The 115,343-nt window shown below is 61.1% G+C and carries 104 protein-coding genes; 61 read left to right on the forward strand and 43 right to left on the reverse strand.

Annotated elements, in window-relative coordinates:
- Positions 1-30: 30 nt before the first annotated feature.
- Entirely contained in the window at positions 31-507 is a 477-nt protein-coding gene (locus V3W27_RS15245) for a (R)-mandelonitrile lyase (RefSeq protein WP_330206963.1), read from the reverse strand.
- A gap of 97 nt (positions 508-604) precedes the next feature.
- Here V3W27_RS15245 and V3W27_RS15250 point away from each other — a divergent pair, with 97 nt between their 5' ends.
- A complete protein-coding gene (locus V3W27_RS15250) occupies positions 605-1,498 on the forward strand; it encodes a LysR family transcriptional regulator (protein WP_096796479.1) in 894 nt (297 codons plus the stop codon).
- Positions 1,499-1,502: 4 nt separating this feature from the next.
- On the opposite strand, the gene V3W27_RS15255 is transcribed toward V3W27_RS15250, so the two are convergent.
- Positions 1,503-2,462, reverse strand: a complete 960-nt coding sequence (locus V3W27_RS15255) for an aldo/keto reductase (RefSeq protein ID WP_190953435.1) — start codon at positions 2,460-2,462, stop codon at positions 1,503-1,505.
- A gap of 112 nt (positions 2,463-2,574) precedes the next feature.
- Here V3W27_RS15255 and V3W27_RS15260 point away from each other — a divergent pair, with 112 nt between their 5' ends.
- From V3W27_RS15260 to V3W27_RS15270, 3 genes are all read left to right on the forward strand, one after another.
- Entirely contained in the window at positions 2,575-3,348 is a 774-nt protein-coding gene (locus V3W27_RS15260) for an alpha/beta hydrolase (RefSeq protein WP_330206964.1), read from the forward strand.
- 264 nt (positions 3,349-3,612) lie between these two features.
- Positions 3,613-4,479 (forward strand): CAP domain-containing protein, encoded by an 867-nt coding sequence (locus V3W27_RS15265; RefSeq protein WP_330206965.1) that lies wholly within the window; start codon positions 3,613-3,615, stop codon positions 4,477-4,479.
- A gap of 605 nt (positions 4,480-5,084) precedes the next feature.
- Positions 5,085-5,516, forward strand: coding sequence for a nuclear transport factor 2 family protein (locus V3W27_RS15270; RefSeq protein ID WP_247268826.1), 432 nt, complete (start codon positions 5,085-5,087; stop codon positions 5,514-5,516).
- A gap of 70 nt (positions 5,517-5,586) precedes the next feature.
- On the opposite strand, the gene mqo is transcribed toward V3W27_RS15270, so the two are convergent.
- A complete protein-coding gene (gene mqo, locus V3W27_RS15275; protein ID WP_007962427.1) occupies positions 5,587-7,233 on the reverse strand; it encodes a malate dehydrogenase (quinone) in 1,647 nt (548 codons plus the stop codon).
- A gap of 448 nt (positions 7,234-7,681) precedes the next feature.
- Positions 7,682-9,295: a methyl-accepting chemotaxis protein gene (locus tag V3W27_RS15280; protein ID WP_330206966.1), complete on the reverse strand. Its 1,614-nt coding sequence runs from the start codon at positions 9,293-9,295 to the stop codon at positions 7,682-7,684.
- A 189-nt stretch (positions 9,296-9,484) separates the two neighbouring features.
- Between V3W27_RS15280 and V3W27_RS15285 the strand changes: the two genes are divergently transcribed.
- Positions 9,485-9,799, forward strand: a complete 315-nt coding sequence (locus V3W27_RS15285; protein WP_007962425.1) for a DUF2388 domain-containing protein — start codon at positions 9,485-9,487, stop codon at positions 9,797-9,799.
- Positions 9,800-9,867: 68 nt separating this feature from the next.
- Entirely contained in the window at positions 9,868-10,290 is a 423-nt protein-coding gene (locus tag V3W27_RS15290; protein WP_103367694.1) for a hypothetical protein, read from the forward strand.
- Here V3W27_RS15290 and ligD read toward each other — a convergent pair whose 3' ends face one another.
- The 4 genes from ligD to V3W27_RS15310 form a co-directional block, all read right to left on the reverse strand.
- Complete coding sequence (gene ligD, locus V3W27_RS15295; protein WP_330206967.1) at positions 10,291-12,909, reverse strand: DNA ligase D; 2,619 nt, start codon at positions 12,907-12,909, stop codon at positions 10,291-10,293.
- 17 nt (positions 12,910-12,926) lie between these two features.
- On the reverse strand, positions 12,927-13,880 hold the full coding sequence (locus V3W27_RS15300) for a class I SAM-dependent methyltransferase (RefSeq protein ID WP_330206968.1): 954 nt from the start codon (positions 13,878-13,880) through the stop codon (positions 12,927-12,929).
- Between the two features lie 10 nt (positions 13,881-13,890).
- Positions 13,891-15,270, reverse strand: a complete 1,380-nt coding sequence (locus V3W27_RS15305; protein WP_330206969.1) for an iron-containing redox enzyme family protein — start codon at positions 15,268-15,270, stop codon at positions 13,891-13,893.
- Between the two features lie 165 nt (positions 15,271-15,435).
- Positions 15,436-16,200 (reverse strand): tellurite resistance TerB family protein, encoded by a 765-nt coding sequence (locus V3W27_RS15310; protein WP_330206970.1) that lies wholly within the window; start codon positions 16,198-16,200, stop codon positions 15,436-15,438.
- Between the two features lie 250 nt (positions 16,201-16,450).
- Here V3W27_RS15310 and pcsA point away from each other — a divergent pair, with 250 nt between their 5' ends.
- Positions 16,451-17,173: a phosphatidylcholine synthase gene (gene pcsA, locus V3W27_RS15315; RefSeq protein ID WP_027611662.1), complete on the forward strand. Its 723-nt coding sequence runs from the start codon at positions 16,451-16,453 to the stop codon at positions 17,171-17,173.
- Between the two features lie 137 nt (positions 17,174-17,310).
- Here pcsA and V3W27_RS15320 read toward each other — a convergent pair whose 3' ends face one another.
- Both V3W27_RS15320 and V3W27_RS15325 read right to left on the reverse strand, forming a co-directional pair.
- Entirely contained in the window at positions 17,311-18,123 is an 813-nt protein-coding gene (locus V3W27_RS15320) for a class I SAM-dependent methyltransferase (RefSeq protein WP_247268832.1), read from the reverse strand.
- Between the two features lie 30 nt (positions 18,124-18,153).
- A complete protein-coding gene (locus V3W27_RS15325; protein ID WP_007962415.1) occupies positions 18,154-18,426 on the reverse strand; it encodes a DUF4242 domain-containing protein in 273 nt (90 codons plus the stop codon).
- 228 nt (positions 18,427-18,654) lie between these two features.
- Between V3W27_RS15325 and V3W27_RS15330 the strand changes: the two genes are divergently transcribed.
- Positions 18,655-19,116 carry a GNAT family N-acetyltransferase gene (locus V3W27_RS15330; protein WP_330206971.1) on the forward strand — a complete coding sequence of 154 codons (462 nt, stop codon included), beginning with the start codon at positions 18,655-18,657 and terminating at the stop codon, positions 19,114-19,116.
- Positions 19,117-19,159: 43 nt separating this feature from the next.
- On the opposite strand, the gene V3W27_RS15335 is transcribed toward V3W27_RS15330, so the two are convergent.
- Positions 19,160-19,423, reverse strand: a complete 264-nt coding sequence (locus V3W27_RS15335) for a DUF2790 domain-containing protein (RefSeq protein ID WP_027611659.1) — start codon at positions 19,421-19,423, stop codon at positions 19,160-19,162.
- Between the two features lie 296 nt (positions 19,424-19,719).
- Between V3W27_RS15335 and V3W27_RS15340 the strand changes: the two genes are divergently transcribed.
- From V3W27_RS15340 to V3W27_RS15355, 4 genes are all read left to right on the forward strand, one after another.
- Entirely contained in the window at positions 19,720-20,460 is a 741-nt protein-coding gene (locus tag V3W27_RS15340; RefSeq protein ID WP_027611658.1) for a response regulator, read from the forward strand.
- On the forward strand, positions 20,457-21,758 hold the full coding sequence (locus V3W27_RS15345; RefSeq protein WP_330206972.1) for an ATP-binding protein: 1,302 nt from the start codon (positions 20,457-20,459) through the stop codon (positions 21,756-21,758). Before V3W27_RS15340 ends, V3W27_RS15345 begins: the two co-directional genes overlap by 4 nt.
- Before the next feature lie 310 nt (positions 21,759-22,068).
- Entirely contained in the window at positions 22,069-23,115 is a 1,047-nt protein-coding gene (locus tag V3W27_RS15350) for a class I SAM-dependent methyltransferase (protein WP_330206973.1), read from the forward strand.
- A gap of 155 nt (positions 23,116-23,270) precedes the next feature.
- Positions 23,271-24,113 carry an NAD-dependent protein deacetylase gene (locus V3W27_RS15355; RefSeq protein WP_330206974.1) on the forward strand — a complete coding sequence of 281 codons (843 nt, stop codon included), beginning with the start codon at positions 23,271-23,273 and terminating at the stop codon, positions 24,111-24,113.
- A 106-nt stretch (positions 24,114-24,219) separates the two neighbouring features.
- Here the strand turns inward: V3W27_RS15355 and V3W27_RS15360 are convergent, their stop codons facing one another.
- Entirely contained in the window at positions 24,220-25,095 is an 876-nt protein-coding gene (locus V3W27_RS15360) for a LysR family transcriptional regulator (RefSeq protein ID WP_330206975.1), read from the reverse strand.
- Positions 25,096-25,245: 150 nt separating this feature from the next.
- On the opposite strand from V3W27_RS15360, the gene V3W27_RS15365 reads away from it, so the two are divergent.
- Genes V3W27_RS15365 through V3W27_RS15375 form a run of 3 tightly spaced genes read left to right on the forward strand, consistent with a single transcriptional unit; the run spans position 25,246 to position 27,827 of the window.
- Positions 25,246-25,944 (forward strand): CoA transferase subunit A, encoded by a 699-nt coding sequence (locus V3W27_RS15365; protein ID WP_098964529.1) that lies wholly within the window; start codon positions 25,246-25,248, stop codon positions 25,942-25,944.
- A 24-nt stretch (positions 25,945-25,968) separates the two neighbouring features.
- Entirely contained in the window at positions 25,969-26,634 is a 666-nt protein-coding gene (locus tag V3W27_RS15370; RefSeq protein ID WP_027611653.1) for a CoA transferase subunit B, read from the forward strand.
- 11 nt (positions 26,635-26,645) lie between these two features.
- Positions 26,646-27,827: an acetyl-CoA C-acetyltransferase gene (locus V3W27_RS15375; protein ID WP_027611652.1), complete on the forward strand. Its 1,182-nt coding sequence runs from the start codon at positions 26,646-26,648 to the stop codon at positions 27,825-27,827.
- Between the two features lie 226 nt (positions 27,828-28,053).
- Here V3W27_RS15375 and V3W27_RS15380 read toward each other — a convergent pair whose 3' ends face one another.
- Positions 28,054-29,373 carry an Nramp family divalent metal transporter gene (locus V3W27_RS15380; RefSeq protein ID WP_330206976.1) on the reverse strand — a complete coding sequence of 440 codons (1,320 nt, stop codon included), beginning with the start codon at positions 29,371-29,373 and terminating at the stop codon, positions 28,054-28,056.
- A 71-nt stretch (positions 29,374-29,444) separates the two neighbouring features.
- Entirely contained in the window at positions 29,445-29,981 is a 537-nt protein-coding gene (locus tag V3W27_RS15385; RefSeq protein ID WP_027611650.1) for a chalcone isomerase family protein, read from the reverse strand.
- Positions 29,982-30,112: 131 nt separating this feature from the next.
- Here V3W27_RS15385 and V3W27_RS15390 point away from each other — a divergent pair, with 131 nt between their 5' ends.
- Both V3W27_RS15390 and V3W27_RS15395 read left to right on the forward strand, forming a co-directional pair.
- Entirely contained in the window at positions 30,113-30,895 is a 783-nt protein-coding gene (locus V3W27_RS15390; protein ID WP_330206977.1) for a hypothetical protein, read from the forward strand.
- An 88-nt stretch (positions 30,896-30,983) separates the two neighbouring features.
- Positions 30,984-31,550, forward strand: coding sequence for a hypothetical protein (locus V3W27_RS15395; protein WP_086792572.1), 567 nt, complete (start codon positions 30,984-30,986; stop codon positions 31,548-31,550).
- A 3-nt stretch (positions 31,551-31,553) separates the two neighbouring features.
- Here the strand turns inward: V3W27_RS15395 and V3W27_RS15400 are convergent, their stop codons facing one another.
- The 4 genes from V3W27_RS15400 to V3W27_RS15415 all read right to left on the reverse strand — a co-directional run bounded on the left by V3W27_RS15400 (position 31,554) and on the right by V3W27_RS15415 (position 35,205).
- The gene (locus V3W27_RS15400; protein ID WP_330206978.1) at positions 31,554-32,270 is read right to left on the reverse strand and encodes an alpha/beta hydrolase; all 717 of its coding nucleotides are present in this window, start codon (positions 32,268-32,270) and stop codon (positions 31,554-31,556) included.
- Positions 32,271-32,440: 170 nt separating this feature from the next.
- A complete protein-coding gene (locus tag V3W27_RS15405) occupies positions 32,441-33,553 on the reverse strand; it encodes a succinylglutamate desuccinylase/aspartoacylase family protein (RefSeq protein ID WP_330206979.1) in 1,113 nt (370 codons plus the stop codon).
- Positions 33,554-33,751: 198 nt separating this feature from the next.
- Positions 33,752-34,531, reverse strand: coding sequence for an ABC transporter substrate-binding protein (locus V3W27_RS15410; RefSeq protein ID WP_003226194.1), 780 nt, complete (start codon positions 34,529-34,531; stop codon positions 33,752-33,754).
- 245 nt (positions 34,532-34,776) lie between these two features.
- Positions 34,777-35,205 (reverse strand): rhodanese-like domain-containing protein, encoded by a 429-nt coding sequence (locus V3W27_RS15415; RefSeq protein WP_027611645.1) that lies wholly within the window; start codon positions 35,203-35,205, stop codon positions 34,777-34,779.
- Positions 35,206-35,307: 102 nt separating this feature from the next.
- Between V3W27_RS15415 and ftrA the strand changes: the two genes are divergently transcribed.
- Positions 35,308-36,282 (forward strand): transcriptional regulator FtrA, encoded by a 975-nt coding sequence (gene ftrA, locus V3W27_RS15420; RefSeq protein WP_330206980.1) that lies wholly within the window; start codon positions 35,308-35,310, stop codon positions 36,280-36,282.
- Between the two features lie 134 nt (positions 36,283-36,416).
- Here ftrA and cobF read toward each other — a convergent pair whose 3' ends face one another.
- Both cobF and V3W27_RS15430 read right to left on the reverse strand, forming a co-directional pair.
- Positions 36,417-37,172, reverse strand: a complete 756-nt coding sequence (cobF, locus tag V3W27_RS15425) for a precorrin-6A synthase (deacetylating) (protein WP_330206981.1) — start codon at positions 37,170-37,172, stop codon at positions 36,417-36,419.
- A complete protein-coding gene (locus V3W27_RS15430) occupies positions 37,172-37,741 on the reverse strand; it encodes a histidine phosphatase family protein (protein WP_442962657.1) in 570 nt (189 codons plus the stop codon). The genes cobF and V3W27_RS15430 overlap by 1 nt, the downstream gene beginning before the upstream one ends.
- Before the next feature lie 335 nt (positions 37,742-38,076).
- Here V3W27_RS15430 and V3W27_RS15435 point away from each other — a divergent pair, with 335 nt between their 5' ends.
- From V3W27_RS15435 to V3W27_RS15470, 8 genes are all read left to right on the forward strand, one after another.
- A complete protein-coding gene (locus tag V3W27_RS15435) occupies positions 38,077-38,931 on the forward strand; it encodes a MurR/RpiR family transcriptional regulator (protein WP_095136620.1) in 855 nt (284 codons plus the stop codon).
- A gap of 2 nt (positions 38,932-38,933) precedes the next feature.
- The gene (locus V3W27_RS15440) at positions 38,934-39,578 is read left to right on the forward strand and encodes an isochorismatase family cysteine hydrolase (protein WP_027611640.1); all 645 of its coding nucleotides are present in this window, start codon (positions 38,934-38,936) and stop codon (positions 39,576-39,578) included.
- Positions 39,575-40,906, forward strand: a complete 1,332-nt coding sequence (locus V3W27_RS15445) for a glutamine synthetase (RefSeq protein WP_115989439.1) — start codon at positions 39,575-39,577, stop codon at positions 40,904-40,906. The genes V3W27_RS15440 and V3W27_RS15445 overlap by 4 nt, the downstream gene beginning before the upstream one ends.
- On the forward strand, positions 40,890-41,642 hold the full coding sequence (locus V3W27_RS15450; protein WP_097088806.1) for an N-formylglutamate amidohydrolase: 753 nt from the start codon (positions 40,890-40,892) through the stop codon (positions 41,640-41,642). Before V3W27_RS15445 ends, V3W27_RS15450 begins: the two co-directional genes overlap by 17 nt.
- Positions 41,643-41,727: 85 nt before the next feature.
- Positions 41,728-43,077, forward strand: a complete 1,350-nt coding sequence (locus V3W27_RS15455; protein ID WP_183780776.1) for an APC family permease — start codon at positions 41,728-41,730, stop codon at positions 43,075-43,077.
- 119 nt (positions 43,078-43,196) lie between these two features.
- Positions 43,197-44,213 (forward strand): arginine N-succinyltransferase, encoded by a 1,017-nt coding sequence (locus tag V3W27_RS15460; RefSeq protein ID WP_330206983.1) that lies wholly within the window; start codon positions 43,197-43,199, stop codon positions 44,211-44,213.
- Between the two features lie 61 nt (positions 44,214-44,274).
- Positions 44,275-45,309 carry an arginine N-succinyltransferase gene (astA, locus tag V3W27_RS15465; protein ID WP_330206984.1) on the forward strand — a complete coding sequence of 345 codons (1,035 nt, stop codon included), beginning with the start codon at positions 44,275-44,277 and terminating at the stop codon, positions 45,307-45,309.
- Between the two features lie 185 nt (positions 45,310-45,494).
- Positions 45,495-46,364, forward strand: coding sequence for an isocitrate lyase/PEP mutase family protein (locus V3W27_RS15470; protein ID WP_007968750.1), 870 nt, complete (start codon positions 45,495-45,497; stop codon positions 46,362-46,364).
- A gap of 553 nt (positions 46,365-46,917) precedes the next feature.
- On the opposite strand, the gene V3W27_RS15475 is transcribed toward V3W27_RS15470, so the two are convergent.
- Both V3W27_RS15475 and V3W27_RS15480 read right to left on the reverse strand, forming a co-directional pair.
- Positions 46,918-48,153, reverse strand: coding sequence for a M20/M25/M40 family metallo-hydrolase (locus V3W27_RS15475; RefSeq protein ID WP_027611634.1), 1,236 nt, complete (start codon positions 48,151-48,153; stop codon positions 46,918-46,920).
- A 126-nt stretch (positions 48,154-48,279) separates the two neighbouring features.
- Positions 48,280-49,353 (reverse strand): diguanylate cyclase, encoded by a 1,074-nt coding sequence (locus tag V3W27_RS15480; RefSeq protein WP_096796510.1) that lies wholly within the window; start codon positions 49,351-49,353, stop codon positions 48,280-48,282.
- Positions 49,354-49,543: 190 nt separating this feature from the next.
- Here V3W27_RS15480 and V3W27_RS15485 point away from each other — a divergent pair, with 190 nt between their 5' ends.
- From V3W27_RS15485 to V3W27_RS15540, 12 genes are all read left to right on the forward strand, one after another.
- Entirely contained in the window at positions 49,544-50,995 is a 1,452-nt protein-coding gene (locus V3W27_RS15485; RefSeq protein ID WP_330206985.1) for a flavin-containing monooxygenase, read from the forward strand.
- Positions 50,996-51,016: 21 nt separating this feature from the next.
- Positions 51,017-51,943 carry an alpha/beta fold hydrolase gene (locus tag V3W27_RS15490; protein ID WP_330206986.1) on the forward strand — a complete coding sequence of 309 codons (927 nt, stop codon included), beginning with the start codon at positions 51,017-51,019 and terminating at the stop codon, positions 51,941-51,943.
- Between the two features lie 184 nt (positions 51,944-52,127).
- Positions 52,128-53,627, forward strand: coding sequence for a glycolate oxidase subunit GlcD (gene glcD, locus V3W27_RS15495; protein WP_330206987.1), 1,500 nt, complete (start codon positions 52,128-52,130; stop codon positions 53,625-53,627).
- Complete coding sequence (glcE, locus tag V3W27_RS15500; protein WP_330206988.1) at positions 53,627-54,676, forward strand: glycolate oxidase subunit GlcE; 1,050 nt, start codon at positions 53,627-53,629, stop codon at positions 54,674-54,676. The genes glcD and glcE overlap by 1 nt, the downstream gene beginning before the upstream one ends.
- Before the next feature lie 2 nt (positions 54,677-54,678).
- The gene (gene glcF, locus V3W27_RS15505; RefSeq protein ID WP_330206989.1) at positions 54,679-55,899 is read left to right on the forward strand and encodes a glycolate oxidase subunit GlcF; all 1,221 of its coding nucleotides are present in this window, start codon (positions 54,679-54,681) and stop codon (positions 55,897-55,899) included.
- 88 nt (positions 55,900-55,987) lie between these two features.
- Complete coding sequence (gene hglS, locus V3W27_RS15510; protein ID WP_330206990.1) at positions 55,988-57,376, forward strand: 2-oxoadipate dioxygenase/decarboxylase HglS; 1,389 nt, start codon at positions 55,988-55,990, stop codon at positions 57,374-57,376.
- 455 nt (positions 57,377-57,831) lie between these two features.
- Complete coding sequence (locus tag V3W27_RS15515; RefSeq protein ID WP_003226246.1) at positions 57,832-58,347, forward strand: Hcp family type VI secretion system effector; 516 nt, start codon at positions 57,832-57,834, stop codon at positions 58,345-58,347.
- Between the two features lie 135 nt (positions 58,348-58,482).
- Entirely contained in the window at positions 58,483-60,525 is a 2,043-nt protein-coding gene (gene tssI / locus V3W27_RS15520; RefSeq protein WP_330206991.1) for a type VI secretion system Vgr family protein, read from the forward strand.
- Positions 60,515-61,258, forward strand: a complete 744-nt coding sequence (locus tag V3W27_RS15525) for a DUF4123 domain-containing protein (RefSeq protein WP_330206992.1) — start codon at positions 60,515-60,517, stop codon at positions 61,256-61,258. Before tssI ends, V3W27_RS15525 begins: the two co-directional genes overlap by 11 nt.
- Positions 61,255-66,180 carry an RHS repeat-associated core domain-containing protein gene (locus V3W27_RS15530; protein WP_330206993.1) on the forward strand — a complete coding sequence of 1,642 codons (4,926 nt, stop codon included), beginning with the start codon at positions 61,255-61,257 and terminating at the stop codon, positions 66,178-66,180. Before V3W27_RS15525 ends, V3W27_RS15530 begins: the two co-directional genes overlap by 4 nt.
- Positions 66,177-66,524: a hypothetical protein gene (locus V3W27_RS15535; protein WP_330206994.1), complete on the forward strand. Its 348-nt coding sequence runs from the start codon at positions 66,177-66,179 to the stop codon at positions 66,522-66,524. Before V3W27_RS15530 ends, V3W27_RS15535 begins: the two co-directional genes overlap by 4 nt.
- Positions 66,525-66,766: 242 nt before the next feature.
- Entirely contained in the window at positions 66,767-67,792 is a 1,026-nt protein-coding gene (locus V3W27_RS15540) for a hypothetical protein (protein ID WP_330206995.1), read from the forward strand.
- 50 nt (positions 67,793-67,842) lie between these two features.
- Here the strand turns inward: V3W27_RS15540 and V3W27_RS15545 are convergent, their stop codons facing one another.
- Both V3W27_RS15545 and V3W27_RS15550 read right to left on the reverse strand, forming a co-directional pair.
- On the reverse strand, positions 67,843-68,451 hold the full coding sequence (locus tag V3W27_RS15545; protein WP_330207097.1) for a tetratricopeptide repeat protein: 609 nt from the start codon (positions 68,449-68,451) through the stop codon (positions 67,843-67,845).
- A gap of 3 nt (positions 68,452-68,454) precedes the next feature.
- Positions 68,455-68,817, reverse strand: coding sequence for a hypothetical protein (locus V3W27_RS15550; RefSeq protein WP_330206996.1), 363 nt, complete (start codon positions 68,815-68,817; stop codon positions 68,455-68,457).
- 286 nt (positions 68,818-69,103) lie between these two features.
- Between V3W27_RS15550 and V3W27_RS15555 the strand changes: the two genes are divergently transcribed.
- A complete protein-coding gene (locus V3W27_RS15555; protein ID WP_103367660.1) occupies positions 69,104-69,910 on the forward strand; it encodes a glycosyltransferase family 2 protein in 807 nt (268 codons plus the stop codon).
- Positions 69,911-70,239: 329 nt separating this feature from the next.
- On the opposite strand, the gene V3W27_RS15560 is transcribed toward V3W27_RS15555, so the two are convergent.
- From V3W27_RS15560 to V3W27_RS15590, 7 genes are all read right to left on the reverse strand, one after another.
- Entirely contained in the window at positions 70,240-70,824 is a 585-nt protein-coding gene (locus V3W27_RS15560; protein WP_330206997.1) for a hypothetical protein, read from the reverse strand.
- Positions 70,825-70,909: 85 nt separating this feature from the next.
- The gene (locus V3W27_RS15565) at positions 70,910-71,092 is read right to left on the reverse strand and encodes a hypothetical protein (RefSeq protein ID WP_115987047.1); all 183 of its coding nucleotides are present in this window, start codon (positions 71,090-71,092) and stop codon (positions 70,910-70,912) included.
- A gap of 11 nt (positions 71,093-71,103) precedes the next feature.
- Entirely contained in the window at positions 71,104-71,346 is a 243-nt protein-coding gene (locus V3W27_RS15570; protein ID WP_097088770.1) for a hypothetical protein, read from the reverse strand.
- A 150-nt stretch (positions 71,347-71,496) separates the two neighbouring features.
- Complete coding sequence (locus tag V3W27_RS15575) at positions 71,497-72,567, reverse strand: lipocalin-like domain-containing protein (protein ID WP_330206998.1); 1,071 nt, start codon at positions 72,565-72,567, stop codon at positions 71,497-71,499.
- On the reverse strand, positions 72,557-75,028 hold the full coding sequence (locus tag V3W27_RS15580; protein WP_330206999.1) for an ABC transporter permease: 2,472 nt from the start codon (positions 75,026-75,028) through the stop codon (positions 72,557-72,559). The genes V3W27_RS15575 and V3W27_RS15580 overlap by 11 nt, the downstream gene beginning before the upstream one ends.
- Entirely contained in the window at positions 75,025-75,678 is a 654-nt protein-coding gene (locus V3W27_RS15585) for an ABC transporter ATP-binding protein (protein WP_096796218.1), read from the reverse strand. Before V3W27_RS15585 ends, V3W27_RS15580 begins: the two co-directional genes overlap by 4 nt.
- Positions 75,679-75,872: 194 nt before the next feature.
- A complete protein-coding gene (locus V3W27_RS15590; protein ID WP_330207000.1) occupies positions 75,873-77,570 on the reverse strand; it encodes a sulfatase-like hydrolase/transferase in 1,698 nt (565 codons plus the stop codon).
- Positions 77,571-77,959: 389 nt separating this feature from the next.
- Between V3W27_RS15590 and V3W27_RS15595 the strand changes: the two genes are divergently transcribed.
- The 17 genes from V3W27_RS15595 (at position 77,960) to V3W27_RS15675 (ending at position 96,762) form a co-directional block, all read left to right on the forward strand.
- Positions 77,960-79,312, forward strand: a complete 1,353-nt coding sequence (locus V3W27_RS15595) for a UDP-glucose dehydrogenase family protein (RefSeq protein WP_096796216.1) — start codon at positions 77,960-77,962, stop codon at positions 79,310-79,312.
- Positions 79,309-80,346, forward strand: coding sequence for an NAD-dependent epimerase (locus V3W27_RS15600; protein WP_097088761.1), 1,038 nt, complete (start codon positions 79,309-79,311; stop codon positions 80,344-80,346). Before V3W27_RS15595 ends, V3W27_RS15600 begins: the two co-directional genes overlap by 4 nt.
- Before the next feature lie 18 nt (positions 80,347-80,364).
- Positions 80,365-81,111, forward strand: coding sequence for a sugar transferase (locus V3W27_RS15605; protein ID WP_096796214.1), 747 nt, complete (start codon positions 80,365-80,367; stop codon positions 81,109-81,111).
- Positions 81,111-81,758 (forward strand): CpsD/CapB family tyrosine-protein kinase, encoded by a 648-nt coding sequence (locus V3W27_RS15610; RefSeq protein ID WP_007961335.1) that lies wholly within the window; start codon positions 81,111-81,113, stop codon positions 81,756-81,758. The genes V3W27_RS15605 and V3W27_RS15610 overlap by 1 nt, the downstream gene beginning before the upstream one ends.
- Positions 81,759-81,779: 21 nt before the next feature.
- Positions 81,780-82,805 carry a polysaccharide biosynthesis/export family protein gene (locus V3W27_RS15615; RefSeq protein WP_007961333.1) on the forward strand — a complete coding sequence of 342 codons (1,026 nt, stop codon included), beginning with the start codon at positions 81,780-81,782 and terminating at the stop codon, positions 82,803-82,805.
- A gap of 17 nt (positions 82,806-82,822) precedes the next feature.
- Positions 82,823-84,415, forward strand: coding sequence for a GumC family protein (locus tag V3W27_RS15620; RefSeq protein WP_097088755.1), 1,593 nt, complete (start codon positions 82,823-82,825; stop codon positions 84,413-84,415).
- Positions 84,412-85,503 carry a glycosyltransferase family 4 protein gene (locus tag V3W27_RS15625; RefSeq protein WP_096796213.1) on the forward strand — a complete coding sequence of 364 codons (1,092 nt, stop codon included), beginning with the start codon at positions 84,412-84,414 and terminating at the stop codon, positions 85,501-85,503. The genes V3W27_RS15620 and V3W27_RS15625 overlap by 4 nt, the downstream gene beginning before the upstream one ends.
- Positions 85,500-86,870 (forward strand): O-antigen ligase family protein, encoded by a 1,371-nt coding sequence (locus tag V3W27_RS15630; protein WP_330207001.1) that lies wholly within the window; start codon positions 85,500-85,502, stop codon positions 86,868-86,870. The genes V3W27_RS15625 and V3W27_RS15630 overlap by 4 nt, the downstream gene beginning before the upstream one ends.
- The gene (locus tag V3W27_RS15635; RefSeq protein ID WP_150369069.1) at positions 86,867-87,835 is read left to right on the forward strand and encodes a glycosyltransferase; all 969 of its coding nucleotides are present in this window, start codon (positions 86,867-86,869) and stop codon (positions 87,833-87,835) included. The genes V3W27_RS15630 and V3W27_RS15635 overlap by 4 nt, the downstream gene beginning before the upstream one ends.
- Positions 87,828-88,964: a glycosyltransferase family 2 protein gene (locus tag V3W27_RS15640; RefSeq protein ID WP_330207002.1), complete on the forward strand. Its 1,137-nt coding sequence runs from the start codon at positions 87,828-87,830 to the stop codon at positions 88,962-88,964. The genes V3W27_RS15635 and V3W27_RS15640 overlap by 8 nt, the downstream gene beginning before the upstream one ends.
- Positions 88,965-88,977: 13 nt before the next feature.
- The gene (locus tag V3W27_RS15645) at positions 88,978-89,979 is read left to right on the forward strand and encodes a polysaccharide deacetylase family protein (protein ID WP_330207003.1); all 1,002 of its coding nucleotides are present in this window, start codon (positions 88,978-88,980) and stop codon (positions 89,977-89,979) included.
- Positions 89,976-91,280, forward strand: coding sequence for a lipopolysaccharide biosynthesis protein (locus tag V3W27_RS15650; protein WP_330207004.1), 1,305 nt, complete (start codon positions 89,976-89,978; stop codon positions 91,278-91,280). The genes V3W27_RS15645 and V3W27_RS15650 overlap by 4 nt, the downstream gene beginning before the upstream one ends.
- The gene (locus V3W27_RS15655) at positions 91,277-93,196 is read left to right on the forward strand and encodes a hypothetical protein (protein ID WP_330207005.1); all 1,920 of its coding nucleotides are present in this window, start codon (positions 91,277-91,279) and stop codon (positions 93,194-93,196) included. The genes V3W27_RS15650 and V3W27_RS15655 overlap by 4 nt, the downstream gene beginning before the upstream one ends.
- A gap of 176 nt (positions 93,197-93,372) precedes the next feature.
- Complete coding sequence (locus V3W27_RS15660; protein ID WP_027611599.1) at positions 93,373-94,062, forward strand: GNAT family N-acetyltransferase; 690 nt, start codon at positions 93,373-93,375, stop codon at positions 94,060-94,062.
- A 4-nt stretch (positions 94,063-94,066) separates the two neighbouring features.
- Complete coding sequence (locus V3W27_RS15665) at positions 94,067-95,251, forward strand: GNAT family N-acetyltransferase (RefSeq protein WP_097088739.1); 1,185 nt, start codon at positions 94,067-94,069, stop codon at positions 95,249-95,251.
- Complete coding sequence (locus V3W27_RS15670) at positions 95,223-96,014, forward strand: ChbG/HpnK family deacetylase (protein ID WP_330207006.1); 792 nt, start codon at positions 95,223-95,225, stop codon at positions 96,012-96,014. Before V3W27_RS15665 ends, V3W27_RS15670 begins: the two co-directional genes overlap by 29 nt.
- A gap of 55 nt (positions 96,015-96,069) precedes the next feature.
- Positions 96,070-96,762 (forward strand): GNAT family N-acetyltransferase, encoded by a 693-nt coding sequence (locus V3W27_RS15675; protein WP_330207007.1) that lies wholly within the window; start codon positions 96,070-96,072, stop codon positions 96,760-96,762.
- A 134-nt stretch (positions 96,763-96,896) separates the two neighbouring features.
- On the opposite strand, the gene V3W27_RS15680 is transcribed toward V3W27_RS15675, so the two are convergent.
- Both V3W27_RS15680 and V3W27_RS15685 read right to left on the reverse strand, forming a co-directional pair.
- Positions 96,897-97,703, reverse strand: coding sequence for a class I SAM-dependent methyltransferase (locus V3W27_RS15680; protein WP_330207008.1), 807 nt, complete (start codon positions 97,701-97,703; stop codon positions 96,897-96,899).
- 381 nt (positions 97,704-98,084) lie between these two features.
- Entirely contained in the window at positions 98,085-98,972 is an 888-nt protein-coding gene (locus V3W27_RS15685; RefSeq protein ID WP_095136678.1) for a LysR family transcriptional regulator, read from the reverse strand.
- A 129-nt stretch (positions 98,973-99,101) separates the two neighbouring features.
- Between V3W27_RS15685 and V3W27_RS15690 the strand changes: the two genes are divergently transcribed.
- The gene (locus V3W27_RS15690) at positions 99,102-100,118 is read left to right on the forward strand and encodes an alpha/beta hydrolase (protein ID WP_097088731.1); all 1,017 of its coding nucleotides are present in this window, start codon (positions 99,102-99,104) and stop codon (positions 100,116-100,118) included.
- A gap of 207 nt (positions 100,119-100,325) precedes the next feature.
- Positions 100,326-101,753: a mechanosensitive ion channel family protein gene (locus V3W27_RS15695; RefSeq protein WP_027611592.1), complete on the forward strand. Its 1,428-nt coding sequence runs from the start codon at positions 100,326-100,328 to the stop codon at positions 101,751-101,753.
- A gap of 199 nt (positions 101,754-101,952) precedes the next feature.
- Here V3W27_RS15695 and ycaC read toward each other — a convergent pair whose 3' ends face one another.
- From ycaC to V3W27_RS15725, 6 genes are all read right to left on the reverse strand, one after another.
- Positions 101,953-102,576 carry an isochorismate family cysteine hydrolase YcaC gene (ycaC, locus tag V3W27_RS15700; protein ID WP_007961287.1) on the reverse strand — a complete coding sequence of 208 codons (624 nt, stop codon included), beginning with the start codon at positions 102,574-102,576 and terminating at the stop codon, positions 101,953-101,955.
- Between the two features lie 68 nt (positions 102,577-102,644).
- Positions 102,645-104,483 (reverse strand): amidohydrolase, encoded by a 1,839-nt coding sequence (locus tag V3W27_RS15705; protein ID WP_330207009.1) that lies wholly within the window; start codon positions 104,481-104,483, stop codon positions 102,645-102,647.
- 40 nt (positions 104,484-104,523) lie between these two features.
- Entirely contained in the window at positions 104,524-105,150 is a 627-nt protein-coding gene (locus tag V3W27_RS15710) for an antibiotic biosynthesis monooxygenase (RefSeq protein ID WP_027611590.1), read from the reverse strand.
- Positions 105,143-105,559 (reverse strand): DoxX family protein, encoded by a 417-nt coding sequence (locus V3W27_RS15715; protein WP_330207010.1) that lies wholly within the window; start codon positions 105,557-105,559, stop codon positions 105,143-105,145. Before V3W27_RS15715 ends, V3W27_RS15710 begins: the two co-directional genes overlap by 8 nt.
- Before the next feature lie 214 nt (positions 105,560-105,773).
- Positions 105,774-106,697 (reverse strand): LysR family transcriptional regulator, encoded by a 924-nt coding sequence (locus tag V3W27_RS15720; protein WP_330207011.1) that lies wholly within the window; start codon positions 106,695-106,697, stop codon positions 105,774-105,776.
- Positions 106,698-106,754: 57 nt separating this feature from the next.
- The gene (locus tag V3W27_RS15725) at positions 106,755-106,886 is read right to left on the reverse strand and encodes a hypothetical protein (protein WP_330207012.1); all 132 of its coding nucleotides are present in this window, start codon (positions 106,884-106,886) and stop codon (positions 106,755-106,757) included.
- A 119-nt stretch (positions 106,887-107,005) separates the two neighbouring features.
- Here V3W27_RS15725 and V3W27_RS15730 point away from each other — a divergent pair, with 119 nt between their 5' ends.
- Complete coding sequence (locus tag V3W27_RS15730) at positions 107,006-107,461, forward strand: helix-turn-helix domain-containing protein (RefSeq protein WP_027611587.1); 456 nt, start codon at positions 107,006-107,008, stop codon at positions 107,459-107,461.
- Positions 107,462-107,495: 34 nt separating this feature from the next.
- Here the strand turns inward: V3W27_RS15730 and V3W27_RS15735 are convergent, their stop codons facing one another.
- Positions 107,496-108,065: a flavodoxin family protein gene (locus V3W27_RS15735; RefSeq protein ID WP_027611586.1), complete on the reverse strand. Its 570-nt coding sequence runs from the start codon at positions 108,063-108,065 to the stop codon at positions 107,496-107,498.
- A 343-nt stretch (positions 108,066-108,408) separates the two neighbouring features.
- Here V3W27_RS15735 and V3W27_RS15740 point away from each other — a divergent pair, with 343 nt between their 5' ends.
- A complete protein-coding gene (locus V3W27_RS15740) occupies positions 108,409-111,216 on the forward strand; it encodes an ATP-binding protein (RefSeq protein ID WP_330207013.1) in 2,808 nt (935 codons plus the stop codon).
- Here the strand turns inward: V3W27_RS15740 and V3W27_RS15745 are convergent.
- Complete coding sequence (locus tag V3W27_RS15745) at positions 111,181-112,650, reverse strand: ATP-binding protein (protein ID WP_330207014.1); 1,470 nt, start codon at positions 112,648-112,650, stop codon at positions 111,181-111,183. The two genes, V3W27_RS15740 and V3W27_RS15745, sit on opposite strands and share 36 nt — an antisense overlap.
- Positions 112,651-112,740: 90 nt before the next feature.
- The gene (locus tag V3W27_RS15750; RefSeq protein WP_330207015.1) at positions 112,741-113,691 is read right to left on the reverse strand and encodes a GlxA family transcriptional regulator; all 951 of its coding nucleotides are present in this window, start codon (positions 113,689-113,691) and stop codon (positions 112,741-112,743) included.
- A gap of 220 nt (positions 113,692-113,911) precedes the next feature.
- Here V3W27_RS15750 and V3W27_RS15755 point away from each other — a divergent pair, with 220 nt between their 5' ends.
- On the forward strand, positions 113,912-114,634 hold the full coding sequence (locus tag V3W27_RS15755; protein WP_330207016.1) for a pirin family protein: 723 nt from the start codon (positions 113,912-113,914) through the stop codon (positions 114,632-114,634).
- A 52-nt stretch (positions 114,635-114,686) separates the two neighbouring features.
- Here the strand turns inward: V3W27_RS15755 and V3W27_RS15760 are convergent, their stop codons facing one another.
- Complete coding sequence (locus V3W27_RS15760; RefSeq protein WP_247269509.1) at positions 114,687-115,175, reverse strand: hypothetical protein; 489 nt, start codon at positions 115,173-115,175, stop codon at positions 114,687-114,689.
- Positions 115,176-115,343 lie beyond the last annotated feature (168 nt).

A 115,343-nucleotide genomic window follows, 5' to 3' on the forward strand; every position in this document is an offset into this window, starting at 1 on the left:
CCGGGAGAGGGCTGGGGTGAGGGAACCGCGTCACTCGGATCGCAAATACTGCTCAGCACTCACCTGCTCCATCCACTCCACCACTTCACCCTCCAGCACCTCGGTAATCGCAATGTGCGTCATCGCCGTGGTCGGCCCGGCGCCATGCCAGTGCTTCACCTCCGGCGCAATCCACACCGTATCGCCAGGGCGGATCTGCCGAACCGGCTGACCCCACTCCTGCACAAAACCTGAACCGGCGGTGACGATCAGCGTCTGACCCAACGGATGGGTATGCCACGCCGTACGTGCGCCGGGCTCGAAGGTCACCGTTGCGCCGCTGACACGCGCGGCATCGCTGCCCTTGAACGGCGCGTCAACACGCACAGTGCCGGTGAACCAGTCTGCCGGGCCTTGGGCCGAGGGTTGCGAGCCGTTGGGAGTAACAATGACGCGCGGGGATTCGTTGGCCTGGGCCTCACCCGCAATTAAGGACAGGGTCAGTGCAGAAGCGGCAATCGGGTTCATGGCGATGGTCTCCGGTGATCAATAGCCGCACTTTACCGAGCCGGACTGTTCAGATAATCGACTAGAATTCGAAAAAACTTATGCAGGACACTCATCAATGCTTCGAGAAAACGCCAGTGACCTGCTCGCCTTCCTCGCCGTGGCCCGCGAGCGCAGTTTCACCAAAGCCGCGGCCAGACTCGGCGTTTCGCAATCGGCGCTCAGTCATACCATTCGCGCCCTTGAAGCGCGTCTGGGCCTGCGCCTGCTGACCCGCACCACGCGCAGCGTCTCCCCGACCGAGGCCGGCGAACATTTGCTGCAGACCATCGGCCCGCGCTTCGAAGAGATCGAACAGGAACTGGCGGCCCTGAGCAACCTGCGCGAAACCCCGGCCGGCCGGATCCGCATCAGCGCCACCGACCATTCGCTGAACTGGCTGCTGCGCCCGGTGCTCAAGGAATTCCTGCCCCAGTACCCGGACATCGCCGTCGAGGTGATCTGCGATTACGGTTTCGTCGACATCGCCGGACAAGGCTTCGACGCCGGCATTCGGCTGGGCGAAGACGTGGCCCAAGGCATGATCGCCACCCGCATCGGCCCGGACATGCGCATGGCGGTGGTCGGCTCGCCGGCCTATTTCGCCAACCGTGCACGCCCGCAAACACCAAGAGACTTGACTGACCACGCCTGCAACAACCTGCGTCTGCCCACCAACGGCGGGCTGTACACCTGGGAATTCGAGAAGGGTGACGAAAGCCTCAAGGTACGAGTGTCCGGGCAAGTCACGCTGAATGGCGTCTACCCGCTACTCGACGCCGCAGTCGACGGTTTCGGCCTCAGCTACATTCCGGAAAACATCGTCGCGCCGTATCTGGCCGACGGGCGTCTGGTGCAAGTGCTGGCAGACTGGTGCCCGACGTTTGCCGGTTACCACCTGTACTACCCGAGCCGACGGCAGGCTGCGCCGGCGTTTGCGCTGTTGGTGGAGGCGTTGCGGTATCGCGGTTGACCGCCTACCCCAGCAGCGCAATCAACTGATGCCGCTGCGCATCGGTGAGCATCGGCCCGAATCCGGCGCCAGCGTTGTCGGCCATGTAGCGCGGATTGCCGGTGCCGGGAATCACGCAAGTCACCGCCGGGTGCGACAGCAAAAACTTCAACGCCAGTTGCGGCCAGCTGTTGACCTGCACGTCCGAGACCCAGGCCGGCAACGGCTTGACCTTGAGACGGGCGAGCAACCCGCCGCCGCCAAAAGGCCGATTGCAGATCACCGCCACCCCGCGTTCACGGCACAGCGGCAGAATGCGTTTCTCCACGCCACGGTCATCGAGGGCGTAGTTGATTTGCAAAAAATCCAGTTGTTCGGCCTTGAGCACTGCTTCGACTTCATCGTAGGCCGACGGCGTGTAATGGGTGATGCCGATGTAGCGAATGCGCCCCTGTTCTTTCCATTCGCGCAGGATTGGCAGATGGCTCTGCCAGTCCAGCAGATTGTGGATCTGCATCAGGTCGATGCGTTCGGTGCGCAGCAGACGGAAGGATTCCTCCATCTGCGCGATACCTTCCTTGCGCCCGCGGGTCCAGACCTTGGTCGCCAGAAACGCGGGTGAACGCGGTTCGTGAATCGATAGCAGCTCGCCAGTGGTTTGCTCGGCGCGGCCGTACATCGGCGAGCTGTCGATCAACGTGCCACCCTTTTTGAACAGCTCGTCGAGCACTGCTGGCAATAGCTTATAAGCCGGATCGCCGGGGGCAACGTCAAAGCCGCGATAAGTGCCCACGCCCACTATGGGCAACAGCTCGGAGCTGGAAGGGATGGCGCGGGTCTGCATGGTCTGGTCTCCTGCCTGGCTCGGCGAAGTGGCAGTCGGAGTGATGGCAGTGGCCAACGCCCGGTCAAAGGTCAGGACCGCCGAAACCCCGGCAGCCAGCGTGAGCAAGCGGCGCCGGGAACAACCCTCAGTGTGGCTCATGCGGGTTCCCCTGCTGCGTGAATCTGTTGCACGTTGTGTGCGACGGCTGCCGGCCCGATTCGCTGGACTACACTGCGACTGCGAACACCCGCGCCCCGTTAAAGTTAGCCGAATGTCCAGAAAACTGATGTCACTCGTCGCCTTGCTCATCGCCCTCTATCTGTTGCTGTGCGGAGCGCTGTTCATTTTTCAGCGCTCGCTGATCTATTTCCCCCAGCCTGACAACGCCGTGACTACGGAAGATTCGCGGCTTAAACTGGCGATGCCGGAGGCCGATGTGTGGGTGACCACGCGCGCGCATGCCGGGCCAAAAGCGCTGATCTACTTTGGCGGCAATGCCGAAGATGTGTCGCGCAATCTGCCGTCGTTCAGCGAGGCTTTTCCCGACTACGCGGTGTTTTTGCTGAACTACCGGGGCTTCGGTGGCAGCGGCGGCTCACCTTCGGAAGAAGCGATTGCCGAAGATGCGCTGGCGCTGTTTGATCAGGTGTACGCCAGCCATCCGCAGATTGCCGTGATCGGCCGCAGCCTGGGATCGGGGGTGGCGGTGCGGCTGGCGAGTCAGCGTCCGGCGACCAGATTGATTCTGGTGACGCCGTACAATAGCCTCGAAGAAATTGCCATCCGCCAATACCCGTGGTTTCCGGTCAGATGGTTGCTCAAGGATCGCTTCGAGTCGGGCCGCTACGCCGCACACATTCAAGTGCCGACCCTGCTGCTGGCGGCCAGCGATGACGAAGTGATTCCACGTGACAGCACGCAGCGGCTGCTGGCGCATTTCCCCACAGGCGTGGCGACGCTGCGGGTGGTGCCGGATTCGGGGCACAACTCGATTTCCGAGCGGGTGCAGTATCTGCAGTGGATGCAGGAAGTGCTCAATCGCTGATAGCCGATTATTGCGTTGGCTGAACTGGCCCCTTCGCGAGCAGGCTCGCTCCCACCTTGATAATGCAATCCCCTGTGGGAGCGGGCTTGCTCGCGAAGGCGCCAGTGCGAACAACACAAAATCCAAGGATCGCCCTCCCCTTCATCACCCACCAAAAAAGCCAGATGGCCAGCATGAACCAAGTGCAAAAAGCCCAGTCCTAGTGGCGCCGTATTCCGCGGCTGCCCACTTCAGCACTGTCCTTTTCCCTGAGTCTGCCGTCCCATGCGCCATGTCGTTCGCTCATCACGCTTCGTTTCGCTGTGCCTGCTGATCCTTGCCCCACTGTTCACCGAGACCTCCCACGCCAGCGAAGAGCGGCAACTCGTGGCCGCGATCAACGACTATCGCGCCCATCCGCAACGCTGCGACCGCCGCCCGGCCCAGCGCCTGGCGCCACTGGCGCTGAAATCGAATCTGGCGTTGCCGATCGGCTATGGCTATGGCGGTGGCTTGCGCGAGAGATTGAAATCTTCGGGGTATTCGGCGGTGGCGGTACGCAGTATCCGCATCATTGGGGCCGGGGATGCCGAGGAAGCCTTTGAGCAGTTACAAGACAGCCACTGCAGCGCACTGCTCGACGATCAGTACGCCGACATCGGCGTCAGCCGCTCCCGTGGTGAATGGCAAGTGGTGCTGGCGCAACCGGTGCTCGACAGTCGTGTCGGCGACAACCGCAGCGTCGGCAAGGCCTTGCTCGCCGAAGTCAACGCCGCTCGGGCACGCCCCCGGATGTGCGGGCGCCAACGCTTTGCCGCCGCCCGCCCCCTGAGCTGGAACCCGGCGCTGGGCGCCGCCGCACAAGGGCACAGCAAAGCCATGGCGTACGGCAACTATTTCGCCCACCGCGACCCGGACGGCGATATGCCGGCAGATCGCGCGCGGGCGGCGGGTTATCGAGGTCGGCAGATCGGCGAGAATATCGCCGCCGGCCAGAGTTCACCGGGCAAGGCGATGGCCGGATGGCTGGCCAGCCCCGGCCATTGCGCCAACCTGATGAACCCGATGTTCACTCAGGTCGGTGCCGGGTTCGCCAGTGAGGCGCGCAGTGATGAGGGGGTTTACTGGACGATGGTGTTCGGGGCGCCTTGATTCGCTTGAGAGCTTTTCAGTGACGCTACTGGCCTCTTCGCGAGCAAGCCCGCTCCCACATGGATCTGTGTTGTTCACAAATCCATGTGGGAGCGGGCTTGCTCGCGAAGAGGCCGGTACAGACACCTCAATCGCTTGCGCCGCCTCCCGGTTCAGTCCAGTTCGGTGTGATGCGAGAAGTTACAGCGCAGTAGAAACAGTTGCGCCCTTCGACAAAAAGGGCGCTGGAGTCTGGTGTAAAACGACCGGGGTTCAGACCGGAGAAATCGTCGCAAGCATTCCGATCAGAATGGTCAACGTCAGAAACCCACCGAGGAAAATCGCCATCTTGTTCATGCTGCTCTCCTTAATGTTGAGCTTGCGGTGCACCGGGCGCTTCGGGATGAAGGGCTGCCGCGGGTGACCGAATTGCCGGGCTATTCTGAGCGCCTGACTGAGCCGGTTACAGAGGCAGATCCAACAGAAAAATACAGATCAGATGCCAATCTGATCCGCTTCGGACATGATCTGGTATTCAGATCGGCACACAACGGTTCGTGATCCGCCGCTTTGAACTAGAGTGATTGCCGTCGCGCGCAGAACAATAACAATCCCAGGAGTGGTCAATGTCCGAACTGAACCTGCACCCCAACGCCGCCGAATCCCTAAAGCACTGGCACGAGATGATCCGCACCGGCAATCTCAAGGCCTTGCCCGAACTGCTCGATGCCAATGCCGTGTTCCGCTCGCCCATGGCCCACTCGCCTTACCCCGGCGCGCCAGTGGTGACGATGATCCTCAACACCGTGTTCGACGTGTTTGAAGATTTCAAATACCACCGTGAACTGGCGACTGCCGATGGTTTGAATGTCGTTTTGGAGTTCAGCGCCAAGGTCGGGACCAAGGAGTTGAAGGGGATCGACATGATTCGCTTTGATGAGAGCGGGAAGATTGTCGAGTTCGAGGTGATGGTGCGGCCGTTGAGCGGGTTGCAGGCTCTCGGCGAAGAGATGGGGCGGCGGCTTGGTGCGTATCTGGCAAGCGCGAAACCAAAGTAGGATCAGGCGCCACAAAAAAAGCCCACTGACCGTTACCGGTTCAGTGGGCTTTTGCGTATCTGGCGACTAGTTACAGAGCCATGTCACGTGCAGCATTTTCCTTCGGTGCTTCAGCTTTTTCAGCTGCAGGTGCAGCCGGGGCAGCAGCCTGACCGATCACCGGAGGTGTTGGCAGTTCGAGGATCTTGGCGGTGTACGCCCACTCTTGTGCCACTTTTGCCGGATCGTTGTTCAGCTGAGTGCCGTAGCTTGGCACGATCTGGTGCAGCTTGGCCTGCCACTCAGGGGTGGCGACTTTGTCTTTGAAGACTTTCTGCAGCACGCTCAGCATGATCGGTGCAGCGGTCGACGCGCCTGGCGATGCGCCCAGCAGGCCGGCGATGGAGCCGTCTTGTGCAGCAACGATTTCGGTGCCCAGTTTCAGCACGCCGCCAGCGGCTTCATCACGCTTGATGATTTGCACGCGCTGGCCGGCTTGCCACAGGCGCCAGTCTTCGGCTTTGGCGTTCGGGAAGTATTCCTTCAGCGCGTTCAGACGGTCTTCATCCGACAGCATCAGTTGACCGGCCAGGTACTCGACCAGCGGGTATTCCTTGATGCCGACCTTGGTCATTGGCCAGATGTTGTGGGTGGTGGTGCTGGTCAGCAGGTCCAGGTACGAGCCTTCTTTGAGGAACTTGGTGCTGAAGGTCGCGAATGGGCCAAACAGGATGACGCGCTTGCCGTCCAGAACACGGGTGTCCAGGTGCGGAACCGACATCGGCGGTGCGCCAACCGAAGCTTTACCGTAGGCCTTGGCCAGGTGCTGCTCGGCGATGGCCGGGTTATCGGTCACCAGGAACGAGCCGCCGACCGGGAAGCCAGCGTATTCCTTGGCTTCAGGAATGCCCGACTTCTGCAGCAGGTGCAGAGCGCCGCCACCAGCGCCGATGAACACGAACTTGGCGTCGGTTTCGGTCTTGGTGCCGTCTTTCAGGTTTTTGTAGCTGACGCGCCAGGTGCCGTCGGCGTTCTTGGTGATGTCTTCGACTTCACTCGACAGCTTCAGGTCGAAGTTAGGCTTGGTCTGCAGGTAACCGGCGAACTGGCGGGTGATTTCGCCGAAGTTCATGTCGGTACCCAGCGGGCTCCAGGTGGCCGCGATTTTCTGGTTCGGGTCACGCCCTTCCATCATCAGCGGGACCCACTTCTTGATCACAGCCGGGTCTTCGGAGTACTGCATGCCGGCGAACAGCGGGCTCGCTTGCAGGGCTTCGTAGCGCTTTTTCAGGAACTTGATGTTGTCATCGCCCCACACGAAGCTCATGTGCGGCGTGGTGTTGATGAACGAGCGAGGGTTCTTCAGAACGCCTTGCTGAACCTGCCAGGCCCAGAACTGACGGGACACCTGGAACGCTTCGTTGATCTCGACCGCTTTCGGGATCGTCACGTTGCCTTTGTCGTCTTCCGGGGTGTAGTTCAGCTCAGCCAGGGCGGAGTGACCGGTACCGGCGTTGTTCCAGCCGTTGGAGCTTTCCAGGGCGACGCCGTCGAGGCGCTCGACCATTTCCATCGACCAGCTTGGCTCCAGCTCATTGATCCACACACCCAGGGTGGTGCTCATGATGCCGCCGCCGATCAGCAGAACGTCGACTTTCTTTGCTTCTGCAGCATTGGCGGACGACATCCCCATCGCCAAAGCCAGCCCGAGCAAGGCTGTGTTCACTTTCTTAAACATCCGTTGCACCTATGATAAAACGCCTTCCGCCCGCCGCTGTTATCTGTATGCGATCCGCTTTGATGACGCTCAGGCTCGCGTCGCAGATTCCAGCACACTTCAATTTTGACGGGTGGGCACACAAGGCCGACGTACCGCATCGACCTCAGTTAATGTCCCTTCTGAACTGACTTCTTATCATTATTGGCTTCAGCTACTTGAGCGACAGGGATTCCGTCAGCCCGCCCCAAAGGCAGGCAAACCGAATAAGGTCAAACCAAGTTGGCGCGAAGAATATCACGTCAGGGCAAACCCGCGCGTCTGTTCCCGACTTGAGAGTCTTTTTCCGCTCTGGGCGTTATCGGCCGGTTTGGGCTGAACATGATTCAGAAACCTGTGGTGGCTGGGCAGGCTCCATCGCGAGCAGGCTCACTCCTACAGGGAATGGGCTGCTCTCGCGATGGCGGCACTACAACCGAAACCGATCCACCGACAACGCCAACGCCCCCGCCAGACTCGACAGTTCATCGGTGGTATTGGCCGTCTGCCCGATCACTTTGCTGTTGCCCTCGGACATCCCGGCGATCATTTCCACCTGATGAGCGATTTCGTTGCTGGCCTGGCTTTGCTCGCCGATGGTGCGGGTGATGTCGTTGACCAGTTGCGTGGTGCTGAGGGTGGCGTCGAGGATTTCGCGAATCGCCCGTTCGACTTCAGCCGTGACCGCCATGCCCTTGTCGACTTGGGCCACGCCGGCCTCCATGCTGCTGACCGCCTCCCGGGTGCTGTTTTGGATCCGTGCAACCATCGCGGCGATTTCCTGGGTTGAGGCACTGGTGCGTGCCGCCAGGCTGCGCACTTCGTCGGCAACCACGGCAAAGCCCCTGCCCTGCTCGCCGGCCCGCGCTGCCTCGATGGCGGCGTTGAGTGCCAGCAGGTTGGTCTGGTCGGCGATGCTCTTGATCACCTGAATGATGTTGAAGATGCCTTCGGATTCCTGATCCAGCGTACGGATCACCTGCGCCGACTGTTGCGCCGAGCGGGCGATGTCGTCCATGTCGCTGACCACCTGATGGATCACCTGTCCGCCGCTCTTGGCCAGCGACTCGGCCTGATTGGCCATGCCCAGCGCGCGCTCGGCATGACGGGTGATTTCCTCGATGCTGGCGGTCATCTGGCTCGCGGCGGCGGCCATGGTGCCGGCCGCGGCGCTTTGCTGTTGACTGCTGTCAGCGACCTGATGGCAGCCGTGGCTCAACTGCTCGCTCATGCCGCTGACCCCATGGGCGTTGCGCCGAACGACGTCGATCATATTGCGCAGGTCGCGCTGCATGGTCGCCAGACTGCGGATCAGCGTACTGGCCTCGTCCTTGCCGGTCGGCTCGCTGATCAGTTCGCTGAGGTTGCCGTGGGCAATGCTTTGCGCGATCTGGTTAGCGGATTTCAGCGGCCCCATGATGCTGCGGGTCACCCAGCGCCCTTGCGCCAATAACAGCAGCAGGCTGGCCAGCAATACTGCGCCGAGGGCGATGTTGGCGTTGCGAATAGCGCTTTCAGTGGCCTGGCTGGTGTCACGGGTGTTGCTTTCGATCAGTTCGCTGAGGGCCGCCATCTGCTCTTCGAGCTGACTGAAGGCCGCATTGAACGTGCCCAGTTCCCGTTGCGCGCTGTCCGGGTTGTCCAGTGCCAGGCTGACGATGCGTTCGGCCGCCGCGATGTAGGTATCCAGGCTGGGCTTGACGTGTTCCAGCGCAGACTTGATCGTCGGGTTGACCGGCAATTTGAGGTTTTCATCCAGCACTTCGCGAAAATGCGTGGCGTGCTCGTTGATCGAGTCCCGCACCTCTGCGGCCGTGCCGGTACTTTTGCCCAGGCCCACGAGCATCGCCGAATACACGTCGGCCCGCAGCGCGTCGTGCATCATGTCGGCTTCCATGTGATTGCGCAGCGCGGTCATGCTCACCGCGTTGTCGTTCACCGCTGCGGACATGCGCGTATTCCCCACATAGCTGACCAGACTCACGATCAGCGCCGTCAACAGACTGGTGGCAATCAGCAGCAGCAAACGCAATTTGATCGACACGGTGGGTTCCTCCCCTGAGGCGCGCCGAATGCGCCTTTCAGGATTTCAGTTAAGCTTATTTGTGCAGATGTGCCGCTTCAGAGCGTTTCAGCAAGTATCCACACGTTCGAACGGAACTCCGGCAAAGGTCGCACCTCTGAGATTATGTAGTCCTTCCTTTTTGCTTCGCGCTTGTGGAGGAACATCGTCATGCGCAAGTTAGTGCTCATTTCTTCTCTCCTGCTCTGCCTCCCTGTCGGCTCGGCGCTGGCCCGTGTCGATGCCGGAGACGTCGCCACCTCGGCGGGCGTTTCCGCGTCGCTGTACTCGACCTTCAAGGATCACAAAATGGTGATCCCGGCGCGCGACGACCTGTCAGCGTTCGTCGCCAGCGGCGGGGCCATCCGTGGGGTTTATCTTGAGTCGGTACTGCAACAGGTGCGGCACGACAACCCCGGCCTCAATGCCAGCGATGAAGACCTCGCCAACGCGATTCTGGTGCATTACGAAGGCCTGAATCAGTAGTTGCCAGGGATGCAGCGGCCGATGGACGGCAGCTGAGGGCGCATAGGCAAAACCGTCTGACGGCCTCTATGATGGAGGCCATGACAACTCTTGCGCCTCCTGCGCCTTTGCGCTCACCCTGCCCGCCCGGCGCCTGCGATTGCGGGCGCGACGCGTTGCTGGAAACGCCGGGCACGGATCTGCGCATTCTGCGCCTGACCCGCGAGCAGGAAAAAATCCTCCTCGCACGACTGGAACAACTCAAAGACCTTGCGGACTTGCGGCATCTGCAACAGCGCATGCACGAACAGTTGGGCCTGCGGGTGGAAATCTCCCCGGGCTTTCATGAAGTGCGCAGCATGCTCGGCATCGAGATTCAGATCGAGGCGCTGCCGGGACTGTGCCGCAAGACCCGCAAGTCAATTCCGGCGGCCATTCGCCGAGGCCTGAACAACCGCCCCGAAATCGCTTTCGAGCTGCTCAACGCTCACGACTTGCTGCGCGACACCTGATCATTTTTTCATGCCAACCCGCTTGCGCATCTCGGCGGTGATGCTCTGGCGGGTTTTCTTCAGGTCGGCCCACGGCTCATCGCCGACTTCGTTCAGACGCTCATGGACATTGCTGATATTCCACTGATTGCCACCCTTGATCTCCCCCACTTCTTCGCGAAACAGCGGTACCGACACCGGCAGTCCCTCGCGGGTTCGCGCGGCGTAGGCACAAATGGTGGTGGCGCCCAGACCGTTGCGCAGGTAGTCGATGAAGATCCGACCGACACGATTTTTCGGCCCGGACACCGCTGAAAAGCGTTCCGGCAACAAATTCGCCATGTGGCTGACGATCGCATGGCTGAAATCTTTGACTTCATCCCAGCCATGTTTGCGGGTCAACGGCACCACCAGGTGAATGCCCTTGCCGCCGCTGGTCTTGAGAAACGCCTTGAGCCCGAGTTCATCCAGCACGGTGAGGGTCAGCGCAGTGGCTTCGACCATGCTTTTCCACGGCAGGGCGGGATCCGGGTCGAGGTCGAGGACGAAGCGATCAGGCTTGTCCAGATCGACGGTGGTGGCGTTCCAGGTGTGCAGCTCGACCGTGCTCATCTGCACCGCGCCGATCAGTGCTTCGGCATTGTTGATCAGCATCACCGGTTGCCCGGTGACGTCCTTGTCCAGTGTGGTGATGCCGGGAATCGCCAGGCGCTCGGCGTTTTTCTGAAAGAACAGTTCGCCGGCAATGCCGTCCGGCGCCCGCACCAGCGCAACCGGGCGATCCTTGAGCTGCGGCAGAATCCACTCGGCGACGCTGGCGTAATACTCGGCCAGTTGCATCTTGGTGGTGCCGCTGACCGCATCGATCACCCGATCGGGGTGAGTGATGCGCACTTTGCCGCTGGCCAGCCCCAGCTGGGACGGCGCCGGTTCGGCTTTCTTCGGCTCAGCAGCTTTCTTTGATTCTGCAGCTTTCTTCGACGAGGCAGTTTTTTTCGACGGGGTGGCTTTCGCTGAAGTCTTCACGGGTTTCGCGCGCTCCTCGGTAATCGACCTGGCCGGTTTGTCATTGCGCAGACCATGGAACACGGCGTGGCGTACCGAGCCATCCTTGGTCATTTCGGCGAACGCCACTTCTGCCAGCAGATTGGGTTTGAGCCAGTGCACGCCTTTGGCGTCGAAGCCGCTCGGCGGATTGACCACCGCAGCCTTCTTCACCTGCAACGGCTTGAGCTGGGCGAGGATGCTCTTCAATGTAATTTCATTGAAACCGGTGCCGACCTTACCGGCATAGCGCAACTCGCCACTGTCGCGATCATGCAGGCCCAGCAGCAAGGCGCCGAAGGCACTGCGCGCGCCTTTCGGATCGGTATAGCCGACGACCACGAATTCCTGCCGATGCTTGCACTTGAGCTTGATCCAGTCACTGCTGCGCCGCGACACGTAAGGCGAGCCGAGACGTTTGCCGATCAACCCTTCCATCTGCATCTGGCAGGCACTGTTGAGCAGTGCGTCCGCCGTTTCATCGAAAGCTTCGGAGAAGCGCAGCAACGGCTGCTCAAGCCCGCCGAGTACCGTAGACAACGCCGCGCGGCGCTCCTCGACCGGCACTTCGCGCAGGTCGACACCGTTGAGGTACGGCATGTCGAACAGGTAGTACAGGATGCTGGCGCTGCGCCCGGCTTCGAAGGCATTTTGCAGCGCCTGGAAGTCCGGTACACCGTGTTCATTGGCGACCACCATTTCGCCATCCAGCCATGCCGATTCCAGCCCCAGCGCAGCCAAGGCTTGCGCCTGTTGCGGCAGTTTGTGCGTCCAGTCGTGGCCGTTGCGGGTGAACAGTTGCACCTGGTCGTGATCGATGCGCGCCATGATCCGGTAGCCGTCGAACTTGATCTCGTAGCTCCACTGCCCTTCGGGTGCGCTGTCGACCAGAGTCGCCAGTTCCGGTTTGAGCTGCGCCGGCAGTTTGGCCTTGCGCGCACCGGTCAGCGTCCCGGACGCCGCCTTGCGCGGTTTGGCCGGGGACTTCTTCACTGGCTTGGCTTGCTCGGCGGCGAGCTTGGGTTTGCTGATCAGGGTGCGTTCGCTCAGCACGCTGTCCGGCTCGGCGCTGAGCACGTCGTAATCGTCTTGCGGGCGCGCGGCGCTGTCCTGATGTTTGATCAGAAACCAGTTCTCCTTCTTGCCCGGCATGTGCGTGCGCACCAGATTCCAGATCCCGGAGAGCTTTTCGCCCTGCAGCTCGAACTTGAGTTTGCCCTTGGCGTAAGCCTTGGCCGGATCCTCCTGCGGAATCCACACGCCACGATCCCAGACAATCACATCGCCGGCGCCGTAATGCCCTTCGGGAATGCTGCCCTCGAACGTCGCGTAATCCAGCGGATGGTCTTCGACATGCACCGCCAGGCGCTTGACCTTCGGATCGAGCGACGGCCCCTTGGGCACCGCCCAGCTCTTCAGCGCACCATCGAGTTCGAGGCGAAAGTCGTAATGCAGGTGCGAAGCGTCGTGCTTCTGGATGCAGAACTGCAGCGCATGCTCAGTGGCCTTGCTGCGGCCACGACGCTTGACCGCGGCGGGCTCCGAGGTCGCCGAGAAATCGCGCATGCGGTTGTAGTCGTCGAGGTTCCTGGTCATGGCGCACCTGCCTTGTGTCAGCCAATGCGGGTCACGGTCAGCGCGACCACGGCGATCCGGTCCACGCGCTGGTACCCGGGGTTCAACAACTCTTCACCGAACACGTCGGGATCCAGTTCGCGATAGGTCCAGCCGAATCGTGTCGAATCCAGACGTGGCACCACGGTGTCGAAAAACGGATCGCGGCCATCGACCATCGCCACGCCGGTGTACAGCAACAAGGAGCCACCGGGGGCCAGCCGATTGAGCGCCTGCTCGACGATGCGCAGCGACAGTCCGGCGCCGAGCGAGCCACCGCCATGCCGATAAGCACGCCCGGCCGGATCGGCCATGTACGGCGGGTTGGCGACAATCAGGTCGAAATTGCCTTCGGTGCCCTGCAGCACATCACTGGCCTGCACCTCGACATTCGCGACTTCGGCCAATGCCGCGTTGATCGCGGTCAGACGCAGCGCGGCAGGATTGATGTCCACCGCCAGCACCTGCGCTTCACGCCGTGCGCGGGCAATCAGGATGGCGCCGACGCCGGCGCCGCAGCCAATGTCCACCGCACGCTGAATCGGCGCGAAGCTCTGTTGCAAATGCGCGTGAATCAGCTGCGCGAAACGGTAGGTGTCCGGGCCGAAAAACACCGAATCGGCGGCATCGGTGGGAAAGCCGGAATGCACGAACAACAAGTCATCAAGACTCGACCAGCGCACCCGGCTTTTCAAGCGGCCGTCGTAGACGTCAATCACTTGCGCATCCTGCAACTGCCGCTGTTCATCGGCGGACAGCAAGCCAGGTTCGAACGGACGCGACCAACCGAACACGTCGCGCAGGGTATCGGCCACCTGCCCTTCGTCACGCTGATTGACTCGCTGATGGGTCAACGGCGTCGGCGTGATGAAACGGTAGCCGTCGGCCTGCAAGCGCCGGCCGAGTTGCAGCAGAGTGAGATCATTGGCGGACAGTTGTTCTTCCTGATTCATGGAGATTTCCTTAGCGCAGACTGGATTTGAGTTCGATGAAGCGACGTGTCGCCAGCAGCCCCGCCGGGTGGGCATGGCGGGCCGGTGACAACCAAGGGATCAGCGTGGCCATTTGCGCGTGTCCATCCTGACCTTGCAGGGCAGACATCAGGCGTTGTACGTCGGGATCGTGTTCGGGCACGGCGGCGTCCGGGGTGGCGACCTGACGGCTGCGCCGTGGTGCTTTGCGTTGGTCGGATGGCGTCCAGTCGCCGGCAATCCAGTCGTGCAGCAGTTGCTTTTCATACGGGCTGAACACGCCGAACATTGCCGCGCCGTCGCCGTCGATCAATTGCCAGAAACGGCTGGCTTGCGGATCTTCGTTGCGTTTGATCCAGCCTTTGTCCTGCATTGCCTGCAGGAAACCCGGTAGCTGTTCGGGCGTGGCCAGCCACTGATTGACGGTTTTGCCTTCGAAACGGCAGTAGTCGGAATGCATGTGCTGACCGAACGGGCGCTTGCGCTCGAGCATCGCCAGCACTTCCTGCTCCAGGTCAAAACCTTCGATGATCGCGCGGCTGCCCTGCCCCAGATCGTTGAGTCGATAGCCCAGCGATACCCGGCGCAGGAATTCGTCGCGATCGGCTTCCAGCGGCAACAGGTCGAGCACCGACTGCACGGCTTTTTGCGCATGGCCGGTGCTGGCGTTATCGATGGTCACATGCAGGGTGAAGTAGTAAGGATCAATGCCCAACTCGCTGAGTTCATAGGCACTGATCAGCAAGTGCAGCGGCAGTTGTTCGTAGCCGAGGTTGTAGCCGATCACCTCCGGCAACATGCTTTCGCCACAGGCACCGAGTGCCAGTTGCAGCGCGCCTTGCAAGTAGCGTTCATCGGCCATAGCGCTGGCGTCCTGCAAACCGTGTTCGGCGAGCAGTTTGCGGTAGATCACTACGTGGTTTTGCGCCGGATTGCCGTCGCCCAATTCTTCCAGATAGGTACACAGCAACCCGTCGAAACGCGGGTCGCGCCACTGCGCCAACAAACCGTACAGCCACGCGCCATCCACCAGTTTGGTCGGCGCCACGGCTTGCAGAAAGTACAACGCGTGAGCCTTGTTGCTGAAGAACTGACGCGGTCCGCCGGCCTGGCGCTGTTGCAGGTAATCGGCGTACTGCCGGGCAACTTCTTTGCAATGTTCGGCGACCCAGCCTTGCCACGCCGACGGATCCTGCGGAAGTTCTTCGGGCAACAGCGCGGCGCGCTGCAACTGCTCGGCGAGAAAATCCTGCGCGAGGGTTTCAGGCGCATCCTCAAGCAGCAGTGCCTCATAAATACGCCGCAGATCGCCGTCGGCAATGATGGGCTGTTGCTGCGCGCTCGGCGCCTGCAGAGGGGTCAGGGCAGTCATGTCAGTGTTCTCGTTCGGTTGGCCGGTCAGGGCGTTGTTTCACGCCTCTACATCAGCAGAGCAACCGCTACGGAGAAAAATTCAATCGACATGAAAATTGCCCTGACGGACGGAGCATCGCGGTCCCGGCACGGGCTGCCCGAGACCGCGATTTTTGACAGTGCTTCAGGCCTGACCTTTGGCCTGAGCCTCCAGGTGCACCTGCAATTGCGGGTCGATCTGCAGCGCGGCAGCCAGTTCATCCAGGTAGTTGCGTTCGGCGTCTTGCTGATCGTCCACCAGGATCACGCTGACCAGGTACATTTCGGCGGCCGTCGCCGGGTCGTCGTTGGCCGCCTGCGCGACTTCGTTCGCATCCAGCGGTTTGGCAACTTCAGCGTTAAACCATTGCTGCAATTGTGGATCGTCGGTGTGTTTGCCAATCTCTTCATCGATCATCTGCCGTTCCCGGTCATCGATCTCACCATCAGCCTTGGCTGCCGCGATCAGCGCCCGCAGCACAGCATGCCCGTGCTCCTCGACTTCGGGCCCGGCCAGCAGATTTGCGGTTGGCGGAATCTGTTGTGGCGCCGCCGACGCCTGACTGCGTTGCCAGGCCTGATACGCCTGGAACGCCATCATCCCCAGCGAGGCCAGTGCCGCATAATGGGTGCCGCTGGAACGGCTTTGCGCCCCGCCGCCGAGTGCCCCGCCGAGCGCGCCACCCAATCCACCGCTGCCGCCACCGCCAAGCAAGCCCCCCAGCAATCCACCCAAACCGCCCAGCCCGCCAGACTGCGCGCCACTGGCGCCGGTACTCGCGCCGCCACCCAACAGACCGCCAAGCAAACCGCCCAATCCACCCAGCCCAGCGCCGGCCGAACCAGCACCTTGTTGTCCCGCCGAGGCCTGGCCCCGCAGTAGTTGTTCGAGCAAATCACTGGTGTTCATGATCTCGTCCTCAGCCATTGGCAATACATGCGTCAGGCAACAATAGACCGCCGACGCCGGCGCGCCAGCACCGTCTGGCTGACGCTGGCAGATTTCGCCGAGGTATTTTTTGTGCGGGCAGCTAAGATTCAAAGGTGGTGAACCTTATCCCGGCCAAACCGGTCGATAGCTGCAACCCCGACCTGGTTTGCCGGCGCCCTTTGCCCGAGGGTGATAACCGGCATGCTTCATTTTTCTGGAGAACGCCCCTGTGATATCGACCGTACACATCGCCAGGCTCAAAGCATGGGGCGCCCATGGTTTTACCGCGACCGGCGTGGTCACAGCCTTCCTGGCGACCCTCGCCCTGCTGGAGAACCAGCCGACTCACTGCTTGATGTGGCTGGGCGTGGCATTGATCGTCGACGGTCTCGACGGGGCGTTGGCGCGTAAGGTCAATGTGCAATCGGTGCTGCCGAGTTTCGACGGCTCGATCCTCGATCTGGTGATCGACTACCTGACCTACGTGTTCATTCCGGCGCTGTTCATCTATCGCTACATTCCCCTGCCCGACTACACCCTGCTGCTGAGCGTGTCGCTGATTCTGGTGTCGTCGCTGTTCTGTTTCTGCAACGTCAACATGAAGAGCAAGGACAACTATTTCGTCGGTTTCCCCGCCGCGTGGAACGTGGTTGCCCTGTGCCTGTACATCATCGACCCGGGGCCGTGGATCACCTTTCTGACCATCATCGGTCTGGCGCTGCTGACCGTGACCCGCATGAAGTTCCTGCATCCGTTCCGGGTACGCCGGTTCATGCCAATCAACATCGCGGTGACGGCCATCTGGCTGCTGTGCAGCCTGTCGCTGGTGCTTAATCACCCGGTGATCAATCCGCTGGTGATGGGGTTGTGGCTGCTGGCGTCGGCGTACTTTCTGGGGATCTGCATCTGGCGTACGGCGCTGGAGTGGTTTGATCGGCCGCACCTGAAATAGGCCTGATCGCCACACCTAAAACCTGTGGGAGCGGGCTTGCTCGCGAATGCGTCTGTCCAGTCAATAATTCTGTCTACTGATCCACCGCATTCGCGAGCAAGCCCGCTCCCACAGGGGTTTTGCATGGTTCTGAACATTCAGCGCTTGGTGATGACCACCTCCAGATACTCGCTCGGCACCACCAGTGACTTCTCTCCCACCCGGTTCGAGCGGTTCAGCAGATCCGCCAGATCACTCTCCAGCGCCTGCCCGCTTTCCGGCGGCAATGCCGCGAAGGCCTTGTGCACCGGCCCGTACCAGTGGCGGAAAATGTCGATGAAATGCGCCGCCGAGCGATAGCGGAAGTTGAAGGTGCGGCGGGTGACCTGCAGCAGAAATTCGCGCTCATTGAAGTGGCTGTGCAACCACGCTTCAGTGCCCCAGTTCGACGGTGGCTGGGCTATGGGGGGTGGTGGGACGTGGCGACCAAGCACCTTGAACATCTGGCCGACGAAACCTTCCGGTGTCCAGTTCGCCAGACCGATGCGCCCGCCCCTTCGGCAGACCCGCGCCAGTTCTGCAGCTGCAGTGGCCTGATCCGGGGCAAACATCACGCCAAAGGTCGACAGCACCGCGTCGTAACTCTCGTCGGCGAACGGCAACGCTTCGGCATCGGCGACCTGAAAAATCACATCCAGATGCTCGGCCCGCGCCCGATCCTGTCCCCGCTCCAGCAGCGCCGCGACATAGTCGGTCGAGGTCACCTGACAACCACGTCGCGCCGCCGCCAGAGTCGCATTACCGTTACCGGCCGCGACATCCAGCACCTCCTCATCGCAGTGCAGGTCGCAGGCCTCGGCGAGGTTTTCGCCGACGATCTGCAAGGTGGTGCCGATCACCGCGTAATCACCGCTGGCCCAGGCGACTTTCTGGCGCTCTTTCAGACCCGTCAGATCAATGGGAGTACTCATCAATCGTGCTCCGCAGCAGGTAGAAGGACTTCATTCGGCCGTGGTCGGGTCGATGACCGTCATCACCCGCGCCACGCTGTTGGCCGGGAATCCACCCAGCCTGGCGTGCTCGCGAACCTGCTCTTCGTCAGGGGCGATGTAGACGCAATAGATTTTGTCGGCGGTGACGTAACTCTGCAGCCACTGCACCTGTGGCCCGAGTTCACGCAACACCTGGCAGGAGGTTTGCGACACGGCTTGGAGTTCTTGCGGCGACAGCTTTCCGGCCCCTGGAATCTCGCGCTCAATCACGAATTTCGGCATGGCAACCTCGCGTTCTTTTTATCAGTGACAGGGCCGGCAGTGGCCCTGCTCATCCACTATCGCGCCGAGGGTCGATGGCGTCCCTGCCAATCGTCCGAAGAGCCGGCAAAACAACGGCCGGGCCGATGAGTGGCGGTTTTTTGTAAAGGCCTCGAGACACTCCGAGATTGCCATTGCGTAGGGCAATCGGCTTTTATGCCTTCCCGTCCTCCGTGAATGGATTCCATCATGTCCCTGCGTTTTGAATGGCTCGTCGATCACCCGCAGCACAGCGACACTTACGCCGCGTGGATCCACCGCCAGTTCGCCTACGAATACGCCGAGCAACCCTTGACCGAATGGCAACGCGAGTTCGCTGCCGGCCAGAACAATGGTGACTGGTCGTGCCTGATTGCGCTGGACGGCGAGCGCCTGCTCGGCGGTGCGGCGCTGGCCCGGGCGGATCTGGCCCTGCGTCCGGATCTCGGCCCGTGGCTGGCGTGCGTGTTTGTCAGCCCGCAAGCGCGTGGCCAGGGGCTGGCAGAGCGGTTGATCGATGGCATCAGCCAGGCGGCGAAACAGCGCGGTTTCGCACGTTTCTATCTGCACACGCAGAGCAAGCAGGACTACTACGCCAAACGCGGCTGGACAGTGCTGGAGCGCTTTCGCGCGTGGGACAACGAGCAATGGCTCATGGTGCGCGACCTGTGAGCCATTGATGTGCGCGGCGGTGACTGTCGATGCATCTGAGCACTCAGTTCTGGTTGTTACAGCCATCGGCAAATTTGCGGTAATCCAGCACCTGGGTTTTTCCGGCCGAATCCAGGTACGTCATGCGCGCATCGATAATGCCGCAGTTCACCGCGTTGTCCTCGGTCATCGACAGCACTTTCTGGATGTCCAGGTGTGTGCCGTAGGTGTAGGTGTGCGGGCTGACATCGGCTTCGGCCCGGGCCGACAGGGTGCAGATGTTCAGGGCGGCGAACAGGCAGGCGGCGACAACGGTTTTGTGCGTCATGGTGGTTTCCTCAAGGCTTGTATGGGTTGAGCCGAGGCAAACTGTGTGGGCCTCGATGGAGCCTATTTGAGGCGCGTGAGGTATCGCGTCTGTGTCAGGAAACGACCGCTATCAATCACTGTGTATCCCCACCGCCCGGAGATACACAGCGATACAAAACCCTGAAAAAATCGCGTTTTTGCATGTGTATGTATCCGCCATTACGCCAGATACACTGCAATACAAACCCGGGCAGGCAAGCCGGTGCAGGCTCGATAGACTGCATGGCATTGCCCTTTGATAGAGGTTCTGCACCGATGGAACATGTCGATCACATCCTTATCGTCGACGACGACCGCGAGATCCGCGAGCTGGTCGGCAATTACCTGAAGAAGAACGGACTGCGCACCACCGTGGTCGCCGATGGTCGGCAGATGCGCAGTTTTCTCGAAGCCAACACCGTCGACCTGATTGTGCTCGACATCATGATGCCCGGCGATGATGGCCTACAGCTGTGCCGCGAATTGCGCGTGGGCAAGCACAAGGCCACGCCGGTGCTGATGCTCACGGCGCGCAACGATGAAACCGACCGCATCATCGGCCTGGAAATGGGCGCCGACGATTACCTGACCAAGCCGTTCGCCGCCCGCGAACTGCTGGCGCGGATCAACGCGGTGCTGCGGCGCACGCGCATGCTGCCACCGAATCTGGTGGTCACCGAAAGCGGTCGCCTGCTGGCCTTCGGCCGTTGGCAACTGGACACCTCGGCCCGGCATCTGTTGGACAATGACGGCACACTGGTCGCCCTCAGTGGTGCCGAATACCGTTTGCTGCGGGTGTTCCTCGATCATCCACAACGGGTGCTCAGCCGTGATCAATTGCTCAACCTGACCCAGGGCCGCGAAGCCGATCTGTTTGATCGCTCGATTGATCTGCTGGTCAGCCGTTTGCGCCAGCGCCTGCTTGATGATGCGCGTGAGCCGGCCTACATCAAGACCGTGCGCAGCGAGGGTTATGTTTTTTCGCTACCGGTGGAAATCCTCGGGGCCTCGGCATGAGCCTCAAGCTGCATTGGCCACGCACCCTGGCTTCGCGGTTGTCGCTGATCTTTCTGATCGGGCTGATCCTGGCCCAGGCCCTGTCGTTTGGCGCGCAGTATTACGAGCGTTTCCAAAGCGCCAGAAGCACCATGCTCAGCAATATGCAAAACGACGTTTCGACGTCGGTTGCAATCCTCGACCGCTTGCCCGCGCAGGAGCGCCCCGCCTGGCTGCCAAGACTGGCTCGCACCAACTACGATTATCGGTTGAACGACGGCGATCCCGGCGCCCCGCTCGACGCCGAGGAGGTACCGGTGGCCGCGACCTCGATCAGCAGTGCGATCGGCGGCGCCCGTCCGCTGTCCTTCAGCCGTTTTCCCGCGGAGAAAAAACACTTCCAGGCCCATTTGCGCCTCAGCGACGGCAGCCCGCTGACCATCGATGTGCGCCCGGCCATGCCGCCGCTGTCGCCGTGGCTGCCGGGGGTGTTGCTCGGGCAACTGGCGCTGCTGATCGCCTGCACCTGGCTGGCGGTGCGCATTGCCATACGCCCCCTCGCCCGCCTCGCCAATGCCGTGGAATCCCTCGATCCCAACGCCCATCCAGTGATGCTCGACGAGCAAGGCCCGACCGAAGTGGCCTACGCCGCACGGGCCTTCAACGCGATGCAGGCGCGCATCGCTGCATACCTGAAAGAGCGCATGCAACTGCTGGCGGCGATTTCCCATGACCTGCAAACCCCGATCACCCGCATGAAATTGCGCGCAGAGTTCATGGACGACTCGGTCGAGAAAGACAAACTGTGGAACGACCTCGGCGAGATGGAGCATCTGGTGCGCGAAGGCGTGGCGTATGCCCGCAGCATCCACGGCTCGACCGAGGAAAGCCGGCGCACCGATCTCGACTCGTTCCTCGACAGCCTGGTGTTCGACTATCAGGACATGGGCAAGGACGTGCAGCTGAGCGGCAAGAGCGCGGCGGTGATCGATACCCGTCCCCAGGCCCTGCGCCGGGTGCTGGTGAACCTGACCGACAACGCACTGAAATTCGCCGGTGCTGCGCAGTTGCAGGTCGACACCGACGACGGTCTCTGCATCAAAATCCTTGATCGCGGGCCAGGCATTGCCGAAGCCGAGTTGCAACAGGTCATGCAGCCGTTCTACCGGGTGGAAAACTCGCGCAACCGCAGCACCGGCGGCACCGGCCTGGGCCTGGCCATCGCCCAGCAACTGGCCATGGCCCTCGGCGGATCACTGACCCTGAGCAACCGCGAGGGCGGAGGCCTGTGCGCGGAGTTGAAATTGCCCCTGCGCTGACCCCCACACCAATCACCTGTGAGAGCGGGCTTGCTCGCGAAAGCGGTGTATCAGCCCCTGATGCATCGACTGACACACCGCGTTCGCGAGCAAGTCGAATCTTCGTACCGCCGCTCCCACATTGAAATTTGCACGGGGCACAAACACTGCATCTTGCCCCAGCACGACTAGACTGTTTCATTACCCAGTCGAGGGGGATTGCAGGACGACGTCAGCTGTGCCCTGCCCACTTCTGTGACCACCGCCCTGCGGCCCATGCCTCGACAACGTTTTGCCACCGGACGGTGATCCTGTATCAGGAGCACTCGTGATGGACGAAACACGACTCAACGCCTTCATGGGCAAACTGGTCAACGACATGGGCGGCGCCGCGATGCTGGCGAACGTCATCGTTGGCGAAGAACTCGGGCTGTACCGGGCGATGGCCGACAGTCAGCCGATCACCCCGCAAGCCCTCGCCGAAAAAACCACCTGCAACCCGCGTCTGGTACGCGAATGGCTCAGCGCACATGTCGCGTCCGGCTATATGGAGCATCACGATGGCCAGTTTCGGTTGCCGGAAGAGCAGGCGCTGGCACTGGCCGTGGAAGACTCGCCGGTGTACGTCGCCGGCGGGCTCGGTGTGGTGGCCTCGTTTTTCCACGACAAGGACAAACTGGTCAAAGCCATGCGCGGCAATGGCGCCCTGCCCTGGGGCGATCACCATCCGTGCATGTTCAGCGGCACCGAACGCTTCTTTCGCCCCGGCTACAAAGGTCACTTGATCGCTGAATGGCTGCCGGCGCTGGACGGCGTGGTCGCCAAACTCGAAAAAGGCGCCAAAGTCGCCGACATCGGCTGCGGCCACGGCGCCTCGACGGTGATCATGGCCCAGGCGTATCCCAACTCGCGCTTCGTCGGTTTCGATTATCACGCGCCGTCGATCACCGTCGCCACCCAGCGCGCCGAAGAAGGCGGCGTCAGCAGCCGGGCAAAATTCTTCCAGAACAACGCCAAAAGCTACCCCGGCGACGACTATGACCTGATCTGCTATTTCGACTGTCTGCACGACATGGGCGACCCGGTCGGCGCCGCACGGCATGCGTTCGAATCATTGAAGGACGACGGCACGGTGCTGCTGGTCGAGCCGTTTGCCAATGATGCGCTGGACGACAACATCAACCCGGTCGGACGCCTGTTTTACGCGGCCTCGACCTTTATCTGCACGCCGAATTCGCTGTCCCAGGAAGTTGGCCTGGGGCTGGGTGCGCAGGCCGGTGAAATGCGCTTGCGCAAGGTGTTTACCGAGGCCGGGTTCAAGCATTTTCGCCGGGCGACGCAGACGCCGTTCAATCTGATTCTGGAGGCGCGCAAATAAATCACCGCTATCACCGGTGGCGAGGGAGCTTGCTCCCGTCGGTTTGTGTAGCGACCCTGAAAACAGAGGCCTGCTGCGCAGTCCAGCGGGAGCAAGCTCCCTCGCCACACGGTTAATGCTAACCTGCGGGCATCGTCCTCCCCGGAGTGCTGACCATGCTCGACAGCCCGACCCGCGAACACCTCGACACCCTGCACCAGGCCATGGCCGATGGCGGCTTTGTGGTGCTGACCGGCGCGGGCATCAGCACGCCGTCGGGCATCCCGGATTACCGCGACAGCGAGGGCGTACGACGGGGTCGGCAGCCGATGATGTATCAGGAATTTCTCGCCGCCCCGGAATCCCGTCGCCGCTACTGGGCACGGGCCATGCTCGGCTGGCCACGGGTGCGCCAGGCGCGGCCGAATGCGGCGCATCAGGCGCTGGCCGAGTTGCAGCGCCGGGGACTGATCAACGCCTTGATCACGCAGAACGTCGACACCCTGCACGATCAGGCTGGCAGTCACGATGTGATCGAATTGCATGGCAGCCTGCACCGGGTGTTGTGCCTGGATTGCGGCCAGCGCAGCGCGCGTGACGACATTCAGCAGCGGATGGTCGAGCAGAATCCGTATCTGGCCGGGGTCGACGCGGTGCAGGCGCCGGACGGCGATACCCTGCTCGATCCGGCCTTCGAAGCACGCTTCCAGACACCGCAGTGCCCGTATTGCGCCGGTGAGCGGATGAAGCCGGACGTGGTGTTTTTCGGTGAGAACGTGGCGCAACCGACAGCGGCGCGGGCCATGGCGGCGGCAGAGAATGCTGCGGGATTGCTGGTGGTGGGTTCGTCGCTGATGGCCTATTCGGCGTTTCGTCTGTGCCGGGTGATCGCCGATCGGGGCAAGCCGTTGCTGGCGATCAATCTGGGCAAGACTCGCGCCGATGACCTGCTGGATCTGAAGATCGAGGCGTCATGCGAACAGCTGCTGCCGTTGCTGGTGCAACGTCTGACCACCTGAACCGATGATTCCCCTGTAGGAGCGAGCCTGCTCGCGATAGCGTCCTTTCAGCCAAACTTTCCTCGACTGATACCCCGCCTTCGCGAGCAAGCCCGCTCCCACAGGATCAATGTTCGGCTTTGAGAATATCGAACAGTGCCTGCGCCGCCGCCGACAGTTCATTGCCCGGCTCAGTCAGCACACCAATCGCCCGCTCCACTGAATCATTCAAGGTCAGGCAATGCGCGCCCAGCTCCAGCATCTGCTCGGCGCACAACGCTGGCACCGCACTCACCCCCAGGCCACTGGCGACCATGCGCCCGACGGTTGCCAGTTGATGGCTCTCGAATTCCACCGGCAGTTTCATGCCCCGGGCCTGCAAGTGTTCTTCGAGCATCACCCGCACTGTCGACGGCCGTTGCAGGGTAATGAACGGTTCCTGCAGCAAGGTCACCCAGTCGATCTCTGTGCACCCGGCCAACGTGGAATCCTGCGGCACCACCGCGACAAAGCGATCGATGTACAGCGGGGTAAACGTCAGCGAGGTGTTCTGCATCGGTTCGAACGCCACACCCAGCTCAACTTGCCGGTCGCGAACCATTTCCAGCACTTGCTCGTTGATCACGTCGTTGACTGTGACGTTGACGTTCGGATAGCGCGCGCGAAAGCTCTTGAGGATCGGCGGCAGCAGGTTGCCGGCAAACGACGGCATGGCCGCCAGCGTCACCCGCCCGCGTTGCAGGCTGAAGCGCTGACGCATTTCGTCTTCGGCGTTGTCCCAGTCGGCAATCAGACGCCGGGCCAGCGGCAGCAGCGATTCGCCCTCGGCGGTCAGCGCCACATTGCGCGTGTTGCGAGTGAACAACCGCCCGCCCAGCCCCTCCTCCAGCGCCTTGATGGTCAGGCTCAGCGCCGATTGCGACAGGTGCAGACGCTCGCAGGCCACGGCGAAGCTCAGGCTCTGAGCCACGGCGAGGAAGGCGCGGATCTGTTTGATGGTCATGAGCGCTATGCTTCCGTATCTGCAATCAGTCAATTGTTGAGCTTTATCAATCAATCAACCTTAAAAATCAACTTAACAAATATATTCTCCAGCGAGACACTCCAGTCATTCGGCTAGCCAGCCGCCCGACAAATAATAAAAGAGGTGCATATGGCAGGTTTCGACAAGCGCGTGAGTTCCTACGAGGAAGCTCTGGCCGGTCTTGAAGACGGCATGACCGTGATCGCCGGCGGCTTCGGCCTGTGCGGCATTCCGGAAAACCTGATCGCCGAGATCAAGCGCAAGGGCACCCGCGACCTCACCGTGGTTTCCAACAACTGCGGCGTCGACGGTTTCGGCCTCGGTGTGCTGCTGACCGACCGCCAGATCAGCAAAGTCATCGCCTCCTACGTCGGCGAAAACAAACTGTTCGAAGAGCAACTTCTCAAGGGCGACATCGAAGTCATCCTGACCCCGCAAGGCACCCTCGCCGAGAAAATGCGTGCAGGCGGCGCCGGCATCCCGGCCTTCTTTACCGCCACCGGCGTCGGCACCCCGGTCGCCGAAGGCAAGGAAGTGCGCGAATTCAACGGGCGCAAGTACCTGATGGAAGAGTCCATCACCGGCGACTTCGCCATCGTCAAAGGCTGGAAAGCCGACCATTTCGGTAACGTCGTCTACCGTCACACCGCGCAGAACTTCAACCCGCTGGCGGCCACCGCCGGCAAGATCACCGTGGTCGAAGTCGAAGAAATCGTCGAGCCCGGCGAGCTGGATCCGTCGCAGATCCACACCCCCGGCATCTACGTCGACCGGGTCATTTGCGGCACGTTCGAAAAGCGCATCGAACAGCGCACCATCCGCAAATAATTCAGGCTGACGGAGAATAAAAACATGGCACTTACCCGCGAACAAATGGCTCAGCGCGTCGCCCGCGAAATGCAGGACGGCTACTACGTGAACCTCGGCATCGGCATTCCGACCCTGGTCGCCAACTACATTCCCGACGGCATGGAAGTCATGCTGCAATCGGAAAACGGCCTGCTCGGCATGGGCCCGTTTCCGACGGAAGACACCATCGATGCCGACATGATCAACGCCGGCAAACAGACCGTGACCGCGCGCATCGGCGCATCGATTTTCAACTCCGCCGAATCCTTCGCGATGATCCGCGGCGGGCATGTCGACCTGACCGTGCTGGGCGCGTTCGAAGTCGACGTTGAAGGCAACATCGCCTCGTGGATGATTCCCGGCAAACTGGTCAAGGGCATGGGCGGCGCGATGGATCTGGTGGCTGGCGCCGACAACATCATCGTGATCATGACCCACGCCTCCAAGGACGGTGAGTCCAAACTGTTGGCCAGGTGCAGCCTGCCGCTGACCGGCGCCGGCTGCATCAAGCGCGTGCTGACCGACCTCGCCTATCTGGAAATCGAAAATGGCGCTTTTGTCCTCAAGGAACGCGCACCTGGCGTCAGCGTCGAGGAAATCGTCGCCAAAACCGCTGGTAAACTGATCGTCCCGGATCACGTACCGGAAATGCAGTTCGCTGCCCAGTGAGGAATTCGAAAATGCAAGACGTCGTAATTGTTGCCGCCACCCGCACCGCGATCGGCAGTTTCCAGGGTTCGCTAGCCAGCGTGTCCGCGGTGGATCTGGGCGCTGCGGTGATTCGCCAGTTGCTCGAACAGACCGGTCTGGACGGTGCGCAGGTCGATGAAGTGATCATGGGCCAGGTGCTGACGGCCGGCGCCGGCCAGAACCCGGCGCGTCAGGCGGCGATCAAGGCCGGCCTGCCCCACGCCGTGCCGGCCATGACCCTGAACAAGGTCTGCGGCTCGGGCCTGAAAGCCCTGCACCTGGGCGCGCAAGCGATCCGTTGCGGCGATGCCGAGGTGATCATCGCCGGCGGTCAGGAGAACATGAGCCTGTCCAACTACGTGATGCCGGGCGCACGCACCGGTCTGCGCATGGGTCACGCGCAAATCGTCGACACCATGATCAGCGATGGCCTGTGGGATGCGTTCAACGATTACCACATGGGCATCACTGCCGAGAATCTGGTCGATAAATATGAGATCAGCCGCGAACAGCAGGACGCCTTCGCCGCCGCCTCGCAACGCAAAGCCGCTGCGGCCATCGAAGCCGGACGCTTTGTCGATGAGATCACCCCGATCCTAATCCCGCAGCGCAAAGGTGACCCGGTCGCGTTCAAGGTCGACGAACAACCACGTGGCGACACCACCGCCGAATCGCTGGCGAAACTGCGTCCGGCGTTCAAGAAGGACGGCAGCGTCACCGCCGGCAATGCTTCCTCGCTGAACGATGGCGCCGCCGCAGTCATCCTGATGAGCGCCGAAAAGGCCAAGGCCCTGGGCCTGCCGGTGCTGGCAAAAATCGCCGCGTATGCCAACGCCGGTGTTGACCCGGCGATCATGGGCATCGGCCCGGTCTCGGCCACCCGTCGCTGCCTGGACAAGGCGGGCTGGAACATCGGCCAACTGGACCTGATCGAGGCCAACGAAGCGTTCGCCGCGCAATCGCTGGCAGTGGCCAAGGATCTGCAATGGGATCTGGACAAGGTCAACGTCAACGGCGGCGCCATCGCCCTCGGTCACCCGATCGGTGCGTCGGGCTGCCGCGTGCTGGTGACGCTGCTGCACGAAATGATCAAGCGTGATGCGAAAAAAGGTCTGGCGACCCTGTGCATCGGCGGCGGTCAGGGTGTGGCGCTGGCGCTGGAACGCGCTTAACCCCCGAGTTCACAGCGGGCGGTGGATCCACGACATCCGCTGCTCGCTGGCAACAAAAAACCCGGTGCGACTTGCGTTGCACCGGGTGTTTTTTTGCCCATTCAAAATCTTCTTTGAATGGATCTCCCTCTTCGCGAGCAAGCCCGCTCCCACAGGGGAATGCATTCCAGGGTGGGAGCGGGCTTGCTCGCGAAGGGGCCAGTTCAGGCAACAGAAAAACCAGGGCTCACACCACCATCTGCAGAATCAACCAGGCATTCGCGCCACTGATCACCACAAACAATCCCCACGCCAGCACCCGGGTCGGCAGCCGGTTCACAAACGGCCCCATCAGTTGCTTGTCGCTGGTCATGCGAATCAGCGGGTACAGCGCAAACGGCAGTTGCAGGCTCAACACCACCTGACTCAGCACCAGCAATTTGCCCACCGCGTTATCGCCCATCAGCCACACGCCGATGAACGCCGGGATCAGCGCCAGCCCACGGGTGATCAAACGCCGCTGCCAGCAGGGAATCCGCAGGTTCAGATAACCCTCCATGATCACCTGTCCGGCGATGGTCCCGGTGAACGTCGAGCTCTGCCCCGACGCCAGCAACGCCACGCCGAACATCACACTGGCCAGCGCGCCGCCGACCAGCGGGTCGAGCAGGTGGTAGGCGTCCTGAATGTCGACCACGTCGGTATGCCCGGACTGGTGAAACGCAGCCGCCGCCAGAATCAGGATCGCCGCGTTGACCAGCAGCGCCAGCGCCAGCGAGCCGATGGTGTCGATGCGCGCCAGGTTGACCGCGTCCTGCTTGCTGGCCAGGTCCTTGCCGATCATCCGCGTCTGCACGATCGAAGTGTGCAGGTAGAGGTTATGCGGCATCACCGTCGCGCCGAGAATACCGATCGCCAGATACAGCGGTGCGGCATCGCTGATCGCCGAGAGCGACGGTTTGAAACCGGCGAACACATCCGGCCAGTAGGGTTTGATCAGCACCAGTTCAACGAAGAAACACACGCCGATGGTCGCCACCAGCACCAGCATGATCGCCTCCAGCCGACGGAAGCCACGGTTCTGCAAGGCCAGCACCAGCAGCGTGTCGAAGGCGGTCAGGGCAATGCCGAAGGTCAGCGAACAGCCAAGCAACAAGTGAAACGCCAGGGCGCAGCCGAGCACTTCGGCCAGATCAGTGGCGATGATCGAGATTTCCGCCAGCACCCATTGCAGGCGTGCGGTCGGGGTGCTGTAGCGCTCGCGGGACAATTGCGCCAGATCGCGACCGGTGGCGATGCCCAGACGCGAGCACAGGCACTGCACGACCATTCCCGCCAGACTTGCGAGCAACACCACGAACAGCAGGCTGTAACCAAAACGCGAACCGGCCTCGATCGCGGTCGCCCAGTTGCCCGGGTCCATGTAGCCGATCGACACCAGCAAGCCAGGCCCGGCAAAACGCAGCACGCGTTTGAAGAACGAAGCGCTCGGATCCACCGCGACACTGCCGGCCACCTCCGGCGGGCAGAACGGCGCGGTGGCGATTTTGGGTAAGCTGAATTTCACGCACACATCCAGAAACAAGTTCGAAAGACGCAGCTTAGAGGTTTCAGTCAGCGCCTTGAAGAACAAAAACTCTATCGGCTCATGCCCAACAGTTGCTCACGCAGTTCGGGATTGCGCGTACGCGGATCCAGCCAGATATCGAAAAACGCCCGGGCAAATTGCGGATCATCGATTTCATGCTGCAACTGCTGACCGACAAAAAACCGCGCGCCCTGCCCCGGCAGATACACGCCCGTAATCCGCGTGCCGGCCTGCACATCGACGAACGATTGCTCCATTTGCCCTTGCCACCTGGCCAGTTGCGCGGGACTGACGCCCGAGCCTGCCAGCCGTTTGATTTCATCGACACTGGCCTGCACCAGATCATCGCGGGAGATCTTGCGCCGATAGATCAGCTCCAGAGCGAAGGGCTGCTCGGTGGACAACGGGCGTGCCGCGCTCCACAACCGGGCGTTGTAGACGTCGAAGCCGAACACACTGAAATCGCCGGTGCCGATGATTTGCGCGCCGGGCACGGCGTCCTGCCAATTGGCCCAGGTCGGCGTCAGCAACAACGCCCACAAGCCGATGCCACAGCACCCACGCAGCAACTTCGATGGTTTGCTCATCGCGGCATCGACTCCGGTAAACCCTGATCTTCAGAGCATAGCGGATATCACTCGCAGACTTTGTATACAAAAATTGTCGATCAATGCAGCAATCGGTTACCTTGGCCATCCCATCCCCGGAGGCCTCCCGCGTGCTGATCCTCAAACTGCTGCTGATTCCCGGTTTCCTGCTGCTGATTTCCCTCGCCGGCAAGCGCTGGGGACCAAGCGTCGCCGGTTGGCTGTCGGGGCTGCCGGTGGTGGTCGGGCCGATTCTGTTTTTCCTCGCCATCGAACAGGGGCCGCAGTTTGCCGCGCAATCGGCGGTGGCGGCGCTGTCAGCGATGTTCGCCATGATCGCCTTCTGCATCACCTACGCGCAGGTGGCGCAGCGGGCGAACTGGCCGTTGGCGCTGACGGCGTCACTGTCGGTGTGGGCGGGACTGGCGCTGGTGTTGTCGCTGATTCCGTCGTCACTGACGTTCTCGGTCGCTGCGGCGGCGATTGCCCTGCTCGCCGCGCCGTACCTGTTTCCCGACGTGCAGCCGGTGCTGAACGGCCCGGCGCCGAAGTCGGACAAACTGCTCTGGCGGATGATTGCCGGTGCGGCGCTGACGCTGCTGGTGACCATGCTCGCGAGTACTGTGGGCGAGCGCTGGAGCGGCTTGCTCGCGGTGTTCCCGGTGCTCGGCAGTGTGATGGCGGTATTCTCTCAGCAGACTCGTGGCCCAGCGTTTACCGCGGCATTGCTGCGGGCGACGGCGACCGGCATGTACTCGTTCTCGGCATTTTGCCTGGTGACGGCGCTGACCCTGCCGAGTCTCGGCCTCAGCGGATTCATCGCCGGTGTCGCGGTGTCGGTGGCGATGCTCGGGGTCACCCGCAAGTTGCTGGCCCGACCGACTCCCGCCAAAAGCCCACAACCTCAAGGCTGACGCAAACGCCTGACAAACCGCGCTGGAATGCCAGGCATGCTCCGTGGGATCATCGCCGCCCTGGCGCGACCATCCCTCGGAGATTCACATGTCATTGCTCAGCAAGAAAGCCGTCGTCCTGTTGCTGGCGGCGGTCGCCGGCCTCGGCGCCCTCAACGCCCAGGCAGCCAAGCCCAAGGAAAAGGCCTCGACCAACAACGTGTCGATGCTCGACGGCAAGTTCACCTTCGTCCTGCCCAAAGGCTTCACCGCCGACCCGCTGCCGGCCGGGCCAACCGGTGCCAAGGGCACGATGTACACCAATCAGGCGACCAAGACCGTGGTCATCGCCGCGGAAAACCAGATCGCCGGCGGCGCCAGCGTCAAGGACAACGACAACGAATTTCTCGATGGCAGCCTGGCGAGTTTCATTGATGATCAACGCAAGGCTCTGCCGGATTTCAATAAGCTCAGTGAAAAAAGCCTGACCCAGAAAAGCAGCGGCCTTGGTGTGCGTCAGGTCGACAGCACCGCCACTCAGGGCGGCGGCCAGACACTCAACACCACCCTGCTCGCCGCCTCCGGCAAGCGCATGGCGCTGGTTCAGGTGATTTCCCGGGCCAGCGACAAGAGCGGTCACGATGCGCTGGTGAAAACCATCCTCAAGGACAAGTGATCCTTACGGATTGAGCTGCTGCAGCCAGGCGTTCAAGTCGCGCAGCTCGGCAGAACTGATGCTGTGGCCGACACCGGGATAAGCGTGAAACTCGGGTTTGTAGGCAAGTTTTTGCAGCAGCGCATTGGCCGCGGTGCCGTCGCGGTACGGCACCCGATCATCGGCGGTGCCGTGGCCGATGAAGATCTTCAGCGGCAACGGTTGTTGCTGCGCCTGGAGCTCGGTTTTCAATACCGGCAACAGGCGTCCGCTCAACGCTGCAATGCCGCCGACCGCCACGGGCGGACGCAGGCCCACTTCGTAGGTCATCATCGCGCCCTGGCTGAAGCCGATCAGGTACACCTTGTCCGGGCTGGCGTGATATTTCTTCGCCGCCTGCGCGACAAACTCCCGCAGTTTCTGACCGCTGGCCTGCAGATCATCGGTCTCACCGTTGTAGGCGCCTTCGCCTTTTTTGCGAAACCACTGGAAACGCCCTTCGCCCAACGCCAACGGCGCCTGCACCGAAAGGTAGTTGTACTGCGCCGGCAGCTGAAACTTCATACCGATCAGATCGGCTTCGTTACTGCCGTAGCCGTGCAGAAAAATCACCAGCGGCCGAGTGTTCGCGTCCGGGTGAACCTGTTCAATGTATTTGAGTGGCAAATCGCTTTGCAGCGTGGTTTGCGCGTGGACGGCGCTGGACGCCAGCAGGGTTAACAGGGCAAACGCCTTCAACATAGAGCCTTCCTTCACAGAGTGTCGGGTTCGTCGGTGAGCCTAACACTCTCTGAAGAGAGTGGTGCTGGCGAGACCGCTATCGCGAGCAGGCTCACTCCTACAGGGACAACGCATTCCAAATGTAGGAGTGAGCCTGCTCGCGATGAGGCCGGAAAATCCAAGGAAATCTGTCAGTCGTTGATCAGCTTGCCCACCCGAATCGGCTCGCGCCCCGCCACCTTGGCCTGCCAGATCCCCGGCTGGGTGTAACGCCCACGATCGATCGCAAACAACACGCCGCTGGTGCCTGCACAAACAGTGGTGAGGCGGTCATTCAACGGGTCGACCACTTCGAACAGCGCGTCGCCCCGCTCGACCCACTCCCCAGCATTGCGCAGGAAACTGACCACGCCATGGTGCGGGGCGAACAGATATTCGGTGCCTTCGAACGGCATGCCTTCGCAGCACTCGCTCGGTGCCGCCGGCCATTCGCCGCTGATGAAACCCTGCTCGGCGAGAAAGCCGAGAATCGCTTCACAATTGGCCTGCGCCTGATCGACCCGCGTGTCGCCCATGCTGCCCAGCTCAAGGGTGGTGGCGAGGTTCGCCGGGGGAATCGCCGCACTCGGAAACGCTCGCGCCAGACGCAGCCACGGCGACGAGCACGATTCATCGAACGAACTGCCACCGGAGTCTTCGCACAACAAGGCCACGCCGGCCTTCAGTCGCGCCGCCAGCGATTGCCAGCGCGGCCAGTGTTGCGGCAATGCGTAAATGTGAATCGCCGCGTCGAAATCGCAATGCAGATCGAGGGTGATGTCGGCATCGCAGGCATGGCGCAGCAGCAAGCGGTGCAGTGCTTCCAGTTGCGAGGCCGGGGCTGGCAGCTCATCGAGCACCTCGCCCATGGTCTGGCGGATCAGCGCGATGTTGGCCTCGGCGTCGCTGCCCAGTTGCTCACCGATTCGCGCCGCCACCGGCGCACTGAGTTCAACAAACGCGCGGTTGAAATTCTTCCCGCTGCCCAACTCGAAGCGCCCCATGTGGCTGCCTTGCAGATGCTGGTCGAGGCCAATCGGGTTGGCCACCGGTACCAGCTCGATCACGCCTTGCAGACGGCCCTGCTGTTCCAGCGCGTTGAGGCGTTGCTTGAGTTCCCACGCGGTGCGCATCCCCGGCAGCTCGTCGGCGTGCAGGCTGGCCTGGATGTACACCTTGCGGCTGCCCGCGCCGTAACGGAAGACGCTGAGGGAACGTTCGCTGCCCAGATGGCTCCAGGGCAGGACATGGTCGATGCGTTGCATGGGTAACTCCTGAATGGCTGGATCACGCAGATCCCCTGTAGGAGTGAGCCTGCTCGCGATAGCGGTGTGTCAGGCACTAAAGCGGCTGAATGTTAAACCGCTATCGCGAGCAGGCTCACTCCTACAGGGTTCTCCTATGAAGCAGAGCATAAAAAAAGTGGCCACCGCGCAAACGGGACCACTTTTTTCTACAGCGTATTAATGGCCGTACACGTCGAAGTCGAAGTACTTGTCCTGGACTTTCTTGTACTCGCCATTGGCGCGGATTTCGGTGATGGCCTTGTTGAATTTCTCGGCCAGCTCGGTATCGCCCTTGCGCACCGCGATGCCCGCGCCGCCGCCGAAGTACTTGGCGTCTTCGTAGGTCGGGCCGACGAATTCGAAGCCTTTGCCGGCGTCGGTCTTCAGGAAACCGTCGCTGAGGTTGACCGAGTCGGCCAGCATCGCGTCAAGACGACCGGATTTCATGTCGAGGTTGGCTTCCTGTTGCGAGCCGTAGCGCACCACTTCAAACCCGGCGTCCTTGGCCATGTCGGTGGCGTAGCGGTCGTGGGTACTGGCGCGCAGCACGCCGACTTTCTTGCCCTTGAGCTCGGTCAGCGGGTCTTTGACACCGGAGCCTTCCTTCATCACGAAGCGCGCCGGGGTGTGGTAGTACTTGATGGTGAAATCGACGTTTTTCTTGCGGTCGTCGGTGATGGTCATCGAGGACAGGATCGCGTCGATCTTCTTTACTTTGAGTGCCGGGATCAGACCGTCGAATTCCTGCTCGACCCACACGCATTTGACGTCCATCTGTTTGCACAGGGCATCGCCGATATCGACGTCGAACCCGGTGAGTTTGCCATCAGCGGTTTTCATCGAGAATGGCGGGTAAGCGGCTTCGATCCCCAGACGAATCGGTTTGGCGTCTTCGGCCACTGCGGTCAGGGACAACATCGACAGTGCCAGGGCACCGAACATCACTAGCTTCTTCATTTATTACTCCTGTGTGCGGAGGCTTTTATTGGCAGCTTTCGATTGGCGTTCGGTCATGGCCATTGAGCAGCAAAAACCGACGTGGCCGGCAGTCTATGGCGGCGCGCACAGGGCAAATTGTGTTTAGGCGACAAATACTTACAGAAAATCGGCGCACGCGTTGACCGGGATCAACGGTGCGCCGACATGGTGCAAAGGCTGTAGGACAAACTCCGATTCTGCTCAGGAAATGGCTGAAAAAACTGTCAGCATTCGCAGGCAATGACAACTCGGGCAGGCTGTTCGACACTCAGCGAAAAACCCTCATCCAGCCAGCCGGTCACGCCGCCGATCATCTCCTTGACCGGGTAACCCAACGCCGCCAGTTTCACCGCAGCCTTGTTGGCGCCGTTGCAGTGCGGGCCGGCGCAATAGACCACGAACAACGTGCTCGTCGAATACTCCGCCAGGCCTTCGGCGGTCAGCAAGCGGGTCGGAATGTTGATCGCGCCCGGCACGTGACCGCGCTCGAACGCCAAAGGCCCGCGCACATCGACCAGGACAAAATCGACTTCACCGGCTTCCTGGCTGCTGTACACGTCAGAACAATCGGTTTCAAACGTCAGACGGTTGCTGAAATGCATCAGGGCAATCGCCGACGGTGCAGCAGGAATGTCGCGAACCAAGCTGGTCATGTTGTGTGGCTCCTTCATCTGTTGGGGTGTGAGCAGACTTTATCGGGCCGGCACTTGGCGCTACAGTGGCGCGCAAGACACTCACCGGGAATTTTCCGCCAAATGCCTGACTCACCTGGATTGGTCGCGATTCTGGCCTACGATGGCCTCTGTACCTTCGAGTTCGGCATCGCCGTGGAGATTTTCGGCCTGCCCCGGCCGGAATTCGATTTCCCGTGGTACGAGCACTGCATCGTCGCCGTCGATCAAGGGCCGATGCGCGCCATGGGCGGGATTCACGTATTGGCCGACGGCGGCCTGGAGCTGCTGGCGCAGGCGCGCACCATCATCATTCCCGGTTGGCGCGACCGCGAGGCCCCGGTGCCGCCGGCGCTGATCGACGCCTTGCGACAGGCCCACGCCCAGGGTGCGCGGTTGCTGTCAATTTGCTCAGGGGTGTTTGTGCTGGCCGCCAGTGGCTTGCTCGACGGCCACGGTGCGACCACCCACTGGCGCTACACCGATGAACTGGCGCGACGCTACCCGGCGATCGCGGTCAATCCGGATGTGCTTTACGTCGACTCCGGCCAGTTGATCACCTCGGCGGGCAGCGCCGCCGGGATCGATGCCTGCCTGCATCTGCTGGCACGGGACTTCGGCACCCAGGTCGCCAATTCAGTGGCCCGGCGTCTGGTGATGTCGCCGCAACGCACTGGCGGTCAGGCACAGTTCATCCCGACGCCGGTCAGCGCGACGCCGCGCAACGACTTGTCGCGGGTGATGCAGTGGGCCCGCGAGCGCTTGCACCAACCGCTGGAAGTGCGCGATCTGGCCAGCGAAGCGGCGATGAGCGAGCGCACCTTTCTGCGCCGTTTCACCGAGGCCAGCGGGCAATCGCCCAAAGCGTGGCTGCAACACGAGCGACTGGCTCGGGCGCGGGAGTTACTGGAGAGCAGCGTGTACAACACCGAGCAGATCGCCCAGCGCTGCGGTTATCGCTCGGTGGAAAGTTTTCGCGTGGCGTTTCGCAGCGTGGTCGGGGTGCCGCCGTCGGTGTATCGGGAGCGGTTTGGGCGTGGGGTCAAAGCCATTTCCTGAGGTGAATTTCCGGACGCCATCGCTGGCAAGCCAGCTCCCACAGGTTTTGCGTCGTACACACCACCTTATTTCAACTCAGAAACCTGTGGGAGCCGGGCTTGCCCGCGATGAGGCCTGCACCGACAGCCTACAAATCAAGGCTTGCGCAACAGATAGGTATCCATGATCCAACCATGCTCGGCCCGCGCCGCTTTACGCGTGCGCTCGATTTGATCCGCAACATCCTTGAGCTTGCCGCTGATCAGAATCTCATCCGGCGTGCCGAGGTAAGCGCCCCAGTAAATCTCGGTCTGCTGATCCGCCACGCTGTGGTAAGAGTCCTCGGCATCGAGCATCACCACCAGGCTGCCCGTGTCACTCACCTGCCCCGCCGCCAGACGCCGGCCAGTGGTGATTTCAATTGACCGGCCAATGCTGTTCAACGGCACTTTATGCTGCGCGGCCAGCGCCTGAACACTGGTAATCCCGGGGATCACTTCAAACTCGAAAGCACAGCGACCTGACACCAGAATCGCCTGCAGGATACGAATCGTGCTGTCGTACAGCGCCGGGTCGCCCCACACGAGGAAACCGCCGCACTGCTCGTCAGCCAATTCTTCATTGATCAGTCGTTCAAAGGTTTCCTGCTTGGCACGGTTCAGATCATCGACCGCGCGGGTGTAGTCCACGTCGCCGCGCGCGCGCTCGGGGCTGTGGGATTCGACGAAGCGATACGCAGGATCGGTGATGTAACGCGCACAGATGTCGCGACGCAAATCGATCAGTTTGTCCTTGCTCGGGCCTTTGTCCATCAGAAAGAACACGTCGACCTGATTCAGCGCCTTTACCGCCTGCATCGTGATGTAGTCGGGATTTCCGGCGCCGATGCCAATCACTAGCAGTCGTTTCATTACAGTGCTCCCGCAAGATCGATACCCGCCAAGCGTAGCCGCCAGATGCCGTTGAACCGCAGTTCAACCATGGACAACGGTTCAACATCAATGGCGTTGAACGCCGCGCCCTGTAACACCTGCATCAGTGCCGCACGCACCACAAACGGATGGGTGACGGCGACGATGTGCCCCGATACGCCTTGCAGACTGGTCAGCCATGCCGCCACGCGTTCGCTCAACTGCATTACCGACTCGCCACCATGCGGTGCCGCCTGCGGATCATTGATCCACGCCTGCAAGGCCTCGGCTTCGCGCACTTGCAGATCCTTGATCGCTTGCCCGTGCCAGCGCCCCAAATCGCAATCGCGCAGCGCTTCGTCCACTTGCGGCGCCGCACCGAACCACTCGGCAGTCTGGCGCGTACGCAATTCCGGCCCGCACAACAAACGACTGGCGCTGGCGAACTTCGCGGCCAACGCGCCGAGCGCCAATGGCGAATTTTCAACAGGCTCGTTCGTAGGAAAACGCGACAATTTCTGTGCGACGGTTCGCGCGTGGCAAATCAAAGTCAAACGGGTGGACTGCACAGGATTTCACTCGATGAACATCAGCTGAATCGGCGGCAAATCGCCGGTCTTGTGGCAATTGTGCCGTAACCCGGTCGCTTCAGGGGATCTCGTGAACCTCCAGCCCAGTACTCTGAAGTAGAAAAAGCGGCAATGTCTGACACGCTTGGAGGCAATGGACTACAAGAGGCACAGACTCAGGTGTAGCCCTTGTTACTCAGGGTTGTGAGCTTATTTAAACGTCGAATCGCCAACGCTAAAAATTCACTAGACATGTAACCTGAGTTACATAAATACTGTTTTAACGGATTGTGAAACGAATTCAACACCCCCCCCTTCATCCAGCAGGAGCCCGGATGCCCCCTCTCAGAGACTTGATCACCGACCCCGGCCTGGAACTGACGCCGTCGGAGCGCAAAGTGATTCGCGCCCTGCTCGACCAGTATCCACGCAACGGCCTGGGTCCGATGGCGCGTCTGGCCGAACACGCCGGCGTCAGCGATCCGACCATCGTGCGGCTGGTGAAGAAGCTCGGATTTGGCGGTTATGCCGAGTTTCAGGACGCCCTGCTCAGCGACATGGACCACCGCCTGCGTTCGCCGCGCACCCTGTTGCAGCCACGCTCGCACCTCAATAAAGACGATGCCTGGGGCCATTATCTGGCTGACAGCCAACGCCTGCTGGTGGAAACCCAGGTTCTGACGCAACCCGAAGACGTGCGCATTCTGCTCGACTGGCTGCTCGATACCCGGCACCAGATCTACTGCTTCGGCGGGCGCTTCAGCAGCCTGATGGCCAACTACCTGCTCAACCACCTGCGCTTGCTGCGGCCCGGCTGCTTTGCCTTGGAGGACAACGCACAACTGCCCGACCGCCTGTTCGATCTGCAACGCCAGGACGTGGTGCTGCTGTTCGACTATCGGCGCTACCAGTCCCAGGCCCTGCGGGTGGCCTCGGCGGCAAAAAGTAACAGCGCTCGGGTGGTGTTGTTCACCGACATCTACGCCTCGCCGCTGCGCGAACTGGCTGACCTGATCATCAGCGCCCCGGTGGAATCGGCCTCGCCGTTCGACACCATGGTGCCGGCGCTGGCCCAGGTCGAGGCGCTGATTGCCTGCCTGACCCTGCGCAGCCCCGATCTGGCCGATCGCCTGGAAGGCATCGACGCCCTGCGCAACGACTTCAACACCCACCTGCTGGAGGATAAATAAGGATGTTCAGTCTTCCCCACCGCTCGCCGCGGGATTTGCCGTTCGTCACCGGTCACACCGCTCTGTTGCTGGTGGACATGCAGCGTGCCTGGCTCGAACCGCAGTTCGACCCGCACCTGAACGGCCCGGATGCCGAGTATTTCCTGACCCGCGCGCACATGCAGGTGGTGCCCAACCAGCGCCGCTTGCTCAGTGCCTTTCGCGAAGCGCGGCAGAATGTGCTGCACACGATTATCGAAAGCCTGACCGCCGACGGTCGCGACCGCTCGCTGGATCACAAACTGTCGGACATGCACTTGCCCAAGGGCAGCACCCAGGCGCGGATCATCGACGACCTGACCCCGGTGGAAAACGAAATCGTGTTGCCGAAAACCTCGTCCGGGGTGTTCAACTCGACCAACATCGATTACGTCCTGCGTAACCTCGAAACCCGCCACCTGATCATTGCCGGCATCGTCACCGACCAGTGCGTCGACATGGCCGTGCGGGATGCCGCCGACCGTGGCTATCTGGTGACGCTGGTCGAAGACGCCTGCGCCACCTACACCCCGGCGCGGCATGACGCCTGCCTGAACGCGATCAAGGGTTACTGCTGGATCACTGACACACAAACCGTGCTCGGCCGCTTGCAGGAGATGCGTCCATGAGTGAGCGCCTGACGCCGTTGCCGATGACCACCATCGTCACCACCGACCTGATCGGCATCACCCGTGGCCGCTCGTTTCCCACCGATCAGCTGGAACATTATCAAGCGGCCGGGTGCGGCTGGGTGCCAGCCAACAGCGCACTGACGCCTCAGGACATCATCGCCTCGACCAACCCATGGGGCGCTTATGGTGATTTGCGGTTGATTCCCGATCTGGCCAGTCGCGTGACGGTCGGTAATGGCCCGGACGCCGCAGCACCGGCGCTGGACTTCATCCATGGCGACATCCGCGAGACCGATGGCCGGCCGTGGAGCGCTTGCCCGCGCACGTTGTTGCGCGATGAAATCGAGCGCTATCGCGACGACCTCGGTTTGCAGGTCAACGCGGCGTTCGAACACGAATTCAACCTGCATGCCGGCTTCGCCGAGCATCTGGCGTTTTCCCTCGAAGCCCAGCGTCAGGGGGCCGAGTTCGGCGGCTGGCTGCTCAGCGCGCTGCGCGCGGGTGGCGTTGAGCCGGAAATGTTCCTGCCCGAATACGGCAAGCACCAATACGAAATCACCTGCCGGCCGACCCTCGGCGTGGCGGCGGCGGATCGTGCGGTCAACGTGCGCGAGATCACCCGCGAAATCGCCCGACAAATGGGCGTCGACGTCAGTTTCGCGCCGAAAACCAAGGCTGACGCGGTGTGCAACGGCGTGCACCTGCACATCAGCCTGCTCGACCTGCAAGGTCTGCCACTGCTCTACGACGCCGGCACCAGCAACGGTCTGTCGACCCTCGGCCAGCATTGGGCCGCAGGGATCCTGCATTACCTGCCGGTGCTGTGTGCGTTCACCGCGCCGACACCGGTGTCGTACGAGCGTTTGCAGCCACACCACTGGAGCGCGTCCTATGCGTGTCTGGGGCAGCAGAACCGTGAAGCGGCGCTGCGCATTTGTCCGACCGTGAGCCTGGGCGGCAAATCCGTGGCGGCGCAGTACAACCTGGAATTCCGCGCCATGGACGCCACCGCCTCGCCGCATCTGGCAATGGCCGCGCTGCTGATTGCCGGCCGGCTGGGCATCGAACAGCGTCTGGCGCTGAACGCGATCACCGATGAAATTCCCGATTCACTCAACGACGAGCAACGCAAGGCCCGGGGCATTGTGGCCCTGCCCGCCTCGCTGGCCCAGGCGCTGGATTGCCTGCGTGACAGTGCAGCCTTCAATCAATGGCTGCCCAAGCCGTTGCTCGACACGTACCACGCCCTTAAAACCGAGGAACTGGCGCTGACGGAACAGCTCTCGCCCGCTGACCTGTGTGAGCACTATGCACGCCTGTACTGAATCCGCCGAGCTGGGGTTGTACACCCGCCCGGTCTACAACCTGAGCCGCGAAGATTCATCGCATCCGTTGATCCTCGTGTGCGAGCACGCCAGCCGCTACATCCCCGAGGCCCTGAACAATCTGGGCCTGGACGATGCAGCCGCGCGCGAGCACATCGCCTGGGACATCGGCGCATTGCAACTGGCCGAAAAGCTCTCGGAGACACTCGGGGCAACGCTGTTGAGCGCCAACTATTCACGGCTGCTGATCGACCTCAATCGGCCCCGGCATGCGCCCGACAGCATTCCGGCGCAGAGCGAGATTTATCAGGTGCCGGGTAACCGCGAGCTGGACGAAGCCACGCGCGAATACCGGCGCCAGACCCTGTTCAAACCGTTTCACGCCCGGCTGCAGACCCTGATCGACCAGCGCGTTGCACAAGGCCAGGCGGTGCGGGTAGTGGGGATTCACAGTTTTACCCCGGTGTATTACGGCCAGCCGCGCCCGCTGGAAGTCGGCGTGCTGTTCGGTCAGGCCGGCGCCTATGCGCAACGGGTGATCGATGGCCTCGGCCAGCACCCGTTGAACGTCGCGGGCAACCAGCCGTACCGGGTTGATCCGCTGGGCGACATGACCGTGCCAGTGCACGGCGATGCCCGGGGGCTGGAATCGGTGTTGATCGAGGTGCGCAACGACCTGCTGCGCAGCCCCGAAGCGGTATCGTTGTGGGCCGAGCGCCTGGCGCCGCTGCTGTAAAGAATGCTGCAAGACTGCTGACGCTGTAACGATGGATCGACATAACAACTAAAACGCTGGATAGGCTGACAAGGAGTTGCGCTTCATGGAAATAGAAGAGTTCGGCTACAAACAGGAGTTGAAACGTAGCCTGACACTGACCGACCTGGTGGTGTACGGGATGATCTTCATGATCCCCATCGCCCCCTTCGGCGTGTATGGCTACGTGAATGCCGAGGCGCCCGGAATGGTGCCGCTGGCCTACATCATCGGCATGGTCGCGATGCTGTTCACCGCGCTGAGCTACGGCAGCATGGCCAAGGCGTTTCCGATCGCCGGTTCGGTGTATTCCTACGCACAACGCGGCCTCAATCAACACGTCGGTTTCATCGCCGGCTGGCTGATGCTGCTCGACTACCTGCTGATTCCACCGCTGCTGTACGTCTACGCGGCGATGGCCCTCAACCATCTGTACCCGGACATTCCGAAGGTCGGCTTCATTCTGGCGTTTCTGGTCAGCGCGACATTCGTCAACCTGCGCGGCATCACCTTCACCGCACGGATGAACATCATCTTCCTGCTGGCACAGCTGGTGGTGTTGGGGATTTTCCTGTTCTATGCCTGGAACGCTTTGCACAACGGTGGCGGCAACGGCGAGCTGACCCTGGCGCCGCTGTATCACCCGGAAACGTTCAATTTCGCCCTGCTGATGCAAGCGGTGTCGATTGCCGTGCTGTCGTTCCTTGGCTTCGATGCGATCTCGACCCTCGCCGAAGAAATCAAAGGCGATCCGGGCCGCAGCGTCGGCCGCGCAGCGTTGATCACGCTGGTGGTGATGGGCGTGATTTTCGTCGTACAGACCTGGATCGCCACCGATCTGGCCGCCGGCATGGGCTTCAAGTCCGCCGACACCGCGTTCTATGAAATCGCCGAAATCGCCGCTGGCAGCTGGCTGGCCACCCTGACCGGGGTGGCGACCGCGCTGGCCTGGGGTGTCGCAGTAGCGATCACCTCGCAAGCGGCAGTGTCGCGCCTGCTGTTCGGCATGGCCCGCGATGGCAAGTTGCCAAAAGTCCTGGCCAAGGTGCACCCGAAGCACAACACCCCGTACCTGAGCATTTATCTGGTGGCGGTGCTGTCGCTGGTGATCTGCTACCTGTTCATCAATTCGGTCGACACCCTGACCTCGCTGGTCAACTTCGGTGCCCTCAGCGGTTTCATGCTGCTGCACCTGACAGTGATCAACTACTACTGGCGTCGGCAGAAGTCCGGTCAGGTCGTACGCCATCTGATCTGCCCGGTGATCGGCTTCATCATCGTCGCCGCCATCATGTACAACATGGGCGTCGATGCGCAGAAACTCGGGCTGATCTGGATTGCGCTGGGTCTGGTGTACCTGTTCTTCCTGAACAAGCTCGGCGCCAGCACAGCGCTGCCTGACCCGAGCAATGGCTGACAAGAAAAAGAGCGGCGTCTGACATCAAATCAGGCGACCGCCGCTTTAAAGCGTGGCAACCGACAGTGATAGTCAGGTTCGGTGGGGATCACCGGACCCTTTGATACAGGAGTGCATCCATGCTGGTCTTACGCCCAGTCGAGACAACCGACCTGACGCAATTGCAGCAGCTGGCCCGCGACAGCCTGGTCGGCGTCACGTCGCTGCCTGACGACAGCGAACGCCTGCGCGAAAAAATCGCCGGCTCCTGTGCCTCGTTCGACAACGACATTCAGGCGCAAGGCCCGGAGAACTACTTCTTCGTGCTGGAAGACCTCGACACTCAACGGCTGGTCGGTTGCTCGGAGATCCTCGCCACGGCCGGTTTCAACGAACCGTTCTACAGCTTGCGCAATCGCCACTTCACCAGTGCTTCGCGGGAACTGAACATCGAGCACGGGGTGCCGGCGTTGTCACTGTGTCACGACCTCAGCGGACACACGCTATTGCGCGGGTTTCACATCGACAACGCACTGGTGCGCAGCGCCTTTTCCGAATTGCTGTCGCGGGCACGCCTGCTGTTCATCGCCGCTCACGCACAACGCTTTGCCGATGCGGTGATCACCGAGATCGTCGGCTATAGCGATGAGAACGGTCATTCGCCGTTCTGGGACGCACTGGGCAAACACTTCTTCGACCTGCCCTACGTCGAGGCCGAACGCCTGTGCGGTCTGCAAAGCCGCACGTTTCTCGCCGAACTGATGCCGCAATACCCGATTTACGTACCGATGCTGCCTCCGGCAGCGCAGGAATGCATCGGCCGGATTCACCCGGACGGCCAGGAAGCGTTCGACATCCTCGAACGCGAAGGCTTTGAAACCAACAGCTACATCGACCTGTTCGACGCCGGTCCGACCCTGTATGCGCGCACCGCGAACATCCGTTCTATCGCCCACAGCAAGACAGCCAGCGTGCGCGAGCAGGCGCAGATCGACGCCCGCGGCCATTACCTGCTGAGCAACGACGCGCTGCACGGTTTCCGGGCCATCGTCGCCGAACTGGATTACCAGCCCGATCAACCGCTGTCGCTGACGCCGGCCCTGTGCGCGGCGCTGAAGGTCACCGATGGCTGCACGATCAGGCTGACCGCCCTGTGAACCGCGCCCGGTTGCATACCCAACGACAGTGCCCGAACCGGCGCGTACAAGGAGTTACCGCATGATCGTCCGTCCGGTCAAAGTCAGCGACCTGCCAGCACTGATGACTCTGGTTCAACAGGCCGGCCCGGGGTTCACCACCCTCCCGGCCAATGAGGATCGCCTCGCCCACCGGGTGCGTTGGGCCCAGCGCGCGTTTTCCGGACAAGTGGAACGGGCCGACGCCGATTATCTGTTCGTGCTTGAAGATGACGACCTGCGGGTGGTCGGCGTCAGCGCCCTGACCGGCGCGGTAGGCCTGCGCGAGCCGTGGTACAACTACCGAGTCGGCCTGACCGTGAGTTCGGCACCGGATCTGGGCATTTCGCGGCAGATCCCCACACTGTTTCTCAATAACGAGCTGACCGGCCAGTCGGAACTGTGTTCGCTGTTCCTTCAGCATGAGCAACGCCATGGCAACAATGGCCGGCTGCTGTCGCTCGGGCGGCTGCTGTTCGTGGCCGAATTTCCGCAACTGTTTGGCGAGAGGATGATCGCCGAACTGCGTGGCAGTGCCGATGAACTCGGCTGCTCGCCGTTCTGGGACAGTCTGGGCCGGCACTTCTTCCAGATGGACTTCAGCCATGCCGACCACTTATCGGGTCTGGGCAACAAGTCGTTCATCGCCGAACTGATGCCGCGCCAGCCGTTGTACACCTGCATGCTTACCGAACAGGCACAGGCGGCCATCGGCCAGGCGCATCCCAATACCGAGCCCGCGCTGAAGATCCTGCGCGAAGAAGGATTTGTGCATAAGGGCTACATCGACATCTTCGACGGTGGCCCGGTGATCGAAGCACCGATCAGCAACATTCGTACCGTGCGCGACAGCCTGGCGCTGACCCTGAGTCTCGGCACGCCGGACGATCAGGCACCGTTGTGGCTGATCCACAACCGGCGCCTGGAGAACTGCCGCATCACCGTGGCCCCCGGTCGTCTGGTCGGCAATACCCTGGTGGTCGATCGCCTCACCGCAAAGCGCCTGCAACTGCAACCGGGCAATTCGGTGCGCGCCGTGCTGCTGCCGAGGCAACAGCAACAGGCGGTAGCGGCCTGATCTGCGGTTTAGCCAGTGAAAATCCGCTGACTGCCGATGAAACCTTTCAGCCGCTGGATCCTTCATCAACGCCTCACTCGCAAATTCGTCATGAACCTTGACCCATTCGCGTGATAGCCTTTTCATTCTTCGGCGTTGACACCTTTGCTCAAGCCGTTCCATTCCTTTGTATTGGTGGAACTCGTATGACCAGGCTTTCCCATCAAGATTTGCGCCGTAACTTCCGTCAATTGCTGGCTTCCGACACCTGCTACCACACCGCCTCGGTGTTCGACCCGATGTCCGCGCGCATTGCCGCAGACCTGGGTTTTGAAGTGGGGATCCTCGGCGGCTCCGTGGCCTCGTTGCAGGTGCTGGGCGCCCCCGACTTTGCCCTGATCACCCTCAGCGAGTTCGCCGAACAGGCCACCCGCATCGGCCGCGTTGCCCAGTTGCCAGTGATCGCCGACGCCGACCACGGTTACGGCAACGCCCTCAACGTGATGCGCACCATCGTCGAACTGGAACGCGCCGGCGTCGCCGCCCTGACCATCGAAGACACCCTGCTGCCGGCGCAATTCGGCCGTAAGTCCACCGACCTGATCTCGGTCGCCGAAGGCGTCGGCAAGATCCGCGCGGCGCTGGAAGCCCGGGTCGATTCGGAAATGGCAATCATCGCCCGCACCAATGCCGGGATTCTGCCGAATCAGGAAATCATCAGCCGCACCAAGCAGTATCAGGCCGCCGGTGCCGACGGCATCTGCATGGTCGGGGTGCAGGACTTCGATCAGCTCGAGCAAATCGCCGAACACCTGACGGTCCCGCTGATGCTGGTGACCTACGGCAACCCGGCGCTGCGCGACGACAAGCGCCTGGCCGAACTCGGGGTGCGCGTGACCATCGACGGCCACGGCGCCTACTTCGCCGCGATCAAGGCGACCTACGACAGCCTGCGCGAACAACGCCAGATCTTCACCCAGGCCTCGGACCTGAGCGCCACCGAGCTGACGCACACCTATACCCAGCCTGAGGATTACATTCTGTGGGCGAAGGAATACATGAGCGTCAAGGAATAAGCTGCGGTCAGGACTGGCCTCTTCGCGAGCAGGCTCGCTCCCACAGTGGATCTTCAGTGAACACAGCATGGGTGTTGAACACAGATCCCATGTAGGAGTGAGCCTGCTCGCGATGACGTCGGCACATTCAACACCCATTTAGCCTGACCCGCCGCCTTCGCGAGCAAGCCCGCTCCCACAGTGGATCTTCAGTGAACACAGCATGGGTGTTCGGCACAAATCCCATGTAGGAGTGAGCCTGCTCGCGATGACGTCGGCACATTCAACACCCATTTAGCCTGACCCGCCGCCTTCGCGAGCAAGCCCGCTCCCACAGTGGATCTTTCAGTGAACACCGCTTTGGTGTTGAACACGGATCCCATGTAGGAGTGAGCCTGCTCGCGATGACGTCGGCACATTCAACACCCATTTAGCCTGGCCCGCCGCCTTCGCGAGCAAGCCCGCTCCCGCAGTGGATCTTCAGTGAACACAGCATTGGTGTTCGGCACAGATCCATTGTGGGAGCGGGCTTGCTCGCGAAGGCGTCAGTTGCAGCTCCGCCAATCCGAGGGAGTCAGCGCTTGGCCAATTCCATGATCATCCGCGACAACAGATAAATCCGCGGCGCCACGCTCGCCACTTCGGCGTATTCCTCAGGCGTATGAATATTGCCGCCGACAATCCCGAAACCGTCCAGCGTCGGTGTGCCCACGCCGGCGGACAGGCTGGCATCCGCCGCGCCACCACTGCCCTCTTCGGTCAGCTTGCGGCCGATCTCGCCGTAAATCCCTTGCGCCATGGCCATCAAGCGATCCGACTCTGCCGTCTGCGGCATCGGTGGCAGTCCGCGTTTGAGGCTGGTGGTGACTTCGGTTTCAGCGATCAGCTTGTCCTGCGACACTCGCGCCAGGTCTTTCTCGATCCGGTCGAACTCTTCCGGCACCGCCGCACGCACGTCAGCCTTGGCGGTGGCGTGATCCGGGATCACGTTGGTGCGATCACCGGCCTGGAGCACGGTGAAGTTGATGGTGGTTTTCTTCGCTTCGTCGCCGAGTTTGCCCAGTTGCAGAATCTGGTGCGCCGCTTCCATCGCCGCGTTCCGCCCCAGTTCCGGCGCGACTCCGGCATGTGCCGCCTTACCCTTGACCTCGACCAGCGCGGTCGCGCTGCCTTTGCGCCACACCACCAGACCATCGGCCGGACGCCCCGGTTCGAGGTTGAGGGTCACGTCGTGAGCCTTGGCGGTTTTCTTGATCAGGTCGGTGGCGACGTCGGAGCCGGTTTCCTCGCTGGCGTCGAGCAGGAAGGTGATTTGCGCATAGTCCTTGAAGTCGAGGTTCTTCAGAATTTTCAGCGCGTAGATCCCGGCGACGATGCCGCCCTTGTCGTCCATCACCCCCGGCCCGTAGGCGCGGCCGTCCTTGATGTGGAACGGGCGCTCGGCGGCGGAGCCTTCCTTGAACACCGTGTCCATGTGCGCCATCAAGAGGATTTTCGCCTTGCCGGTGCCCTTGAAGGTCGCCAACACGTGGTTGGATTTTTCCGGGGTATTGGGCACCAGTTCGATGGTGGCGCCGAGCTTCTTCAGCTCATCGATGGCGATCTCGCTGACTTGTTTCAGGCCCGGTTCATAACCGGAACCGGAGTCGATGTTGACCAGCCGTTCCAGCAGTTTCAGGGCTTCGGGCTGATACTGCTCGGCATCCGCCAGCACTTGCTTGTGCGGTTCGGCGAAGGCGCTGGCGGAGCTGAGGACGAGGGACAGGCCGAGGCTGGCGGCCAGCAGCGAGCGGGAAAATGAGAACGTCATGAATCGATCCTTGTTTCGCGTCGGGGGGAATTGAACCGTACCTGACATCGACGCAAGGCTCTATACCGGATGCGACATCTCTGCGGCCGACACCGAACACCTGTAGGAGGAAATTGTGCTGGGCAGTCAGACCGAATCGAGCAGTTCCTGCTTCGGCAGATCATCACTGTTGCAGATCACCCGATTGCGCCCGCTCGCCTTGGCCTCGTACAGCGCCTGATCCGCATCATTGAGCCAACGGGTCGCGTCGCCGTGTGCTGGTTCGTAAGCCGCCAGACCAATGCTCAGACTGACCTTGAGCGCCGGGTTCTGCTCGTAACCCAGGGTGGCGAAACGCTCGCGCAAGGCTTCCATGGCCTGCGCGGCATTGAACAGCGGCAGGTCAGGCAGGATCACGCAAAACTCGTCGCCGCCATAGCGCCCGGCGACGTCCGCAGCGCGCAGGTTCTGCTTGAGCATTTTGCTCAACTGGCGCAGCACGATGTCACCCGCCACATGCCCGTAGGTGTCGTTGATCGCCTTGAAGTGATCGATGTCGATCAACGCGATCGCTGCGCCCTGCTGCTGCCGGCGGCAACGTTGAAAGGCGATTTCCAGTTGATCCTTCCACGCGCCGTGATTGAGCAGTCCGGTGAGGCTGTCGGTGCGACTCAGGGCCAGTAGCTCACGCTTGTGCAGGCCCAGCGTGTAGGCTTGGCGAAAGCAGATCCAGCCCAGTGCCAGCGGGTACAGCATCAGCAACGGCAGGCAGGCATAAAGCTGCAGAGGCGAAGTTTGCGGGATGAACGCCGGGGCGAAAACCACCAGGCCGACGCCGATACCGAGGATCTGCGCCGCCAGGCCTGCGGCGAGAAAACGTAATCCGCCGATGGCGACGTTATTCATCGCCATCATCGAAATGGTGGTGGCACTGGGCAGCGGATTGAACTGCATGGCGGCGACCCAGAAGCCGCCCATAAAGGCATCAACCAACAGATTGCGGTGTTCCGCATGGTAAGGAACGCTGGCACGACGGGCCCATTGAAACGCCAGGTGCGGCCAGAGCAGGCCATTGAACAGCATCAACGCCCAGACCCACAGCGGCGGGTCTAGCGGGTACATCGCCGCGCTCACGCACAACAGCCCCAGCACCAGCCCGAGGGTTCGCGATGTATAAAGCCTCCTGGCCAATGAAAGTCCCTTTCCCCCCTTGTTTCGCATAAGGGCCTCGACCACTCAACGGAACCTGCGCACACCGTCAGACGGATGTGCTGGAAGTCTAACAGGCAGCCGTTAAATAGCTATCACCGGCCAGCCGCTGAATACCGCGCCATCGCCGTCGCGCACAGGGCAAATTTTTAGCTATACCTGAAAGGACGAAAACGGAAAAACGACTATAAGAAGGAGGCCCATGCAGACCTACCGAGTGTTGATCATCGGCAGCGGATTTGGCGGCCAATGTGCGGCGGTTAACTTGCTCAAGGCCGGAATCGACGATTTTCGCTTGCTGGAAAGAAGGGACTTCTTCGGCGGCACATGGTGCCAGAACACCTACCCCGGTGCGGCGGTGGATGTGCCGTCGCCGCTTTATTCGTTGTCGTTCGCGCCATTTCCCTGGACACAGATGTTCGCCGCCCAGGCCGAATTGCATCACTACACCGAACACGTCATCGAGCGCTTCGGCCTGCGCGAGCGCGTGGAGCTGCAAACCAACGTCGAACGCATCGAATGGGACGATGCCGAACAGCGCTGGGCGGTGCACACCAGCAAAGGGATTTTCTACGCGCAGTTCGTGATCAACGCCTCCGGGCCGTTGAGCCAACCGGTGATCCCGCCCTTCCCCGGCCAGGATCGCTTTGAAGGCAAGACTTTTCATACCAACAATTGGGATCACAGCTACGACTACCGCGGTAAACGCGTGGCCATCGTCGGCAGCGGCGCCAGTGCCGCCCAGGTGATTCCGGCGATTGCCGCCGAAGTCGAGCAATTGCACGTATTCCAGCGCACGCCACATTGGGTGCTGCCGCGCGCCGATCGCACATTCGGGCCTTTCCAGCGTTGGCTGCTGGGGGTGAAACCGGCTTACAAGCTGCTGCGCTGGCTGCTCTACTGGCAATTCGAAACCCGGGTCATCGCCTTCAAATATTCGAAACCGGCGATTCACCTGGTCCAGCGCCAGGCCCTGCGCTTTCTCAAGCAACAGGTGCCGGACCCAATATTGCGCGCAAAACTCACACCGGACTTCACCATCGGTTGCAAGCGCATCCTGCTGTCCAGCACCTATTACCCGGCGCTGACCCGGCCCAATGTCACGTTGCACAGCCGCGAACAAGGCATCGCCTCGCTCGCTGAAACCGGGATCACCACCACGGACGGCCAGCACATCGATGTCGATCTGATTATCTGGTCGACCGGCTACGACGCCACCGACGGCGTGGTCTCCTATCCGGTGACCGGCAGGCACGGCGTGCAACTCAAGGATGTCTGGGCGCAGTACCCGCGCGCCTACCTGGGCACCAGCCTGCCGGACTTTCCCAACCTGTTTATCGTCACCGGCCCGAACACCGGCATCGGGCATACCTCGGCGCTGTTCATCATCGAAGCGCAGATGAATTACATCCTCGACTGCATCCACACGCTGCAGTCAAAAGGCCTGCGCAGCATCGAAGTGCGCCCCGCAGCGGAACGTACCTACACTGCAATGATCCACCGTGAGATGGAACGCACGGTGTGGAAGTCCGGCGGCTGTCACAGTTGGTATCAGAGCAAGAGCGGTCATGTGATCGCGATATTTCCGGGCTTCAGTTTCAGCTACTACCGGTTGACCCGGACGCTGAAACCGGCTGACCACATTCTGTCCTGAACACGTAAAAGGAAGACGTCGATGCTTGTGCTGTTTGTCGCTCTCGCGGTTTTCGTGGCCTGGAGCTGGTTGAGTTACCCGGCGGTCGGGCATTGGTTGTACGACCTCAGCACGGCGCTCGAGGCCAAGTTGTACAAGTTGCACAAAATCGAGGTGCCGATTGCCGAAATGACCGTCTCGACCTGGCAGGGTGGTCCCTATGAAGCAGCCAGCGCGATCCTGATGCTGCACGGCTACAGCGCCGAGAAGAATCTGTGGCTGCGCTTCGCCAGGCATTTTGTCCGCCAGTACCGGGTGATCATTCCGGACATCGCCGGTCATGGGGAAACCGGGTTCAAGGCCGGTGGCGGCTACGACATTGCGCTGCAGGCCAAGCGCATGATCCAGCTGCTGGACGTGTGCGGCGTGGAGAAAGTCCACGTGATCGGCAACTCGATGGGTGGCTACATCGCGGCATGGCTGGCAGCAACTTACCCGGAGCGGATCGCCTCGGTGGCGCTGATCGACCCGGCCGGCGTCACTGCACCGCAGGCCAGCGACATGGAGCGCCACCTCGCCCGTGGGCATAACCCGTTCCTGATCAACTCCCGGGAAGAGTTCCGCCAGTTTTATGCGATGACCATGGCCTCGCCGCCGTGGGTGCCCGGGCTGGTGCTGGACGCCATCGCCCAGCGATACGAACGCCAGCGTGATGAACTGGAAGAGATCTTCCGCGACTTTCGCGCCAGCCCACCCATGGAGCCGAAACTGGCCGAGATCAAATGCCCGGCGCTGCTGCTGTGGGGGCGCAAGGACCGCTTGATCGACGTCAGCAGCGTGCCGGTGTGGAGCAAGGGCATCGCCAATCTGCGGGTCGAAGTGTGGGACGGTGTCGGACACATGCCGATGGTTGAACAACCGGGGAACACCGCACGGTTGTATCGGGAGTTTCTGGGAAACCAGCGATGAAACCCACCGCTGGCACTGTGGCGAGGGAGCTTGCTCCCGCTGGGGCGCGAAGCGGCCCTGCTCCAGCGCATGCGACTAGCCTGCCCCGCCACAGTATCGATCTCAGGTCTGCTGCGCAGCCCGGCGGGAGCAAGCTCCCTCGCCACAAAAAGCCCTCTTGGCGATAAAGATTCGGAAGGTCGAAATGAACATTCTCTACGACGAACGCCTCGATGGCCCGCTACCGGAGGTGAACAAGGCCGAGTTGCTGAAAACCCTGCAGCGCGCCCTCCCGGATCTCGACCTGCTCTGGCGCGAAGACGAACTCAAACCGTACGAGTGCGATGGTCTCTCCGCCTACCGCACCACGCCGATGCTGGTCGCCCTGCCCCGACGGCTCGATCAGGTGCAGGCCCTGCTCAAGCTCTGCCATCAACACAACGTGCCGGTGGTTGCCCGGGGTGCTGGCACCGGGTTGTCGGGCGGTGCGCTGCCGCTGGAAAAAGGCCTGCTGCTGGTGATGGCGCGTTTCAACAATATTCTGCACATCGACCCGGCGGCCCGTACCGCGCGGGTTCAGCCCGGGGTGCGCAATCTGGCGATTTCCCAGGCGGCCGCGCCATTCGGCCTGTATTACGCGCCGGATCCGTCGTCGCAGATCGCCTGCTCGATCGGCGGTAACGTCGCGGAAAACGCCGGTGGCGTGCATTGCCTCAAGTACGGCCTGACCGTGCACAACCTGCTGAAAATCGAAGTGCTGACCATCGAGGGCGAACGTCTGACGCTGGGCAGCGAGGCCCTCGACTCGCCGGGTTTCGATTTGCTGGCGCTGTTTACCGGCTCCGAAGGCTTGCTGGGGATCATCACCGAAGTCACGGTCAAATTGCTGCCCAAACCGCAGGTCGCCAAAGTCTTGCTGGCCAGTTTCGACTCGGTGGAAAAGGCTGGCCGCGCCGTGGCCGATATCATTGCCGCAGGGATCATTCCCGGGGGCCTGGAAATGATGGACAACCTGGCGATCCGCGCCGCTGAAGACTTCATTCACGCCGGTTACCCGGTTGATGCCGAGGCGATTCTGTTGTGCGAACTCGATGGCGTCGAAGCCGATGTCCACGACGATTGCCTGCGGGTGCGCGAGGTCATGCTCGAGGCCGGCGCCAGCGAAGTGCGGCAGGCCCGCGATGAAGCCGAGCGCGTGCGCTTCTGGGCCGGGCGCAAAAACGCCTTTCCGGCGATTGGCCGCTTGTCGCCGGATTACTACTGCATGGACGGCACCATCCCGCGCCGCGAATTGCCCGGCGTGTTGCACGGCATCGCCCGCCTCGGCGCCGAATACGGCTTGCGCGTGGCCAACGTGTTTCATGCCGGCGACGGCAACATGCACCCGCTGATTCTGTTCGACGCCAACCAGCCCGGCGAACTGCATCGCGCCGAAGCGTTAGGCGGGAAGATTCTCGAACTGTGCGTGCAGGTTGGCGGCAGCATCACCGGTGAACACGGGGTCGGCCGCGAGAAAATCAATCAGATGTGCGCGCAGTTCAACAGCGCTGAGCTGACCCTGTTCCACGCGATAAAAGCCGCGTTCGACCCGCAAGGCTTGCTCAACCCCGGCAAGAACATCCCCACCCTGCACCGCTGCGCCGAATTCGGCGCGATGCACATTCATGCCGGACAACTGCCATTCCCCGAACTGGAGCGTTTCTGATGGCTGATTTCGACGCCAGCAGCGCGCTGCTCGATCAGGTCAACCAGGCCCGGGCCAACGCCACGCCGCTGAAGATTCAGGGCGGCAACAGCAAGGCGTTTCTCGGCCGCGAAGTGGCCGGTGAAGTGCTCGACGTCCGCGCGCATCGCGGCATCGTGCGCTATGAACCGACGGAACTGGTGGTCAGCGTGCGCGCCGGCACGCCGTTGCGCGAGTTGCTCGCGGCGCTCGACGCGGCCGGGCAGATGCTGCCCTGTGAGCCGCCGGCCTTCGGCGACAGCGCCACGGTGGGCGGGATGATTGCCAGCGGACTGTCCGGGCCACGGCGGCCATGGTCAGGTTCGGTACGCGATTTTGTCCTCGGCACCCGGGTTATCACCGGCCTCGGCGAGCACCTGCGCTTCGGTGGCGAGGTGATGAAAAACGTCGCCGGCTACGACCTCTCGCGCCTGTTGACCGGGAGTTTCGGCTGCCTCGGCGTGCTGACCGAAGTTTCGCTGAAAGTCCTGCCGAAACCGCGCCAGTGCCTGAGTATCCGCCTCGATATCGATTGCGCGCGGGCGCTGACCAGACTGGCCGAGTGGAGCCAGCAACCGTTGCCGATCAGCGGCGCCTGCCATGACGGGCAAAGCCTGTATCTGCGCCTTGAGGGCGGCGAAGGCTCGGTTACCGCCGCGCATCAACGGCTCGGCGGCGAGCCCCTGAGTTCAACGTTCTGGCGCGACTTGAACGAGCAACGCCTGAGCTTTTTCGACGAAGGCCTGCCGCTGTGGCGCCTGTCGCTGCCGAACAATCTCGGGCCGCAGGACTTGCCCGGCCAGCAGTTGCTCGACTGGGCCGGCGCGCAACGCTGGCTGAAATCCGATCACCAACACATTCAGATTCTCGCCCAGGAACTCGGCGGGCACGCCACCTGCTTTACCCATGGTGCCAGCGACACGCCGTTCCAGCCGCTAGTCCCGACGCTCATGCGTTATCACCGGCAACTCAAGGCGCAACTCGACCCGCAAGGGCTGTTCAACCCCGGCCGGATGTACGCGGAGTTCTAGCCATGCAAACCACCCTCAGCGAAGAGTCCCGACAACTGCCGCGCGCGGCCGAGGCGGAAAAAATCCTCCGTACCTGCGTGCATTGCGGTTTTTGCAACGCCACCTGCCCGACTTATCAGTTACTCGGCGATGAGCTTGACGGGCCGCGCGGGCGCATCTATCTGATCAAGCAAGTGCTTGAAGGCGCTCCCGCTACCGAGCAGACACAACTGCATCTGGATCGCTGCCTGTCCTGCCGCAACTGCGAAACCACCTGCCCTTCCGGTGTCGACTATCACAACCTGCTGGATATCGGACGGGCGGTGGTCGATCAGGCGGTGCCGCGCTCAGCCGCCCAGCGCTTGTTACGCGAGGGTCTGCGCGCACTGGCGCCGAACCCCGGGGTGTTCAAGGGCTTGTTGCGGGTCGGCACGACGTTCCGGCCTTTGCTGCCGCGCCTGTTCGAAAGCAAATTGCCCCAGCGCTCGCCAGCGTCTGGCACACGCCCTGCTCCGCGCCATGCGCGGCGGGTGTTGTTGCTCGAAGGCTGTGTGCAACCGGGCCTGTCGCCGAACACCAATGATGCGACGGCGCGGGTGCTCGATCGGTTGGGGATCAGCGTGACGCCGGTGGCCGAGGCCGGTTGCTGCGGCGCGCTGGACTATCACCTCGACGCCCAGGCCAAGGGCCTCGACCGCGCGCGGCAGAACATCGACGCGTGGTGGCCGCACCTGGAAAACGGCGCGGAAGCCATCGTGCAGACGGCCAGCGGTTGCGGCGCGTTCATCAAGGATTACGGGCATTTGCTGGCACAGGATCCGCGCTACGCCGACAAGGCGCGGCAGATCAGCGAACGGACGCTGGATCTGGTACAGATCCTGGCCCGGGAGCCCCTGGAGAAACTGTGCGCCGCCAGCCAACGCCGGATCGCCGTGCATTGCCCCTGCACCTTGCAACACGCGCTGAAACTCGGCGGCGCGGTAGAGACACTGTTGACCCGGCTGGGCTTCAACCTCACGGCGGTGCCGGACGGGCATTTGTGCTGTGGTTCGGCCGGCACCTATTCGTTGACGCAACCGACCCTTGCCCGGCAACTGCGCGACAACCGCCTCAACGCCTTGGAAAGCGATCGCCCGGACTTGATCGTCACCTCCAACATCGGTTGTCAGAATCATCTGGCCGGCGCCGGGCGCACGCAGGTTATGCACTGGATCGAACTGGTGGATCAGTCGTTGGCAGAATGAAGTTCGTAGGATTCTTCGTTTGCCGCCGCCGGCGAAGGCTGCGATCTTTTCCTCCATCCAAACCGTGACCGTGGCAGGAATTTTTTTCATGACCGTGCAGCCTTTCGTCAGCCCCGACCTGATCCGCCAACGCTTCTCCAAAGCGATGTCCGACATGTACCGCGAAGAAGTGCCGTTGTACGGCGCGCTGATGGAACTGGTGGAACAGACCAATCGCGAAGTGCTGGCGGCTCAGCCGGACATCGCACGGCAGCTCGACAGCACCGGTGAAATCCAACGGCTGGACATGGAGCGCCACGGCGCCATCCGCGTCGGCACGGCCAAAGAGCTGGCGACCCTCGCCCGGCTGTTCGCGGTGATGGGCATGCAACCGGTGGGTTATTACGACTTGACCCCGGCGGGTGTGCCGGTGCACTCCACGGCGTTTCGCGCGGTGCATGAAGCGGCGCTGCAGGTCAGTCCGTTTCGGGTGTTCACTTCGTTGCTGCGTCTGGAACTGATCGAGAATCCCGAGCTGCGCGCGTTTGCCGAATCGGTACTGAATCAGCGATCGATCTTTACCCCTGCTGTATTGCACCTGATCGAGCAGGCTGAGTCAGCGGGTGGGCTGAATGAGCCTGAAGCGGAGGAATTTGTCCTGCAGGCCCTGGAGACCTTTCGCTGGCATCACAGCGCAACCGTCACCGCCGCGCAGTATCAGACCCTTAGCGCCCAGCACCGTCTGATCGCCGATGTGGTGGCGTTCAAAGGCCCGCATATCAATCACCTGACCCCGCGCACGCTGGACATCGACAGGGTTCAGGCGCAAATGCCGGTGCACGGCATCACCCCGAAAGCGGTAATCGAAGGGCCGCCGCGTCGGCACTGCCCCATCCTGCTGCGCCAGACCAGTTTCAAAGCGCTGGATGAGCCGATCACTTTCACCGACCAGCACAACACCCGTGGCAGCCACAGCGCGCGCTTCGGCGAGATCGAACAACGCGGCGCGGCGCTGACGCCCAAGGGCCGGGCGCTGTATGACCGCCTGTTGAATGCCGCCCGCGATGAACTCGGTGACTTCCCCAACGAAGGCAACGCCGCACGCTATAACGAGCTGATGACTCAGCACTTTGGCGAATTTCCTGACAGCATCGAAGGCATGCGCGAACAGGAGCTGACGTATTTTCGCTACTTCCCTACCGAAAAAGGCCTGACAGCGGGTAGCCTAACGTCCGCATCGCTGGAGGAGTTGCTCCGCGAGGGTCATGTGAAAGCTGAACCCTTGGTGTACGAAGATTTCCTGCCGGTTAGTGCGGCGGGGATTTTTCAGTCGAACCTTGGGGATGCTGCGCAGACGCACTATGGCGAACATTCCAACCGCCAGGCATTCGAGCAAGCGCTGGGGCGTGCGACCATTGATGAGCTGGAGTTGTATGCCCAGACGCAGCGGCGTTCGATTGAGGAGTGTGCCCAGGCTTTGGGCCTGAAACCGCTCTGACTGTGGCGAGGGAGCTTGCTCCCGCTGGGCTGCGAAGCGGCCCTCGTTTTAGGAGCGCTGCGCACTCCAGCGGGAGCAAGCTCCCTCGCCACAGAATCAAATGTTGCCTCTAGCGCAACCGTGACAACAAGACGCAACGCTCGACGCTGGCCCTTGGCCTTACTGCGCAACTTCTTGCGCACTTGTTCGCCAAAAAAACCTGATCATCTCGCTGCAGGCCTTGACTGGCCTGGCTTACAGCCAAGTGCGCAACTTCTTGCGCAGTACTGCGCAAGAAGTTGCGCACTTTCCATCTCAATTCAGCAAAAAACATCGGCCAAACCGCAGGCTAGAGCCACTCCACCCCCGGCTACCGGGGCCTTCGACAAACCTGGCACGCTCCTTGATAACAGTCAGGCACCCACCGGGCGATTCCGCCCCGGGCACCCTAAATTTATCCGCAAGGAGAGCACCCCATGGCAACACCAGCGTACATGTCGGTTACCGGCGAAAAACAAGGCCTGATCACTGCCGGCGCCTTCACCGCCGACTCCGTTGGCAACACCTACCAGGAAGGCCACGAAGACCAGGTCATGGTTCAGGCTTTCAGCCACGACGTGATCATCCCGCGTGACCCACAATCCGGTCAGCCAACCGGTCAGCGCGTTCACAAGCCAGTGATCATCACCAAGGTCTACGACAAGGCTTCGCCTCTGCTGCAAGCGGCTCTGACCTCCGGCGAGCGCATGAGCGAAATCGTTATCCAGTGGTACCGTACTTCGGCTCAAGGTACTCAAGAGCACTACTACACCACCAAACTGGAAGACGCGATCATCGTCGCCATCAACAACAAAATGCACAACTGCCAGGATCCAGGCAACTCGCACTTCACCCACCTGGAAGAAGTGCAGTTCACCTACCGTAAAATCACCTGGACCCACGAAGTATCCGGTACTTCGGGTTCCGATGACTGGCGTGCTCCAGTCGTTTAATTACGGCTGATCGTTACAAGCATCGACCAGCCCTGCTGGTCGATGTTGTTTACGCCCCTCCAGAATTTCGCGTACGTTGAGCCGCTTTTTTTGCGGCCGTCGACGAGCGCCGCTGTACAGCACGAGGAACAAGGGATGTTCGCGCCGGCCAATGAAACCCACTTTGCCCTGACCATCGAAGGGCTCTCCGCCGATTTTCAGGTATTTACCCTGACCGGCCGGGAAGCCATCAGCCAGCCTTTTGTCTTTGAGGTGGAGCTGGTCAGTGAGCAGCCGTCGCTGGACCTCGAAACCCTGCTGCACAAACCGGCCTTTCTGCAGCTGTCGCCCGATGGCAGCGGCATCCACGGCCAGATCTACCGCGCCGCTCAGGGCGATTCCGGCAAGCGCCTGACGCGCTATTCGGTGACCCTGCGCCCGCAACTGTCGTACCTGGCGCACCGCGTCAACCAACGGATTTTCCAGAACCTCACGGTGCCGAAAATCATCGGCATGGTTCTCGAAGAGCACGGCATTCAAAGCAACGCCTACGAATTCAAGACCGGTTCGATCTATCCCGAGCGCATCTACTGCGTGCAATACGATGAATCGGACCTGCATTTCATCCAGCGCCTGTGCGAGGAAGAAGGTATTCACTACCACTTCCAGCACAGCGCCACGGCGCACAAGCTGGTGTTCGGCGATGACCAGACGGTGTTCCCGAAACTCCAGCCAGTGGCCTACCAGCAAGACTCCGGCATGGTCGCCAGCAACCCGGTGATCAAGCGTTTCGACCTGCGCCTGGAGACCCGCACCAGCCGCACCACGCGCCGCGATTACGATTTCGAAAAACCGCGCCTGACCCTGGAAAGCGAAAACCGTGGCGACGCCCTGCCCGACCTCGAAGACTACGACTACCCGGGCCGCTTCATCGACCGCGAGCGCGGCAAGCATCTGGCCAAACGCGCCCTCGAACGTCACCGCAGCGACTTCCAGCTCGCCGAAGGCAAGAGCGATCAACCGCTGCTGGTCAGCGGTCATTTCCTTGCCCTGACTGAACACCCGAAAGCCAAATGGAATGACCTGTGGCTGCTCACCGAAGTCCTCCACGAAGGCAAGCAGCCGCAAGTGCTGGAAGAATCGGTGACCAGCGACACCACTGCCCTCAAAGACGATTTCCATCAGGGCTATCGCAACCGCTTTCAGGCGACCCCGTGGGACGTGCCCAACCGCCCACCGCTGCGCCACCGGAAACCGCGCATCCTCGGCAGCCAGAGCGCCGTGGTCACCGGCCCCAAAGGTGAAGAGATCCACTGCGACCAGTACGGTCGCGTCAAAGTGCAATTCCACTGGGACCGCGAAGGCCAGGCCGACGACAAGACCAGTTGCTGGCTGCGCGTCTCCAGCGCCTGGGCCGGCGCCCAGTACGGCGGCATCGCCATCCCGCGCATCGGCATGGAAGTGCTGGTGACCTTCCTTGAAGGCGACCCCGATCAGCCACTGATCAGCGGCTGCCTGTACCACAAAGAAAACACCGTCCCGTACGATCTGCCGGCGAACAAGACCCGCAGCACCTTCAAGACCCTGAGTTCGATGGGTGGCGGTGGCTACAACGAACTGCGCATCGAAGACAAGAAAGGCCAGGAACAGATCTTCCTCCACGCCCAGCGCGACTGGGACGAGAACATCGAGCACGACCAGAAGATCCGCGTCGGCAACGAACGCCACGACACCGTCGAGCAGAACAGCTACACGGAATTCAAAGCCGAAGAACACCACACCGTCTACGCCGACCGCAAAGTCGAAGCCCGCGCCAACGACCACCTGACCGTGGGCGTCAACCAGCACATCAAGATCGGCACCGGCCAGTTCATTGATGCCGGTCAGGAAATCCACCTCAGCAGCGGCATGAAAGTCGTGCTCGAAGCCGGCGCCGAGCTGACCCTGGTCGGCGGCGGCAGCTTCATCAAGATCGACGCCGGCGGCGTGACCATGAGCGGCCCGACGATCAACATCAACTCCGGCGGCAGCCCCGGCAGCGGCACCGGCGCCGCCCCGCTGATGCCCGGCGTGCTGAAACAGGCCGACGCCGACAAGGCCGGCCAGGTCCTGACCCCGGCCCAGATCAACACCCTAAAACGCAACGCGCCGTTCTGCGAAGAATGCGAAAAATGCAAGGCAGGTGCCTGTGCCATCTGATCGACTGACACCCAAGGACTGGCTGGCACAACAGCCGCTGCAAACCGGCGAGCGCCTGTACCTGATCATCAGCGCAGCAAGCGATGCCGACGCGCTGAAAACCCTGTACCTGACCGAACCCACCGCCCAGCTCCTGCCAATCTGGGGCGGCACGCCCTACTCCACTTGGCAACCGGTGATGCCCTACGTCACCGAACTCAAACCGAACTCGGCATTCCTGCCGTGGATCGCCGAAACCGACGCGCTCGATTGGGGTTGGCTGGCCGTCTCACGCGCCGAACCGAACGAGGTGTTCGAGCACCTGCGCAGCCTGACGCAGGTGAAGATGCCCGACGGGACCGAGGTGTTCTTCCGCTTTTGGGATGGGCGGCATATCTACCCGATTCTGAAGGGGCTTGGGGAGAAGGCTGGGGAAGTACTGCCGATGTTTGAACGGTATCTGATTAATGGGCAGACGCTGGAGGTTGGGACGCGGGTGTTGCCGAAGGTGAAGGATTGGCCGTGGTGGGAAGTGCCGAAGGATTTGCTGGATGGTTTGATGGCCGAAAATCCGTCGACAATTATTGGCAACATGATGCAGTGGTTGCTGGATGAACATGCCGATCTGTACTTCTCATTCCCCGAATCGAACCTGAAGCAAAAAGTGGCGCGCTTTGTAAAACGGACGCCGCTCACGGAAGAAAATTTTACCGGCCTGCTGAAGGCCCATCTGGAAAGTGAGGTGGTTGTATGAGCGTTTTGATGGGTGGGATCGTTGGCGGCCTCACAGCAAAGCAACCTGATGCTCAGGCAATCATCGCCGACTTCAAGAAGTGCCTGAAGGATTACCGCGAACACGCGGAAGCCTGGTATGGCGGCATTCTGGATGCCGAGCAGCAGTTCAAGGTCGGGGACGAAGTCGGCACGGCAGACAAGGACAGCAAAAAGGAAAATACCCTTTATGCCAACTGCCCGGCGAACGGCAAGCTGGTACTAGTGCATAGCTTCGAATCCGCACGCTTTGTCCCGATTGGTAATACGCCGGTACGCCTGACGCCGGTAGTGGATGGCCGCTTCATTGGCAAGAACGAAGTCGGTCCGACCATCAACAAAACCATCGACTCGACGGGGATTCTGGAAGTCTCCGGACTTACTCCGAATCAGCAGTACAAGATTACGTTCTTCCCAAATCCCACGCCTGCCCAGATCGACAGCCTGTTCAACTCCTATCAGGGAGTGATTGGTGAATTGGGCGGATGGCTGCAAACCGAGTGGAGCACCAGTTTCCTGCCGCTGTGGCAAGCGCATACCGATGCATCGCTGGGCGGCCGTGCCCTGCAAGAACTAGAAGCAGCGTGGGAAGGTTTTCTCAAAGCGATCATGGGTTTGTGGGGCGATATCAAAAGCCTCTATGACCTCGTTGCACACCCCCGCGAAAACTACGAAAAACTGAAAAATTTCTTCACTGAAGAACAGATCAAGAAGATTTATGACGCCTCGTCAGAGGCAATCCACACGGCCCTGTTGATCGCCAGCGACGAACCGCTGATGTGGATCTACGTCGCTGCCATCGTGGCATGGATAAAAATGCTGCCGCCACAGACCTGCACAGAAGTGCTGGCGCAGATGAGCACAGAATTTTTGCTGAACATTCTGGTCGGTGTGGTTCTGACGGGTGGTCTGGGCCTGGCCGTGCGTATCGGTACAAAAGCAATCAAAGGTGTACAGAGCAGCGGTAAGGTCATAAAACTGATTGAAGACTTTACCGGCATGCTGATGAAGGTCAGCAAGTCCAAAGCGACGCCGCATACCGAGGCGTCGAAGCCGTTATTGCTTAATGGTGATTCGAAGTTCAATCCGGCACGCAAGGCAGATGTTCAGATTGCGTCGCCTAAACCTGCCGAAACCGCCACAGCGCCGAAGAACAAGCCACCGGTGAGCGGTGGAAAAGTGGAATCTGATGCGCAGATTCAGGCCCGTAAAAAAGATGAGCCGGCTTCGCGTGTCGAACAGGTAGAACCCGTCGACAACGCGCCAAAACAGTCGAAAAACCCGGCTGAAGAACCTGCGCAATGCGTCGACAAAACCTGCTCCAACGGCGAACCCGTGTCGATGGTGACCGGTGAAGAATTGCTCACGCTGACTGATGGCGAACTGGGTGGTCTACTGCCATTCGAGTGGACTCGCCTTTATCGCAGCAGTGCGGTGGAAATCGACAGCCGCCTCGGCCATGGCTGGAGCCATTCACTCTCTCATCGCCTGCTGGTAGACGATGAAGGCGTGCTCTGGACCGACAATGAGAACCGCCAGACCCGTTTCCCGATGCCGACCGAGCAGCGTCCGGCCATCACCAACAGCCTTGCCCAGGCAGCGATCTTCCTGGGGGACACTCCCGGAGAGTTGGTCCTTACCCAGGCCGGCCCCAAAACTCGCTTCTACCATTTCCGAGCTGGCCGCCTGACTACCATCAGCGACGCTTACGAAAATCGATTGCACATCAGTTACGACTTCGTTGACCGCATCCAGCGTATCGATAACGGCGCAGGCCGTGCCCTATTACTGCGTTACGACGACCGACACATTGTGGCCGTCGATCAGCAGCAACAGCGCCCGGAATACAACGAGCGTGGTGAGCGCCAGGATCCATGGCTGACGATTCAGACGCTCGTCACCTACCGGTACAACGCACGCAATCAACTTGTTTCTTCCACAAATGCAGCCGGTGAAACCGAGCACTACCGGTACAACGATCAGCACGTCATCCTCGAACGGCAAATGGCCGGCGGCGCCAGCTTCTTCTGGGAATGGGAACGTGAAGGCAAACATTCCCGTTGCGTCCGCCACTGGGCCAATTACGCGCAAATGGAAGCGCGGTACGAGTGGGACGACAAAGGTTCGGTGACCGTCTACAACGCCGATGGCAGTGAGCTGGTCTATGTGCATGACGAAAATGCACGCCTGGTCAGCGAGACCGCGCCCGATGGCGGCGAAACGCAAAATGCCTACGACGATCAGGGAAGGCTGGTCGCCGTAAAAGATCCAATGGGCGCGATCACTGAGTATCAGTACAGCGAAGCTGGGCGCTTAATCGCCGTTATCCCGCCAGAAGGTGTACCGACCCGTTACAACTACTTCAACGGTCAACTCATTGATGTACAGCGCGGCAAAGCGCGCTGGAAATATGAGCGTAATCGCCAGGGTGATATCACCCAACAAACCGACCCGGACGGCAACGAAACCTACTACAGCTATGACCGTCAGGGTCGATTGCTGGAAATTCGTCATCCCGACGGTAGCCGTCATCAGTTGGGCTGGAACAACCTCGGTCAGTTGCTGGAAGAACGCCTGCCGGACGGCGGTCAACGCAAGTACCGTTACGATGCTCTTGGCCGACAAATCACTCGTCAGGACGAATTTGGCGCGATTACTCAATATCAATGGGACGCCGCTGATCGCCTGACCCAAGTAACCCTGCCCGGCGGTGCCACTCGCGCTTTCACCTATAACCCGTATGGCCGGGTCACTGCTGAACGCGACGAACTCGGGCGTATCACCCGCTACGAATACGCCGAGAACCTGCACCTAGTCAGCCGCCGCATCAATCCGGACGGCAGCCAACTGCGCTACCGCTACGACAACTCGCGACTCAATCTCACCGAGATCGAAAACGAACGCGGTGAACGCTATCAGCTCGATTACTACTCGAACGGCCTGATCCAACAGGAAACTGGCTTCGATGGCCGTCGTACTGCCTACGAGTACGATCTCAACGGTCAGTTGCTGAAGAAAACCGAGTTGGGCGATGACGGCAGCGAGCTGATTACCGAATATCAACGCGATGCTGCCGGCCGACTGCTGGTGAAAACCCTGGCCGACGGCGAAGAGATTCATTACAGCTACGACGCTTTGGGTCGTCTGGTGAATGTCGACGACGGCCACTGGCCGCTCGCCTATGAATACGACGTGCAGGATCGCCTGATCACCGAACACCAGGGCTGGGGCACCACGCGTTACGAGTACGACAGCGTTGGCCAACTGAGTCACTGCCGTCTCCCTGACGGCAGTACACTCGACTACCGTCACCTGTCCGGCGGACGCCTGAGCAGCATCGACCTCAACGGCTCACGCCTGACCAGCCATCAGTTCAGCGCCGGTCGTGAACAACAGCGTCAACAAGGCCTGCTGCTCAGCCAATATCAATACGACGAACAAGGCCGCCTGCAAGCCCATACAGTCGGCCAGCGTGATAAAAACCTGTTCCAGCGACGCTACAACTACGATGCCAACGGCAACCTCGCCGGTATCGATGACAGCCGCAAAGGCAAGCGCAGCTACCACTACGACCCGCTCGACCGACTCATCAGCGTGCGCGGCGCCACACCGGAAAGCTTCGCTCACGACCCGGCGGGTAACCTGCTGGGTCAGAACAACGAAGGCACAGCGAACCTCGCCAACGTCAAAGGCAACCGTCTGCTGATGCAGGGTGATCGCCACTACGACTACGATGCCTACGGCAACCTGATCCGCGAACGCCGTGGCGCCGGCCAGAAACTCGTTACCGAATACCGCTACGACTGCCAGCATCGCCTAATCGGCGTAAGCCTGCCGGGTGGGAGCACCGCGTCCTACAAATACGACGCCTTCGGCCGACGCATCGAAAAAACCGTTGACGGTCACACTACCGAGTTCTTGTGGCAAGGCGAACGATTGATCGCGGAAAGCGCCGAAAACCGCTACCGCAGCTACATCTACGAACCCGGTAGCTTCCGCCCACTGGCGATGCTCGATGGCGAAGGCCCACGTAAGGCCACGCCGTTTTACTACCAACTCGATCACCTCGGCACACCGCAGGAACTCACTGATTACAGCGGCGAAATCATGTGGTCGGCGAAGTACCGCGCGTACGGTAACCTCGCTGCGCTGGACGTCAGCGAGATTGACAACCCGCTGCGCTTCCAAGGTCAGTATTTCGATGCCGAGACAGGGTTACATTACAACCGGCACCGCTACTACAATCCGGGGACTGGACGGTTTTTGACGCCGGATCCGATCAAGCTTGCTGGGGGGTTGAATAACTACCAGTATGTGCCTAACCCTACCGGATGGGTGGATCCGCTGGGGCTGAACGGGTGTCCAGGTAGTAACGGAGGGACATCAACTGAAGATGTTAATAACCCTACTAAAAAAGCCGCAGTTAACGACGGAGAACCCAATGCGCCAACAATGTCTCGTGCTGAACGACAAGCTAGGATTCATGAGCTGACAGAGGCAATAGCTTATAAAGAACTAAAATCAATGGAAGATCTTTCGCCAAGATATCACTTCCTTGAAAAACACGGTGCGCAAACTACCACTCAGTCGCAGATGGAACGTGCTGCTACTGGAAAAAACCCGACCACCGGCGTAGTAGAAACATATCCAAACGGTAAGACAATCACTCCAAACTCAACAAGATACACCAGTCACAAAGCGCAGCTGACAGCTATAAAACGTGCAATGCGAATATATAAAAATACTGGAAACAAGGCATTGGCTGAGCGTCCCATGAGCATGGGCGGCATAATCGGAGAGGGATACAAAAAGGGCGGAACAAAGTACAAACAACAAACTAAAGCCGTTACAATTCTGGACACTAACGGCCTACCAAAAACATCATTTCCAAAGTATGAAAAATGAAACTTGAACCCAGCCTCGACATACTACCTTCACTGTTATTTCCTATTGACGTAAACAGCGAGCAAGATGACACCACAGCAACATTTATAGCGAACATAGACACAAACAGTGAAGAAGAACTAGTCAAACTATTTGACGCGCTCATTGAGCCAGAATTCAAATGCCGTATAGCGAGTGAACAGCAGTGGTATATCGACACACTCACCTTTTATCTAAATAAAAATGAAAAATTTAACCGAGTATTCTCGGATATCACCACATATCTTGCTGAGGAACCAGCTGATAAGCGCCAATTCATGTCAGTTCTTCTAAACTGCCTAAAAAAATACAAAGAAAAAAATTGACGAAAAAACTGGGAGTGTTGTTATAAATGGCGTTCGCCCAATTTTTCCAAAAACGCCTATACAAATAATGCTGCTGAATGGTGCAACATGCACTCTAGCGACCAAAGGAGACAAGACCAAAGGGATAGATTTATTTTCCGGCTTGCACCTTTTCCTAGCCCAGTTTTTTCAGAAAATAAATCCGTGCCCTTTTTCCCACCGCCATTACAGCAATCGGATTACACACTCAAAGGACTGTCCCCTTGAAACACCTGACTCGCCTTCTAACCCTTCTTCTCGCGCTTACCTTCTCACTCAGCGCTACCGCATTATCCCTTCGCTCCGAACAACGCCCGGACGGAACGACGGCCCTGCTACTCACCAATGACCCAGCGCCGGACAGAGCGCCAAAGCTCAACAAGGATCCAGCCATTCGTTCGGCGTTAGTTGATTTCTTTGGTTACCAAACGGGTAGCTACACCAACGACAAAACGATGATCGTGCAACAAGTCCTGGATGCGCTCGATTCGGAAATGTCCATGTTTGAACAGGGTGTGCCTGCCGGCAGAAAAATGATCACCGCCATGGATGACGGCAACAACGGGTTCGACCGCGGGGCTTTGTTGCTGGACGACAAAGGACAATTGATCGCTGTCGGCTTGGTGAATGGTCATTGCACGGTGAAGTCTCGTGACGAGGCTTTGACCTGTAATGATGCGCCGGACACGGTGCTGACGATCTTCCAGCCGCAAGGCGCGAAAAAAGCTGACGCAGAGCCTTTGATTGGCTGGAGCAAGCAGCTGCCGCCGCTGTTGGCCATGTGGGCGGAAAGCGATAATCCTGAGCGACGAGCCGCAGCGCAAAAAATTGCGACCATTGAATACGCTGCCACTAACCCGAGTCAGGGTGCCTGGACGGTGGGTCAGTTACCTTCCGATTTCCCTGAAGCAATGCTGGCGATGCTGCCGCAACGGGCGCATCTGATCGGTGCGGGTGCTCACGGCGTATTCACCACGCCGGGGATGGAGGGTTCACCGATTGAGGGTGATTGGGACAAGATTGCCGGACGTCCTCAGCATGAGTTCGAGGTCATTCTTAGTACCTTTACTGATTATGCAGATGTCATCGATTTCTATCAGCAGCATGCGAAGGATGCCGAAATCAGCGGTAATCAACGAAAAGCGCTGGTCGAGGGTTACATCGGTGGTGGTACTTACAAAATCGAAATACGAAATAAAGAGGACGAAGGAACGGTGATCACCTTATCAGCCTGGAATCAAGAGATCTGATTCATTCAATCAGAAAGAGGCGACTTCAATCGCCTCTTTCTAGTTGTATCTCAGAGCTTTTCCAATTCTTCCTTCGCTCCAGGCGCATAGCGACCCACTGCCTTGAGCATCCAGAACTCTGCCTTGGATCGGCTCTTGGGCAGTCCACCTCGCCCTTGCGCATACATCTTTCCTAATGCCAACTGAGCGTTGCCAAAGTCTGCATCCGCTGACTGGCGATAAAGTTTCGCAGCTTCGCGTTCATTGCGTTCAGTTCCATGCCCCTGCTCCAGCATCTGTGCCAATTCATATTGCGAGTACTGGTTACCTTGCAAAGCCGATTTGCGATACCACGCGACAGCGAGCTTTTCATCCTTTTCTACACCGCGCCCGGTGGCCAGCATCTCGGCGAAATTATTTTGACCAGATGCGTCTCCTGCCTCAGCAGCCTTACGAAACCAATTTGCTGCGGTTACGTCGCTCTGTGGAACTTCGTCACCCTCTTCGTAGATGTGAGCCAGCAACATATAGGCCATGACGTAGCCGCCCTCGGCCGACTGGTTGTAGTACGCCAACGCTTTGTCCATATCCTTGAGATTTTTGATTGATCGGCCGCCGCGATGGTAGATCTGCGCCAGACTGAACTGAGCTTTGGCGTTACCCTGCTCCGCCGCTTTCAGATCCTAATAAACACCTGCATCTTCACCCTCAACACTTCGATCCCAACTAAGCTCCTCAGCAAGTCCGACTTGCGCCTCGGCATTACCTTGTTCTGCTGCCTTGCGAAACCACTCTTCCGGCATGCCCGGCGACCACTGCTCTACCACCCCGCAAAGGTTCTCCTGAATGGCTTTGCCAAACTGCGTCTGCGCTTCGAGATCACCTGCAACTGCTCGCTCATGCAGATGTTCCGAATTCGGTGCGCACTTGCCTGCCTTCATCCCGTCGTAGAGCTCACGCGGTTCTTGTGCCCACGTATTACAGGCGATGAACATCGAAAAAAAAGCAGTACCTACTGCACCGATAGTTTTGAAACTGTTGCTCATTTGATACTTCCTTGTGGCTTAAAAAATCCAGGCAAAAAGCGTTGCGCGTCGCCGGGGGCATTGATGACGCCATCAATGGTGGCGAAAGCAATACGTCCGGTTTTCCTGAAGCGTTAAAGCGGCGCGCAGTTTAACGTGTGGACCGGATTCCGTGGGTGAGATGTCGTGTCTCGAAACACCTCGCCTCACTTCCTGAACGTCAAATTAAGCTTCAACTAAGCTTGCGTCGCTAGCATCCCGGCCCGAGAGACACCTGTCGCCGATCAACCGCGGATGAGCTTCCAGAATGAGCCAGTTTGATTTACCAGCCGTTACGCAGCCGAATTTCAGTCTTGTATTGGTGAATTACAAAACCCCGGACATCACCCGGATGTGCCTGGAGTTATTGCGTCAGCACGTTCAGGCTCAGCGCATTCCGGTTTGGGTGGTGGACAATGATTCGGCGGATGCCAGCCTGGATTACTTGCGTTCGCTGGACTGGATCAATCTGATCGAACGTCCCTCCCCCGGCAAAGAAGCGGGACATATTGCGCATGGCAAGGCGCTGGATCTGGCGCTGGAAAAAGTTGAAACCGACTATCTGTTTCTGCTGCACACCGACACCTTTGTCTACGACAAGGAAGTCTTCGCGATGATGCTGCGTGAGTGTACAAAGTCTGCGGACATCGCCGCAGTCGGGTGTGTCGAGCAAATCAATCGAGGGATTCTGAGAGACACCTGGCGACTAACTTCGCGGTTTTGCAAACACTATATTCGCCGGGCGAAAACTGCGTTGGGTTTGCGCAGTAAAGAGCCGAAACCTTATCGGGAAACTCATCTCAAGAGTTTCTGCACTTTGTGGAACGCCAAGTTGATGAAGTCCCATGGACTGCACTTTTGCATGGATGACCGAGTGCCCGGTTATACCCTGCAGGATCGAATGGTCGGTCTGGGCTATGGCATCAAGCTGCTGTCACCACGCAAGATTTTCCGCTATCTGGATCACATCCAGGCAGGAACCGTCGCCGCCGCTGGCACGTACGGCAAAAACCACCGCCGCACCAAGATGTATGAAGCCACCCTCAAACGCTTTGCGGGGCAGGCATCGGCATAATTGCGAACACAAAAAAGGGCGACTGCAAAGTCGCCCTTTTTTTATCTGAAATTGTATACATCCGCTCCGAAGAGGTGTTCGCCCAGTGTAATGGCCTGGCAATCCATGCACCGGTAAAGAGCCCTGACACTGGGCGAACGGGAAGGATTTTAATAGAAGTTGGCAGATATGTCGTCATACACAAAGGTAAATTTTATGTACGAAAAAGTTAATAGATATTTATCGACGAAATCCTTTCGTGAAACTTTCAAAGCACGGCTCAGCTCATTTCAGATGATTGTTCTCATACAATAATCTGTACAAGAACAATCATCTTGTAGAGTTAATACTCAGCTTTCATGCTGACTGGTCACTTTTAATACATCGGTATAAGTGACAACTACGCTCTGCCCGACTTTCAGATCTTTCAGCTTGGCCTGAATTTCAGGCTTTTTGACGTCGAGGATTTTCGACTTACCTTGAGGGTTTTCCAGGGTCACCTGATTATTCTTCAAATCAATTTTGGTGATTTTCAGTTGCACCTGAATCTGGCGATAAGCCTCGCCGCCCGGGTTTTCGCTGCCCGGTGCCTTGCGCAGCTCGCCGCTACGCTCGACGGTGCCAGGCAGACCTTTATCCACATCGGTATCGAGGTAAGCCGCCACCGAGCGTTGTACTTCGACTTTTACCAGATCGCCGACCTGAAGATTGGCGAGGTTTTTCGCCTTGTCGCTGAGCTGAACGTGAACCTGACGACCTTCAGCGCCTTCGAGCACAACCTGATGGTTGGCCGCATCGACGGCCAGCACTTTGGTGGTGACCTGATCGGCCTCGACGGTGGCGGACAGCGGAATATCGGCCGCCATGGCGCCGAAGCTGGTGGCGGACAGGACGGTTGCGAGGGTGATGGCCTTGGCCAGAGCGTGGAGCTTCATAAGCGGTACTTTCCCTGTAATGAATGGCAGCACCCGGCGCCAACGCAGGGTCGGCGGCGGATGTGCCATTGAGCATAGACGCTGTTCAGGGCTTGGCTTTCGTTTCTGCCGCGGCGGTCTCCTGCGCAGTGGATTCGCCACTGGCGTTGCCCTTGCCGCTGTCCTCGCGCTGTTTGGGATCGGTCGGGCGCAGGGCGTCGTTGTCGCGTTCGGTTTCTCCCGGTGGCCGGGGTTCGTCGGGGTGCTCGCTGGGGGATACGGGTTTCATGGTGGTTCTCCTCAGGCGTCAGGGTCATCCAGTTCATTGGTAACGTTCACGGCAGGCGAATCCTTGTGCAGGTCATCGGCCTTGGCGCGCAGGATCTGCCACTGCTCCAGATCGATCGCGCCTTGGCCGAGCAGGTCGTCGGCGATGCGTTGCAGGTCGAAATAGTGAGCGTCGGGGGATTGCTGCCAGTAGGTCTGATCGTCGAACAGACGCTGCCAGGTGGTGAGGTCTGGGGGTTGCAGGTCGTCGCTCATGGGCGGGCTCCTCGCCGGGGTCTCGGAAATGGACCGGGATTGATCGGTAGAGGGTGGTAGACGGGGCGGAGTTCCGGGCAATTGCTCGGTGGGTGACTGTACCGGCGCCTTCGCGGGCAAGCCCGCTCCCACAGGTTTTGCGTGTGAGCGTCAGTACCCGGTCATTTCCAGATAGCCGCGCCCGCCATGGCTGCCGCTGATCCGCACCGGCCCTTCCCAGTAAGGGATGCGCAGGTTCATCCAGGCGTCGGGATTGAGCGCGTCGAGGCTGATGTCGAGGTGTTTGTCGGGAATGCTGATCGACCAGCGCACCGGCATCTGGCGGCCGGCAACTTTTGCGGTGTCCTTGGGTGTGAGTCTGATCTGCGCGCCGTGCAGGGTTTCGGTCTGGCCGTCGGCGTTGATCCAGGTGCCGGTCAGATACGGCGCGCCGTCAGTTTGCCGGGTGCGAAACAGCATCAGCGACTCACCACTGTCCAGGTGAAGGGAAAACCAGTCCCACCCGGTCTGATTCGCTGCCAGTGGCTGACTGCTCCATTCACGATCCAGCCACGCCGGGCCGCTGACGGTGTAGGTCTGGCCGTCAATTTGCAGGGTGCCGCTGGCCTGAAAAAACGGCTGACTGTAGTAGTAAGAGGCCTGGCCCTGTTCGGATTTTCGGCTGAAACCGTTGTCACCTTGCAACACCAGTGGACGACTGGAGGTGAGGTGCAATTGATAGCTGAAAGCTTTGTCGCTGGCACTGAGTTGCAGATCGGTCAGCGGATCCTGCGCCTGACTGGCGAAGCGCCAATCATCGATCCACGCCTCGAACGGCGCGACGTTCACCCCGGCCTGCCCCACTCCGCCTCGGGCATAGCGCTCGGCGGCATGGTGCGCGGTGGCCGAAGTCACCGCAGCATGCCCGAGCCAGATCGTCTGATTGCCCCAGCCCGGCTGCTCTGCCGCAGGCTTTAAAGCGCTGCGAAACAGCGTCCATTGCACGCCGAAATCGTGGCCCTGCTGATCCTTGAGATTGGCGGTGACATACCACCACTCGATACGAAAACCATCATGCGCGCCATGATCCGCCGGGAAGCTGAACACTCGCCCTGGCACCACGGCGGTGAACTGCGCAGCCTGATCGCCAAGCCCGGCGAAGCCCTTTTGCTCAGGCACAGGCTGATCGCAACCGCCCAACAGCAGCAGCGCGAACAGCAGCGCAACCCGGTTAATCCTCATGAGCAAACGTCCTCAGCAGATCCGCCGGTTGTGTGCGGTACAACGAATACAGCGGCCACGCCGAGGCCAACAGCGTCGCCAGCAACGCCAGCCCGAGCAACTGCAGCAGTTGCAGCGGAAAGATCCGCAACGGCAAACGCCAGCCGAATGCCTGCACATTGATCACCGCGTCCAGACACCACGCCAACGCGATCCCCAACGGCAACGCCAGCACCAGCGTCAACACCGCCAGCAGCCAGGTCTGGCCGAGGTTGAGCAGCATCAACTGGCGGCGCGTCACGCCCAAGGCCCACAGCGGCGCCAGTTGCCCTAGGCGGCTCTGGCTCTGAGTCAGCAGGCTGATGAACAGCGCGACACCGGCCACCGCCAAAGTCAGGCTGTTGAGCGCGGCGGTGGCGGCGAAAGTGCGTTCGAAAACCTGCACCGACCACCCCTTGAGCCGCGCCTGATCGACGATGCGGCTGTCATCGAGCTGAAAGTGCGTTTGCAGCGCAGACAAAAACGGCGGGATATCGGGCGGCGCGATGCGCAGGTTGAAACGGTTCGGTGTCAGTGACGGCCACAGCCGCAGCAGATGACTGCTGTTGACCAGCACGTGCCCCTTGGGATTGCCGTAGTCGGCGTAGATCCCGACGATCCGCGGTGACCACGCCCCGCCCGGTGTCGGCACGTTCAAATGATTCCCCGCCCGCACCTTCAGCCGTCGTGCCAGTTGTTCGCTGAGCATCACTGAATCGTCGTTCGCCAGATGCGCCCACGGATCTCCGGCAATCGCCTCGAGCAACGGCCAGTGCTGGCGATAATAAGGATGATCGATCACCCCGAAGACATCCGCCGGCCAGCCTTGCAGGGTGACCGCGACTTGCCAGTTGGGCAGCACCGCGCTGACGTTCGGCTGTTGCTTGAGCCAGGTGTACATCTCGCGCGATTGCGCCGGATTGACCGGGTTGAGGTACAGCTCGGCACTGAGGCGTTGTTCGAGCCAGTCGTCGAAGGTCTGGCGAAAACCGGCGGTCATGCTGCCGGCGCCGATGTTGGCCGACAGCGCCAGCAGCAACGCCATTAGCGCCAGACTGAGTGCCGGCAGTTGCTGGCGGCAATCGGCGAGAAACCACTGACCGAGCACCGAACGACTGCGCCCGAGCAAAGGAGTAAGCACTGCGCTGAGCACCACCGGCAACGCCAGCGCAGCGCCGAGCAGCAACCCGGCCATCAACACAAAACCACTGCTCAGACTGTCGCCCCAGACCAGCGCCAGCAGCGCAATCAAGCCCAGCACCGCCGCCAGCCAACCCTGACGGCGCAACCAGCGCGCATGTTGCTGATGCCAGGCCTGCGGATCCGCCACCGCCAACAGCGGCAAACGTGCCGCACGCAGCAGACTGTTGGCACCGGCCAGCAACGCGCCGAACAGGCTCAAACCAATACCGCTGAACCACCACCACGGGCTCAAGCGCAACTGCCCCGCCACTTCCGCGCCGTACAGACCGCGCAGGCTGGCGGCGACGTCCGGCAGCAATACGCTCGCCAGCCAGTAACCGCTGATGACCCCGAACACGCCGCCAACCAGCGCCAGCACACCCAGTTCGACGATCAGACAGCCGATCAACATCCGCGCACTGACCCCGCAGGCACGCAAGGTTCGCAGCAGACCACGACGCTGTTCCAGCGCCAGACCGATGGCCGCGTGCACGATGAACAGCCCGACCAGAAACGAGAGAAAGCCCAAGGCATCCAGGTTGAGGTGAAAGCTCTCGGTCAGGCGCGAAAGATTGTTTTCCTCGGCGCTGCTTTTGAGCTGCAGCCGACCGTTGAACGCGGCCGGCAGCTCGGCGTGAAAATCCTTGGGCAGTAACAAGCGCGACAGTTGCCCGGGCTGTTCGAGCACGGTTTGCGCGACGCCGATGTCCACCAGCAACACGCCAGGCGCCATGTCCTTTTGCGCGTGCAGCGGCGGCAGCGTCTGGCCGCTGGCGGTTTGCGGCGTGGCGCCTTCGGTCAGGCCCGAGGCGTGCAGGGTTTCCGGGGAAATCCAGGTGCTGCCTGGCGGTGAGAAGAACGCGACGATGCGCTCGATCGGCATCGCCTGCCCGGCCACCGCAGCGTCCGTCGGCAGCGACACCGGCTCGATGCCCATCAGTTGCAGGCGCTGATCCGGGTGATCCTTGAGCATCAGCCGGCCTTGCAGCAACGGCGACACCGGCCAGCCTGCGCGGCGCAGATCGATGAACCACTGCTGGGTGAACGTCGCACCGCTCGGTGTGGCCAGACTGGCCTGGGGTTCACCGCCGATCATCTGACTGGCCCGGGCGTAACTGTCGCGGGCCTGACTGTTCAGTGCCTCGACCCCGGTCAGCAGACTGGTCGCCAGCCACAACCCGGTCAGCACACTGAAAAACTGCACCGGATGCCGCCGCCAGTGGCTGAGCAACGCACGCAGGGTTTGCCAGAATACGTTCACGTCAGACGGCCGCTGGACAACACCACCCGCTGCGCCAGTCGCGCCGCCACGCGTGGGCTGTGCGTGACCATCAACAGCGTGGTCGGCGTGTCATCCAGCAACTCGAGCAACAGGCGCAGCACTTCATCACTGGTGGCTTCGTCGAGGCTGCCGGTGGGTTCGTCGGCGAGCAGCAATTTCGGCCGTGAGGCCAAGGCCCGGGCCAGCGCCACCCGCTGCTGCTGACCGCCGGAAAGTTGTTCGGGATAACGCTTGAGCAAATCGCCCAACCCCAGACGCTGCACCAGATGCGCCTGCCAGCGCGGTTCATGGCGCCCGGCCAGACGCGCCTGAAACGCCAGATTATCCTCGACCCGCAGACTGCCGATCAGGTTGAACTGCTGGAACACCAGACCGATTTCAGTGCGACGCCAGTCGGCCAGCTGCGCTTCGTTCATCTGCTCCAGCCGATGCTCGCCGCTGTGGATGCTGCCGCGATCAACCTTGTCGAGGCCGGCAATCAGGTGCAGCAAGGTGCTTTTGCCGCTGCCGGATTCGCCCATCAGCGCCAGACTGCTGCCGGCTTCGAGCGTCAGGTCGACGCCTTGCAGCACCGGGAGCGGGCCTTGGGGAGTGAGGTAACTTTTGAACACGCCTTGAACCTGAAGCATGCCGCCATCCGTTGGGTCAATGTGGGGCAAGGATAGCGGATAGCGGCCTGATTGGATCAGTGGTGTTCGTACTGGTCTCATCGCTGGCAAGCCAGCTCCTACAGGGATTGAGTTATCCACAAATACCGGGTTCACCCTGAAACACTGTGGGAGCTTGCCTGCAAGCGATGAGGCCAGAGAACCCAACACAAACCTCACTCCCCCGCCGCCACACTCGTGGCCGCCTGCCCCGGCGTAACAATCGTCTTCAGATCAATGTGCTTCCACTCAGGCTTGGCCCCCAGCCGCGCATTGAAGCGGTAGTTGAAGGTGAAGTCGTCCGCTGTCGGCAGCGTCAACGGTTTGCCGTACAGCGCCTCGACTCCCGCCAGGTCATAACCCATCACCTGCAGCAGCGTCGGAAAAATGTTGTAGTGGCTGGAGCGGTCCTTGTTCGCCGGCAACGCTTGCGCCCAGTCCGGGCCGTGCAGCTGATCGCCCTGAATCACCACCAGTGGCACCAGCCCTTCTTCCTCCACCGGATCGCCACCGCAGTGGGTATTAAGCCCGGGGTTGCCGCGTTCATGCAGGTCCTGGCCGTGATCGGAGGTGTAGATCAGCAGCGCATTGTGCAAATTGGCCTGGGCAAGTACCCGGGCGAAGAACTCGCCGACATTCCACAGCACGGTGTTCTTGTAGGCGTTGCGGTACAGCACCCAGTCATCCGGCTGGCCGTTGAAACCGTCGCGTTTGCCGGTGTCGGCCACTTCAGTGAATTGCCCGCGCGGCAAGGTCGGCCGATAGGCCATGAAGGCGTCGGGGTATTTGTCGTGCACCGGGAAATGCGCGCCGACCTTGTTGATCACCACCAGCTCCGGCTGATCGTCGTTGAGCAGTTCGATCAGCTTGGCGGCAGCGGCCATGTCGCGGTCGCGCACGCTGGTCTGGTCAAACTGGACGAATTCGTCGATGTCTTTTTTCTCGGTGTCGGTCATCAGGTTCTGCAGATTGCCGGCAGTGCGCTGAGCATCGATGTACACCGTGCGCAACCCGGCCTTTTTCGCGTACTGCCAGATCGACGGCAGCGTGCTGTTGATCCGTATGTAATCGGCACGGGTGCCGCCGTAGCGCAGGGTGACGTTGGTGTCGGCGCTGCAATTGGCGATGGATGCGGCGTAGCCGTAGTTGAAAATGTCGACGCCCGGATGCGCCTGATTAAGGTTGCTGTGCACTCCGAACGGCGCATTGATGTCCAGGTAATTGCCGGAGATGCTTTCATCGATGATCAGCACGATGTCGTGATTGACCGCCACTGCGTTGCGCGCCAGCGTCACCGGCTCGCGCGGGCCGACCGTGTTGTGCAGCGCTTCATAAGCGAACAGGTTCAGATAGGCCAGCGGCGTGTACATGATCGGCAAACCGCGCGCGCCCTCGCCCGCCCGCAGGAACAACACCGCGCTCAACAGCAGCACACCACACACCGGCGCCGCCACACGCAACGCGTTGGGCACCACCAGTGCATGGCGCGGTTTCAGACCGATGCCGAACAGCAACAGCAGACCACTGAGCGCGCCATGAATGATCGCGTCGCGATACTGGTAGGCGGCCTCCTGAATGAAGCCGCCGGAGTACACCAGCGAGACAAAACTGCTGTAGCTCAGGTAATCCGCGGTGACCCGGGTATAGACATCGAAAAACACCGCCGAGACAAACAGTGTTATTGCGAATAAGTGGCGAATGAGAGCCTGACGAATATAAGCCGTTAGATATAACGCTAAAGTAAGCGCCAAAAACATCGCGCCAAAAAGAAGTACAGCAAAACCGGCGCCGATAGCATTTAACCGATCAACGTAATATTCGGAATAAAGCAGCAAATAAACAATTAAAAGTACTTCTTTGGCATATCTGAACATGGCGATACCGCTCGTGCAAAACGGCAGGGAGTCAAAGGTTTGTCGGTCAGAACCTGACACTAGCACCCAGCCATCAAAGCGCAAGAATTGACTGTTTTCTTTAGAAAGCGTCAAAAAACCGGTGACTCAAATCTGACACACACCAAACGCTAGAAGCCTTTAAATTAAAGACTTACAACCGTTTATCGCTTATTTTGAATCTGAACAAATCTGCAAAAAAACAACAAATCCAATCGCAGCAATGACTTGATGGCCAATCGCCAAAAAGCGCTCAAGTGTTATACAGGTGCAACATGTCATTTTGCTGACACGCTTTCCAAACCCTGCGCTATACCCCTTTTACAGTCTTCTTCCGAACTTCTTCTTTTCGCTCTATCGAGGGTGCGCAGATGGACGTGAGCGTATTTGGCACCGGCTATGTCGGATTAATTCAAGCCGCCGCACTTGCAGATGTAGGGCATCGGGTTTTATGTGTCGATATTGACCCCAACAAGATCAAGCAACTGCAACAAGCTGTGCCACCTATTAGTGAGCCTGGTCTTTCCAGCACCCTCGAAGAAAACATCAAGGCCGGCCGCTTGCTCTTTAGCACTCAGGCCAGCGACGCGGTGGAGCATGCCGAGCTGATTTTCATCGCCGTGGGCACGCCGGCCGATGAAGACGGTTCCGCCGACCTGACCCATGTGCTGAACGTGGCTCGGGAGATCGCCTCGCACATGGAGGCCGATCGCACCCTGATCATCAAGTCCACGGTGCCGGTCGGCACGGCCGACCAGGTCGCCGCCAAGGCCAGCGAAGAGTTGCTCCGTCGCGGCAAAAGTGCCCTCAAGGTCCGCGTGGTGTCCAATCCCGAATTCCTCAAGGAAGGCAGCGCCCTCGCCGATTGCATGCGCCCGGACCGGATCATCGTCGGCACCCGCGATGACGAAGCCCGCGAACAGATGAGCGAGCTGTACGCGCCGTTCTGCCGTAACCACGAAAAACTGATGTTCATGGACAACCGCAGCGCCGAACTGACCAAGTACGCGGCCAACGCCATGCTCGCCACGCGCATCAGCTTCATGAACGAACTGGCCAACCTCACCGAACTGCTCGGCGCCGACATCGAAGCGGTGCGCAAAGGCATCGGCTCCGACCCGCGCATCGGCTACCACTTCATTTACCCCGGTTGCGGCTTCGGCGGTTCATGCTTCCCCAAGGATCTGCGCGCCCTGCTGCACACCGCCGAACACAACGGCATGCCGCTGAAATTGCTGCGCAGCGTCACCGACGTCAACGACAGCCAGCGGCACATCCTCTTCGGCAAACTCAAGGCGCAGTTTCCGCAGGGTCTGGCCGGCAAGTCGATTGCGATTTGGGGCCTGGCGTTCAAACCCAATACCGATGACATGCGCGAAGCCCCCAGCCGCTACCTGATGGACGCGCTGTGGGCCGAAGGCGCCAGCGTGCAGGCCTACGATCCGGAAGCCATGTCCGAATGCCGGCGCCTGTACGGCTATCGCAACGACCTGCACCTGTGCGCCACCCGGGACGACACCCTGGAAGATGCCGATGCGCTGGTGATCTGCACCGAGTGGAAGAATTTTCGCGTAGTGGATTTCGAGCTGCTGGCGAGCAAGCTGCGCTCGAAAGTGATTGTCGACGGTCGCAACCTCTACAACCCGGAACACGTGGCCGCCGCCGGTCTGCATTACAGCGGCATCGGCCTGCGCCACATCGCTCCGGAAGGACTGCGCCCATGAAAATCCTGGTCACCGGCGCAGCCGGCTTCATTGGCGCCCATTGCGTGTTGCGGCTGATGCGCGACGGGCATGCGGTGGTCGGCCTGGATAACTTCAACGGCTATTACGACCCGCAACTGAAACACGATCGGGTGCAATGGGTGCGCGATCAGGTCGGGCATTTCCCGCTGGCGCGGATCGATCTGGCCGATGCCGCCGCGATTGAAGCGCTGTTTGTCCGCGAGCAACCGCAAGTGGTGATCCACCTCGCGGCGCAGGCCGGGGTGCGCTACTCGCTGGAAAATCCGAAGGCCTACCTCGACAGTAACCTCTGCGGTTTCCTGAATATTCTCGAAGGCTGCCGGCACCATCCGGTGGAGCACTTGATCTACGCCTCGTCGAGCTCGGTGTATGGCGCCAACCAGCACACGCCGTACTCGGTGCATGACGGGGTGAATCATCCGCTGTCGCTGTACGCCGCGACCAAAAAAGCCAACGAGCTGATGGCCCACAGTTATAGCCACCTGTTCGGCATTCCCAGCACCGGCCTGCGCTTTTTCACCGTGTACGGGCCATGGGGTCGGCCGGACATGTCGCCCATTCAGTTTGCCCGGGCGATCACCGAAGGCACACCGCTGAAGCTGTTCAACTACGGCGAGCACCAGCGCGATTTCACTTATATAGACGACATCGTCGAAAGCATCGCGCGCCTCACCGACCATCCGCCGCACAGCCACCCGGAGTGGGATCGTGAACATCCCGACGCGGGCAGCAGCATGGCGCCGTGGTGCCTGTTCAACATCGGCGGCCACCACCCGGTGGAGCTGAAAACCTATCTGGCGCTGATGGAAAAACACCTCGGCCAGAAAGCCATTGTCGAGCTCTTGCCCCTGCAACCGGGCGATGTGCTCAACACCTGTGCCGAGACCGATGATCTGGCCCAGGCCACCGGGTTCCAGCCCCGGATCGAGCTGGATGAAGGACTGGGGCGTTTCATCGCCTGGTTTCGCGACTACTACCCCACTGCCTATCGCCCACGCGCCGCTCGCGGCTGAACATCAGCGGAGGACCCCATGACTGGACATGAACAAGGTGTACCGATCAATCAGATGCGCCGCGACAAGCGCATGGATCCCGAGCACCGAATGCGCCTCGATAGCGCCATCCACCGGCAGGGCCGTGGCTGGCTGACCGGCCGCGACGGCGGCCGGCCATGGACGCTGTCACGCACCAACCGGGTGCTGGCCTGCTTCGGTGCGTTGCTGATTCTGGTGGTGTTTTCGCCGCTGCTGCTGGGCCTGGCACTGGCCATCAAATTCACCAGCCCGGGCCCGGTGATGTTCGTGCAGAAACGCACCGGTTATCGCGGCCGCACTTTCGGCATGTACAAGTTCCGCACCATGGTCTGCAACGCCGAAGAACTCAAGGAATCGCTGCGCCACCTCAACAAGCATGGGGTCGACGCCATCGACTTCAAGATCGACAAGGATCCACGCATCACCGGCATCGGCGGTTTCCTGCGGCGTACCAGCCTCGACGAACTGCCCAACCTGTTCAACGTGGTCAGCGGTGACATGCGCCTGGTCGGCCCGCGGCCGACTTCGTTCAACGCCTACCGCTACAAGGACAACCACCTTGCGCGCCTGAGCATCTACCCCGGCATGACCGGCCTGTGGCAGATCTCCGGGCGCAGCAACATCGACTTCGACCAGCGCGTTGAGTTGGACCTCAGCTATATCGCCGAGCAAAGCCTTTTGCTTGATCTGAAGATCTTGTTGAAAACCCCCTTCAAAGTATTCAGCGGCCACGGAGCAAGCTAATGGACGGTTCAACCAACAAAAGCCTGAGCATTGCCAACCCCAGCGAATCGAACCTGATTTCGACCGTGCTGGATCTGGATCTGCGGATCCTGTTCCTGACCGCCGCCAACCCCGGCGCGGGCACCACCACCAGTGCCCTGGCACTGGCCAGCCAACTGGCGCAGATGAGCAGCGGCCAGGTGTTGCTGGTCGATGCCAGTCAGTCGGCAGGCAACCTCACGCAGCAATTGAACCTGGGCAAGGAGCGCGGCCTGCGCGACCTGCTGTTCAACCCGGACAACCCGCCGCTGTTGCAGGACTGCGTGGTACAGGTCTCGAGCCTGCCGTTTCATGTGCTGCCCAATGGCCGGCCGATCCGCACCCTCGAACACCTGACCGCCGAGCGCCTGAGCCCGCTGCTCGACCGCTTGGGCACCCAGTACCGTTTCGTGGTGATCGACGGCGACGCGGTGTACTCCGCCGCCGACACGCTGGTGCTCGCCACTCAGGTCGATGGCGTGGTGTTTGTGGTGCGCGCCGAAGACACCCGCTGGGAAGTCGCCCAGGCCGCCGTGCAACGCCTGACCCAGGCCGGCGCGAAGGTGGTCGGCAGCGTGTTCAACCGGCGCAAGTACTACATGCCCAAGTGGCTCTACAAAAACCTGTAAGCAAACGCGAGGGATGACGCCATGAACGCCAAGATACTGGTTCTGCTGATGCTGCCGCTTGCGGGCTGCTCGAGCAATTCCGAAACCCAGAACATGCCGGTGAACATTCTCACCGCCACCCCGGCCAACGCCCAGGCCACCGATATGCCCAAGGTCGAACAGACCCTGCGCCCGCAAGACGTGCTGGATGTGATCTTCCACATCAGCACCAGCGGTTCGGACGCCTACCGCGTGCAGTCGGGTGACCAGATCGGCCTGAACTTCACCGCTGCCAGCCAGCTCAACGGCAACCAGTTGGTGCTGCCTGACGGCACCATCAACCTGCCAGGCGCCAACACCTCGGTGAAAATCGCCGGCCTGACCGCCGACGAGGCGCGCGATGAAATCCAGCGTGCCTACCAGCGCAAACAACTGTTCCAGCCCAACCGTAATCAGCTGACGGTGCAGGTCATCAGCCCGCTGACCAATGAGCAGAACCTGAAAAGCGCGCTGAATCACCCGGCCACCGGCATGAGCCGCGAGATCACCGTGGGCAATGACGGTTATGCGAGTTTTCCGGAAATCGGCGCGGTGCCGCTGCAAGGCATGACCATCAACCAACTGGAAACCTTCCTCAACCAGAAATACGCGCAATTGCCCGGGCGGATGAGCGTCGATGTGATGCTCAAGTCCACCGCCGGCAACGAGATCTATGTGCTCGGCGAAGTCGGCCAACCGGGTTCCTACCCGATCCGCCGTCCAGTGTCGGTGCTTGAAGCGCTGACCCTTGCGCGCGGCACCAATGTCAAGGCGCGCCTCGACTCGGTGGTGATCATGCGCCGCAACGGCAACCAGGTGCAGGCCGTGCACTACGACGTGGAAAAAGCCCTGTCGGGCGATGCGTCGCAGATCGCCTACCTGCAACCGGACGACATGCTGTTCGTGCCGAAAACCAAACTGGCGAGTGCCGGTGAGCTGGCTCGGCAACTGGCGGACGTGGTGCTGTTCCAGGGCGTGGGCTTCAGCTTCGGCTACCGCGTCGACAACAAAGACAGTAACAACAACTGACTCTCAGGTGACCGATCATGAATCCAAAGGAAAACTACCTGCATGAGTTCTTCAGGATCTTCTTCGCCAACAAGCAATTGGTGAAACGGGTCTTCCTGATCTTTGCAGTCATCGCGTTGCTGCTGCCGTTGGTGCTCAAACAGAGCTTCGATATCACCGCTCAGGTGATCGTGCAGTCGAAAAAACTCTCCCAGGGTGACGCCACCACGTCACTGACGGTCGATAACGCCACCTTCATTCCGCCGTCGCTGGCGGACATGGAAACCGAAAGCAACATCCTGCGGTCCCCGGCGCTGATCCGCCAGACCATCAGCGAGCTGCGCGACAAGGGCGAGTACAACCCGCCGGTGGGCGTGTTCGCCAAACTGGTGAGCGAACCGTTCCGCCGCTATGTCACGTCGCCGCTGCGGCAGTACCTGATCAACCCGCTGCGCAACATGCTCGGGCTGCAAACCGATCCGGTGCGTGACACCGTGCTCGACGGCCTGACGCAAGATGCGATCAACAGCCTGAAGATCGAGACCCTGCCCGGCTCCAACGTGATCTCGATCGTCTACAGCTTCCCCGATCCGCATCAGGGCACGACGTTCGTCGCCACTCTGCTGCAGAACTATCTGGGCAGCCGTCAGGCGCTGCAATCGATCGACTTGCCGCAATCCTTCTACGAAACCAAGAAGCACCTGTATCAGGTGCGTCTCGACGGGCTGGAAGGTAATCGGCAAGCGCTGCTGGAAAGTGTTGCATCGTCCGATCCGAAGGAAGAAATCACCTTCCGCCTGAACGCGATCAACACCGAAGAGCAAGCCCTGAACCTGTACCAGGATCGTCTGCTACAGAGCCAGCGCTGGCTCGAATACCTGAAAACCGCGCTGACGGCCGCCAGCAGCAACAAGCTCAACGACTACACCTTCCCCTTCACCTTCACCACCACCGTCGATAACGTGGCGTTCGAGGATCGGGAAATCAAACAGTTGGGCGAGCAACTGACCACTCAGGTCAGCCGCTACATGAATGACCTCGCGGTGTTCCAGCCCGGCAGCGAGCCGATGCTGCTGACCCGCGAACAGATCGCCCGCACCCGCCAGCAGTTCCTCAAAGTGGTGAGCAACCGCATTCAGGAACGCACCAACGACCTGGCCGTGGTGCAACAGGTGATCAATCAGAAAACCGCGCGCATCGCCGAGTTCAAGAACCGCATCCACACCTTGCAGCAGACCCAGAGCAAGCTGCGGCAGATGGACACGGAGATCGACGCGCTGCACACGGCGTTCTCGACCTATGCGCAACGCTTCGCCGAAAGCAGCACCGCCGGTTCGCTCAACGATGACCTGTCGAACGCCAAAGTGCTCAGCCCGCCGTTCGAGCCAACCGAGCCGGCGTTCCCCAAACCGCTGCTGATCATTCCGTTCGGGCTGTTCACCGGTCTGCTGCTGGCGATTGCCCTGGTCTATGTGCGTGAGTTCTTCGATCACCGTTTCAAACACCCGGCGCAAATCACCCACGAACTGGGCCTGCCGGTGTTGCTGGTGATCAACGACGAAAACGTGCTGCCGAGCAATCCGCACAAGAACTGGACCGTGCCAAGCTTCGTGCACTGGGTGCGCAATTGAACACGCTGTCCACCCCGAACGCTGCGCTGCCGATCATTCATTTGCTCAGCAGCGGCGGCTTCTATGGGGCCGAGCGCATGTTGCTCGATCACTGCCTGGCGACACCGGGACAGCACCAGGTGCTGTTCCTCGATGCGCCGCTGGCGTTGATCGCGCGCTTTCGCGAGGCCGGGGTGGACTGCCGTGGCTGTGCCGGGCTGGGTGAGCTATTGCGCCACCTGCGGGCCCGGCGCAGCGAACGGCCGCTGATCAATACGCACAACTTCAAAGGGCTGTTGTTCGGCTGGGTCGGCGCGACGCTGTTGCGTTTGCCGCTGGTCATTACCCAACACGGCTTCACCCCGCGCAGCCGCAAACAGAAGTTCTACACCTGGCTGAGCCTGCAGTTGTGCCGCACCGCGTCGGTGGATCGGGTGGTGTGTGTGGCCGAGAGCATCGCCGTGCTGCATCGTCAGGCCAGCGTGCAGGCGGACAAACTGCAGGTGATCCCCAACGGATTGCCCGCCGCCGACGCGCTGGTCAGCACCGTTGACCGCCAGCGCTGGCTCGCCGGTTACGTCGGGCGCCTGAGCAGCGAGAAAGGCCCGGATCTGTTTCTCGATGCGCTGATTCCGCTGTGTCACCAGCATCCGCAACTGGACGCGGTGATGCTCGGCGACGGCCCGGAACGCGAGGCGCTGCAGGCGCGGATCGACGCCGCAGGTTTGCAGCAACGGATTCGTCTGCCCGGCTACCAGACCGCCATGCAACCGTGGTGGCAGCGCCTGGATGCGCTGGTGATCAGCTCGCGCACCGAAGGCACGCCGATGATTCTGCTGGAAGCGATGCAGGCCGGCGTGCCGGTGGTGGCGTTCGCCGTCGGCGGCATTCCCGATGTGCTCGAGCACCGGCATAACGGTCTGCTGGCGACACCCGCCGACAGCGCCGACCTCGCCCGTCAGCTCGACAACCTGTTGAGCGAGCCGAAGCTGGCCCGGCATTTGTGCGACAACGCAAAGCGTACGCAACAGGATCGCTACGACCTCAAGGCCCTGGCCGAACGCTGGTCGCAGCTGTACATCCGCACGGCACGGGAGGCACGCGCATGATTTTCCCGCTCTCGATCGTCACGCTGCTCGGTCTGGTATGCATCGGACTGCTCGCCAGCCCTTATCCGTTTCTCGCACCCGGCGCGGTCATTGGCCTGGTGGGGTTCACAGTGTTGTATCGCAAGCCGGCCTGGGGCCTGCTGGGCATTGCCGCACTGGTGCCGTTCGAAGGTTTCTTCAAGGACAGCGCATTGTCCGGGAGCAAACTGATCGGCGCCTCGCTGGCGGTGATCCTGATGCTGCAACTGGCCATGCACCAGATTCCGTCCGAGCGCCTGCGCAGCAATATCTGGCGGTTTCTGCTGTGGTTCCTGGTGCTGTATTTCCTCAGCCTGCTCAACACCGACGACATGGGCATGTCGCTGGGGCATCTGCGTGAACTGAGCGTCGGGCTGATCCTGTTTGTCATCACCCTGCTGATCGGCCGCGAACTGAATCTCGACTTGTTCGCCCGCCTGGTGACCCTGAGCGTCAGCGCCACCTGCGCCATGGCGATGTTTTCAGTCAAATTCCAGGATCAGGGCCGCGCTGCCGGTCTGCTTGAAGACCCCAACGCCTTCGCCCTGCTGATCGCCTTCGCCATTCCGCTGGCGCTGCTGCTGGTGATTCGTGGGCCGAATCTGTTGCACCGCTTGTTCTGGGGCGCTTGCTGCCTGCTGCTGCTCGGTGGCATGACCAAGACCGAATCGCGCTCCGGGCTGGTGGTGGTGGCGTTGAGTCTGTTGATCGGCTGCTGGCACTACCGCGCGCAACTGACCCGCATTCGCCCACGGCACCTGGGTTTCGCCATGCTCGGCGCAGCCATCGTGATTCCGCTGGCGATCTACGCGATGCCCGCGGGTTACCTCGCGCGCATTCAGTCCCTGAGCGTGTTGAGCGCCGGGGCCAAGGGGCACGACGACGAATCCCTCGGCCGGCGCGCCTCGTATATCGTGGTCGGCGGGCAGATGATCCGCGAGAACCCGCTGCTCGGCTCCGGTCCCGGCACCTTCCCGCTGCACTACGCGACCACCGGCTACGCCAAAGCGTTTTCCGCCAACCGCAAGATCGGCGATCTGTACCGCCGTGCCCACAACACTTATCTGGAAATTTTCAGTGAACTGGGGATTCCCGCCGGCCTGCTGTTTGTCGGCATGCTCGGCCTCGGTCTGTACAACCTGATCCGCGCCCGCGCCGCGTGGATGCTGCGACGCGACTGGCAGCAGGCGGACCTGATGACACACCTCGGGGTGAGCTTCCTGTCGCTGACCCTGTTCCTGATGTTCCTCAGTGCGCCGAACCAGAAATACCTGTGGATCATGCTCGCGCTGACCAGCGTCCTGCGCCTCAAGGCCGAGCAAGCGCCACTGACCGAGGCCAGAACATGAGCCGGATCAGCATCATCATCCCGATGTACAACGAGGCCCGGCACATCGGCCGCACGCTGCTGGCAGCGCAAAAAGCCGCACATGCGGCCGATGTCGACTGCGAGTTGATTGTGGTCGACAACGGTTCGAGCGACGACGGCCCGCACATCGCCCGCCAGTTCGGTGCACAGGTGCTGGTGCTGCCGGGCCTGCTGATCGGCGCGCTGCGCAATCGCGGCGCGCTGCTGGCAAGCGGCGAGTGGATCGCGTTCATTGATGCCGACGTCGAAATGCCCGAAGACTGGCTCAAGCCCTTGTTCGAGCTGCAAGCCGAGGGTCAGGCCGACGTCTTCGGCCTCGACCTGCATACCCCCGCCACGGCGCCGTGGTACGCCGCCGCCTGGCAACGGCGCACGCTGCGCCCGTCCAGCCAGAGCTCGCACCCGGTGGACTGGCTGCCAAGTTCCAACCTGCTGATGCGCCGGTGCTGGTTCGACAAGGTTGGCGGCTTCAACGAACACCTGCGCACCGGCGAGGACAAGGAGTTCACCCTGCGCCTGCACGAACAAGGCGCGCGGCTGCTGTCGGTGAACAGCAGCGTGGCCCTGCATTGGGGCTATGAGATGAACTGGCGCGAGTGGATGGGCAAGGAAATGTGGCGTCAGGGCAGTCATCTGCAACTGCTGCGCACTCACGGTTTCAGCCTGCGTCTGTTGCGCTTTCCGCTGCTGTCGATTGCGGTGTGGATCCTCGACTTTCTGGCGATTTCAGCGTTGCTCGACGGCTTCCCGCATCACGCCGCGTTCATGGTCGCGTTGACCCTCCTGCCGGGGCTGGTGCTAAGCGTGCGGCAGAGTATCAAACACCACGACATCGGCCTGACCGTGCAACTGTGGGGCCTGCACTGGGTGCGTCTGCACCTGGCGGGCGCCGCGTTCATTCTCAGTCTGTGTCATTGGAACGCCAGGAGGCCTGCCCGTGGCTGAATTCATTTTCTGGATGTGCCTGTTGCTGCCGGTGTACGCCTACCTTGGCTACCCGCTTCTGCTGACTGTGCTGGCGCCGCTGTTCCCGGCCTGGCGCCACAGCCCGGCACCGCCGCTGAACATCAGCATCGTGATTGCCGCGCACAATGAGGCACGGCACATCGAGCACAAGTTGCGCACGCTGCTGGCGCAGGACTATCAGCCGGCCACGCTGCAGATCATTCTCGCCAGCGATGGCTCGACCGACGACACCGTGGCCCGCGCGCACAAAGTGGTTGATTCGCGCATCACTGTCCTCGACCTGCCGCGCCAGGGCAAAGCCGCGACGCTGAATGCCGGCGTAGCCCTGGCGACTGGCGATATTCTGGTGTTCACCGACGCCGACAACCAATGGTCGCGGGAAACCCTCGGCTACCTGCTCGCGCCACTCAGCGACCCCAACGTCGGGGCCTGCGCCGGGCACATGGTGATTCCGGTGACGGGCGGCGGCCTCAGCGTCGGCGACAGTCTGTACCGGCATTACGAGGGCTGGCTGCGTCGGGTGGAGAACCGCACTGGCTGCATGGTCTCGGCCGACGGCGCCCTGCTCGCCCTGCGCCGCGAGCTGTTCCAGAGGGTGCCGGCGGAGGTCAACGACGACTTCTTTCTCAGCACCTGTGCACCGGTGGCCTTCAAGCGCATTGTTTACGTGCCCGAGGCGCAAGTGATCGACCACGGTGTCGACGAAGCGGACAAACAGTTCCGCCGCCGTCAACGCGTCACCGTCGGTGGCCTGCAAAGCCTCGCTCAGCGCAGTGAGCTGCTCAACCCACTCAAACATGGCCTGTATTCGTTGGCGCTGATCAGCCACAAGCTGATCCGGCGCCTGGCACCGATCCTCCTGCTGCCGTTGCTGCTGAGCAACTTCTGGCTGTGGGATGACCACGGTTTCTATCGACTGGCCCTGATCGCCCAACTGTTCGGCTACGCCATTGCGCTGGCCGGACTGCTGGACTCGCAACATCGCTTGCCCAAACCGTTTCGTCTGGCCGCGTTCCTGCTGGTCACCCTCGCCGGGATGAGTCTCGGCTTGTGGCAGTTCCTGCGCGGCCACCGATATGCCCAGTGGAACCCTGAACAAAACCGTTGAGAGGACCGAAGCCATGGCGATCAAACAATTAATAAAACGCACCAGTGGCTGGCTTTACCTCAACTCGCCCGTGGGACGAAACCAGTTGCACGGCGCCGGGGTGATTCTGATGCTGCATCGGGTGTTGGCCAACGACCGCGCCGCCGACTTGCCGCACCGCAATGAGCTGTGTGTCGGGCCCAAGGCGTTCGAGCACCTGCTGGTGTGGCTGCGCCGGCACTTCGATTGCGTGCCGCTGATGGACATCCTCACGCCCACCGCATTACGCAGCGAACGCCCAAGGGTGGCGCTGACCTTCGACGATGGCTGGCGCGACAACGCGGTCAATGCGTTCCCATTGCTGCAAAAACATCAGGTGCCAGCGAGCATTTTTCTCTCCACCGATTTCATCGGCAGCCGTCAGCGCTTCTGGTGGGAAAGCCTCGGCGAAACCCTGTGGGGCAGCCACGGCGAAAAGGCCCGCATGCATCTGATCGAATGCCTGCACATGATCCACCATCCGGTGCCGGTGCTGGTGGATGACATCGACGTTGATCGCCGCAGCCTGTCGCTGCTGCATTACCTGCAAGGCCTGAAAAACCTTGAGCCGGCGATGCTCGAACGCCTCACCGACGAATGCCCGCCCGAAGCGCAGCCGCAAGCGCTGGACTGGCATCAGGTACGCGCGCTGGAGGCTTCGGGGCTGGTGCGTTTCGGCCCGCACGGCGCCAGCCACGCGATCCTCACTGAACTGGACGATGTGCGCCTGAGCGAAGAAATCAGCCGCAGCCGCGACGCCCTGAACAATGGCTGCAACCGGCCGTTGCCGGTGTATTGCTACCCCAACGGCAACAACGACGACCGCGTGCGCAAACAGATTGCCGCGCACGATTATCCGTTCGCCCTGGGCACCGGCACCGGCATCTATCGCGGTGAAGGCGATCCGCTGAACCTGCCGCGTTTCGGCGTCAGCCAGCGTACTGCGCGCAATCCTGAGCTGCTTTCGTGGCGCATCTTTCGTGGCAACCGGCCATGAGCCGCAGCCATTACCTCAAGCATCTGGCGCTGAGCATGGGCACCAAACTGGCGATGATCGCCTTGCGCCTGCTGCGTAACGTGTTGCTGGCGCGGATCCTAGGGCCGAGTGAGCGCGGGTTGTTCGCGCTGCTCAGCACTTTGCCCGACCTGATCAGCGCCGCCACCAGTGGCGGGCTGAATTCAGCCGTCGGTTATCAAGCCGCCAAACAACGACCGATGGGCCTGCTGCTGAGTCAGGTGCTGGTGTTCGGTTGCTTGCTCGCGGGTCTGCTGACCCTGCTGGTGGTGGCGCTGGTCCGTGAGTTCGGCAGTGAACTGGATGTCACCGTGCAGCTTGGTCTGCTGGCCTGGCTGTTGCTGCTGGCGGTGCCGCTGACCGTGCTGAAAAGCGGCCTGCTGACCCTGCACAACGCCTCCGGCGGCGTGGTCGCGTTCAACGCCTTGCGCCTGACCGAATCACTGGCGCCGTTGCTGCTGTTTCTCGCGCTGTTCTGGATGTGGAAAAGCGCGGCACTGGAAGCGGCGCTGATCAGTTGGCTGGCCGGGATCAGCCTGGTGGTGCTGGCCGGTTGGGTCTGGCTCAAACGCGCGCAACCGCTGCAACTGCAATGGGATCGCGCCAGCCAGAACGAACTGCTGCGCTACAGCGCGCGCAGCCATCCGGATCTGCTATTCCAGCAAGTGATTCTGCGCTCGGATTACCTGTTCATCGGCGCCCTGCTCGGCAGCACCGCGCTGGGTCATTACGCGATGGCCAGCGCCGCCGCCGAACTGCTGCTGATCGTGCCGGAAGCGGTTACCACGCCGCTGATGAAACGCCTGTTGCAACAGGACGAAGGCATGGACAAGGTCACTCCGCTGGCCCTGCGCCTGACCGCCACGGTGATGCTCGGCGCGTGCCTGAGCATGGCCGTGATCGGCAACTGGCTGATCGTCACCCTGTTCGGCATCGCCTACCAACCGGCGTTTCCAGCGCTGCTCGCCTTGCTGCCGGGGCTGCTCGGCCTGTGCTACGCGAGCATCCTGCGTCTGGACCTGCTGGGGAAAAACCGCCCCGGCACGGTGTCGCTGCTGATGGGCCTCGGCGCCCTGCTCAATCTGGCGCTGAACCTGGTGTTGATTCCCGCCTACGGCATCGTTGGCGCAGCGGCGGCTTCATCGATTGCCTATCTGGCGGTGACGGTGGCGATGCTGGTGTTGTACTGCCGTCTGAGCGGCGTGGCGTTCTGGCAAACTTTGATCATCCTGCCCAGCGACATCGCGCCGATGTGGCAGATGTTGCAACGGAAGGCCGCATGAAAGGCCTGGTCCTGCTGCTCGGTCTCGGCCTGTCGCTGGATGCCTTTGCCGCGTCGATGCGCTGGGGCGAGATCCGCGACGGCAGCCTGTATCTGCAAACCGACCGCCCGGACACCGTGACCGTGCGCTGGACACCCGCGTGGCAGGCCGACGCCAACGAAGAGCATCTGTACCTGCTCGACGGCCAGGGCAAATTGCAGGGCGAACGCTTGATCAAGGCCAGCGAAACCCGCGGCACCCAGAGCTGGGCGTTGCTGCCGGGTGCCGCCAGTTATCGCCTGGAAATTCCCGGCTACAGCTTCCGCAATTACCGGGTCGAACACGACGAGCACACGGTGGCGCTGTTCGAACCGGCCAAGGTGCATTTCAGCGCGCAGACGCAGAACGGCGACGAGTTGTATTTCAAGGTCGCGCCGGGGGAACACGCGGTACTCGCCGGCAAGTTCCATGGCGGAGTGAATGCTCTGCAAGCGCAACGGGTCGGCGACGATAAGCCACTGACGCTAACGCTCAAACCCTATCGCGCCTACTGGCAGTTCGATCAACTGGCGTTACCGGTCAGCGAGCGCGAACAGGTCTGGCGCCTGCGCCTGCAAGGCAGCGGCAAAGCGGCGTTCTGGCTCGACGGCACGGCCAATCGGTTTGCGCAAACTCCGCAGCAACTCAAACCTGTGCGCGAAGAGTCCGGCCAGATCCACCTGACCCTGCATGACAAAATCCTCGGCCGCACCCCGGATCTGGGCATCGCCCTGCCCTACGTGATGCCACCCGCCAGTAGTCACGCGGTGCTGGATGCGCTGAAAGCGACCGCCGCCAGCTACTACAGTTTTGTCGATGTCACGGCGAAGAATCCGCACTTCGAAGACGCGTTCCGCAAGGCATATCAGGAGCGCTTCGGCATCCGTCAGGACATCACCCTGCTCGCCGGCAGCCAGCGTCAAGCCGATCTGCGTGCCGACGTGCAAAGCAATGGCGGCCTCGATGCATGGCTGGCCGGCACCCGCGCCTTGGGCGGTAAAGGCACGCACTACATCGGTTTTGCCGATGAGCCGAACCTCAACTATTCGAGCTTCGAGCAATACCGGGCGATTTTCGCCAGCATGGCCAGGCAAGTGCGCAGCGATCCGGCGAATGCCAGGGCCGGCGTGCGCATCGCCATGCCGGCCAGTTCGCGGCTGGTCAACGGGCCATTCGCCGATAACGCGGCAGACAAGCGTGGCATCGACTGGGCGCGGCGCTTGCTCGGTGAATCCGCCGAGCAGATCGACGCACTGGCGTGGCACGAGTGGATGATCCGCGACCTGCTCGCCACCCGGGTCTACCGCGACAGCGTGCACCGCGCCGCCGAACTGGTCGGCCTCGACGCCCACGGTCAGCCGCGCAAAGCCTTGCTGCTGGATCAGACCAATATGTCCAGTGGTTCCAGCCTCAGCCCCTACGATCAGGAGACGCACTACGCCTCGCTGTGGTGGGCGTCGGTGGTGATCAACGCTTCGCAGGACGGTTTGCTGACGATGCTCAACTGGTTTCAGGCCGCCGATGAACCGCAGTATCCCAAGGGCATGATCCGGGTTTTGGGCGATGAGCGTTTCGAGCTGAAACCGGTGGGTCTGGCCCAGCAGTTCATCGCGCAGCATTGGCTGCACCAGGTGCTGTGGCTGGAGAACGATGGCTTTGAAGTCGATGTGCTGGCGATGGCCGGCGACGAGCAGCGGGGCCTGCTCGGTGTGAACAAAGGCACGCGTTTGCAACGTGTTGACCTGAGTGGCGCCAAGTGCCCGCTGAACAACGGTGCGTTGCGTTACTTCGGCACGGACAACCGCAGCCGCGATGCGCCATTCGCCTGCCGCGACGGACGCGTCAGCTTCGACTTGCCAGGGGAAACCCTGTTCGCCCTGAGCTGGAGCGCGTCATGAACCCGAATTTCAGACAATGCATGGCGAAAATAAATGTGTGGCGAGGGAGCTTGCTCCCGCTGGGCTGCGAAGCGGCCCCGATACTTGCGACCCCATTGGCGACTGCTGCGCAGCCGAGCGGGAGCAAGCTCCCTCGCCACAGTCGTTCGCCCTGCGATATCGCCGGAGTACAGAACATGGGTACCGTCAGCAAACTCAGCCAGCACATCAAACAAAAAGGCCTGCGCGCCACCCTCGCCAAGGCGTGGAAGCACTACGTGTTTTTCCATCAGGAATTGCTGTGGATGGAGCGCGATCTGGTCAGTCCGGTGCCACCGCACAGCCTCAAACCGTATCCGCCACTGCGGGTGGTAAAAATCACCGCCGACAACGCCAGCGCCTTTGCCCGCTACTTCGGCGATCGCGTCGGGACCATGGCCGAGCTGGCTAACGAAGGCCACACCGGACACATGCACCTGGACGATCAGGGCGATGCCGTGGCGTTTATCTGGGGTAGCGCGCGGGACTATTTCGACCGGCATTACTACGGCTGCCTGTTCCCGGTGAAACCCGGCGAGTTCTTCGAATTCGGCGGCGAGCTGACCCGTGCCTACTGGGGCAGCGAACTCTCGGTGGACCTGCAACTGGAACTGTGGAAAGCCATGGCCGCCCAGGGCTGCGACAAGGTGGTGGACGTCTGCGAGTTCCACAACGTCCCGGCGCTGAAACTGCACCTGCGCATGGGTTACACCGAGCAAGGCCGGATCATGAATGTCTACACCCTGTTCGGTCGCTGGCGTTTCTACCGCGAAACCCGCTACAGCGGTTCGCGACTGGATGCGCTGCGCAAACCGTCCCGTCCACCTGTCACAGCCACGGCGGTCTGAGCCTATGACGGCGCGATTCGAATGGCGCACTTCACTGTGCGCCGCCGACTTCCCGGCAGCCGCCTATGAAGCGCTGCGCCTGCAGGTGACGGATCACACGCCGTTCAACCACCTGGGCTGGTTGTGCGCGGCGGAGCAGGCACTGGGCGCGGGTGAGCGCCTGCACATCCTGCTCGGTTGGGAAGCGGACGAATTGCGCCTGTGCCTGCCGCTGGTAGCGGGCCGTGAGCGCTTTGCCGGCGTGCCGTTTCGTGTACTGCACCACTTGGGATATCCGCTGGCGGACCGGCTGGCGCTGCTGTCATTGCTCAAGGGCGAAGACATGCGCGAAGCCTTGCACCTGATCCGCCGACAGCTGCCGCACGCCCTGTTGCAACTCAACGAATTGTCCGAGCCGGCGGGTGAGGAAAGCGCCCTGACCGAATGGATGGCCCACAGTTCTGCGGGCGAACGCCGCCTCAGTTGCCGGGTGCCGGTGCATCTGATCAGCGACGCGGATCACCAGGAGGTCTCCGGCGACCCGCGCTACAAGCTGCGGCGGGCGCGCAAACGGATTGCCGCGTGTGGCGCCCAGGTGCGGCGCATCAGCCCCGACGCGCTGAGCATGGGTCCGCTGTTGCGGGCGATCAGCGAAGTCGAAGCGGTGAGCTGGAAAGGTGACGAAGGCGTGGGGATCTTCGCCAGCGAGCGCAGTCGGCAATGGATCGAACGCGCCTTCACCGCCCTCGCCGGCCAGGGCCTGGTGCGGGTGGTGACGCTGGAACTCAACGGGCGTTGCATCAGCTATCGCCTCGGCTTGCTGGAGCAGGGCCGACTCTACGATTACAACCTCGCGTTCCTGCCGCAATACGCCGATCTGGGCAGCGGCCGGGTGCTGCTGGAGGAATGGATTCGCTGGGGGCTGGATGAGCATTGGCGCTGGATCGATGCCTCGCGGGTCAGCCTGAAAAACTCCAGCCACCAACTGCACGAACGCATGACCGGACAACTGGAACACTGGCGCTGGAGTTTCTATTCCTGGCGCCCCAGCGGGATGTTGCTGGGGCTGGGGTTGCGGCTCTGGCAGCGCTTGAAACCGACGGTGCAGCAATGGCGCGCGCGACGTGCGGCCAGACCGGCATCGGCGCCCACACCTGTCGTCATCACCACGGAGGGCGATCATGCCTCGCCAAGTCATAGTCAACGCTGACGATTTCGGTTTGAGCCCGAACGAAAACGCGACGATCTTCGCCGCGTTTCAGGCCGGGGTCATCAGCTCGGCCACGGCCATGGCCAACATGCCGGCCTTCGAAGCGGCCTGCACGATGGCCCGGCATCCGTCGCTGCAAGGTCGGGTCGGGTTGCATTTCAACCTGACCTACGGGCGGCCGCTGAGCACCTCGATCCTGCGCAGTCGCACCTTCTGCGATAGCCACGGCGTATTCGACCTGAGCCTGCCACGGCACAGCCTGTGGCTCGGACGTGAGGATCGCGACGCGGTGCATGAAGAGTTGCAGGCGCAGTGGCAGCGTTGTGTTGAACATGGCGTTCGGCCGAGCCACATCGACTCACATCAGCACGTGCACAACATCTGGCCGATTGGTGAAATCGTCGCCCGTTTTGCTGCCCGGCAAGGCGTGCCGATTCGCCTGGCGCGCAACCTGGGGCAGAACCTCAGTCTGCCGAAACGCGTATTCAAAGGTCTGCTCAATTGGCGCTTGCAGAGTCTGGCCGGAGCCACGGCGGACTACGTGTGCACGCCGGTGGATCTGCGTAACGACCCCGCGCCGAGCGAAGGTGTGCTGGAAGTCGTTGCCCACCCGAATCAGCTTGGCAGCGATTTCGGTGATGCCTACCTCAATCCCGGAGAATCCCTGAGCCACGTGCTGGAGCAGCGGCTGCCGGGTGTGCCACGGGTGTCCTATGCCGATCTGCACAAGGATTTTTTACGCGGTGCCGCGGCACTCGATTGATTCATCCCCACAACAGCAACATCCACCACACCGGGCTTCGGCCACGGAGGGCAACATGAGTGTTATCGAAAAACTGCACGAACGCATTCGTCAAAAGGGCCTCGGCCGTCTCTTCGCCACCCTGTGGAAACGCTACGTGTTCTTCCACTGGGAGCTGCTGTGGATGGAGCGCGATCTGGTCTCCCCGGTGCCACCGCACAAGCTGCGCCCGTACGAAGGGTTGCGCAAAGTCGATATCACCCAGCTCAACACCGGGGCCTTCGCCAAACACTTCGGCGACCGCGTCGAGACCATGGCCGAACTCGCCGCCGAGGGCCACACCGGGCACATGTACCTGGATGCCGACGGCCACGCGGTGGCGTTCATCTGGGGCAGCATGCGCGACTACTACGACCGCCACTATTACGGCTGCTGGTTCCCGGTCAAACCCGGCGAGTTCTTCGAATTCGGTGGCGAAATGGCCCGCCCGTATTTCGGCACCAGTCTGTCGGTGGACGTGCAAGTCGCCCTCTGGGAAGCCATGGCTGCCCAGGGTTGCGACAAAGTCGTCGATGTCTGCGAAACTCACAACATCCCGGCGCTGAAACTGCACATCCGCATGGGCTACCACGAACAGGGCCGCGTCACCCACGTCTACGGCCTGTTCGGCCGCTGGCGCTTCTACCGCGAAAGCCGCTATGACGGCTCACGCCTGGACCCCCTGCGCAAACCTGGGCGGCCGGTGGTGAGTGCGGCGGCGCAGGCGTGATCAATCGTTAGAGGCATGGCGGCCATTTGGCCGCCATCGCGAGCAGGCTCGCTCCCACAGTGGATTTGTGTACGACACCGATCACGTGTAGGAGTGAGCCTGCTCACGATGAGGCCAGATGGAGCAACAAATTCTCAGGTTTTGCGAGCGACCAAGGTGAAGCACAACGGCATCTGCGCCTCGCGATTCAGATACTGGTCATACACCTCCTCCCGATTCGAGTGCGCATACTCCTTGAAGTGCGCGATGTTCAGCCCGGCCGCGATGGCGCCGCTGAAGATCGCGCCGAGGGTGTGTACGAACCAGTAGGACTTGGCAGCCTGCTGCTCGACCTTGCCGACGTAGACGATCGGTTCTTCCTGCACGAATGGCTCGGCGCGGAAGTAGGAGCTGGCGAGGCGGTACGGGTCTTCGGCGTCGGGGTCGACCATTTCCAGAAACGGATGGGTTTCGTAGATCACCAGTTTGCCGCCCGGCTTCAGGGTCAACGCCACGTGGCGAAAGAACTCGCCGATGTCGGGCATCCAGTTCAGCACGCCGATGGTGATCAGCGCCACGTCGAAGCGGCTGTGCAGCGCAGTCGGCAGGTGATGGATATCGCTTTCGATGAATTCGGCGTTGTACGGCGAGCGCTGGTTCAACTCACGGGCCTGTTCGAGAAACGCCTCCGATTGATCGACGCCGACCACACTGCGCGCACCGATGGCGAACAGCGACAGGCTTTCGCGACCATTGTTGCAACCGAGTTGAATCAGCGCTTTGCCATCGACGCCGACCTGTTCCAGCAGACCGCGCAAGGTGTCATCGAGGCAGGAGAAATCAGCCTTTGATACGTCGTTCAACAGCGCTTGCCATTCCGCCGACTCACGGTGATGACGAGCAGAATCGTTCCACGCCTGTCGATTGCTGTCGATGGCGGTTTTATTGTTGGGCACTTCCATGGCGCACTCCGGGCGATGCTCGTGATTGAGCGGACCCGAGTCTAGAACAGCCCGATCAGTACGGTTGTTGCGACTTTGTAAGCCGCACCGCCGTTCCACTGTGGGAGCGGGCTTGCTCGCGAAGGCGGTGAGTCAGGCAACGGAGATGTTGGCTGACAGGACGCTTTCGCGAGCAAGCCCGCTCCCACAGGGGGTAATGCGGCGGCTTCGTAGAGCTTTTTGCGACCGGGCCTCATCGCTGCAAAAAGCTCCCACAAGATTTGCACACGTCGCACAACCTGTGGGAGCGGGCTTGCTCGCGAAGACGTCGGTCCGGCCAACATCTTCATCGACTGACACGACCTCTTCGCGAGCAAGCCCGCTCCCACACTTTTGGCGTGGTCACATCTGGTTGAGGCGTTCGCGCAGGAATTCGACCAGTGCCTGCACCGGGCGCGAAGCCTGGCGGTGTTGCGGGTACACCGCCGACAGGGTCAGCGGTTCGGGGCGGTAGTCGTCGAGCACTGGCAGCAGTCGCCCGTCCTTCAGCGCCGCGCCGACGATGAACGTCGGCAGATAGGTGATCCCCATCCCCTGCACCGCCGCATCGCGCAACAGCTCGCCATTGTTCACCCGCATGCGTCCGGTGACATTGACCAGCAGCGGCTTGCCCTGCCCCGCATTGAAGCGCCATTGCACCGAACGACCATGGCCGTACGGCAGGCAGTCGTGGCTGTGCAGGTCTTCGGGATTGAGCGGCGTGCCGCGTTCGGCCAGATATGCCGGGCTGGCGCAGTACACCCGTTCGATGGCGGCGATGCGCCGCGCAATCAACGTCGAGTCTTCCAGCACACCAATGCGCAGCGCCAGGTCATAACCTTCGCCAAGCAGGTCCACCGGGCGGTCGCTCAAATCCACCTCCACGGTGACATCGCGATAGCGCTGCAGAAACAGCGGCAGCAGACAGCCCAGATGCGCCACGGCAAACGACAGCGGTGCACTGACGCGAATGGTTCCGCGTGGCTCGGCAGTCTGCCCGGCGATGCCCTGCTCGACCTGTTCCACTTCGCCCAGCAGACGCAGCGCCGATTCGTAGTAGCTCTGGCCCAGTGGCGTGACGTCTAGGCGTCGGGTGGAACGGTTCAACAGCCGCACACCGAGGCGCTCTTCGAGCTGCATCAAACGGCGGCTGACGAACTGCTTGGACAGGCCCAACTGATCGGCCGCAGCAGTGAAACTGCCGGAGTCCATGACCTGGCAAAAAATACGCATGTCTTCGAACGGGTTCATTGTCACTCTCTGGTAGACAGTCAAACGCTTTATAGCCGCTTTTTCACTTTTCGACAGCTCATTAATCTGTGCTCACGGTTTGAAAACAGCCCGACACAACACCAATAACTTTCGAAAATGGAATTGAGCATGAACATCAAAAAGACCCTGACCGCATCCCTCCTCGCCCTGTCCATCGGCAACGCGTTCGCCGCCGGCAGCCCGGGTGTCGAACACAACACCCAGGCGTTTCTCGAAGCCCTCGCCGCCGGCGGCGGCAAACCGCTGGAGCAACTCAGCCCGAAGGATGCCCGTGCAGTGCTGACCGGCGCTCAGGCCTCGGTAAAGGTTGACCTGTCCGGAGTTGAAGTCAGTGACAAGGCAATCAAGGTCGATGGCCAGACGATCAACCTCAAAGTGGTGCGTCCGGCCAAGGTCAAAGGTGAATTGCCGGTGTTCATGTTCTTCCACGGCGGCGGTTGGGTGTTGGGCGATTACCCGACGCACCAACGCTTGATTCGCGATCTGGTGGTCGGTTCTGGAGCGGTCGCGGTGTACGTCGATTACACGCCGTCGCCGGAAGCGCAGTACCCGACAGCGATCAACCAGGCCTACGCGGCGACCAAATGGGTGGCAGAGCATGGCAAGGACATTGGCGTCGACGGCAAGCGTCTGGCGGTGGCCGGCAACAGCGTCGGCGGCAACATGGCGGCGGTCGTGGCGCTGATGGCCAAAGAAAAGCAGAGCCCGGCCCTGCGCTTCCAGTTGCTGATGTGGCCGGTGACCAACGCGCAGTTCGACGACGGCTCGTACCAGCAATTCGCCGAGGGCCACTTCCTCACCAAGGGCATGATGCAATGGTTCTGGGACAACTACACCACCAACCCGGCCGAGCGCGCACAGATCCACGCCTCGCCACTGAACGCCAGCAGCGAACAGCTCAAGGGCCTGCCCGCCGCGCTGGTGCAGACCGCCGAGTTCGACGTGTTGCGTGATGAGGGCGAAGGCTATGCGCGGCATCTGGATGCGGCCGGTGTGCCGGTGACGTCGGTGCGTTACAACGGGATGATTCATGACTTTGGCTTGCTCAACCCACTGAGCCAGATTCCCGAAGTGAAAGCGGCCGTGCGCCAGGCCGCGGCTGAGCTGAAGACGCATCTGAACTGAGACCCCCTCACTCGCCACACCTGACGGTGTGGCGAGTTTTTTGTCTGCAGGAACCCTTGTGGTGAGGGGATTCATCCCCGATGGGTTGCGAAGCGGCCCCGCCGCTAACCAGAAAGGCAGGGGACTGCTGCGCAGTCCATCGGGGATGAATCCCCTCACCACAAAAGCCTCTTCAACACCAATGTTCATGCAGTTCCGGAGATCGCCATGTCCATCCTCCTCACCCATCCACTGTCCTGGAGCGCCGCCCTGCTGCTGCTCGATGCGCTGCTCTGGCACCTCGCGCCGTTTCAGCATCGCGCACCGAGAGTCGGCATTCGCCTGGCGCTGTTTCTGGCGTTCAGCGCACTGATCATCAACGCCGAGATCAGCCCGTTGCAGGCGCCGCTGTTCGCCGATGACCGGGTGATGCAACTGGGCGCAACGGCGTTGGGGATTGTCTGGTGGCTGTACGCCGCGCGGGTGCTCACTGAGGTGATCGGTCTGGCACTGATGCGACGCATCGGCCACAGCGGTCGGCTGTTGCAGGACGTGATCGGCGCGCTGGTGTTTCTGGCGGCGATCGTCGCGGCCGCCGGCTATGTGCTGGAACTGCCGGTCAAGGGCTTGCTGGCGACTTCCGGGGTGGTGGCGATCGTCGTCGGTCTGGCGTTGCAAAGCACCTTGAGCGACGTGTTCTCGGGAATCGTGCTCAACACCACCAAGCCGTATCAGGTCGACGATTTCGTGGTGATCGACGGTGTCGAGGGCAAGGTCATCGACATCGACTGGCGCGCCACGCATCTGTTGACCAGCAGCGGAACCCTGGCCGTGGTGCCGAACTCGGTGGCGGCCAAGGCGAAGATCGTCAATCTCAGTCGCCCGACCAACCTGCACGGGGTGTCGATCAGCATCAAGGTGCCGAATCACATTCGCCCGCGGCGGGTGCTCGACGCCCTCGACCGCACCCTGCAAGGCAGCAGCAGTCTGCTGCTCAATCCGCCGCCCAAAGCCGTGTTGAAAGAGGCCGGTGAGGAGATGTCGGAGTACGTCGCCAGCGGCTTCATCAGTGAGCTGAGCAAGAAAGGCGAAGTGCGCAATCAACTGTTCGACCTCGCCCATCGGCATCTCGAAGCCGCAGGAATTTCCCGCCATCCCGATGGCGTGATCGAACCCTCGACCCGCGCCCGCGCATTGCTCGATGAAGTGAAAGTCTTTCGCTCGCTGAGCCATGAAGAACGTGATCGCCTCGCCGAATCGATGGTCGCGCAGCAGTACGCGGCTGGTCAGGTGGTGCTGGGGCTGGATGAAGTGCCCGACAGTCTGTTTGTCATCGCCACTGGTGTGGTCAGTGCGACCGTGCCCGATGGCAACGGCCAGACCGAAGCCGGACGCATGGGGCCGAGTGAGGTCATGGGCGAACAGAGCATCCTCGCCGATACCCCGTCGCAAGCCACGTTCACCGCGCTGACGTCGAGCATCATCTATCGCCTCGACAAAGCGCTGACCCGCCAATGCATGGAGCAGCGCAGCGAAGTCGGCCAGGCGCTGAACAAATTGCAGGCCGTGCGACAGCAGAACAGCCGGCTGGCGTTGATGGCCAAACCGGTGGCGGTGCGCAAGGGTGGGTTTCTCGGCTGGTTGCAAAAGCGCTAGCCCTGACAAACAGGTGGACGCCATACCTTGTGGCGAGGGAGCTTGCTCCCGCTTGAGTGCGCAGCGCTCACAGATTTCGGGGACTGCTGCGCAGACCAGCGGGAGCAAGCTCCCTCGCCACAGGAGGTGGTGGGTTGCGCCTCTTTTTTACTGCACATGAAAATGCCCGCAATCAAGCGGGCACTTTCAGTTCAAGCAATCACTTGGCCGTGAACTTGGTGTAGCTGTTGATCAGGTTGCGGTAGTTCGGCAGGCGTTCGGACAGCAGATGCGCCAGGCCTTCCATGTCGTTGCGCCAGTCACCTTGCAGCTCGCACGCTACCGAGAACCAGTTCAGCAGGTGTGCACCGGCGGCCGACATGCGCGCCCACGCGGCTTGTTGCACGGTGGTGTTGAAGGTGCCGGAAGAATCGGTGACCACGAACACTTCGAAGCCTTCAGCAATGGCCGACAGGGTCGGGAATGCCACGCAAACGTCCGTCACCACACCGGCGATGATCAGTTGCTTGCGGCCGGTGGCCTTGATCGCTTTGACGAAGTCTTCGTTGTCCCAGGCATTGATCTGGCCAGGGCGCTGAATGAACGGTGCATCGGGGAATTGCTCGCGTAGCTCAGGCACGATCGGGCCGTTCGGGCCGGCATCGAAACTGGTGGTGAGGATGGTCGGCAGCTTGAAGAACTTGGCGATGTCGCCCAGCGCCAGCACGTTGTTCTTGAACTCGTTAGGGGTGAAATCCTGTACCAGCGAGATCAGACCGGTCTGGTGGTCGACCAGCAGCACGACCGCATCATCTTTGTTCAGACGCTTGTAGGGAACGCTCATGGGAAACTCCTCGGTGGATGGTTGTTGCGTGAGGCGCCGACCGGATGGCCGGCGCTTTTTTGTAGTGATCAGAAAGCGAAACAGGAACAGCCGAACGCGCCCCAGAAACCGGCGAAGTCGCTGACCGGTGCGTTCGACAGTCGGGCTTTTTCATGGCTGTGCGCGTGCACTGCGCAGGCACCGACGCACTGGTGCACTTGCGCCTGCAACGGCGAGTTCGGGCGCCAGTGGCCCGGCACCTTGACCACCGGCGACCAGTCCGGCAGCACAGGGATCGAGCGTGGGCCGAGGTCTTCGAAATCGCCGGCGGCGTAAACGATCTTGCCGCCGACCACGGTCAATACCGACTCGATCCACTTGATCGCTTCTTCCTCGACATGGAAGAAGTCCGCGCTCAGCGCCGCCAGATCCGCCAGTTGCCCGACCTTGATCTGGCCCTTCTTGCCCTGTTCCGACGAGAACCAGGCGCTGCCGTGGGTGAACAGTTCCAGTGCGGTAGTGCGTGGCAGACCTTCTTCGTACAAGGCCAGACCACCGACGGTGCGTCCGCTGACCATCCAGTACAGCGACGTCCACGGGTTGTAGCTGGAAACCCGCGTGGCGTCGGTGCCGGCGCCGACCGGCACGCCTTCGGCGAGCATGCGTTTGATCGGCGGCGTGGCTTCGGCGGCTTTCGCGCCGTAACGGTCGACGAAGTATTCGCCCTGGAACGCCATGCGATCCTGAATCGCAATGCCGCCGCCCAGCGCCCTCACCCGCTCAATGTTCTGCGGTGTGATGGTTTCGGCGTGGTCGAAGAACCACGGCAGACCGTTGAACGGAATATCGCGATTGACCTTCTCGAACACGTCGAGCATGCGGCTGATCGATTCGTTGTAAGTGGCGTGCAGACGGAACGGCCAGCGCTGCTCGACCAGATGGCGCACCACCGGTTCCAGCTCCTGCTCCATGGTCTGCGGCAGGTCCGGGCGCGGTTCGAGAAAGTCTTCGAAGTCGGCGGCGGAGAACACCAGCATCTCGCCAGCGCCGTTGTGCCGCAGGTAATCGTCGCCCTGGTGCAACTTGACGCTGCTGGTCCAGTTCTGGAAATCAGTCAGCTCTTCTTTGGGCTTCTGGGTGAACAGGTTGTAGGCGATGCGCACGGTCAACTGATCATCCTTGGCCAGTTGCTCGATCACCTGATAGTCATCTGGATAGTTCTGGAAACCACCGCCGGCATCGATCGCGCTGGTCAGGCCGAGGCGATTGAGTTCGCGCATGAACTGCCGGGTCGAGTTGACCTGATAGTCCAGCGGCAGCTTCGGCCCCTTGGCCAGCGTCGAGTACAGAATCATCGCATTGGGTTTTGCCACCAGCATGCCGGTCGGGTTGCCGTTGGCATCGCGCACGATCTCGCCACCCGGTGGGTTCGGCGTGTCGCGGGTGTAACCGGCAACGCGCAGTGCGGCGCGGTTGAGCAGCGCGCGGTCGTACAGGTGCAGGACGAATACCGGAGTGTCCGGTGCGGCCTGGTTGAGTTCCTCAAGAGTCGGCATGCGTTTTTCGGCGAACTGGAATTCGTTCCAGCCACCAACCACGCGCACCCATTGCGGAGTCGGCGTACGGTCGGCCTGCTCCTTGAGCATGCGCAACGCATCGGCCAGCGACGGTACGCCTTCCCAACGCAGTTCGAGGTTGTAGTTGAGGCCGCCACGGATCAGGTGCAGGTGCGAGTCGTTGAGGCCAGGAATGACGCAGCGGCCTTTCATGTCGACCACTTGCGTGGCGCTGCCCTTGAGGGCCATGGCCTCGGCATCGTTACCGACGGCAACGAAGCGGCCGTCCTTGATTGCCACGGCGCTGGCCAGTGGTTTTTCCCGGTCTACGGTATGAAATTGGCCATTGAATAAAATCAGATCGGCGCTCATCGCAGTTCCTCAAGCAAAAGTGAAAAGAAGCTAACCCCGCTCAACGCGGCGAGGTTTCTTGGGAATCGAGGTGTTCATGGGCCTGGCTGGCTTCCAGCCACGGGGTGAACAATCGGGTGACAGGCGGCATTACCACGTACACCACCGAGAGGACGATGGTCAGGGTGATCAGGAACGTGGCGACCACGTAGTTGGACAGAAGCGGATGCAGCGCCAGCAGCGGCCCCCAGATCAGCGGCACCAGCAGGGTGTGCGGCAGAATCACCAGCAGCGAAACCACGGCCTGCTTCCAGCGCGGCGGCGGCGAAGCGGCATCGGCCAGCGGGGAGAACCAGAACTCGTTGACCGGGGCGACTTCAGTCTGATCACCGTCGGCCAACATCGGCGCAGCCTCGGCGACCAGCGCCTGACGCTCGGAGGATTCCAGCCAACCCTGCATGGCCTCGGTGGAGCTGAAGCGCAGCACGCAGGTGTAAAAATCCAGACGCCCGCGCTTGCCGCGCACCACGTCCACACCCAGATGCCCTTCGCGCTGCCCGGCAACGCGCACGATGTTGCGCAGCCACGCTTCATACGCTGATTCGAAACCGGCCTTGACCGAGTGCTTGATGATCAACGTGACAGTCTCATCGGCCCCCGGTGCTTGTTGATTAAGGACTTCAGGCATAACGCAGCACTCCGGGCAAACGAACAGGAATTGCCAGCCGTCCAGGCCCGGCGATCAATACAGTGGTGAAAAGAATCAACAGCAACCAGCCGAACTGCCCCTCGGCCACACTCCATTGCGGGTGCACGACCAGCAGCGCCACCAGCAGAACAAAAAGAATAGGCAAGCAGGCCAATCGCGCCAGCACCCCGGCGACGATCAGTAGAGGGCAAAGAACTTCAGCGAAAATCGCCAGGCAGAGTGTGAGGTGCGCGCCGAGGTGGAACGGATCTTCGATCTGCTGCAATTGCGCGTTGAAGTCCAGCAGCTTGGGCAAACCGTGCACCCACAGCAGAAACAATCCGCCGCTGACCCGCAGAAACAGCAGACCGATATCCTGTGCCTGTTCATCGTGTTGTGATGCGCTCATGACCCTACCCTTAAATCCTTATCGGGTTGAATCATGCTCGGTGCGGGCGAGGGAAAATTGAATGGATGTGCTCTCTTTCAGGCGAGTCGGATTCCTGTGCGAGCGAGCCTGGTGCGGGCGGCGATCCGACAGTGGCGTCCGGTCAGCCAGCATCATTGTTGAATGACACACCGCTTTCGCGAGCAAGCCCGCTCCCACAGGGAAATTTGGCGCGTCAGGAATGCGGAATATCCAGCGGCGCCGCCATGAACTGGCTGATCCGCGAGCGCAGCCAGCGCTCGGCCGGGTCGTTGTCGTGCACCCCGCTCCAGGCCATCGAGAGTTGTGCGGCGTCGATCGGGAACGGTGGATTTTCAGCGCGCAAGGCGCAGCCTTCGACCAGCGCACACGCGGCATAGTCCGGCACGGTAGCAATCATTTCAGTGCCGGCGAGCAACGCACGCAAACCGCTGAACTGCGGCACGCCGAGCACCACGCGCCGACGCCGGCCAACCTTGGCCAGGTCCAGGTCAATGTTGCCGCTCAGGTCGCCGGAGAACGACACCATTGCGTGCGGGCGCTCGCAGTATTCGTCCAGCGTCAGCGGCCCCGGGCGATCATCGCCGCGTAGCACTTTGCAGGGAATGTCGCGCAGTTTCTTGCGCTTGGCGTTAGCCGGCAGATCGGTGGTGTAACTGACGCCGACCGAGATTTCCCCGGACGCCAGCAGCGCCGGCATCAACAGATAATTGGCACGGCGTACCACCACGACAATCCCCGGTGCTTCCTGCTGAAGCTGTCGCAGCAGCGGCGGAAACAGACCGAACTCGGCGTCGTCCGACAGGCCGATGCGGAACACATCGCAACTGCTGGCCGGGTCGAACTCCTTGGCCCGGCTGACCGCGCCGGAGATCACATCCATCGCCGGTTGCAGCTCCTGCAGAATCGCCAGCGCGCGGGCGGTCGGCTCCATGCTGCGGCCGTTGCGCAGCAGCAACGGATCATCGAACAGGTCGCGCAAACGCCCCAGCGCGGCACTCACCGCCGGTTGGCCCATGAACAGTTTTTCGGCGACGCGGGTCAGGTTCTTTTCGAACATCAGCGCTTCGAAAATCACCAGCAGGTTCATGTCGACGCGACGCAGATCGTTACGGTTCATGGGCTCGTGTTCCTTGCTTGAGAAGTCGTGTTCAGTCGGGTGCGGTAGCGCCGTACTTTACTTGATCAACGGTACGTTGGCCGCGCGTTTGTATGGGCCGTATTTCACCGGCAGCCATTGGAAGTGTTTGTCGATGGCGACGACTTGCAGCGATGTGCTGAGTTCAAAGTTTTGCGGCGCAATTAACAACGTTTAACTCGTCAGTCTTCCGGCCCCGTCCAACAATGAAACCCTCTGCGAAACATTGTTTTTTTGACCAGAGGGAAACGTGCCGAGCGTGCGTTACCCCCCCGACACGGACATTGGCCATGGCTCACTTACAACAAACAGTCGCCCTCGCCCCCTCCAGCGAATCCCGCACACCGCGCATCGGCGGCCTCAGTCCGCAACGCGAACGGCGGGCCAAACAGTTGATCCTCGACCGCCTGGGTGAAAGCCTGGAAGTCACCGAACTGGCAGAGGCCTGTTCTTTGTCACGCAGTCATTTTTCCCGGGCGTTCAAATGCAGTACCGGACTCTCGCCACAGGACTGGATCCGCACCCAGCGCATCGCTCGTGCCAAGCAGTTGATCCGGCTCACCCACTTGAGCCTGACGCAGATCAGCCTGGAATGTGGCTTCTGCGATCAGGCACATTTCTGCCATATCTTCACCCGCAGCGAAGGGATCAGCCCTTTCGCCTGGCGGTGTCGTGAGGTGCCGGGCATGAAGGCCGAAAAGCCACCAGCGTCGGCCGCGCCTGTCGGCATACGCCTGGCGGTCTAGACGCTGTCGCGCGCCAAGCTCATTTCCCTGCGCTTCATTGCTGCCTCAACCGCTGCGCCACTTGCGCCACCCGCTCGCCCAGGTGTGCCGCCGTGCGCCGGTCTTCGAGCGGCGGCGCCTGCTCGGGGGGCTGTTCGACATTGGATTGGGACATGGCCCCGAGCGCGCTGCCCAGACGATTCAACTGACCATCGAAGCAGCCCGCCACCGAGCGCGCCGGGAGCAGGTCGAGACCCACCCAGATCATCGAATGCTGCGCGGCGAACACCGCCATTTGCAGCAATGTATTGAGCTTGTCCCCGCACAGGCTTCCGGAATTGGTGAACCCGGCGGCAACCTTGTTGCGCCATGGTTTTGCCAGATAGAACGCCGCGCTGGCCTCCATGAAATGCTTGAAGCCCGCCGACGCGCTGCCCATGTAAGTCGGCGCACCGAAAATGATCGCGTCGGCGCGGTGCAACTCATCCCAATAGAACTCGACCTCTTCTACCGCCACCAACCGGCAGGTACTGCCCAAGTGCCGTTCGACGCCCTGCGCCACGGCTTCTGCCATGACGCGAGTGTGGCCATAGCCGCTGTGATAGACCACCACCACGTTGCTCATTGCGCCGTCCTCCGCACGCGTGCACTCCATTGCAGCCGTCAGGTCCAGGCCTGCTTCATCGGATTTTTGGGCTTGAAGCGAACACAGACGAGTTAATCGTTGTTAATTGTCCGCGAGACAAAGCGCTGGTCTGAACATTGCAGCGGGCAAAAATGCCGATCGCTGCATCACTTTCGAGCATTGCCGGCAATCTGCACGTTGCACTGACGCCAGAACCTGCGGAATATGTCGGCAAAACTGCGGATTAGAAGGCTTGCGTGCCGCTGACGCTGATCCGCACTGCCCTTCACGGAGGCTTCACACGCCGTGGGCAGGATTATAAAAATTTCGCAGGAGTGAGCTGTTGAGTCTTCCCCCGAATCAGGCCCTCGGTTTCGGCCCCTATCGGATTCAGCCCGGCAAACGGCTGCTGCTTGAGGGCGAGCAGCCGTTACGCCTGGGCCGACGTGCCATGGATATTCTGCTGATCCTGCTGGCGCATGCCGGCGATGTCGTGAGCAAGCAGCAACTGATTGCCGGCGTGTGGCCGGACAGCGTCGTCGAAGACATCAATCTGCGGGTGCACATGGCGGCGTTGCGCAAAGCCCTGGGCGATGGTCAGGGCGGGCAGCGATACATCGTCACGGTGGCGCAGCGCGGCTACAGCTTTGTCGCACCGATCAGGCTGCAATCGATCGAACAGCACACCTGCGCAGAGACCGGCACCCGGCATAACCTGCCACTGCGCCGCACGCGAATGATCGGCCGCCAGCCGCTGGTCGACAGCCTGATCAGGCAGTTGCCACGCCAGCGCTGCATCACGCTGGTCGGCCCCGGCGGCATCGGCAAAACCACCGTGGCCCTGCGCGTTGCCGAGCAGATGATCGGCCACTATCGGGACGGTATCCGGCTGCTGGATCTTTCGCCGATCAACGACGCACGAATGATCTGCTCGCACTTGGCGGCCCTGCTGGACGTGGTGCCGCATGACAACGATCCGCTGACCCACCTCGTCAATGCGCTGCGCGAGCGCCAGATGCTGCTGGTGATCGACAACTGCGAACACCTGATCGACGCCATGGCACTGCTCAGCGAGAGCATTTTGCGCGGTGCGCCGCAGGTTCACATTCTGGCCACCAGCCGCGAGAGCCTGCGTGCCGAAGGCGAGTATGTGCAACGTCTCGAATCCCTCGATTACCCGCCGCCGATTGCCGTGCTTGATCGTGCGCAGGCGTTGAGTTTTTCGGCACTGCAACTGTTTGCCGAACGCGCCCTGGCCGCGCACGAGGGCTTCGAATTGAGCGACGCCGAGTTGCCCGATGCGCTTGAAATCTGTCGGCGTCTGGACGGCATTCCGCTGGCGCTGGAGCTGGCGGCGGCGCAGGTTGGAGAACTCGGCCTGCAGGGTTTGCTCAGCCAGTTGCAAGGGCGTCTGCCGGTATTGGCGACCGGCAATCAGAGCAGCGTGGAACGCCACCAGACGCTGCGTGCCACGCTGGACTGGAGCTTCAACCTGCTGACCGATTGCGAACAGACCTGCCTGCGCCGGCTCGGCGTGTTTCGGGGGGGCTTCACGCTGGAGTCCGCCGCTGCGGTGATCGGTGGACAGCACATCCAGCCCGGCGAGGTGTTCGGTTCGATCACACAACTGGTCGCCAAATCGTTGCTCAACGTCGAAGTCGGTGACGAGGAAGTGTTCTATCGGTTGCTCGACACCACGCGCCGCTATGCCCTGGAAAAACTCGAGCAAGGCGCCGAACTCGCCGAAACCCGCGAACGCCACGCTGAACGTTGTCTGGCGCTGATGTATCAGGCGCAGACCGATTGGGAAACGACCTCAACCGCCCTGTGGATCGAACGCTACGCACGCGGTCTGGAAGACCTGCGCGCGGCGCTCGACTGGAGTCTGAACGGTGCAGGCCCCAATGATGTGGGGATTTATCTGGCCGCGACCTCGGCGCCCCTGTGGCAAGAGTTGTCGCTGCTCAAGGAATACGGCGGTTACGTGCGTCAGGCGCTGGCCCTGCTGGAAAACGCTGCCGAACCTTGCCCTCGGGTGAAGATCGCGCTGAAACTGGCGCTCGGCAGCGCCTGCTACCACACCTGGGGTGGTACCCCGGAAACCATCGCCGCATTCGTCGATGCCCATGCGCTGGCGCAAAAGTACGACGACGTGGCTGGCCAACTGCGTGCGGTGTCCGGGCACATGGCGGTCAACCTCAGCTGTGGCCACTATCGGTCGGCGCTGGAACAGAGCGAGCAGTTTGATCGACTCGGCCTGCACGGCGACCCGCAGCTGTCGCTGAGCACACATCGCCTGCGGGTGTTGGCACTGCATTACGCCGGCGACCAGCAGCAGGCACGCCTGCATGCCGAGCAAGTGATTCAGCACATGGCGCAAAACGGCAATCCCAACCGTTTCACTCATGGCTTCGGCGTGCAGTACGACCAGAGCGTCGCCTCGCTGACGGTGCTGGCCCGGGTGTTGTGGCTGCAAGGTTTCCCTGAACAGGCCTGGCGTACGGCCAGGCAGGCACTGGACATCGCCGTGCAAATAAACCACGGCACCTCGATCTGCTACACCCTGGCGCTGGCCAGTTGCCTGATTGCTCATTACAACGGTGACCCGCAAAACGCCCGTGCTTTGCTGCAGCTGTTGCTGGAGCAGGCGCAGAAGCATTCCGTATTGCTGTTCTATCGCTGGGCATGCCAGTACGCGCAGGTTCTCGACGCCGATGCCGCCGTGCCGATAGCGACCGAAGACAGCGGCCTGATCAGGGAAATCATGGTCACCCTGGACAGCAGTTTTGTTGATGACGCGTTGCTAGAGCGGGCACACAACGGAGCTGCAGGCTGGAGCACGGCGGAGATTCTGCGGGCTCGGGCCGATCAGATGTTGATTAAAGATTCGGCTTGCCCCGACAGCAACACCCGGCAAGCCGAAAAGGTCTTGCTCCAGGCACTGTCGATTGCGCAAACCCAAGGCGCCCTGGCCTGGGAACTGCGCAGCGCCACTTCGCTGGCGCAGTTGTGGCAACGGCAGAACCGCTACCGCGAAGCGCTGGAATTATTGAGCCCGATCTATCAACGCTTCACTGAGGGCTACGCCACCCCGGACTTGCGCAAGGTGCGCTGGTTACTCGACGAGTTGAGCCGCCAACTGCGAGCCTGACACCCAACGACTGCGGCTGACGAACCGCGCATGCCGACGCTCGTACTCGTTGTATTCACCGCTGCGTTCCAGTTGTTCGCGGGCGTAACGACGGGTGGTGTTGAGCATGCGATAGCGCAACCCGGCACTGCCCCGCTCCACCGCCAGCAAAGACTTCTGCGCCAACCGATCAATCATCAGGGCCAACGTCGACGGGGGTAATAGCGCGCAACTGATGACGCCCATCGCCGCATCAATGGCAAACGCCGTTTTGAAGACCGACAGGCGTTGCAGCACCCGCTGTTCCTGCTCACTCAGGTGCTGATAGCTCCAGTCCAGCGCGGCTTTCAGGGTTTGATGGCGTGGCACGGCAGTACGCCGACCATGGCTGAGCAGCTGCAAACAATTGTCGAGTTGAGACTGCAAGCCGACCAACGCCAGCGCATCAATGTGCGCCGCCGCCAGTTCAATCGCCAGTGGCAGCCCATCGAGCCGCCGACAGATGTCGCGCACAGCATTGAGATCCTGTTCACGCAGGGTAAAACCCTGCTGCCGGGCTCTGGCACGACTGACAAACAATTGCACGGCCGAATAGCTCATGGTCTCTTCGACACTGCCCAACGCTGAGGACTTGGGAATGGCCAGTGGCGGCAGGGTTTGCACGGTCTCCAGACTGGCCTGCAATGCTTCGCGACTGGTCGCAAGAATCGACAACCGTGGCGCGGCCTCCAGTAAACGTTCAACCAGAGCCTTGCAGGCTTCACGCAGATGCTCGCAGTTATCCAGCACCAGTAAGCTGTGACGCGCTGCCAGCGTGACGAGATCGGTTTCGAGGGTGTGCAACAGATAATCGAGCAGTGGCGTGGCGTCGTTGACTACCGCCAGGTCCACCAGCCAGACCCCGTCGCGAAAATGCTGTAACAGCAACTCTGCAGCACGCAACGCCACCGTGGTTTTGCCGACACCCGCAGGCCCCGTCACGGTCATCAATCGGCACAGTGGCAATTGCCGCACCATCGAGCCCACCACTGAATCGCGACCGGTCACCGGCGTCAGCCGCACAGGCAAGTTGTGTTGTGGCGCTTGCAGGTGTTCCAGGGTCACGTGCTCGAAATTGTCGCCGTGCACCGGAGCAACGAAGCTGTAGCCACATTGCGGCACATTGACGATGTAGCGCTGGCCGTTCTCACCGTCACCGAGCGCCCGCCGCAGGGCGGCAATGTGGACGCGAAGATTGATCTCTTCGACCACCGAAGTGGGCCAGACCCGTGCAATCAACTCTTCCTTTCTGACCACTCGGCCTGCACGCTCGACCAGCACCTGCAGAATGTCCAGCGCACGCCCGCCCATGCGCAGTTGCCGATCCCCGTCGAGGATCAGCCGTTGGCGCAAATGAAAGGCGTAAGGGCCGAAATACAGGACTGACGCCGAGTGCAAATCGTTGAGGCTGTTCATGCCAACTATCTTGGCAGCCTGCGATGACGGCACAACCTTCACACAGGGCGCAGCACGGACATCCGGGTGCGCACAACGGACAGAACCGCTCTAGCTGAACTGTTCGCGGTATTGCACAGGCGTAAGGCCAAGTTTTTCCGCGAACAACAGACGCATGTGCCGAACGCTGCCAAAACCACTCTTGTAGGCCACGGTTTTCAAAGGCAGGTCAGTGGTTTCCAAAAGATTTCGTGCGCAGTCGATACGCGCACTTTGCAGGAACTCCATCGGCGTCATATTGATGTCGCGGACAAACGTCCGCGCGAAGTGCCGTGCACTCATGTTGGCCAATCCTGCCATGCGCTCGACACTGAACACTTCGTCGAGATGGTCCAGGACGTAATTCTGTACTCGGGTGATCGGTGTTTCCTGAGGCGCCACCGCCGCCATCAAGGGGCTGAACTGCGCCTGTCCACCTTGACGTTTCATCACGACAAGCAGCACTTTGGCGACGTCCTGGGCCAACTTCTTGCCGTGATCCTGCGCCACCAGCGCCAGCGCCAGGTCGATGCCGGCCGTGACCCCGCCAGAGGTGATCAGATTGCGATCCTCAATGAAAATCTGGTCGGTGGCGACGCTCGCCTTTGGAAATGCCTTGATCAGGCGTTCGGTGTAGTTCCAATGAGTGGTCACCCGATAGCCGTCGAGCAACCCGGCATGGCCGAGCACGAAGGCGCCAGTGCAGATCGAACCATATCGCTCGGTACAGGGCACGGCCGCTTTCAGCCAGGCCAGCAACGCCGGGTGTTTTTCGTTGTAAGCCCCCGGCCCTCCTGGCACCAGCAGCAAATCGTAGCGCTCAAGGGCTTGTTCGATATGCCGGTCGGTGTGTACCAGCACACCGTTGGACGCACGCAACGGCCCGCGCTCGGTGCCAAGGGTCGTCAGCTGATAGTGCGACTCCGGTTTCAAATAGCGATTGGCCACCGAAAACACTTCCAGCGGCCCGGCCATGTCGAGCAGCAGAAAGTCGGGGAATAACACCATGGCCACGGTTTTCATGGGGTACACATCACTGATAATGAAAAATGGACGGACAAGACTGGCTGAGCATTATGGCCAACTGCGACACAATCGTCGGAAAAAAATACGTGATCAAGCGCACACAACTGTCAACCAGAAAGGGACAGTATTTCAATTTCCATCTACTTATTACCCCGAAGAGTAAACATTAACCTTCTCCTCACTCGGACGAATTCACGTCCCCACAGGAGATTTCATCATGCTGACTCTTCGCAAAGCCTCCGATCGTGGCCTCGCCAATCATGGCTGGTTGAAGTCGTTCCACACCTTTTCCTTTGCCAGCTACCGCGACCCACGTGAACAGGGTTTTTCCGACCTGCTGGTGATCAACGATGACCGCGTTGCCGCCGGAAAAGGTTTCGGCCAGCACCCGCATCGCGACATGGAGATCTTTTCCTACGTGCTCGAAGGTGCGCTGGAACATAAAGACACGTTGGGCACCGGCTCTGTGATCCGCCCTGGCGACGTACAACTGATGAGTGCCGGCAGCGGCGTGGCGCACAGCGAGTTCAACCATTCGGCCAGCAAGCCCGTGCACTTTTTGCAAATCTGGATTGTGCCGGAGATCAGCGGCGCCAAACCGCGCTATCAGCAGGAGCACTTCAGTGCGCAAAAAAAACGCGGCCGTCTGCAACTGATCATCTCGCCGGACGGCAGCGATGGTTCGCTGACAGTGCGCCAGGATGCGCGGGTTTACGCCGGGTTGTTCGACGGCAAGGAAAGCGCCACCCTGAAACTGTCCACCAACCGTTACGCCTACGTGCATGTCGCTCGCGGCAGTGTTGAACTCAATGGCCAGTTGCTGCAGGAAGGTGACGGCGTGCGGGTTCGCGAGGAACAGGCATTGACCCTGAGCAATGGCGTGGATGCCGAAGTCCTGGTGTTTGACCTGCGTCCGCAAGAGCTGCCGCAAATGCCATGAGGCATGGGTTTCCAAAGCCAACAAAAACGGCCTTCGATTGAAGGCCGTTTTTTTATTTTGGCAACACCGATGATGGCAACTCGGCAGGCTTGGCAGCACCGACATCTTTGCCCGCCTGAACCGCCGCCAAGGTTGTTTGTATCGCTGCATACAGGTTGGCCTGACTGGCGAAATAGCCACCTACGACGATGCTGACCACACCAAACAGATGCACAGCCGTTGCCATCCAGACGTTGGCATTTACGGAACCCGCCTTTTTGAGCGCCTCTTTGGACTCGATGGCAATGCCTTGAATCATCGAGTCGTAGCGTTTATCTCGCTCACACTGGATGCGCTCATTAGCCTTGTCTCGCTCTGCCTGCGAGCAAAGGAACTCTCTGATATCGGCGTGCACTCGCTCTACCCGAGCATCCATCCTTGCCTCGATGGTCTCGATCCTGGCGTTGAATTCTTCACGGCTGATAGCGTTCATGGCTTGTGTGTTACGACCTTTGCTCAATATGTCGGTGGTTTGATATTGCTCGAATTCCCTGGCTTTCAATCCGATCCCCTTCCCTGGGTTAGCGATACCTTCTCTGGCGCACCGATTTCCTGGCGCTGCGAGTTGCATCAACCTTAGGACTGGCGCTCCAAGCCCACAAGCCGGCAGATTCTGCTGTGGATGTAGGGCGTTTCGTCAGACGCTGTAGCTTGTCCAAAACGCTTTGAG

This window comes from Pseudomonas sp. AM14(2022), from assembly GCF_036346455.1.
GTDB classification, from domain to species: Bacteria; Pseudomonadota; Gammaproteobacteria; order Pseudomonadales; family Pseudomonadaceae; genus Aquipseudomonas; species Aquipseudomonas putida_A.

Bases quoted from the DNA above. Each gene is read 5' to 3' on its own strand.
- V3W27_RS15245 (WP_330206963.1), bottom strand. From the start codon at position 507: ATGAACCCGATTGCCGCTTCTGCACTGACCCTGTCCTTAATTGCGGGT.
- V3W27_RS15250 (WP_096796479.1), top strand. From the start codon at position 605: ATGCTTCGAGAAAACGCCAGTGACCTGCTCGCCTTCCTCGCCGTGGCC.
- V3W27_RS15255 (WP_190953435.1), bottom strand. From the start codon at position 2,462: ATGAGCCACACTGAGGGTTGTTCCCGGCGCCGCTTGCTCACGCTGGCT.
- V3W27_RS15260 (WP_330206964.1), top strand. From the start codon at position 2,575: ATGTCCAGAAAACTGATGTCACTCGTCGCCTTGCTCATCGCCCTCTAT.
- V3W27_RS15265 (WP_330206965.1), top strand. From the start codon at position 3,613: ATGCGCCATGTCGTTCGCTCATCACGCTTCGTTTCGCTGTGCCTGCTG.
- V3W27_RS15270 (WP_247268826.1), top strand. From the start codon at position 5,085: ATGTCCGAACTGAACCTGCACCCCAACGCCGCCGAATCCCTAAAGCAC.
- mqo (WP_007962427.1), bottom strand. From the start codon at position 7,233: ATGTTTAAGAAAGTGAACACAGCCTTGCTCGGGCTGGCTTTGGCGATG.
- V3W27_RS15285 (WP_007962425.1), top strand. From the start codon at position 9,485: ATGCGCAAGTTAGTGCTCATTTCTTCTCTCCTGCTCTGCCTCCCTGTC.
- V3W27_RS15290 (WP_103367694.1), top strand. From the start codon at position 9,868: ATGATGGAGGCCATGACAACTCTTGCGCCTCCTGCGCCTTTGCGCTCA.
- ligD (WP_330206967.1), bottom strand. From the start codon at position 12,909: ATGACCAGGAACCTCGACGACTACAACCGCATGCGCGATTTCTCGGCG.
- V3W27_RS15300 (WP_330206968.1), bottom strand. From the start codon at position 13,880: ATGAATCAGGAAGAACAACTGTCCGCCAATGATCTCACTCTGCTGCAA.
- V3W27_RS15305 (WP_330206969.1), bottom strand. From the start codon at position 15,270: ATGACTGCCCTGACCCCTCTGCAGGCGCCGAGCGCGCAGCAACAGCCC.
- V3W27_RS15310 (WP_330206970.1), bottom strand. From the start codon at position 16,200: ATGAACACCAGTGATTTGCTCGAACAACTACTGCGGGGCCAGGCCTCG.
- V3W27_RS15320 (WP_247268832.1), bottom strand. From the start codon at position 18,123: ATGAGTACTCCCATTGATCTGACGGGTCTGAAAGAGCGCCAGAAAGTC.
- V3W27_RS15325 (WP_007962415.1), bottom strand. From the start codon at position 18,426: ATGCCGAAATTCGTGATTGAGCGCGAGATTCCAGGGGCCGGAAAGCTG.
- V3W27_RS15330 (WP_330206971.1), top strand. From the start codon at position 18,655: ATGTCCCTGCGTTTTGAATGGCTCGTCGATCACCCGCAGCACAGCGAC.
- V3W27_RS15335 (WP_027611659.1), bottom strand. From the start codon at position 19,423: ATGACGCACAAAACCGTTGTCGCCGCCTGCCTGTTCGCCGCCCTGAAC.
- V3W27_RS15340 (WP_027611658.1), top strand. From the start codon at position 19,720: ATGGAACATGTCGATCACATCCTTATCGTCGACGACGACCGCGAGATC.
- V3W27_RS15345 (WP_330206972.1), top strand. From the start codon at position 20,457: ATGAGCCTCAAGCTGCATTGGCCACGCACCCTGGCTTCGCGGTTGTCG.
- V3W27_RS15350 (WP_330206973.1), top strand. From the start codon at position 22,069: ATGGACGAAACACGACTCAACGCCTTCATGGGCAAACTGGTCAACGAC.
- V3W27_RS15355 (WP_330206974.1), top strand. From the start codon at position 23,271: ATGCTCGACAGCCCGACCCGCGAACACCTCGACACCCTGCACCAGGCC.
- V3W27_RS15360 (WP_330206975.1), bottom strand. From the start codon at position 25,095: ATGACCATCAAACAGATCCGCGCCTTCCTCGCCGTGGCTCAGAGCCTG.
- V3W27_RS15365 (WP_098964529.1), top strand. From the start codon at position 25,246: ATGGCAGGTTTCGACAAGCGCGTGAGTTCCTACGAGGAAGCTCTGGCC.
- V3W27_RS15370 (WP_027611653.1), top strand. From the start codon at position 25,969: ATGGCACTTACCCGCGAACAAATGGCTCAGCGCGTCGCCCGCGAAATG.
- V3W27_RS15375 (WP_027611652.1), top strand. From the start codon at position 26,646: ATGCAAGACGTCGTAATTGTTGCCGCCACCCGCACCGCGATCGGCAGT.
- V3W27_RS15385 (WP_027611650.1), bottom strand. From the start codon at position 29,981: ATGAGCAAACCATCGAAGTTGCTGCGTGGGTGCTGTGGCATCGGCTTG.
- V3W27_RS15395 (WP_086792572.1), top strand. From the start codon at position 30,984: ATGTCATTGCTCAGCAAGAAAGCCGTCGTCCTGTTGCTGGCGGCGGTC.
- V3W27_RS15400 (WP_330206978.1), bottom strand. From the start codon at position 32,270: ATGTTGAAGGCGTTTGCCCTGTTAACCCTGCTGGCGTCCAGCGCCGTC.
- V3W27_RS15405 (WP_330206979.1), bottom strand. From the start codon at position 33,553: ATGCAACGCATCGACCATGTCCTGCCCTGGAGCCATCTGGGCAGCGAA.
- V3W27_RS15410 (WP_003226194.1), bottom strand. From the start codon at position 34,531: ATGAAGAAGCTAGTGATGTTCGGTGCCCTGGCACTGTCGATGTTGTCC.
- V3W27_RS15415 (WP_027611645.1), bottom strand. From the start codon at position 35,205: ATGACCAGCTTGGTTCGCGACATTCCTGCTGCACCGTCGGCGATTGCC.
- ftrA (WP_330206980.1), top strand. From the start codon at position 35,308: ATGCCTGACTCACCTGGATTGGTCGCGATTCTGGCCTACGATGGCCTC.
- cobF (WP_330206981.1), bottom strand. From the start codon at position 37,172: ATGAAACGACTGCTAGTGATTGGCATCGGCGCCGGAAATCCCGACTAC.
- V3W27_RS15435 (WP_095136620.1), top strand. From the start codon at position 38,077: ATGCCCCCTCTCAGAGACTTGATCACCGACCCCGGCCTGGAACTGACG.
- V3W27_RS15440 (WP_027611640.1), top strand. From the start codon at position 38,934: ATGTTCAGTCTTCCCCACCGCTCGCCGCGGGATTTGCCGTTCGTCACC.
- V3W27_RS15445 (WP_115989439.1), top strand. From the start codon at position 39,575: ATGAGTGAGCGCCTGACGCCGTTGCCGATGACCACCATCGTCACCACC.
- V3W27_RS15450 (WP_097088806.1), top strand. From the start codon at position 40,890: ATGCACGCCTGTACTGAATCCGCCGAGCTGGGGTTGTACACCCGCCCG.
- V3W27_RS15455 (WP_183780776.1), top strand. From the start codon at position 41,728: ATGGAAATAGAAGAGTTCGGCTACAAACAGGAGTTGAAACGTAGCCTG.
- V3W27_RS15460 (WP_330206983.1), top strand. From the start codon at position 43,197: ATGCTGGTCTTACGCCCAGTCGAGACAACCGACCTGACGCAATTGCAG.
- astA (WP_330206984.1), top strand. From the start codon at position 44,275: ATGATCGTCCGTCCGGTCAAAGTCAGCGACCTGCCAGCACTGATGACT.
- V3W27_RS15470 (WP_007968750.1), top strand. From the start codon at position 45,495: ATGACCAGGCTTTCCCATCAAGATTTGCGCCGTAACTTCCGTCAATTG.
- V3W27_RS15475 (WP_027611634.1), bottom strand. From the start codon at position 48,153: ATGACGTTCTCATTTTCCCGCTCGCTGCTGGCCGCCAGCCTCGGCCTG.
- V3W27_RS15480 (WP_096796510.1), bottom strand. From the start codon at position 49,353: ATGCGAAACAAGGGGGGAAAGGGACTTTCATTGGCCAGGAGGCTTTAT.
- V3W27_RS15485 (WP_330206985.1), top strand. From the start codon at position 49,544: ATGCAGACCTACCGAGTGTTGATCATCGGCAGCGGATTTGGCGGCCAA.
- V3W27_RS15490 (WP_330206986.1), top strand. From the start codon at position 51,017: ATGCTTGTGCTGTTTGTCGCTCTCGCGGTTTTCGTGGCCTGGAGCTGG.
- glcD (WP_330206987.1), top strand. From the start codon at position 52,128: ATGAACATTCTCTACGACGAACGCCTCGATGGCCCGCTACCGGAGGTG.
- glcE (WP_330206988.1), top strand. From the start codon at position 53,627: ATGGCTGATTTCGACGCCAGCAGCGCGCTGCTCGATCAGGTCAACCAG.
- glcF (WP_330206989.1), top strand. From the start codon at position 54,679: ATGCAAACCACCCTCAGCGAAGAGTCCCGACAACTGCCGCGCGCGGCC.
- hglS (WP_330206990.1), top strand. From the start codon at position 55,988: ATGACCGTGCAGCCTTTCGTCAGCCCCGACCTGATCCGCCAACGCTTC.
- V3W27_RS15515 (WP_003226246.1), top strand. From the start codon at position 57,832: ATGGCAACACCAGCGTACATGTCGGTTACCGGCGAAAAACAAGGCCTG.
- tssI (WP_330206991.1), top strand. From the start codon at position 58,483: ATGTTCGCGCCGGCCAATGAAACCCACTTTGCCCTGACCATCGAAGGG.
- V3W27_RS15530 (WP_330206993.1), top strand. From the start codon at position 61,255: ATGAGCGTTTTGATGGGTGGGATCGTTGGCGGCCTCACAGCAAAGCAA.
- V3W27_RS15535 (WP_330206994.1), top strand. From the start codon at position 66,177: ATGAAACTTGAACCCAGCCTCGACATACTACCTTCACTGTTATTTCCT.
- V3W27_RS15550 (WP_330206996.1), bottom strand. From the start codon at position 68,817: ATGAGCAACAGTTTCAAAACTATCGGTGCAGTAGGTACTGCTTTTTTT.
- V3W27_RS15555 (WP_103367660.1), top strand. From the start codon at position 69,104: ATGAGCCAGTTTGATTTACCAGCCGTTACGCAGCCGAATTTCAGTCTT.
- V3W27_RS15560 (WP_330206997.1), bottom strand. From the start codon at position 70,824: ATGAAGCTCCACGCTCTGGCCAAGGCCATCACCCTCGCAACCGTCCTG.
- V3W27_RS15565 (WP_115987047.1), bottom strand. From the start codon at position 71,092: ATGAAACCCGTATCCCCCAGCGAGCACCCCGACGAACCCCGGCCACCG.
- V3W27_RS15570 (WP_097088770.1), bottom strand. From the start codon at position 71,346: ATGAGCGACGACCTGCAACCCCCAGACCTCACCACCTGGCAGCGTCTG.
- V3W27_RS15575 (WP_330206998.1), bottom strand. From the start codon at position 72,567: ATGAGGATTAACCGGGTTGCGCTGCTGTTCGCGCTGCTGCTGTTGGGC.
- V3W27_RS15585 (WP_096796218.1), bottom strand. From the start codon at position 75,678: ATGCTTCAGGTTCAAGGCGTGTTCAAAAGTTACCTCACTCCCCAAGGC.
- V3W27_RS15590 (WP_330207000.1), bottom strand. From the start codon at position 77,570: ATGTTCAGATATGCCAAAGAAGTACTTTTAATTGTTTATTTGCTGCTT.
- V3W27_RS15595 (WP_096796216.1), top strand. From the start codon at position 77,960: ATGGACGTGAGCGTATTTGGCACCGGCTATGTCGGATTAATTCAAGCC.
- V3W27_RS15600 (WP_097088761.1), top strand. From the start codon at position 79,309: ATGAAAATCCTGGTCACCGGCGCAGCCGGCTTCATTGGCGCCCATTGC.
- V3W27_RS15605 (WP_096796214.1), top strand. From the start codon at position 80,365: ATGACTGGACATGAACAAGGTGTACCGATCAATCAGATGCGCCGCGAC.
- V3W27_RS15610 (WP_007961335.1), top strand. From the start codon at position 81,111: ATGGACGGTTCAACCAACAAAAGCCTGAGCATTGCCAACCCCAGCGAA.
- V3W27_RS15615 (WP_007961333.1), top strand. From the start codon at position 81,780: ATGAACGCCAAGATACTGGTTCTGCTGATGCTGCCGCTTGCGGGCTGC.
- V3W27_RS15620 (WP_097088755.1), top strand. From the start codon at position 82,823: ATGAATCCAAAGGAAAACTACCTGCATGAGTTCTTCAGGATCTTCTTC.
- V3W27_RS15630 (WP_330207001.1), top strand. From the start codon at position 85,500: ATGATTTTCCCGCTCTCGATCGTCACGCTGCTCGGTCTGGTATGCATC.
- V3W27_RS15635 (WP_150369069.1), top strand. From the start codon at position 86,867: ATGAGCCGGATCAGCATCATCATCCCGATGTACAACGAGGCCCGGCAC.
- V3W27_RS15645 (WP_330207003.1), top strand. From the start codon at position 88,978: ATGGCGATCAAACAATTAATAAAACGCACCAGTGGCTGGCTTTACCTC.
- V3W27_RS15650 (WP_330207004.1), top strand. From the start codon at position 89,976: ATGAGCCGCAGCCATTACCTCAAGCATCTGGCGCTGAGCATGGGCACC.
- V3W27_RS15655 (WP_330207005.1), top strand. From the start codon at position 91,277: ATGAAAGGCCTGGTCCTGCTGCTCGGTCTCGGCCTGTCGCTGGATGCC.
- V3W27_RS15660 (WP_027611599.1), top strand. From the start codon at position 93,373: ATGGGTACCGTCAGCAAACTCAGCCAGCACATCAAACAAAAAGGCCTG.
- V3W27_RS15665 (WP_097088739.1), top strand. From the start codon at position 94,067: ATGACGGCGCGATTCGAATGGCGCACTTCACTGTGCGCCGCCGACTTC.
- V3W27_RS15670 (WP_330207006.1), top strand. From the start codon at position 95,223: ATGCCTCGCCAAGTCATAGTCAACGCTGACGATTTCGGTTTGAGCCCG.
- V3W27_RS15675 (WP_330207007.1), top strand. From the start codon at position 96,070: ATGAGTGTTATCGAAAAACTGCACGAACGCATTCGTCAAAAGGGCCTC.
- V3W27_RS15680 (WP_330207008.1), bottom strand. From the start codon at position 97,703: ATGGAAGTGCCCAACAATAAAACCGCCATCGACAGCAATCGACAGGCG.
- V3W27_RS15685 (WP_095136678.1), bottom strand. From the start codon at position 98,972: ATGAACCCGTTCGAAGACATGCGTATTTTTTGCCAGGTCATGGACTCC.
- V3W27_RS15690 (WP_097088731.1), top strand. From the start codon at position 99,102: ATGAACATCAAAAAGACCCTGACCGCATCCCTCCTCGCCCTGTCCATC.
- V3W27_RS15695 (WP_027611592.1), top strand. From the start codon at position 100,326: ATGTCCATCCTCCTCACCCATCCACTGTCCTGGAGCGCCGCCCTGCTG.
- ycaC (WP_007961287.1), bottom strand. From the start codon at position 102,576: ATGAGCGTTCCCTACAAGCGTCTGAACAAAGATGATGCGGTCGTGCTG.
- V3W27_RS15705 (WP_330207009.1), bottom strand. From the start codon at position 104,483: ATGAGCGCCGATCTGATTTTATTCAATGGCCAATTTCATACCGTAGAC.
- V3W27_RS15710 (WP_027611590.1), bottom strand. From the start codon at position 105,150: ATGCCTGAAGTCCTTAATCAACAAGCACCGGGGGCCGATGAGACTGTC.
- V3W27_RS15715 (WP_330207010.1), bottom strand. From the start codon at position 105,559: ATGAGCGCATCACAACACGATGAACAGGCACAGGATATCGGTCTGCTG.
- V3W27_RS15720 (WP_330207011.1), bottom strand. From the start codon at position 106,697: ATGAACCGTAACGATCTGCGTCGCGTCGACATGAACCTGCTGGTGATT.
- V3W27_RS15730 (WP_027611587.1), top strand. From the start codon at position 107,006: ATGGCTCACTTACAACAAACAGTCGCCCTCGCCCCCTCCAGCGAATCC.
- V3W27_RS15735 (WP_027611586.1), bottom strand. From the start codon at position 108,065: ATGAGCAACGTGGTGGTGGTCTATCACAGCGGCTATGGCCACACTCGC.
- V3W27_RS15745 (WP_330207014.1), bottom strand. From the start codon at position 112,650: ATGAACAGCCTCAACGATTTGCACTCGGCGTCAGTCCTGTATTTCGGC.
- V3W27_RS15750 (WP_330207015.1), bottom strand. From the start codon at position 113,691: ATGAAAACCGTGGCCATGGTGTTATTCCCCGACTTTCTGCTGCTCGAC.
- V3W27_RS15755 (WP_330207016.1), top strand. From the start codon at position 113,912: ATGCTGACTCTTCGCAAAGCCTCCGATCGTGGCCTCGCCAATCATGGC.